Genomic DNA, 90,187 nt, shown 5'->3' on the forward strand with positions numbered 1-90,187 from the left:
TAATATCTGGTTGATTGACTGTCTTTTTTAAGACGGTCTTATTTTTTATGATCATCGGACAGTATCCTCGTCAAACTGTGGACAATAGCCGCCATCATTTTCTGGACATTAATGAATAGCAGTAACAATTAGTGTGCCCGGCATATGAGAAAGAGATTCAAACGCCTTGTCTGAGGGTACTGTCATGTTGTGCGAAAAGTTTCTTTTTACCACAGTTTTACGCATCCAATAACCGCCTTTTGTATATACTATGTATATACTATGGGAAGCGAAGGTGATATAATCATGTTGCACTGGAATCAAAAAAATGAGCAGAATGGAGGCATTCATGTGACAACCAAGGTCCAAAAGTGGGGAAACAGCCTAGCTGTTCGGATACCGAGCAACATCGCAGAAAGCACAGGTATCGAGAGAGGGACTGAACTGGTGTTGGAGGTAAAGGATCAATATATTGTTTTAAAAAAGAAAGAAGCAACACCAACTCTTGATGAACTCCTTTCCAAAATTACTCCGGACAATCGTCATGATGAGGTTTTCATGGGGCAAGAAGGGGATGAATTGCTGTAATGCCTTATTTGCCGGATCGTGGCGATCTCGTTTTTCTGGATTTTACTCCCCAGAAAGGACATGAACAGGCGGGACAGCGCCCAGCTATTGTCTTGTCATCCGAAGCTTTTAATAAGGCAACACATTTTGCCATCGTATGTCCGATAACTTCGCACATCAAAGGTTATCCATTCGAGGTGATTTTGCCGGATGATTTACACATTCATGGAGCGATACTAGCTGATCAGGTCAAGAGCTTAGACTGGCATGCTCGAAATTTTCAGTTTAAAGAGAAAGCACCCGAAAGCGTGTTGAATTCCTGTCTCACGTTAATCCATACAATCTTGTATACATAATGGAACTTTTCAAAAATGATTATTCCGTTAGCTCATAATCATCAATCATTGTCTGTGTCGTTGAAATGCCGGTTGAAATAGTTCCGCACCGCCTTAAGTTCAGAGTGAATCGCCCCTAAGCACGGAAGAATCATTCCGTACGCAAGGATTATCGGTGAAGGGCATAAAATCGGCTGAGTGTCGATATATTTTCGCGAAGGGCGATATAATCGGCTGAGCGTCGATATATTTTCGCGAAGGGCGATATAATCCACTGAGTGTCGATATATTCTTGCGAGGGGCGATATAATCCGCTGAACCTAGTGAAGTGGGAGAATTGCCCTAATCCAGAAATTATCGACCTTAGATACAAAAAAATGATTTTCAAAAATAATATATTCTACAGTTTATCCTATTTGCATGAGTTAAAGGGATAGTCATTTTTTCAAATTAAGCTTGATTACCATTTCCTTTATAAGCATTGTTTAAAAAAGTCCGGGAGTCTTGAATGATCAAGGTTCCGGGCTTTTTTGAATCGAGTACGGCGATCGTTCATGGTCTGCTAGCTATAATTGGAAATGTACAGCCATGAAACCGCCTGAATGATATCCAGTAAGTGTTATAATGGCTTCAGTTACTCTATGGGGAGATTCAGAGATGAAAAATAATCAATTTGCGCGGCTGGCAGTCGATCATGAGACGGTGAACAAAGAGTTACAACGGATTCATTTTATTGATGACCAAGTCCGTAGCGCAAGAACCGCTGCCGATACATACCGTTTGCTGTTACGAAAGGCTTTTTTGAAAGTCAGGACAGACAGTGAATTTGAGATGAAACTTAAAAACTACTTAGCGACGCCCGAAATGGATCTAAGAGATTACTTAGTTACCGGTCAGCCTATTACGCCGAAAGTCTTTTATTTGGTTGCCCTGCAGCTATTCAATTTCCTGGCTGATGTTGACTATGAGATTGATGATCCGCTGGCAGCAACGAAGAGAATGCAGTTACCTGTGACTTCGGGCGTGGGTATCTGGGACAAAGATCAGTTACTGGATGCCTGGTACCTGCTGCTGACAACCCACACGAAGGACGGTCAGACCTTCCTTGATCAGCTGACGAATCAGGGCTATTTTGTCCCGTTCTACGATTTGCCGTTCAGTGAGAAGCCGCTATTTTTTAATGGCAAAGCCCAAGCTGTTTTTGATACAACAAAACTGATTCGCGACGTCGTCTATGTGGAGTCGTCCGTTGATTCCGATCATGACGGCACACGTGATTTACTCAAAGTTGAGATTGTCCGCCCGGTGGATACTGAAAAAGGGTTAAAGGTACCCGTCCTCTATACAGCGAGTCCCTACAATCAGGGGATCAACGATGAAGCTGGGGAGAAGGCGACGCATAACGTTAATGTGCCGCTCGCGGAAAAGCAGCCCAATGATCTGAACTACGAGGACATTGCCTGGCATGACGGTGGAACGGTGCTGCCGGATCCCAGGCCGATTTCCGGGGAAACGAAACAAGCTACCGAAACGTTCAGCCGTGAGCTTTCCTATACCTTAAACGATTATTTCCTGGCGCGCGGATTTGCGGCCATCTACTCTGCCGGCATTGGCACCCTGGATTCTGACGGGATTCAAACCTGCGGCGATCCGCAGCAGACTGAAGCAACGGTCGACGTCATTGAATGGCTGAACGGCAAACGGCGGGCCTTCACTAACAGGACGGACAACATCGCCATCACTGCCTGGTGGTGTAATGGATCGGTTGGCATGACCGGACGCTCCTACCTCGGCACTCTCGCTACGGCCGCTGCCACGACTGGGGTTGAAGGATTAAAGACGATCATTTCTGAAGCGGCCATTTCATCTTGGTATGATTACTACCGTGACGGCGGCCTGACCATTGCTCCCGGCGGTTTTCCCGGCGAAGACGCCGACGTTCTGGCCATTGAAACGCTGAGCCGGATGAAGTCCGCCGCTGATTATCAGCTTCACATCAATGACTTTTTCGCTGGACAAATGAAACAAATGGCGCGTGACATGGATCGTGAATCGGGAAACTACAACACCTTCTGGGATGCCCGTAATTACCGAAAAGCGATTAAAAACATCAAATGCGATGTACTGATGATTCACGGCCTGAACGACTGGAACGTCAAGCCGCGTCAGGTGGAGAAGCTTTGGGAGGGATTACGTGATGTACCGGTCACCAAAAAGATCATCCTGCACCAGGGACAACACATCTACATCAATGCCTTCCGTTCCATCGATTACACGGACATGATCAACCTCTGGATCAGTCATGAACTTTACGGCATTGAAAACGGAGCTGAGGAAATCTTACCGAACGTGATTGTCCAGGACAATGTGATCCCGGAAACGTGGACGGCTTATCAGGACTGGTCCGAGCCGGATTTGCCCAGGACGGCCTATAACCTGACACCGGGAGAACTGGTTATGACTCCGGTCAGTCATGAGATAATGTCGTTCAAAGACAATCTTCCGGAAGATGTCTTTGAACGCTATGCGGCCCATATTGATCAGTGGGAACACGATATCCTGACCAATCAGAAGAGTGAGCTTTCCGAAAACCGGCTGTTGTTCCAATCCCGACCGCTGGACGAAGACAGGATCATCGACGGCCATGCGCGGGTCCATGTTAAGGTGGCCGTGAACCGCCCACTCGGGATGCTGAGTTTCCAACTGGTCGACTATGGTGAAACCAAACGCTTTAATGTCTCTCCATCCGCGATTCATGGAATGGACCTGGCTTACCGCTGGCGCGAAGATCGTCTCCGCGAATTCACTTTGGCCAAGTTTGCGACGCCATTCAAGATGATTACGAAGGGCCATATCAACTTGCAGAACCGGGAAAATCCCTGGAAGGTCAACGAATTGAAGCCTGAACAATTTTATGATGTCATGATTGAACTTCAGCCCACGTTCCACAAGTTAGTGGCTGGTCATCGGCTGGGACTCGTTGTTTACGCCACCGATTTTGGGATGACGGTGCGCGGCAATCAAGATCTGCGCTACTCGCTGGACCTTGGTGGCTGTCATCTGGAGGTACCATTTAAATAAGCCTTTTCCGTAATAATCCCTTTAAGGGGAATAAAAAAATTTACAGTCCACCCGGTTTTTAACGACAAAACTGGAATTCGATTAAAGAAGGTTTTTTACAATGTCAAAAACAAATCAAACAAGCTGTACCGCAGTACTCGTAGGGAAGGATGCTTCCTTTGACGGCTCAACGATGATTGCCCGTAATGAAGACGCGCACGGGGCGATTAATCCAAAGAGGTTCACAGCGGTGAAGGCTGAAGACCATCCGAGCAAGTATGTTTCAAAGGTTAATGAATTCACAATCGATTTGCCGGACAACCCGCTGCGCCATACTTTCACGCCAAGCGCTGATGAATCTGAGGGTGTCTGGGGCGAATCAGGGATCAATACGTCCAATGTGGCGATGAGCGCGACGGAAACCGAGTTCACCAATCCTCATGTGCTGGGTCTTGACCCTCTGGTTAAAGAAGGCATTGGCGAAGAAGCCATGGAATCCGTTGTTCTGCCCTACATCCATTCTGCACGTGAAGGCGTGGAGCGTCTCGGTAAAATTATTGAAAAATACGGGACTTTTGAAAGCAACGGCATCGCTTTCTCCGACGCGGATGAGGTCTGGTATTTTGAGACGGTCGGCGGCCATCACTGGGCGGCCCAAAGGATTCCCGATGATGCGTATGCGATCGCGCCTAACCAGACAGGCATTCAGAACATCGATTTTTCAAAGCCGGATGAATTCATGTGGGCGACCGATCTGCGGGAATTCGCTGAAAAGAATCATTTAAATCCGAGCAAAACAGAGTTTAACTTCAGAAACATTTTTGGGACGCATACCGAGGCGGACCGGCACTATAACACGCCGCGTGCCTGGTATGGGCAGAAATATCTCAATCCCGAAATGGAGCAGGATCCGATGAGCGATGAAATCCCGTTCATTCAGCGAGCCGATCATAAAATAAGCATTGAAGATATCCAATATATTCTGAGCTCGCATTATCAGGGAACGCCCTATGATTTGTTCGGGAATGGGACGGAAGAGGAGAAGCATCGATTTCGTCCGATTGGCATCGACCGAAATCAGGAATTCCATATTCTTCAGATTCGCAATGATGTCCCGGCCGAGTATGCGGCCATTCACTGGCTGACCTTCGGCGTCAACCTCTATAGCGCGCAGGTACCGTTTTATGCGAACGTAAACGACACTCCTGAAAATTATAAAAATACGACGAACACGGTCGATCTGAACAGTGCCTATTGGCTGAACAAAACGATTGCCGCACTAGCGGAGCCGCATTATCACCAGGTGATCAATGAAGTCAATACTTTTAAGGATGATGCGCAAAGCTATGCCTGCGGCCGGGTTGCAGCCATAGACTCATTAGCTGCGGAACTTTCTGGCAGTGACCTCATAGATTTTCTGACCAGACAAAATGAAACAACAGCTGCTGAAGTGACAAAGCGTACTTATGCCTTGTTTGACAGCCTGGTCAAGCATGCGAACAACCATATGCAACTCACTTTTGACAAGGGCCAGAATCTGTAAACAATAAAAAATACGCGCTGTGTGGGCTGTTGGGTCGATTTTAGAAATTGTCCCAACAGTCTTTTTTTACAGGATGAATACAAAAACGGGTAAAATGCAAAAGATTGTCAGTGATGTAGGATTTTCGTTATTTGAGGGAAACAACGCGATACGCTGAGCATTAAAAAAATCGAGGGGCGATTAATTTTGCTTGAATGAAGGTATTTGCAGCGTTTCTTTAAGCTCTTTTCAGGGACCTGATGTCTGCTTCCTGTTCCAGCGATCGCAAGGCCAGTGCTTCTAAAATTTTATCCTGTTTGGCCTGAACCTGAGAAAATAAGGTCAGTTGCTCAGAGTTTCTGACAACCTGTGCTGTGATTGTACTTAATTTGTTATTGGTTTCCTCTCTGAATCCAGTTAACTGCAGTTCCATCCTGTCCATACGATTTTCCAAAGTGTTTGAACGGCTTTCAAAATGACTTTCCAAGGCATTTAAATGGTTTTCAAAATGATCTTCCAAAGCGCTTGAACGGCTTTCAAAATGATTTTCCAGGGCATTTAAATGGTTTTCAAAATGATTTTCCAAGCCATTTAGACGGTTTTCAAATTGTTTCTCCAAAGCGTTTGAACGGCTTTCAAATTGTTCCGCCAAGGTGTTCAAACGGTTATCAAAATGACTCATACGTACGTCCAGTCCATCGAGCTTGTCAACAATTTGTTTTAAAAGGTCGTCGTTCACCCGTTTCAACTCCGATCATTGATTTAATTACATTTTACCCGAATGAAACAGACTTGGGAATAATTAAGTGGGACGACGCAGGTGAAATTTCATAATAGAATACCGCCTTGCTTCTTATTTTCTGAAAAAGTTGAAAAGACACCCAGCATGGATGCCTTTTTTCACGATTATAATAGTGATGCGGGTCAGCCGCAAATCTCTCGGATCAGTAACAGAAAGCCGTACCCACAATAATCAGGAGAATAAACAGAACAACGATCAAAGCGAATCCGCTGCCGTAACCTGCGCCGCCGACAGCTCCTCCATCACAAGGAGTTCCCATACAGAACACCTCCCCACCTTCGAATAATCCATTATATGTTTGGTCAGAGAAAGTGGTATAGGTATGTGCGGTGATGTGAATTAAAAAAGAAGGGCATAGCCCTCCTTCTTCTTACTCAGATCAGTGTGACGATGAAATTCCCGAAAGCGCGGCCTCTGCCTCATTGCTGTACCGGTTTTCTGTCGCCAGATCCCCCAAAGCGACGATTCCGACCACCCGGCCGTTGTCCACAACCGGGAGACGACGAATCTGATGGTCGGACATCAGTTGTGCCGCCTCGTGAACGTCCATCTCAGGTGTTCCTGAGATCATGCTGTTACTAGTCATACATTCATCGACGCGCACCTTGTCGTCATCTTTGCCCTTGGCAGTCGAACGCAAGGTGATATCCCGGTCGGTGATGATTCCTTCCAGACGGCCGTTATCGACAACCGGAATTGAGCCAATATTATGCTTGCTCATGAGCTCTGCAGCTTCTTTGAGTGTCTGATCCGGCGAACAGCATACAACGTCACTTGACATGACTTCCTTAAGTGTTTGAACCATTGAAAGATCTCCCCTTTCGACCTTTAAGTTACCCTGATCAGCGAAAATCATAAAAGCGAAAGGGAGGAATATTATGGAGTGCCTTTTGACACTCAAAGCACGATCCGGGACAGCCTCTCGCCTGATCTGCTAAAATAAAGAAAGAATCAACGGGGAGGGATAAGAAATGGCTGAAAAGAAAGTGCTGATGATCACAAAAACCGTTTGCCCATACTGTGAACGCGCCAAAGTTGTCCTTAACGAAGCGCTCCAGGGAAAATATAATGATCAGATTGAATTTTTTGTGCGTGAAGACGACGAAGCGCGTTTCGCTGAATTGCAGAAGAAATACCAGTTCATGACCGTGCCTACATTTATTGATAAAGAATCAGGCTCAGTCTTAAGCGACTCGCAGGAACCGACGATCACAGCTTTCATGAAACAGGCAATTGGCGCGTGAATTTAATGGTTAGGCTTTGCTAAACTTCACTGTTGTTTGCCGCTTCAGGTGTTCGTTGATCCCGCAGAATCTCGCACACTTTCCGCTCGAATCAACGGAGTGGCAAAATCATTATTGAATTGAAACAGAGCCAAAGGTTAAGTAAGGAATACGGGGACCGCGAAATTTTGTCGGTCCCTGTTTTGCAACGTAGGAAAATTTGTCGTCTCAGCAGATGATGCGTCATTTAACTTCCCGCTGATGCTGATGGCCGTGTCAAAAAATGATCTGTGGCTCTCTGTCTGATAAACGAATGGGCACAAGCGGAAGATCAAGCCGGAGATTTCTAAGTTCCGATAAAATCACCTGAGTTCCGATATATTTTGCTGAGTTCCGATAAAATCGCGTGAGTTCTGATATATTTCTCTGAGTTCCGATAAATCTGTCTGAGTTCTGATTTGTTTTCAGTTTTTTTTCAGAATGGGAAGGTACAATAAAAATTTGGATTAGGATTTACATAAACGGACTTTCATAATCATAAAAAGTTCGGTAGGATTATTATTGTTCTTGTATCTGACAACAGAACTGAAGGAGACAATTGGATGAGTACTCTATCTTGGATCATTGATGTTTTTCTCCATATTGACAAGCTTCTGATTCAAATTGTGAATCAATATGGCGCTTGGACTTATGGTCTTCTGTTCCTCGTGATTTTTATCGAAACAGGTCTGGTCATTTGCCCGTTTCTGCCTGGTGATTCGCTGCTATTTGCGGCAGGGGCCATTGCGGCTCACAATAGCTCGGGCATTAACTTGTTATTGCTGATTATTCTGATCGTTATTGCGGCTGTTCTGGGGGACACGGTGAATTACTGGATTGGTCGCGAAATTGGCCAGAGCTTGGAGAAACATCGGATTTTCAGCAAATTGATCAATAAAGAAAAAATGGGCAGGGCAGAGGCATTCTTTAATAAATACGGCGGATTTGCGGTTTTCCTCGGACGGTTTGTACCCTTTATCCGAACTTTTATACCGTTCATTGCCGGCGGCAGCAGAATGCGTTATCCTTTTTTCTTCCTGTATAACGTATTGGGCGGCACGGCCTGGACACTCGTGGGATTACTGGCAGGCTTTTTCTTCGGACGGATTCCTGTGATCCAAAATCATTTTTCTGTAATTATGTTGCTGATTATCTTTATTTCAGTCATCCCCATTTTGATCGTCTGGTTCAATCACACCTTTTTCAAAAAAAATGCGGATTGAATCCTCAGGTTTTCGCTGAGTAAATACTGGAGATCTTTATTTTATTATGTTATTTATTAAATTTTGCCTGGCATCACAGCGATTATGGTTGTGATGCCTTTTCTATGGCTATGTTTAAATTCAATGTTGCCGTTGATTGGGAGCGGAAGGGGCGAGACTCCTGCCGGATCGCCCGCGGAAAGCGAGCGAGTGGAGCGAAAAACAATAGAAAAAGTTTAACAAAGCCTTTCTCTATAATTAATATTCCTCTGGCATGGTTCAATGAGCAATCAGGCGACGGCTGCCTGATCCTCGAAAGAAAAATGGCTGAATTAAGTATAAAAGCCTGCAGAATTTTACACTCTGCAGGCTTTTGTAATTAATATGATTTTCAGAAAATCCAGAGTTTACGCGCCGAAAAACCACTTGAAGAAAAGTGCGGCACAGGCGGCGCCGATAAAAGGCGCGATGCCTGGTACGATGATTCCGTACTGCCAGTCATTATCCGCTTTACCTCCTGGAATAGGAAGAATCGCGTGCGCGATTCGCGGCCCCATGTCACGGGCGAGGTTCATCGCAAATCCTGTCGGACCGCCCATACCCATACCAATGCACCAGACAAGCAGGCCGACCGCAATCGGAACAATGCCCGGTGTGTGAACTGCAGAAATTGAAAGAATGGCGAGAATAAAAATAAACGTATCAATAAATTCGACGAAGAAGTTGCGCGGCAAATTGCGCACATTCGGATTGGTGGAAAAAATATTTCTGATTTTTACTCTGTCAATATCGACAGACGCTTTAAACTGATCCGCATAGGCAATATACACAACGATGGCTCCGAATACGCCTCCGAGCACTTCCGCGACACTCATAGGAATAACACTTGACCATGGAATATTGCCTAAAATCGCCTGTGCGACGACCATCGCAGGGTTGATGCACACATTACCAAAAATAAAGAGCGATACCGTGATGCCGAACCCCCAGGTCGTTATAGCGAAAATATGACCGGACCCCTGGTATTTGGATGTTTTCAGTACCTCGCAGCAGTGCACGCCGACACCAAAAATGATCATAAGCGCCGTTCCCAGGAATTCCGCGACTAATTGGTGCATTTCTCTAATTTCCCCCTGAATATTATTTTGACAGAAAAAGTATATCGGCAATGCGAGGGGGAGTCTTTTCCATTTTACCGATGAATTTTATCCGTTTTTAAGAGAATACGCTTTCAAAATGCATACTTCTTGACTTATATTATTTGAATGACCCAAATGTTGTAAATTGCTGAATGATAGCGCTTCATATCGCATCCTGTAACAACATCGTCACACAGCCAAATTCATTTTTTTGTTATACTCCATCTTGTGGGTTTTCCAATTTGACGAAGGACCCCGAAAAGAAAGTATGACTAATCGATATCAATAGAGGAGCCAACGCCGTGCGTAACATTTTTTTTACCTTAACATCTCTGGGTCAGGAAGAAAACGGACTGAATGAAACGCACGTTACATTGCTGATTCCCATTCAAGGGAATGTTGGGGTCATTACGGCGGACAGCAGGAAGATGGTGACCTGCTCGCAAATGTGCCTGCTTCCCGTCCATCACGCTTATGCTGTCTGCTCTTCAGGTTCAAACGAGAGCCTTGTTATTGAAATGCCCGAAGGCTTTGCCGATCTTTATATAAAAGACATTATGGATGAAAGAGAAGGCTTCGTCCTTGAAATAGACACCCTTCTCCAGCCTGTCAAGGATCTATTAATTCACGAAGTGATCCAGCATAACCATGAAGAATCCGAACTTCTTTTGAGTTATTTGCTCAGGAAAATGGCGGCGAATCCGGAGAGTCCGTCGCTTCGTTTCATACGGAAGCATTACGCTGAAAAAATTGATATCAAAGCACTTGCTGAAATGGAACATTATACGCCTTCCTATTACTGCGGCTGGTTCAAGAGAAAGACGCGGATGACGCCGCTCGAATATATTCATTTTTTGCGGATCCACCGGGCTAAGGAGCTTCTGCGCGATTCAAAGTTGAGCGTCCTGACTATTTCTTATCAGCTCGGCTATGAATACAATGCTTCATTTACGAAGATGTTTAAAAAATATGAGCGGCTTTCGCCTTCAGAATATCGCGCAGCACTGCAATCCTAACAGCATGTCCCGAGTTTTCAATGGCATCAGGTACACGGCCGGGACGGTGTGTGATAAACTAGTCTCCAGAAGAGAATTTCCGATATTCTGACTGATTAATGGGGGCTTTTTGAAATGATCACGACCAAACTTCCGGTCCGTTTTGTTGACTGCGATGCCATGGGGCATGTCAACAACGCGGTTTATTACACTTATTTTGAAGAGGGAAAACGCGAAATTTTCCGCTGGTTTACACCCAGCATGGATCTCGGCGATTGGAAAGTCATTGTGGCGTCCACTCACTGCGACTATATTCATGAAATCAATTACGATGAGATGATTACTGTCTACACATGGATCAGCACGATCTCACATTCGAGTTTTGACGTGGAACACGCGATTGCCGATGAGCACGGAAATTGGCACGCGCGTGGACGGGTGACACTGATTGGATACAATTATAAAACCAAAGAAGTCGAACCGCTCACTGATGAAATCAAAGCCATTCTGAGACAGCATCAGGACGGCCCTGAAAATGTGCCGGAGCTGCGCCAGATCCGGGGCGTCGGTGAAACGGCAAGGTGAAGAATAAAACAAGGCGGAGCATCTTAAGGGATGCTCCGCCTTGTTTTATCATAAAACCGGGGACAGCAGGCGGGAAATTGATTCCTTGAATTTAATCATCAGCGGCCTTTTTTCATAATCCTCCATGGTCAGTTCTTTTGAAAGCCTGATGTCCTCCTTGAATATGTCGGCGAGTCGTCTGGCTGTCTGCTGATGATAAATGAAAGCATTGACTTCAAAATTCAGGCCGAAGCTGCGAAAATCAAGGTTTGATGTCCCTACGGTAGCCAGACGCTTATCGACAACCACCGTTTTCGCGTGCAGGAAACCGTTCTGATAAAGGTAGACGCGCGCGCCAGCTTCAAGCAGTAACCCTATATTGGAAAATGTAGCCCAGTAAACAAACGGATGATCCGGTTTACTTGGAATCATGATCCGGACATCAACATGTGACAGTGACGCGATGGAAATCGCGTTGAGCAGGCTTTCATCGGGAATCAGATAGGGGGTCTGAATGTATACGTGTTTTTTGGCAGACAGAATCATCTTGATAAACGCGTTTTTAATCTGCTCCCATTTCTTGTCCGGTCCACTCGAGACAATCTGAATGCCGACTTCGCCATAATGGACGGACTGATCGAGCGTATAATAGTCATGAAAGGGCACCTGTTCGCCCGATGCCTGATTCCAGTCCAGCAGGAAACGAGACTGGATACTGTTGACCGCTTCGCCGACGATGCGCAGGTGGGTGTCGCGCCAGTACCCGAATCTTTCATTGAGGCCAAGGTATTCGTCGCCGACATTAAATCCACCGACATAGCCCGTGACACCGTCAATCACCACAAGCTTGCGGTGATTCCGGTAATTGATCCGCAGATTAAGGAGCGGAAGGCGGCCAGGAAAGAACGTCTGAAATTTTCCGCCGGCCTGAACCAGCAGCCGGACGAGTTTTTTTGAGAGCCGGCGGGAACCTTCGTCATCGACAAGCAGCCGGACGACAACCCCTTCTTCCGCTTTCTTTGCAAGTGCGTCAATGATCTCATGTCCGAGAAAATCGCTCCGGAAAATATAGTATTCAATATGAATGTGGTGCTTCGCCGCCCGTATATCCTCAAGCAGCCGGTGAAATTTTTCTTCTCCGTCCGTATATATGTCGAGACTGTTGTTCAGGGTGAGCGGGGCTTCATCATTATTCAGATTCATATAAATAAGTCCATGATACTCTTTGAGTATAGGTTCAGAAAAAGGGGACTCTTGATTAGCGATTTCCAGCATCTGTTTGCCGACCAGTTCTTTCGTGCGCTCGTGGACGTTATGATCCCACTTGAAGATTTTTCTGCGGCTAAGATTTTGACCGAAAATAAGATATAAAATAAAGCCGATGATCGGCAAAAAATTAAGGATCATCAGCCATGCCCAGGTTGAACTGACACTTTTCCGTTCAAGAAATACAACGGTTGCTCCGAGAAAAATATTAGAAATAATAATGAAAGCCAGTAATATCGAAGTAATGCCCATGGTGTACACATCCTTTCAGAGGCACCGGATCATGCTGTTAAAATTATACCTCTAAAACAGATCAGCGTACCAGCCGGCCATTTGCTGCAAAGTTTAAGACATGTATAAGTGTAAAAAATCGGAACCGATGTTTTCTTTGATTCGTCAATCTATGGCACGTTATAATAATAGAAAGCGGACTGAAAAACTTGGAAGTCTGTCGCGGGAAAGGGCGTGGCTGGAGGACATGATGAAAAAGCATTCAAACATCATTTTTTGGACTATTGAATTTCTTGCACTTGCGCTGCTCATTTTTATCCTGACAAAAATATCTTTTATTTTTATTCCCTTTGTCACCTTGATTACAACCCTCTTTTTTCCGGTTATTGTGGCAGGTTTTCTGTTCTTTCTGCTCAGTCCGTTTGTCGATGTGCTGCAAAGGTTCAGAATACCGAAAGTGCTCGGAATTTTACTGATTTATATCCTGCTTGCCGGTCTGATTGTCCTTGTTGTCGTTTCTGTGGGACCGCCGCTTGGCAATCAGGTGAAGGCGCTCTTCGCGCAGCTGCCGGACTATATCAGCAACTGGCGGAGAAGCTTCGATCAGCTGGCGTCCAGCCGCGGCTTTAAATGGCTGCTCCACCAGAATTATTATTCCATCGATCAGATTCAGAAAACACTCCTAAATATGGTGAAAAGTTATACCAGTAACGCAAGCTCGGGCGTATCAACCTTTTTCGGAGTCATTGTCAATGTGACGCTGACCGTTGTCACCGTTCCCTTTATCCTTTTTTACATGCTGAAGGACGGTAGCAAGCTTCCGGAAGCGGTGACACGGTTCTTTCCACATCAGTATCACTCGGAAGTGAACCATATCCTGGTGGATCTGAGCTCAACGCTGTCATCCTATATTCACGGCCTGATTATTGTGGCGACTTTCGTCGGTGTGACATCGAGTATGGGTTTTGCGATCATCGGGCTTCCTTACAGCCTGCTGCTCGGGCTGATCGTCGGCGTCACCAATATTATCCCGTACATGGGGCCGATCATCGGCGCAGTACCTGCGCTCATCGTCGCACTCATGGATTCCCCGACAAAAGCACTGCTTGTACTGGCGGTGATTGTCATCGTACAGCAGCTCGACGGCCATTTGATCTCGCCGCTGGTCATGGGCAAAAGGCTGAACACACATCCGCTGACCATTATTTTTCTATTGCTAGTGGCGGGAAAGTGGATCGGTCCGGTTGGGATGATTCTTGCCGTGCCTTCCTATGCGATGATCAAAACGATCATCATGCACGTTATCCGCCTGATCCGTCTGAGAAAGAAAAGCAAGGATGACAGCCTGATTAAAGATTAGGGATTATTCTGTTGTATCACGAATCCGCTGAGTCAGTGACGTGAATTGTTTGAGTGCCGGATTACCGTTCTTTTTTAAGTGGGCCATGGACAGCACTGCATGGAGCGGATGGCCTTCGATCTCCCGGTAGACGACTTCGAGATTGAACAGCTTTTCGGCGGTTGCGGGGACGACGCCGATACCGATGCCTGCAGAGACAAGCCCGACCACCATCTGGTATTCGGTCGCTTCCTGGACGATTTTTGGTGTAAAGTCAACGTTCTGAAAAAGCGAAAGAAATTCATCATACAAGCCTGGCCATATTTCACGAGAGACGACAATAAACGGCTTGTCCCGCAAATCCTCAATCCGGATTTTATCCTGACGCGCCAGCGGATCGTTTTTCGAAAGTGAAAGTGCTGCGAATCCCCGCTTTGCAGGTACCGTCTCAATGAGTGAACTGCTGACGGGAGGGTGGAGCAGACCGACATCAATCCGGCCGCCGATCAGCGCGCTGACTTGCGCCGGGGTCGACATTTCATGAAGGATGACGGCAACATTGGGAAAAACCCGCCGGTATTCTCTGATGAATTGGGGCAAAATATCATATGTTGCCGAACCGACAAATCCGATGACCAGGCGACCGAATTCACCGCGCTGGGCGCGTTGGGCGGTTTCGACGGCCTGGTCAATTTGAGCAATCACCTGTCTTGCTTCAGTCAGAAAAAATTCTCCCGCTGTCGTCAGCTCGACATGGCGCTTGTTGCGTTTGAAGAGTATCACGCCCATTTCCTCTTCGAGTTGCTGAATCTGTTTGCTTAGAGGCGGCTGGGTCATCTGAAGACGCTCGGCCGCTCGCCCAAAATGCAATTCTTCTGCTACTGTGATGAAATAGATCAAATGACGAAGTTCCATCCAGTCTCTCTCCTCCTGATTTTACCTAAACTAAATTATATTTGTTTCCGTTTTCAAATTCAATTAATATTTATCGTGTATTACATGACGTTCAATAATATATTTCACACTGAAAGATCTCTGCTGTAAAATAAATATAACAACAGAACTGAATGACATGAGCATCTGGATGCGCTGCCCGAAGTCGAAAATGCTTGTCCGGAGCAGGTTTTTCGGCGGTTAGGCCGCTCAAAATCCAGTCCTGCTTTTATTGATAATTCCAAAAGGAGTGAAAAAAATGAGTCGTATTGAGAAGGAATCTGAAGAAAAAGTGCTCTCGACCGGTGCGGAACTCGTTGTTGACTGTCTGATCAAGCAGGGTGTAAAGTACATCTTCGGAATCCCTGGCGCGAAAATCGACGCAATCTATGATGTTCTTAAAGACCGCGGTCCGGAACTGATTGTCTGCCGGCATGAACAGAATGCGGCGTTCATGGCCGCTGCTGTCGGAAGAATTACATGTAAACCGGGTGTTGTTCTGGTGACATCGGGCCCCGGCGCTTCAAATCTTGCAACCGGAATGGTCACCGCTAATGTTGAAAATGATCCGATTGTCGCGCTTGCAGGCGCGGTACCGCGTGCCGACAGGCTCAAACGTACCCATCAGTCAATGGATAACGCGGCGCTTTTTCAGCCGATCACAAAATTCAGCGCTGAAGTCGTTGACCCGAAAAACGTCGCAGAAGTCGTGACGAATGCCTTCCGTGCTGCGGAATCCACCCAGGCCGGTGCGGCGATTGTCAGCTTTCCGCAGGATGTGCTGGTTTCGAAGACTTCAGTCAGCGCACTTGGGCCTCTTGAAAGCCCGAAACTCGGCACTGCGTCGGAAGCGGCTGTCGATGAAGCGGTCGAAGCTTTGCGGAACGCGAAGATGCCGGTCATTCTGGCCGGCATGCGCGCCAATCGCTTCTCAGTCGTTTCCGCAGTCCGCTCACTGCTTAGAAAAATTTCATTCCCGGTCGTGGAAACATTCCAGGCCGCCGGTTTGATTCCGCGCGATATGGAGGAACATTTCTTCGGCCGAATCGGCCTGTTCCGGAATCAGCCGGGCGATCTTCTTCTTGAGAAGGCGGATGTGATCCTAACCATTGGATATGACGCCGTCGAATATGATCCGAAGTTCTGGAATAATGCGGGCAATCGCAAGATCATCCATCTGGACGAAGTGCGCGCGGATATCGACCAATATTATCAGCCGTCGATTGAGCTGGTTGGTGATATTGAGGCGACTGTAGGCAAAATCAAAGAAAAGCTGGCGGGTCTGAATATTACACCGGATAACCTTGATTTTCTTGATAAAATGAGAAAGAGACTCGATTCACGCGATGAGCCGCCGAAGGAAACCAAGGGGAATCTGGTTCATCCGCTCAGTCTGATCCATACTCTGCGTCATTTGCTCAGTGACGATACTACGGTAACCTGCGACGTTGGCTCACACTACATTTGGATGGCACGTCACTTCCGCTCTTATGAGCCGAAGACATTGCTTTTCAGCAACGGCATGCAGACGCTGGGTGTTGCTCTTCCATGGGCAATGGCTGCCAGTCTCGTCCACAACCATGCGAAAACCGTATCCATGTCCGGTGACGGCGGTTTCCTGTTCTCGGCGATGGAGCTTGAAACTGCTGTTCGCCTCAAACTGCCGATTGTTCACATCGTATGGAGAGACGGATCCTATGACATGGTCGCCTTTCAGCAGAAGATGAAATATAACCGCACATCCGGTGTCGATTTTGGCAAAATTGATATCGTAAAATATGCGGAAGCCTTCGGAGCAAAGGGTTTACGCGTCAATCATCCGGATGAACTGGAAGCAGTTTTGCGTGAAGCAATGGCCGTCAAGGACGGCCCGGTGATTGTCGATGTGCCGGTTGATTACAGCGATAACATTGAACTAGGCAAGAGCCTGATCCCGAACCAGTTGAACTGACCGATAATAATAAAAAGAATGGAAATACGGCAACTGAACCGAAATGAAGCAAGTACAGACAGGAACTGGATCGGTTTTGGAAACAGCAAGCTATTAAATAAACCGCTGCTCCGCAGTAAGAGGTTTTTACTTATAGGAAGGAGATCTTTTTAAGATGGCATTTGATGCAAATAAGGGTAAGGATACAGGAGCGGTCTTTCAGCTCTCGACGATGACCTCGCTTCTGGCGGGTGTGTATGACGGCGCGATGAATTTTGATCAGATTAAGGAGCATGGTGATTTTGGTATCGGCACCTTTGATCATCTCGATGGAGAAATGATTGGATTCGATAATCAGTTTTATCAGCTGTGCAGTGATGGAACAGCCACGCCTCTGACAAGCGAGGATCTGACACCATTTTGCTCGCTGACTTACTTCCAGCCTCAGATTACAAAGACGTTTCATGAGCCGCTTGATAAGGCGTCTTTTGAGAAAGAATTGCACAAACTGGTTCCAAGCGACAATCTCTTCTATGCCTACAGGATCGACGGAGTGTTCAAAGAAGTCAGCACAAGGACGGTCGCTTATCAGGAGAAGCCGATTCCGATGACTGAAGCGGTTAAAACTCAGCCTGTTTTCCATTTTGAAAACAAAAAGGGAACGATTGTCGGTTTCTGGACGCCTGCATTCGCGCAGGGCATTGCGGTTGCCGGTTTCCATTTCCATTTTATTGATGAAGACCGTACGGGCGGGGGACATGTGCTCGACTATGTCCTCGATCACGGGACATTGCAGATCGACCAAAAAACACATCAAAGCCTTTATACACCTGAAACAGATGCCTTTCTGAAAGCCGATCTGTCGCGTGGCGATCTCGAAAAGGAAATTAAAGTTACTGAGGGCTGACACTGAAAAAAACGTGGCAAAAAAGGAGCTGCCTTAAAGCCAAAGATCGGCTTACGGGCAGTTCTTTTTGTGTTTTTTACCTAAAGAAAAGGTGTCAAAATACTCCCATATTGCTCCTTAATAAGGGGCGCTAGCCCTATTATGAATGTATAGCAATTCCCTCATCTACGTGTCCGGCATCGCCGGACTATTTTTTTTTGAGACAAAAATACGGAGTCCCACCGAATCGCAGTAAATTTGCACCCAAATTTTAATCACTCACATTGAATCAAGAATAAAATGGACCGGGAGTTTGAAATTTGTGCAGATCAAGATAAATTCCGCCCCAAACGCAGCTAATGACATGGCTTACCGGCCGGATTCGGGGCTTTACCAGCCGTGATCGCAAATTTACCAGCCGGATTCGGGGCTTTACCAGCCGTGATCGCAAATTTACCAGCCAGATTCGATATTTTACCAGCCGACAGCTAAAATGCTGTATCTTTTCGCTAAATCACAAATTTTGCAATTCATCTTTGACGCATCACAGCTTAGTTGACGATTTCATCTAAATCAAAAAAAGCTGGACTTTTTTCGCCCAACTTTTCTTACGAATTAGAGAGAAGACGAGAGTATCGTGTAAATTCCGATGGCGATCAGCAGAAGAGAGGCTGTAAATTCGGAAATATGGCCGAGGGGCGTGCGGAGACTTTTCAGTCCGAGCCACTGACCGGCAGCGATGGACAAATAGGAAAGCAGGCTCACAAATACGGCGACCCAGACCGGTTCCATTCCACTTACTCCTGCCCCGAAAGCGGCCCCCATCGCGTTAAATGACAGAGCAAAGCTCAACCACAGAACTTCACGGAAGGTAATCAGATTATTATGATCCTTATCAACTGTGTCCGCGTCGGGAATCGTTTTTGACGCCTGTTTCCGATTCCTCAGTGTCTCAAATAATGTCCAGATTCCGATCAGGAGAATCAGAGCGCCGCCGCATAAACCTGTAAAAGCCTGCGGTATCGAATAACCGATCAGCCGTCCGGTCATCAGAGCGATATAAGAAACGACGAGCGCGATCAGGGCGATAAAAATATTAGCTGCGCGCGTGATCTGCTTTTCATGAGTTCCGTAGGTCAGGCCGACGGCAAAGTTGTCAATGCTTGAAGCGCATCCGATCAGTAAAATAATGAGCCAATGCATCTTGTTTCATCCTTCCTGTTTGAAGTATATGATGAGTTAATGGCTTTGAAAGACCCGGCTGAAAGGTATTGTATGTTAAAATGGGGAAGTGGTTCATGGACGGCACGGTCTCTGCCGTAGGAACAAACGCCCCGTCCATCGAAACAAGGAATGAACCGAAGCGTGAGAGAGGCCCTGCACTTTGGCTTACTCTGAAGAAAATGGGTGATTAAGTGAAAGATCTTCTTCATTTTCGTGAACGGTTTGACGGCACGGCTTATTATTATTTAAAGTACAGAGGACAGTACAGCAGCGAATTAATTAAAACGATTGCCGAAATTTGCGGGCTTGACGGGAAGGGGAGGCTGCTCGATCTCGGGTGCGGGACAGGCAAACTGACCTTTCCAATGGCCAATTACTTTGAGGAAGCGGTCGGCATCGATATCAGTTCGGATATGCTTCAGTCGGCGCAAAGCCAGACGGAGCTTCTGAATGCGAAAAAAATGAAGTGGGTCAGAATGGCTTCGGAGAATCTTGATCCCTCCCTTGGAACTTTCCGGCTGATCACGTCGGGGGATGCTTTCCACTGGATGGATCGTGAGAAGGTGCTGCAGCTCTGCTACGATCGTCTCGTCGAGGGCGGAGCGATTGCTTTGGTCGGACAGGGACATATGCTGGGTGACCGGTCACTGCCCTGGCAGAAAGCAGTTCAACGTGTGATCGACCGTTACTTCGGGCACTCCGCTGACGGAAATTTCGGGGCACCGCACGAAGTGCTGATCAGACAGTCGTCGTTCCAGAGTATGACAACGGGTAAGATTCATTCGGTCAGAAAGCGGGATATTCAATCAATCATCGGTTATCTCTACTCGACGTCAACCTGCAATAAAGCTCAGCTTGCGGGCCGGTCGCTGCAATTCGAGCGTGAGCTCCATGACACTCTCCAATCGGTTGATGCAGCCGGGATCTTTGAAGAGCCGGTCACAGATTACTACATCATTGCCTTTAAAAAGTGACTTTTCCCCTATATATTCGCCGAACCCCTTTTTCAAGTATAATGAGGGTATAAGTAGTAAACTGCCCCACAGGAGGATATTCCGCATGAATAATCATGACATTGATTACAAAATTGAAGGTCAGGAAATGCAGTTCGTCGAAGTGGAGCTTGATCCCGGAGAGACGATCGTCGCCGAAGCCGGCAGCTTCATGATGATGGATGACGGCATTGGCATGGAAACGATTTTCGGGGACGGAAGCGGCGAGAGTGGTGGCCTGATGGGCAAACTGTTTGGCGCCGGAAAAAGACTGCTGACAGGCGAAAGTTTGTTTATGACTGCTTTTACCAATCAGGCTTCAGGGAAAAAGCATGTTTCATTTGCAGCTCCATATCCTGGCAAGATTATTCCTCTTGATCTGAGTGTGCTTGGCGGTCGGATGATCTGCCAGAAAGACGCTTTTTTGTGTGCGGCGAAAGGGGTCTCGATCGGCATTGAATTCCAGAAAAAGCTCGGCACCGGTTTTTTCGGGGGTGAAGGGTTCATCATGCAGAAGCTCGAGGGCGACGGACTCGCCTTTGTCCATGCTGGCGGTATGATTAAAGAATTGGAACTGACGGCCGGTGAAACCTTAAGGATTGATACCGGCTGTCTTGTCGCCATGACAAGCAGCGTGGATTACGATATTGAATTTGTAAAGGGTATTAAAACGGCTCTGTTCGGCGGCGAAGGGCTCTTCTTCGCCACTCTGCGCGGTCCTGGAAAAGTGCTTGTGCAGTCTCTGCCGTTCAGCCGTCTTGCGAGCCGTGTCTTTAGTGCGATGCCGGGGAATCCAGTCGGCAGACGTCAGGATGAAGGCAGTATCACCGGAGGACTTTTCGATTTGTTTGACGGGAGATAAATATTGGAACAGACTGGCCGGTGCATACCGGCCTTTTTTCAAAAGATAAGAAAGTATAGAATGATCGATGGACTCAATCTGCTGAATATACATTCGGACTCAGACGCGGAGGTGCGAGACTCCTGCGGGACAGCGAGCCAAGTGAGACCCCACAGTGAGGGAACCGAACGAGGAGGCTCACGGATCGCCCGCGGCAAGCGAGCAACCGAAGCGTCGCCGGAAGAAGGCAAAACAATGCGTATCACGGGTTTTTAGGACTGGGCGTTTTTTGCCCAGTTTTTCTTTCATGGACTTTAGTCCGTTGAGTACGCGTAGCGTGCGAAACATAAAACCCCCCGCTATGCGGGGGGAGTACCAAGACCGTTATACAAAAAGCTCTTCCCTTCGCTAGAATATAGGTGTTCAGGCTATATTGCTAAAAGAAGGGAAGAGCAGAATGGCTAATCAAACAAACAGTTTAGCCCATACAAAGTGGTTGTGCAAATACCATATCGTATTCACACCGAAGTATAGACGAAAAATCATCTACAATCAATATCGGGCAAGTATTCAGGAGATCATCCGACACCTTTGCCGATACAAAGGTGTCGAAATCCTTGAGGGACACATGATGCCCGATCATATTCACCTGCTTTTAAGCATACCACCCAAGATGAGTGTGTCCAGTTTCATGGGCTATCTCAAAGGTAAAAGTGCTTTGATGATGTTTGACAAGCATGCAAACTTGAAGTACAAATTCGGGAATCGACATTTTTGGGCCGAAGGATACTACGTCAGTACTGTGCGACTCAATGAAGCAACGATTCGGAAGTATATTCAGGATCAAGAGAAACACGATATCGCACTGGATAAATTAAGCGTTCGGGAATATGAGGACCCCTTTAGAGGTCGCTGAGCAGTACAAACACCCATTTATGGGTCAGCAAAAGAGGCAAAGGCAATAGGGCCTGAACAAAGTGAAGGCCGGCGCCTTGAGACGCTGGCCGGTAATAAAGGCTTATAGCCTTAGAGCAAACCACCCTTTTGAAGGGCGGTTTTGATTATGGTTCATAGGAGTGTTCGAGTAGCTTTGATTTTTAATCTTCTCAAGGAACAGTTAAAATAGAAGCAATGGAGCAGGATCATTCAGAAGCGGAGTTGTATTCAACGATGGAAAATCAGGAAGATAAATTAAAGAAAGAAAACCACGGCAACGGATCGGACAAGAAAAGTTTTCAGCTGGTTTTCTGGCTGCTTGCCGCTAAAATCGGTTTTATACTCATCTTGGCAGGCCTTGCCGTCTGGCTGATTTATTCCGTGCATTCGGCCGGTGACAGGAATCAGGCAGCTGTCCGGTTCGGAAAAGTGCTGGGCAGTGGTTTTACTGAAACGGGTGACAGACTATGGATTGCTTCAGAATCGGGAATCGTCTCCTATCGTGGTGGAAGCTGGAAGAAAGAAATGGCGGCCCAAATACCTGCCGGCACCCAGATTGTACCGGTGAAAAACGGCTATCTCCAATTTGAGGGCAACGGAACGGCTGAGGAAAAGAATGATAATGGGAAGCTGATCCGCTCAATCTCCCTTTCGAAAAAATGGATCGGGGGTATCTGGGGAGCGGATGCTTCAGCGCATGCGTTTTATCATGTGAGCACGGATGGCGGAAATCTCATGCTGAACTACTCGGTTGACGGTGGAAAAAATTGGAGCACGTCAACTCTAAAGGCTGTGAAGGGAAACGTCCTCATGCTTGCGGTATACCCGGAGAAAGCGAATGTCTTTGCGATTGCGACAACAAAGGGACTGTTTGTGACACAGGATGGCGGCGCGCATTTTCAAGGTTATCTTAATGACCAAGCGGTCAGCTCTGTTTCTTTTGGGAGTGGTCCGAATCTGTCACTTTTAGCCGGAACGTATGGGAGTGACACAGCGCTCTACACGATTTTGCCCGCGCATCAAAAAACGATTAATCTTGAGATGGGGACGGTCGAAGGCGATCGCCTGGTCCAGATCTCCCAGAGCCTGAAGCATGCAGGGGAGGCTGCTGTCCTGACAGAAAGCGGGGACGTCTATCTGACCCGTAACAGCGGCGAGAATTGGATCATTCTCGCACAAAACGGGCGCGGCCTGTCCGGGGCAAAATAACAGGGAAAAAGTGCGGTTCTTATGTTAAACTGGTAAAAATGGCGAGGGGATCGGTGAAGTAATGTTAAAGACGATTTTGTTCGATGTGGACGGCGTTTTCCTAAGCGAGGAACGCTATTTTGACGCATCGGCGCTCACGGTATGGGAACTGCTGACAAGTGAAAACTATCTGGGCCTGGGAGGGGAAAAAGACTTCAGGACCGTCTACAGTGATCAGGAAATTGCTAACTTACGAGCAAAAGTTTTTCTTAATGACCAGGTCCTGAATTTCATGAAATCACGCGGAATGAACGCTAACTGGGATATGATCTATGTGACTTTTTCCGTTCAGCTGATCCATCTCGTCTCACAGCTGCCGGACAGCGTGAGGAAAGAGGCGGCGGATCTGCTGCAGGGAACAATTAGCCGGGAGACACTGGATGAGTTCAGAAGTTTGTTTCGGAAATATCCTGTCAAGCCTGATTTTGACCGTTTCCCGGATGATTTTTCTGAAACAGATGCGACGCGTCAGGGGCTGATCCTTTATTTGAATGAGTTGGCTGGAAAGCGTCTGGGCATTCAGACGGACCAATTCCGCCCGAAAAGTACCTTATGGCACATCGGCGAACATGCTTCCCAGGAGTGGTACATAGGGGATGAATATGTGCTTTCTTCAACGGGACTGCCTTCCGTGCAGACCGGTAAGAAGGGCTTTATGAATGAGGAAGTGACGCTTGCCGACCCGAAGCTGATCCGGAACATGTTCAGGGAACTGATTCAGAAGGGTGTAAACATAGGTATCGCGACCGGACGCCCACATCTTGAGACGTATAAACCGTTCGGCTATCTGAACTGGCTGGAGCTTCTTGATGAGAATCATATCGCGACGGCAGATGAAGTGCTGGCTGCCGAGAAAAAATACGATGCCGCACCGCTTGCAAAGCCGCATCCATTTACGTATCTGCTTTCCTATCACGGCAAAGACAGTGATGAGCGCCGCTGGACGTCGCGGGAGCCGGAAAAACTTCCGAATGGAAGCGAAACCCTGATTGTCGGCGATTCTCTAGCTGATCTGCTCTGCGCAAAGCAGCTGGGCTGCCGCTTTGCCGGCGTGCTCACGGGGCTATCGGGAAAAAAAGCGCGGGGAGAGCTGGAGGCTCACGGCGCGGATTTTATTCTTGATTCGATTGCTGACATTAAAGATCTGGCGCTGGAATTGATCGAAAAATAATTGATCGAGTTCTGATAAAAGTTCCGCGAGTTTTAATATTGCTTGATCCACATTAAAAAAGGTCATCCCGAAAGTTGAATCGGGATGGCCTTTTCACTCATTTTTGTACTTTGTCAGTTTTGTTCTTCCGGAACGTCAATCGCGACAAATTCGACATCCTGGAGATCCTCGATGGAAAGAATTTCTTTTCGGGCCGTTTCCGGTACCGGCTTGTCCACGGTCAGAATCATAATTGCTTGGCCGCCGACCGCCTGACGTCCGACGTACATGCTGCCGATGTTGATGCCGCTTTTTCCGAGTAAAGAGCCGACGTTGCCGATGATGCCGGGAACATCGACGTGGCTGATATAAAGCAGATACTTCTCCGGTTCCATGTCGAGCCGATAGCCGTTGATCGAAACAATGCGGCCGCCGAAACCGGGCAAGTAGGTGCAGGCGATCGTCGCTTTCTTATCACCGTGAGCGATTTCGAGCTCGATGAAGTTTGTAAAGCCCTTGTGCGCCGCATTCTTCTGCACGCTGTATGAAAGGCTGTGTGCCTTCAGCACCTGCATGACGTTGACAATGTTAATGGAACCATCCAGATAGAAGGAGAGCAGTGCCTTAATCATCTGGCGTGTGAGAAGGCCTGTGTCTTCGAGAAAAAGTTCGCCGTAATAATTAATCTTGATCTTCTCAGGAGCGTCTTTAAAAATCTGCATCAGCAGTTCCGCCATCTGTTCGCTCAAAGTGAGATAAGGTTTGATTTTCTGTTGCACGGTAGCGGATATATGTGGCAGGTTGATCGCATGCTGCACGCTGCCTGTTTCAAAAATGCCGACAATTTCTTCGCTGACCGACTGGGCGACTTTTTCCTGAGCCTCGGCTGTGGAAGCACCGAGGTGAGGGGTCACGATGATACTCGGATTCTGTGTCAGGCCGGTATTTTCCGGAGGTTCGTGTTCAAAGACATCAATCGCCGCTCCGGCGACGTGGCCGCTGTTCACTGCGTCAACTAGTGCTTGTTCGTCAATAATGCCGCCGCGCGCGCAGTTGATCAGCCGGACACCCTTTTTGGTTTTGGCGAGATAATCGGCGTCGATCAGTCCGCGCGTTTCCGCAGTCAGAGGAGTATGAACGGTGATGAAATCTGCCTGGGCGGCAATTTCGTCAAGACTGGCTTTGATAATCCCCATTTTTTTCGCTCTGTCTTCCGTCAGAAAAGGATCGTAGCCGAGAATATTCATCTCGAACCCTTTTGCGCGCTTGGCGACTTCAGTTCCTATACGTCCCATGCCGACGACACCGAGTGTTTTCTGGTAAAGTTCGACACCTTTATACAGCTTCCGGTCCCATCTGCCTGCGGTGAGTGATCCGTAGGCCTGCGGAATGTTGCGGGCAAGCGAGAGCATCATTGCCATGGTGTGTTCCGTTGCGGCAATTGTATTACCCGCCGGGGCGTTGATCACGATCACGCCTTTTTCCGTTGCGGCATCGATATCAATATTGTCAACGCCGACTCCCGCGCGGGCGATCACTTTCAGATGGTCCGCCGCCTGAATCACCTCACGGGTGACCTGCGTCTGGCTGCGGACAATCAGCGCGTCATAATCTTTTATCTTCTCAATCAGATCGGCCGGTGCAAGCCCCGTGGCCTGATCCACCTCAAAATTTGAATTGCTGAGAAGGGCGTGGAGCCCCGTTTCGCTGATCGCGTCTGTGACAATTACTTTATACATGCTGAACCCAGACCTCCTCGGCTTTTTTCACTGCGGCTCCAAGTTTTGGTTCTTCGCCGAATTTGGCAAGTGTTAATTCAAGAGCGGTGAGCACTTTGAGTATGTCAAAAGGTGTGCAATAACCCATGTGGCCGATACGGAATATTTTTCCTTTCAAGTCCTTCTGTCCGCCAGCGATGGTGATTGCGAAATCTTTTTTCAATGCTTTTTGAATATCCGGGGCGGGAATGTTACCGGATTTTACCGCGGTGACAGTAGGCGACGCATCTTCATCACTTGTCAGAAGGGGAAGACCCAGTTCCCGGATGCCGGCACGCAGCATATCCCTTAATAAATAGTGGCGCTTGATCACATTTTCCCAACCTTCTTCCTCAATCATTGAGCAGACTTCCTTTGCTCCGGCGATCAGGGAAACGGCAGGCGTGAACGGCGTTGACTTCTGTTCTTCATAGGCTTTGACATAACGGTTCAGATCAAGATAAAAGCGTTTGGCTGGGCATTCACGGATCGCTTTCAGGCCACGGTCGCTGAATGCAACGAAAGCGAGACCCGGTGGAAGCATGAGCGCTTTCTGAGAGCTGGTGACGAGGATATCAATATGATCCTTTTCCATGTCGACAGGAACACCGCCAATGCAGCTGACGCCGTCAACGACGAACAGCGCATCGCTTTTCCGGGCGACTACCTCGCCGAGCGCACCAATGGGATTCAGGACGCCGGTCGACGTTTCATTAAAAGTGGCAAATACAGCTTTAACTGAAGTACTTGCCAGTCCGTCGAGAAAAGCTTCGAGCTGTTCAGGCGTGCACGATTTTCCCCACTCAATATTCAGGCGGTGAACATTTACCCCATAGTTTTCCGCAATGGTTGCCAGCCGGTCGCCAAAGGATCCGGCAACAATTACAACCGCATCCTCGCCTTCGGATACGGTGTTGACGACCGCAGCTTCAAGGGCTGAAGTGCCGCTGCTGGTCAGCGCGAGAACAGGATGTTTTGTACCAAAAACAGGCTTAAGGCGATTAGCGACATCTTCAATCAGGACTGAGAAATCCGGGCTGCGGTGGCCAATCATCGGCTGAGCCATGGCCGCATTCACCCGGTTCGGAATGGGCGTGGGTCCGGGTGTAAACAAGTAAGTCTGGTCTAGAAACATGTGAATCATCCCTTCTGTTTTCTATATTTGTGAAAATAAAAACGCCCCTCACAGTATGTATGCCATACTGCGAGGGGCGTGGTAATCGCTGTGCCACCCTCATTCGCTGCCCGAAAATCACGGACAGCCTTCATTCAAGTCTTAACGGCCTGTGCCGGATCCGCCTACTCTTAATATTCAGCGAATCTGTTCCGAAGGGCTAAAGCTGAAGGAAGCGGGACCGGTTCTCAGCGAATACCGGCTCTCTGGGACCTGATTCCAACAGCCTGTTGTCTTCTTCATGACATTTAATATTGTGTCCAAATTGTAACAGCAATCCTGAATTTTGTAAAGAAAAATATTTTAATATTTTCTGACACAATTGGTGAATGGTATTTCATCGCGATCAGAGGCTAGGCTCGGCGGAGGTTTCTGAGATTGCCGATTCAAGGATGCCGAGCAATTCTTTCATATCGTTCATCTTTCCAATTGTAATGCGAACGCCCGTCTGAAATGGATTGATCAGGAATCCTTTCGTCTTACATTTTTCAGCTACAGCCTTTGGATTATCGACCTTTACGTAAATAAAATTAGCCTGTGTCGGGAAATAGGAAATCTTTTTTTCGTCAAGAAATACGGTTGTCATTTCCAGTACATCTTTATTTTTCTTGACGCAGTCCTTCATAAAGTCCTGATCTTGTAAAGCGGCGAATGCAGCAATCTGGCTGAGCCGCGGATTGTTGAAGGGCGGCCTGACTTTGTCAATTTCATCGATCAGACGCTGCTGTCCGACGGCGTAGCCGATCCGGAAAGAAGCAAGGCCGTATGATTTTGAGAAAGTCCGGAGAACAAGCAGGTTCGGATGATCTTTAAGCAGTTCAAGAGAGCGGGGGAAATCAGAGGCTGTTACGAAATCAATGTAGGCTTCGTCGAGTACAATGACAACATCATCGGGTATCTCGTCAACGAAATGGGCGAGCTCCTGATCGTTGACATAGGTTCCCGTAGGATTGTTCGGATTACAGATCCAGATCACTTTTGTTGCGGAATCGACAGCATCCCGCATGGCATCGAGGTCATGCCTTCCGTCTTTGCCGCACGGCACTTTTTTCGTTTCGGCGCCTTCAATCTGGGCATGACAGTAATATTCGTAAAAAGTGGGCCACGCCATAACAATATTAGTTCCCCGTTCGAGGAGGGCACGGCTGATCAAAACGATCATCTCATCAAGACCAAGGCCGAACAAGAACTGTTCTTCGCGGGTCCCAAGCCTTACAGCCAGTTCGCGGCGCAAGTCGCTGTCGCGGCAGTCAGGATATAGCTCGGGCAGAAGGGAGGCTTTGACGATGGCTTCTGATACTTTCGGAGAAGCACCGTACACATTTTCATTTGAATCAAGCTTGACGAGACGTTCAAGACCGTATCTTTTTTTGATCTCTTCAACTGAAGGACCCGGATCATAGGCTCTCAAATGGGCTAAAGTTTCTTTGAACATGCAAAACACTCCTTTGGCTGAATGATCGTGGTGGTTTGCCGGCCTTCCGGGGGACGGATTCCGGATTAAATGTAAAGCAGAATAACGACGCTCACCGGTTCCATAGTATATTCAAAAGTACGAAAAAAGCCCTGCCGAAGCAGAGCTGTCGTTTGTGCGGTACCACCCGGATTGCGAAAAAATATTCGCCGCTTTAACAGGAAAACGTCCGGTTTGTCTTTTCCCTTATGGCACTTGCCAGATAGGAAGAGACATTGATTTCTGCCTTAACCGAAGCAGGAAACCTTCTCGGGATCATACTTAGGCCGAAAGATCCGAGATTCCACTGGTAACGATTTTTTTGATACTGTCCGACGAGACCCTGTTCTTTACCTTTTAGCGTTTCTTTAATAGCTGATATTAAAACTGATTCAATTTAAACATGTAACGTTTGAATTGTAAAGTCCAATCTGTGACCTTAAATGCTCATCTGATTATTAGAGCGCTGTTTGCCTAGATGTAAGGAACGGTGCGGTTAATGTAAAAAGGAAAAATTGGAAGAAATTCCGACGGCCCGTTTAAACGTTCTTTATAAAAAGGAACCGTTTACAGAAAATTATTTTCAAATGTAAGCGTTTGATGTACAATGAAGCTGAGAGGGGGAGTGGTAAGTAATGGCAGAACATCAATGTATGATCCGGATTCAGTCGGCTTATCCACACTTAAGCGAGAAAGAGCGTAAAATAGCTGATTACATCCTGAGTTATCCGGAGGAAACTGTTCGAAGCAGCATTAATCAGGTATCCGCGCGTATCAAAGTGGCTGACGCCACTGTATTCAGGTTCTGCAGACGCCTGGAATTCAAGGGATTTCAGGAAATGAAAATTGTCCTTGCGGCTGACATCGCGAAAAATCGTCATATGGAGCTCGAAGAAAGCAAATATCAGGGCGATGAGACCATGAGTCTGGCGGAACGCGTCTTTCAGGATAACATCCGCACCCTGGAGAACACGTTCCAGATTCTGAGCAGCGAACCTTTTAAAAATGCTGTCGAGTTGATAAGCCGGTCGGAGCGGGTCGCTTTCTTTGGCAGCAGCGGGTCAGTGACCATGGCGCAGGAAGCGCACCGCAAATTTGTCCGCGCGGGGATTATGACCTATGCGCCCAGTGATGGAGAGTTCCAGATGCTGTCTGCCTCTCAGCTGACCGGCCGTGACGCCGCCGTCTTTATTTCGTATTCGGCCAGTGACAAGCATCTCCTGCAGGTGGCCAAAGCGGCAAAGTCGGCGGGATGCCCGACTATCGGACTGACCGGATTTATGAAATCCGGACTGGGCGACCTGATGGATATATCTCTGCATACTGTTTCCGTCCCCACGGATTATCGATCGGAATCCTACGTTGCACGGGCGGCGCAAATAACATTGATTGACGCACTTTACGCGAACGTTATGAAGAGAAAGCAACATAATGCAAAACAACCGGAACATGATCTGGACCGTTTGGCAGCACATGGGTAATCTATTTTGAATCAGGATATGTGAAAGCGATTCCATATTAGGCACTTCGGGTGTTTATTTCACAACGAATGGATCACAAGAGAAAGCACATAGAGCACGCCGAAAAGAACGGCGAAAAAGCAAATAAAGCCCCAGCCTATTTTTATCTTCACACAGAAAACCTCCTCACTGGCCTTATTCTCGGCAAATGAAGAGGGTTTTATGTGTTATGAAATTTTTAACGGCAACCGTTATTGATCGGTGCCCCTGTATGCCGGTGATGAAACTTCCGTCTGAACGCCATGCGCGACCGGACGGAGCACGACACACTCATAATCAGGGAACGCTTCCTGCAAGCGTTCCCTGATTTGTGAACTGTCATCTTTCGAAGCCAGCGACATAACGGTTGGGCCCGCTCCGCTCAGAAAAGAACCGTACGCGCCCGAGTCCCTGGCGATTCGGGCGATTTTAGCCATGTCGGGAATCAATCCGGCACGGAAAGGCTGGTGAAACTGATCGCTCTCCATCATTTTTCCAGCCAACTCGCCGTCGTGGCTGAGCAGCGCGCAGATCAGAACATTGGCAATGCTGCTGCCTTCAACAGCTTTACGGAAAGAAAGAGAGGCGGGAAGGGCGCTGCGGGCGTCACTTGTTTTTAATTCAAAATCAGGGATTACCGTCACAAAATCAAAATCAGGAGCGGGAAGCCGCACACTGCTGACTTCGGACGTTGATTGAGTAGAAACGACGAGACCGCCATAGAGTGAGGCAGTCACATTATCCGGATGGCCTTCGGAACGACAGGCCATCCAGGACTTCTCACTTTCTGAAAGTCCGAGGCCGAGTGAAAAATCAGCCAGTTCAATGCCCGCGATGATCGCGGCGGCGCTGCTACCCAGACCACGCGCAATTGGAATGTCACTCCGCACCTCAACGGAATAAGGTGAGAGTGAGGCGTGACGGCTCTCGGCGGTTTGCTTCGCGGTTATATAGATTAGATTTTCATTCAGCGCCGGCTGAAAATCTGGCTGATCCGTATAGTTAAATTGCCAGTGATCCGAACGGACCGCATTCAGAAAGAGGTAGCGGCTGACCGCCATGCCGATCGAATCAAAGCCGGGTCCGAGATTGGCCGTACTGCCAGGCACTTTGATCTGAAATGCCGCGGGCACGGTCATTTTGCCACCTGCCGGAGGTGATCCACAACGGCTGATTCTTCAGCACCGATGATGGTCGGTTCGATGGACAGCGTGTCCATTGCGGTAGCGGGATCTTTAAGTCCATTTCCGGTCAGAATGCAGACGATTTTTGATCCTTTTTTGATCTTTCCGGCCTTGATATGTTTTAACAAACCGGCAATTGAAGCGCAGGACGCAGGCTCTGCAAAAATACCTTCCGTACGTGCAATCAGCTTGTACGCTTCAAGAATCTGTTCATCCGTGACATAATCAATTTCGCCGTGGGATTCTTTTTCTGCGGCAACTGCCAGTTTCCAGCTCGCTGGATTGCCGATACGAATGGCGGTTGCGATCGTTTCGGGATGCTCGATTACCTTATTTTTGGCAATGGCGGCCGCACCTTCAGCTTCGAAACCGTGAATTTCAGGCGGAGCGACCTTTTGGTTATCCCGCAGTTCCTTAAACCCTTTCCAGTAAGCGGAGATGTTGCCGGCATTTCCAACCGGGATGCAAAGCACATCAGGGGCTGAACCCAGCTGTTCGACAATTTCATAGGCGCCAGTCTTCTGGCCTTCAAGCCGGTAAGGATTGATTGAGTTGACAATCGTGTATTCGGAATTTGCGCCTGTATAGCGGACGATATCCAGAGCCTGGTCAAAATTTCCGTTGACTTCAAAAATTTTGGCACCGTACATCACTGACTGGGCCAGTTTGCCCAGTGCGATTTTGCCTTTTGGGATAACGATGATACAGTCGAGACCGGCGCGTGCGCTGTATGCCGCAGCGGAAGCTGAAGTATTCCCCGTTGAGGCGCAGATTACACCTTTGCTGCCGCTTTCCATTGCTTTGGCAACAGCAAGGAACATGCCGCGGTCTTTAAAGCTGCCGGTAGGATTCAGTCCCTCAAATTTGACACGGATGTCGCATTCCAGTTTCTCAGAAAGCTTATCGAGCGGAATCAGCGGCGTGTTTCCCTCGAGTAATGTCAGGCGAGGTGTCTTCTCCGTTACGGGTAAAACATCCTTGTATTTTTCCATAAGACCTTTCCAGACCATTTTTTTATCCCCTTTCAACTCTGAAATATTTGGCATTTAGAACAACATCAAGCTTTTTCATGATTTCAAAAGATTTTTCAAAAAGAACTTTATTTGTTCTGTGCGTCACAATCGAAACTTCTGCAGCATCCTGGCCCGTGATCGGTTCCTGATACAGCTTCTCCAGACTGATCCCCTGTTCCTTGAATAAGTCGGTCAACCTGGAGAAAGAGCCCGGTTCGTCCTTGATGTGCAGCCTGACAAAAAACTGGCTTTCGACAAGACTCTCCTTGCGTGTATGCATTTCTCTCTTTGGCAGAAAAATGTGGTTGCCTGTCACACCAAGCGCCATATTTCTGATGACGGAGAGGAGATCGGACATTACAGATACCGCGGTCGGACCTTCGCCGGCGCCGGGACCGTAATACATGGTTTCGCCCAGAGCCGTGCCATAAACGTAGATGGCATTATTTTCGTTTTCGACTGAAGCGAGCGGGTGTCCATCCGGGAGAAGGGTCGGTTCGACACGGACATCGATTGCCCCGTTGTTTACTTCTGAAATGCCAACCAGTTTGATCGTGTAGCCGAGCTTTCCGGCATAGATAATATCTTCCCGGGTGACATCGGTAATTCCGGTGATTTTCACATCATCCAGCTTCACCGGAATCGAGTAAGCGAGATGGCTGAGGATAACCATTTTTCTTGCTGCGTCCAATCCCTCAACATCCGATGTAGGGTCGGCTTCGGCAAAGCCGAGCGCCTGCGCCGAGGAGAGGGCTTTTTCATAGGAAAGGCCTTCATGGCTCATTTTGCTGAGAATGTAATTGGTAGTGCCATTGACAATACCGATCATTTTCTGAATCCGGTCTGCTGCCAGACTGTCGGTCAGTGTCCGAAGAATCGGGATGCCCCCGGCGACACTTGCTTCATAATAGAGGTCGCAATGATTTTTTTTTGCCTCCATAAGCAGCTCATCGCCATACGAAGCCATCAGGTCTTTGTTGGCCGTGATTACATGTTTCTTATGATTCAGCGCCCGAAGGATATACCGATATGCCTCATCAATGCCGCCCATCAATTCGATAATAATGTCAATTTCAGGATCGTCAAGAACTTCAGCGGCATTAGTCGTCAGATTACGGTTGTCAATCAGGACTTTTCTCGGCCTGTTTTTGTTGCGGACCAGCACTTTCTTCAGCTGGATCGTGCATCCGGTCCTGGCCTCCAGTCTTTCTCTTTCTTTGGTCAGCAGGCGAACCACTCCGGTGCCTACTGTCCCGAAACCCAGTAAGCCAATGGACACCTTCTCCAATTCCATCACTCCCCGTTCATCAATAATCAGACAGGCACATGTTCCAAAAAATTGACTTATTTATCAGCATTTTTCAATTTTTCGGTCAGCACGGAAAATACGAATCTCTATATGTATTTGCCATTATAACCCGAACAAAGAGCGACAACAAGGTTGTATTTGTCCATAAAAGAGCCATAATACGCGCCGGCAGGACTGGTAGCTCTGGTACGGGTAGGAAAGCGATGATGAAAAAACGTGGCATCGCACGAGGTGACCCCCTGATTTTGGTTACAAAATCGGGGGTCACCGCAAAAGTGGCTGGTAACCCCGCAAAAGTGGCTGGTAACCCCGCAAAAGTGGCTGGTAACCCCGCAAAAGTGGCTGGTAACCCCGCAAAAGTGGCTGGTAACCCCGCAAAAGTGGCTGGTAACCCCGCAAAAGTGGCTGGATTAAGAGCCAAACGTTCACCGTGGTTCGTCGTGCCCGTAATTTTTCATGACCTGGCCCGTGATCAGGTGCATCATGTCATCAAAGTAGGGCCGCACCTGCAGCTTATCGGGGTGAAAATTTTCAACAGCCGGAGATTTCTTCTGAACGCTGCTTCTGAATTCGGAAAACATCCGCCGATAGGCAGTATCGTCAAAGTCAGGCAGCACAGGAGATCCGGACGACCGCCGCGTCTGGTGCTTTTTATCAAGATCAATGATCCTGTAAATCAGAAGTGCCGCAACATGTGCGCAGGGTTCCGGCCCGAACCCGCATGTGCAGCTGTAATGCATCAGATCTCTCTGAGGGTGCTTGATTGGGAGCGCCGCCTTATTGCTGCCCGGTGCGCTGCCTTTCCAGATAATCTCTGCTTCATAAAATACGGACTGGCCGTCCTCCACCGTGGCATGGATGCGTGTTTCTGATGCATGATAGTCCCAGACCCGCCTGTTCCTGCAAAGAAACAGGCCTCTCTCAAAGCGTGTGGTTTCCATCATCCCGGCGAACGCTGTCAACCATCCGGCAAGCGCTGCGTCATGGATAAAAAAAGGGGTCATTTCAGATCACTCCTTCACGCAATTTAATCAGATCGAAAATTTCCTGATCGCTCATCTCTGTCAGCCAGCCGTCCCCTTGGCCGAGTATCTGCCTCTGGAGCTTTTTCTTACGCTCAATCAGAAGATCAATGCGCTCCTCCAGAGTGCCTTCACAAATGAGTTTATACACATGGACATTACGTTCCTGACCAATCCGGTAAGCTCTGTCCGTCGCCTGCTCCTCAACCGCCGGGTTCCACCAGCGGTCATAATGGAATACATAGCCTGCCGCCGTCAGATTTATGCCCACACCGCCTGCTTTCAGAGACAGGATAAACAGTGTCTTTTTTCTAACGCCTGACTGAAATCTTTGGATCAGTTTTTCCCGCTGTTCAGCGCTCAGGCTGCCGTGCAGAAAAAAGACATCGGCGTCCGGATGGCGCTTCCGGGTCTCCTGAAGAAGCTGCTGGCCCATTTGTACATATTGGGTGAAGACAAGAACTTTTTCATTACGGTCAAAGAGCGGTTCAAGAAGGTCGTAAAAAAGGTCCATTTTCCCTGATTTTTTCTGTTCGCCTTCCTTACCCAGTACAAGGGCAGGGTGGTCGCACACCTGTTTCAGCTTTGTGAGTGCGGAAAGGATCATGCCTTTGCGTTTTATGCCCGATGAAGTGCCGACGCTTTGCGTTAGGCGGTTGACAACTGTCTGATACAGGGAGGCCTGATCTTTACTGAGAAAACATGTTTTCTTTGTTTCAAATTTATCCGGAAGATCTTGGATAATCCGCCTGTCCGTTTTTTCACGGCGAAGGATGAAGGGCCGGATGATTTTTGTCAGTTCTCCTGTTTTTGACCGACTGCTTTTTTTCTCAACAGGGCCAATGAATTGCTTGCGGAATCTTTCGAGAGAGCCGAGATAGCCGGGGTTAAGAAAGTCCATGATGGACCAGAGCTCTTCCAGACGGTTTTCGATCGGTGTCCCGGTTAGGACGAGACGATGGGCGCTGCTGATCGTCCGTATCGCGCGCGTTTTTTGGGCATGAGGATTTTTGATGGCCTGAGCCTCATCAAGAATCACACTTTTCCAGTAAATTTGTTTTAAAGCTTCTGATTCTTTGGTGAAAATGGCATAGCTTGTGACCATCACATCTGAGCTTCTGAGCCGTTCTTCGAGGAGCTGTCCATGCAGGCGGGAAGCCCCGTGATGGGTGTAGATATCTAGTTCCGGTGAAAAGGTCCGGAATTCGTGATTCCAGTTGGCGACCAGTGAAGTCGGGCAGATGACCAGAGCAGGTCCCTGAAACATCCGTTCCGGGACTGGTTCGGCGGGCAGGGTTTTGCAATGATCCAGGTAGGCGATCGCCTGAACCGTTTTGCCGAGTCCCATGTCGTCAGCGAGGCATCCTCCGACCCGCTGGTGCCTTAGATTGGCGAGCCAGGTAAATCCCTTTTTCTGATAGGGCCGGAGCTGGCCTGAAAATCCCTCTGGTACCGGTATGATTTTCGACGGCTTATTAATAATATGGTTCAGATAGTCATCGAGACCGCGTTCCAGATGCACTTTAATCAATTTATTTCTTTTTTTATGAGTCAGCGCGTCCAGCCGAAGAGCGCCGGCAACACTTGGTTTTTTGTCAAAAATCTCCATGACGCCGCCCATTTCAGTAAAAGCTTTCACCATCCGTTTCATCGGAAGGTGGATCCACTCACCCTCGTGCCGGATAAACGACTGGTTTTCACTGACAAGTTGTCTGAATTCAGAGACGCTGAGCTGGATATCTCCGACAGCGATACGCCAGTCATAATTGATCAATGAGGAAAGGCTGAACAGTGATCGCTGATTTTCATCTTCCGACCTGATGTTAAGGTCAATGGCAACGAGGTCATCACTTTCTTTCACATCAAGATTATCAGGCAAACTTAAGGAGACAGAGACTGCTCCGAGCTCGTTCCTGTATTGAAAAAGATCGGAAAGTTCCTCGGAGGTTATGAGTCTGCCTGCTTTTCCAGCAAGAAAATTCAGAATATGATCTGGTACTTCTCCTGTCAACCGATTGATACGTTCCTCCAGCCAGCTGTTCCTGCCCAGTGGGGAACGGCTCTGCAGTTTTTCAAGAGACCATTCGGTCCGTCTGGCATTCTTCCAGCCTTCGACAACCGTTTCATACTCCCAGACCGCGTCCTTGGAGAACGGATCATCCGGATCTGCCGGGTCAAGAATTATTTTCATCTGTTCGGGTGAAAACTGCTGCTCCATCCGCGCTTTTCTGAAAGCCAGCAACGCGCTGGTTAACGCCTGCGGATTGTGTGAGGAGACGGGGTGGGTCCAGTCCCCTATTTCCCGCTCAAGCTGATTCATTTCTTGTACTTTCAGCGGATTGGCCGTAGTGACCCACGGCTCTCCAGATGAATGAAAAGGAATGTTTTTTTCAGGGACACTCCCGGATGGGTTATTCGCTTCGATCAGCCCGGCGGCGGGTTTGTTTTCAAGCTGGGGAATCACAGATAAAGCGGTATCATGTACAAGCGTATTGGTCCAGAAAATGATCAGTAAATAGAGCCACTGCCTGACTTTTTCATCCTGAAGATCGGAGATTGAAAAGGAGAGATGGGGCAGCGAGCCCAGCCAATCGGCGAAAAGACCGCTCTTGTCAAGCGTTTGTATGTCAGGCATCCACTCGCAGAAATAACAGTGTTCATGTTTTCCACGTTCAAGGTGGTAAAAGAACGGATAAAACTGTCCGTTTTCCAGCAGAACTTTCAGTGCATCGGCGATCCTGCCGAACCATTGAAAGGTCCGGCCCGCTCTGATGTCTCCGTCATCCAGGACCCGGTCACGCATCAGTTTAAAGGCACTGTTCATGGGCATAAGAGCACCGGAAACCGGAAAATCGCCGGCGTCTCCCGCAAACTGGGCGGAAGATCTGAAGTAGCGATAAGGAGAGAGGTCTCCAAGCCACTCCGGAATGGGACCTTTTCCCGAAACGTCACCCGGAAAAGGGAGATTATTTCCTTCTTCATCAGTCAGCCAGATATAGAAATTCCATCCTTTTTCTATATGAGGCACGAATGTGATCTGCAGATAGCGGTTCATCAGGAAAATCTCCTTTTCGGGCAAGGCTCTTAATTTGGGCATGCGGTCCTATTCGTCAAAAATAATCTATCCTATTAGTGTACCATATCGTCAGTGACAATGAAACGAACCTTGCTTTCTGAGCCGCGGGCTGCCGCGCTTTTTCCGCTTCAGAAAGAGTCGTTGATATTTCTCGCCTGGGCTTACTTTTGTGACGGTTTCTTGGTATGATAAAGACAACGCTTCAGAAAAGAAAACGGATCGGCCGGCGTGGGAGAGATCTGTCAAAGCCCGGTTGGCACTTTTGCGTCATCAAAAAATAATGGCAGCGCTGTCACAAAAAGGGTATTCGGAGGCAAGACAGAATGAACATTCAGTCATGGCTTTTTCTTGATTCAGGAGTACATACTCCGTCTTATAATATGGCTTTGGATGAATATCTGCTTCAGCAGGGAGCTGCTGGAAGAAAGGAACCGGTCCTCCGATTTTATCAGTGGGATCCGCCCGGGCTGTCCATCGGCTATTTCCAAAAGACAAGTGGAAGAATTGATCGGTACGGGGCGGGGCGGCGCGGCGTCCGGCCGGTAAGGAGACTAACAGGGGGGCAGGCTGTTCTGCATGATCACGAACTTACGTACAGCGTCATCCTTCCTGAAAATTATCCGGACATGCCGCGTTCAGTCGTCGGTGCCTACCGGGTGCTTTCGAAGGGGCTTCTTGAAGGATTCAGGGAACTGGGACTGCAGGCTGAGCTGGCGATTCCAGAAAAGAAAAAGGAAAGCTCCCATTCACCGGTCTGTTTTGAAGAGGCTTCCTGGTATGAACTGGTTGTGGAAGGGCGGAAAGCGGCCGGAAGTTCCCAGACCCGGCGTGAAGGGATGATTCTCCAGCATGGATCGATCCCTTTATCCGTTGATGAAAACAAGCTATTTGATTGTTTTGATTACCCGAACGAACGTGTTAAGGATCGGGCCAGGAAAGCGTTTGACGGGAAGGCAGTTTCACTAGACACGCTCACGGGCAGAAAGCTGACGATTGATGAGGTGAAGAGGGCTTTCTATACAGGTTTTGAAAAGGGTCTGGGAATCAAGCTTATTCCTGCGGATCTTACTCCTCAGGATGAGAAGGCTGTTTGGGAACTTGCGCATTCAAAATATGACACAGAAGCATGGAACTTTTCACGATAAGACACAAATCAATATTAAGGGGGAGAAGACGTTGGAGAATCACCGGGAATATCTGAGAAAACCGGAATGGCTGAAGATCAGGCTGGACACAAATCAGGATTATCGCGGTATTAAGACATTGATGCGCGAAGAGCGGCTCCATACGGTCTGCGAAGAGGCAAAATGCCCCAATATTCATGAGTGCTGGGCTACCAGAAGAACCGCAACTTTTATGATACTTGGAGACATCTGTACCCGTGGATGTCGCTTCTGCGCGGTAAAAACGGGACGTCCTACCGAACTCGATCTGCGCGAGCCGGAACGGGTGGCTGATTCAGTGAAAAAGATGAAGCTGCGCCATGTCGTCGTGACAGCTGTTGCCCGTGATGACTTAAACGATGGGGGCGCGGGTGTTTTTGCGGAGACAGTGCGAGCGATCCGAAGAAAAGTGCCGTACTGCACCATTGAAGTCCTTCCTTCTGACATGAAGGGAGACGATGAAAGCATTCTGACTCTGATGGATGCGAAGCCGGATATTTTTGACCATAATATTGAAACGGTCCGCAGATTGACAAAAAGCGTCCGCGCAATCGCAACCTATGACCGCTCTCTGGCTGTTCTGCGGAGGGTTAAAGAACTGAGTCCTAATACGCCGACGAAATCGAGTATCATGGTCGGACTTGGCGAAACCAAGGAAGAGATCCTTCAGGCAATGGATGATCTGCTTGAGAATCACGTGGATATTATGGTGATCGGCCAATACCTCCAGCCAACCCGAAAACACCTGGATGTTGTCCGCTATTACCAGCCTGCCGAGTTCGAGGAGCTGAAAAAGATTGCCATGGAAAAAGGTTTCAGGCATTGCGAGGCCGGACCGCTTGCCCGTTCTTCTTACCACGCCGATGAGCAGGTTGATCCGGAATCACGGCTCAGACATGATCGACTGATTGAAGAGGAAGATCATGAGGATCAAAGAATCTGACAGATTAAAAACGCCGCTTCCAGAGACTGAATCATCAGTCCGGTGGCGGCATTCTATTTAAGATATTAAAAAAAGTCTTTACTGGCCGAACTGGTAGAGCCTCTCATAAAAGTCTTCCGTGTACTTGGAAAAAAGTTGTTCCGAAGGGGCGAGTTCCCGGCTTCGCGGATAGATCATTCCGACGGATCGCGAGACCTCAGGCGAATGAAGCGGTGCGGTGACGATGCCCGCAGGAAGGTTGTAAGTAACGGCATTCTCCGGCATCAGCGCGATGCCGAAGTCCGCGGCCACCAGCCCTTTGATGGTATCCATATCCTCCCCTTCAAAAACAATGTCCGGTTCGAATCCCGCCTGTCCGCAGGCATCACGGAACAACTCCTGAAGTGAGAGCCTGCTGCGGAATGTAATGAACCTTTCGTTTTTCAGCTTTCCGAGAGGGATGGCTGTTTTTCCGGCAAACCGGTGATGTTTGGGCAGGAGTAGGACCATTTTTTCTGTATAAAGAATTTTGCTGTGCACGGCCTCATGATTTTTGGGTACGGGGGAAGCAAATGCCAGATCAATGTTCCCCTGTTCAATTAAATGGATGAGATAGGGGACTGTCCCCTGATGAAGCTGAAAACTGATTCCCGGATGAGTCTTATGGAAATTCTGCAGCATGATCGGGAGTGTGTGGACGGACAGGCTGGTTGAAATCCCCAGCCTGATCCGCCCGATCTCGGGATTCAGGTGCTCTTTGATTTTCTGCTCGGCTTTTTCAAATTCAAGAAGACCCCGTTCCGCGTGTTCCAGAAAAATTTTCCCGGCAGGCGTCAACTGGATATTGCGGCCTTTTCTCATAAAAAGTGAGACCCCCAGCTCGTCCTCAAGCAGGGCAATCTGCCTGCTGATCGCGGACTGCGCTACGTGGAGAGCCGTTGCGGCCTGTGTGATATGCTCCCTTTTTGCCGCTTCAATAAAGTATTCGATTTGCCGTAATTCCATGGTCCGCACTCCATTCATATCGAATCGAGATTAATCTGTTCTTAATTATATATTGAAAAGATTGATGATTAAAGTGTAAAATAAAATTACCAAACTTTTCGGAAAAAAGTAGATAGAGATACAAATATATTTTCTGAAAAGTTGGACAGATAAATGATGCGAGATTGCGAAGAGACAGAAGGAAGGATGACGTTTATGATTACAAAGGGAGAGACGAGAGCCAATGTCTCGGAAGGCTTGTATCGTCCGGAATTTGAACACGATTCCTGCGGCATTGGATTGTACGCGGATATCAAGGGGCGTGCATCCAATGATGTAGTTAAAACCGCACTTGAAATGCTTGCGAGGTTGGATCACCGCGCGGGCAAGGCGGCTGATGGAAAAACCGGTGATGGCGCGGGCATACTCGTTCAGATTCCCAACCAGTTTTTTCAGTCTGTATGCAATTTTTCGCTTCCGTCTGCCGGACATTATGGTGTCGGCATGTTTTTCATGCCTCAGGACCGCTCTGCCAGAATGGTTGCGATTGGAAAAATAAAAGCGTGTATCGCTGCGCGTAATCTACGGCTTTATGGTGAGCGCGATGTTCCTGTTGAAGAAAATGAGATCAGCCGGCTCGCCCGGAGCAAAGCGCCGTTTATGTACCAGATGTTTATCGGGACGGCGGGCCAAGACTCTGGACACGCGCTTGATATTGAGCTGTATCTCTTGAGAAAAGCGATTGAAGTAAAACTTAAAAATGAAGTTTATGTTGCGAGTCTGTCCAGTCAGACTCTGGTTTATAAAGGCATGCTGCGGGCGAAAGAAGTGTCCGCTTTTTATACCGATCTTCAGGATGAACATTTTGTTTCGGCACTCGCTTTAGTGCATTCCCGCTACAGCACGAATACGTTCCCAAGCTGGCAGCGGGCGCATCCTAACCGGATGATTGTTCATAACGGTGAAATTAATACGATCCGTGGAAACATGAGCTGGTTTAATGCCAAGGCGAAACGGCTGGAGGGAGGAAGGCTGCCGCAGATTATAGATCCAGACGGCAGTGATTCGGCCATTTTTGATAACGTGCTGGAGTTTCTGACCTATCATGGTTTTTCGCTGTCTCATGCCATAATGCTGATGGTTCCCGAACCATGGGAGAATCAGTCGGAACTGCCGGAATATCTCCGCGATTTCTACGAATTTCACAGCCGGATGATGGAACCGTGGGACGGACCGATGGCACTTGGTTTTTGCAACGGGAAACAAATCGGCGCGATTTTGGACCGGAACGGACTTCGTCCCGCCCGGTATTATATAACGAATGACGATAAGGTTGTCTTTTCTTCGGAGGTGGGTGTCGCAGATCTCGACGCGTCTAATATCCGTGAACGCTGCCATCTGAAACCCGGCCAGCTTCTGCTGATTGACACTGAAAAGGGCAGAATTGTTCCGAGCGATGAACTGAAGAAAGAAATCTGCCAGGCTGAAGACTATCATAAGCTACTTAAGGAATCAGTGATCAGGATAAAAGATGAGTCACCTGAACCTGAGAAAATATCAGACACGGTTCGGCTCTTTCAGCAGAAAGTGCAGGGATATACCTACGAGGATCTGACCAAAGCTATTGAGCCAATGGCAGAAACAGGCAAGGAACCGACCGGATCGATGGCGAATGACACGCCTCTCGCCGTACTTTCCAATAAGTCTCAGGTGCTCTTCGACTATTTCAAACAGTGGTTTTCCCAGGTAACAAATCCGCCGATTGATGCGATCCGTGAAGCCTGGGTTATGTCGAAAATTACCTGGCTCGGACCGCAAGTCGGCCTGCTGGATCCGGTTCGGCATGTTTCAACGCAGATCCGTCTGAACCATCCGGTCCTGGACAGAAAAACGTTCTGCTCCATTCAGCGTCAGGGTTTGAAAACTGCTGTAATTCAGACGCTGTTCTCGGCGGATAAGGGAAATGGAGGACTCTCCGAAGCTCTGGGCCAGCTGATCCTTAAAACGGATCAGCAGATTCATGACGGTGCTTCACTAATCATTCTTTCGGATCGCGCTTTGGATGAGAAAAAAGTGCCGATTCCGTCGCTTCTTGCTGTAAGTGCTGTTCACCATCATCTGATTGATCAGGGCACAAGGACACAGGTCAGCCTGATCGTTGACTCCGGGGAGCCGCATGACAGCCACCAGATTTCCCTGCTTCTCGGCTACGGCGCCGACGCGATTCATCCTTATCTGGCACTTGAATCTGTGAGTGAACTGAAACAGACCGGGCATCTTAGCGTCTCCGAAGAAGAAGCGGAACAGAATTATATCAAAGCTCTGGTTGGCGGGATTGTTAAAATCATGTCCAAAGTGGGTATTTCATCGATTCAGAGTTACCGCGGTGCACAGACCTTTGAAGCACTCGGCCTTTCCGATGAGCTGATTGAAAAATACTTTAAAGGAACGGTTTCCCAGATCGGTGGCATCGGCTTGAATGAAATTTCGGAAGAATCACTGCGCCGCCACCACAAAGCGACTGAGGAACTACTCCTTGGCGATCTGAAAACATTGGATGATGGAAGCACGCTGCAGTGGCGCCAGGGCGGTGAACAGCATAAGATTGAACCTTTGATCGTGCATATGCTTCAGCAGGCGACACGCAGAAATGAATATAAATTGTATAAGGACTATGCGGAGATGGTCGACGATGCGCCATTCTCTACAATCCGCAGCCTGCTGACTTTTGAGAAGGATCGCCAACCGATTCCTCTGGATGAAGTCGAGCCTGTGGAAGATATTCTGAAACGGTTCAAAACCGGCGCTATGTCTTACGGTTCGATCAGCAAGGAAGCGCATGAGGCACTGGCTATTGCCATGAACCGTATTGGCGGAAAAAGCAACAGCGGCGAGGGCGGCGAAGACGCGGACCGTTTCGTCCGGGACGAGAACGGCGATTGGCGCCGCAGTGCGATCAAACAGGTCGCATCGGCGAGATTCGGAGTCACGAGCTATTATCTGTCGGAAGCGGCCGAACTTCAGATTAAGATGGCGCAGGGAGCGAAACCTGGAGAAGGCGGAATGCTTCCTGCGGGAAAGGTTTATCCGTGGATCGCTCATACGCGTCGCGCAACAACCGGCGTCGCCTTGATCTCACCGCCGCCTCATCATGATATTTATTCTATCGAGGATCTTGCTCAACTCATTTATGACTTGAAGTCGAGCAATCCAAAGGCGCGGATCAGCGTCAAGCTGGTTGCCAAAGGCGGCGTCGGTACGATTGCCGCAGGCGTTGCTAAGGGTAAGGCGGATGTCATCCTGATCAGCGGTCATGATGGAGGGACCGGAGCGGCTTCCAAAACGAGCATCAAGCATGCCGGCCTGCCATGGGAACTGGGTCTGGCTGAAGCCCATCAGACTCTGATGAAAAATGGCCTGCGTGACCGTGTCAGGCTTGAAACCGACGGCAAGCTGATGACCGGCCGCGATGTTCTGATCGCAGCCTGCCTCGGTGCCGAAGAATATGGTTTTGCGACAGCACCTCTGGTCGTTCTTGGCTGTCTGATGATGCGGGCCTGCCACCTTGACTCATGCCCTGTAGGCATCGCGACTCAGAATCCGGAGCTGCGCAAACACTTCAACGGCAGCCCGGATTACATTGTTAATTTTATGACGTTTATCGCCCGGGATATTCGCGAACAGCTGGCGGGTCTTGGTTACCGATCGCTCGATGAAGTGATCGGCCAGGCTCATCTGCTTCGCATTAAGAAGGAAGTGCACAACCACTGGAAGGCGAAATATCTCGATTTGTCCGATTTACTGTATCAGGCGGAAAGCGATGTCTCCAAGCGCCATTTCGCCCGTGCTCAGGATCATCACATAGAAAGACGTTTCGATGAGCGAAATCTGATTTCTACCTGTCTGCCAACGATTGAAAATAAGCGGCCGGTACATTTATCCTACAAATTGAGAAACTCCGATCGGACTGTCGGAACGACACTCGGATACGTTATTTCGAAATCTACGGGTGGACGCGGCCTGCCGGAAGACACAATCAATCTTTCGTTTACAGGGAGCGCGGGACAAAGCTTCGCTTCATTCATTCCGAGAGGTGTCACCATGACCTTGACCGGAGATGCCAACGACTATGTGGGCAAAGGCCTGTCCGGTGGCAAGGTGATCATAAAATCTGAAGAAGTAGTCGGTGTTCCGATGGATTCACAGGCGATGATGGGCAATGTAGCCTTCTTCGGCGCGGCTGAGGGCGAGGCTTATATCCGCGGGACGGCAGGCGGCCGTTTCTGTGTACGCAACAGCGGCGCTTATGCCGTTGTTGAGGGTGTCGGTGAGAACGGCTGTGAGTATATGACCGGCGGCAAAGTAATCGTTCTGGGATCAATCGGCCGTAATTTTGCGGCAGGCATGTCTGGCGGAACGGCATATGTCCTTCCTGAAGGCCAGCCTTCCGAGGTTCTTGCTCATATCAACCATGAACTGGTGAACATTGAAAAACTCACGGATAAGAAAGAGCTTGAAGCTGTCTACGGACTGATCAGAAATCACCTGAATTATACAGGCAGTCCTAAGGCAGGGAATATTCTTGAAAACTGGGAAGAGTATGCCGAGCGCTTCATCAAAATTATTCCGCGTGATTATGAAGCGATACTTGCACAGATCGGGCACTATAAAGCTCAGGGTCTTAGTGAGGAACAGGCCAAGGAAGAAGCTTTCTATCTGAAAAAGCAGGGTAAACTTGCTGTTCCAAAATCGGATTATCAGCCGGTGTAATGCTGAGCGCTTCCGGATAAATTTTGAAAGGATGAAGCTGAAACAATGGGACAATTAATGGGTTTCCTGAATATAGAGAAGAAAAATCAGAAGGAGCGCGATCCCCGGAAGAGGATCGGGGATTGGAATGAATACCGGGAAGCAATGCCGGAAAAAGAGGTCAGGGAACAGGCGGCGCGCTGTATGGACTGCGGCACGCCTTACTGCCAGATCGGAACGGTTCTGAATAAAGGGACGAGCGGCTGCCCGATTCACAATCTGATTCCCGAATGGAATGATCTCGTATACCGCGGTTTGTGGAGAGAGGCATATGACCGTCTCGCAAAAACCAATAATTTTCCTGAATTCACTTCTAAAGCCTGCCCCGCTCCTTGCGAAGGGTCATGTACGGCCGGCTTTGTCAGTGATCCGGTATCGATCAAGTCTATTGAACGCTCGATTATTGATCGGGCGTTTGCGGAGGGATGGGTGGTTCCTAAACCGCCGCTCCGGCGTACAGATAAGAAAATTGCCGTGATTGGATCCGGTCCTGCGGGTATGGCCTGTGCTGACCAGCTTAATAAAATCGGCCACAATGTGACTGTATTCGAACGTTCGGACCGCGCTGGCGGATTGCTGATGTATGGCATTCCAAGTATGAAAATTGAAAAAGATGTGGTTGACCGTCGTGTTCATTTGCTGGAGGCGGAAGGTGTTGTGTTCAAAACTGGTGTAGACATCGGAAAAGACATCACTGAAGAAGAGATAAGGAAAGATTTCGATGCCGTTGTTCTCTGCACAGGCGCTGGCAAGCACCGTGACGTTTCGATTGAGGGACGCGATCTCGAGGGTATATCGCCTGCGATGGAGTATCTGACCGCAAGCAACCGGCATCTGCTCTACGGCGAACCGCTGAAACCCGACTTCGATGCCAAGGGTAAGCGTGTGATTGTTATCGGCGGTGGAGATACAGGCGAGGACTGTGTGGCAACGGCGATCCGTCAGGGCTGCAAAAGTGTCGTTCAGTTCGGCAAACACGGTCGGCTGCCCGAAAATCGTTCCGAGAGCAATCCATGGCCGGAAAATCCGCATGTTTTTTCAGTGGATTATGCCTATGAAGAAGCGGAAGAGCTGTTCGGTACAGATCCGCGGGAATATTATGTTGAAACGAAGAAGTTTACAGGTGATGCTTCCGGACATGTTAGATCTCTGCTGACTGGTTCATTTAAGTCGGAAGCAGAAGAGGAAAAAAAGTGGGATGCTGACTTGGTATTGATCGCGATTGGATTCCAGGGCGCGGAGGACCGCTTGTTTGAGGATTTCGGGATCGAAAAGGATCCGAGTGGACGCGTGATTCAGGCGGACGACCGAAGTTATCAGACAAGCAGTGAAGGCGTTTTTGCGGCGGGCGATGCGCGCCGCGGAGCGACACTCATTGTATGGGCCATTGAAGAGGGGCGGAAGGCCGCTGCCGCTGTTGACCTGTATCTGGATCGGAAACTCTCACTTCTGCAGAACTGATCAATTAAGTGATTTGATTGTAAATAGCAGGTAACGGGAAGCCTTTATGGCTTCCTTTTTCAAATGTATAAAATGATCGATGGACTCAATCTGCCGAATATACATTCGGACTCAGACGCGGGGGTGCGAGACGCCCGCGGCAAGCGAGCAGCCAAAGCGTCGCCGGAAGAAGGCAAAACAATGCGTATCACGGGTTTTTAGGACTGGGCGATTTTTGCCCGGTTTTTCTTATACCCGGTCGGAAAATTAAAAAATTAGGCACTGTTTAAATTCAATGTTGATTTTGCTCTTCTGTTGATTAGATAGCCCATGGAAAGCGAGCACCTGAAGCGAAATGGAGCGGACAAGTTTAACAAAGCCTATTAAAAATAGCGCTCGACGATGTAATTTTTTTGTAAATAATTTCTGAAAGGTTTTTAAGTACTGACAGTAATGCATTATAATAATTACTATTGAGTAATTTTCTGAAAAAAAGAGATAAAACTATTATTGTTCCGGAAAATGGGGTGAGGACGACGGGGAATCACAGACTCTTTGCGTCCATAACGATTGGGTTGCAGGTCATTGTATTGAAAATTGCTGATATGACAAATATTTCTGTTGTTGAGGATGTCAGCGCCGATGTGACGATTGGTGCCGATATTTACAATCACAGGATGATCGCTTTTCGGACGGTGGATCAGGCATGTCAGGCATTGGCGGGATTTGTGCAAATAATGAAGGATTATGGAGTGAAGGAATATCGTGCAGTGGCGGCGAGTTCTGTCCAGGAGGCGATGAACGCCGAATATGTCAAGGAACAGATCCGCATTAAGACAGGCCTTAATCTGGAGTGGCTCGCCAATGCCGAAGAACGATATCTTCATAATCAGGCGGTATCTTATAAAACCAAGGGTTTTGGCAAATTAATAGAAGAGGGTACGATGCTGATCGATATTGGATCGGGCAGTATGCAGCTGACCGTGTATGACGGCGGACATTTTGTTTTTTCAAGAAATATAAAACTGGGGCCGCTCCGAATCCGTGAAATGCTGGGTGATCTGGAGAACCATAAGGGAAATTACGTCGATATTATGGAAGATTATATTATGAGTAAAATCGACGGCTATCATCAGTTTGCGCCGAAAAACATCAGATACGAACATTGCGTTCTTGTCGGAACCGATTTGCTGGCGTTTAAACACGCTTTCATGAAATCAAGCAGTGATACCATTAACCGGGACCGCTTTGATGAACTCTACGGACATATTTTGGATATCCCGGTTCAGGTTCTGGCCAGACAGTACGGCGTACCCTATGACTCGGCAAGCCAGCTGCTCCCTTCAGCGATGATTCTGAAGATTATGCTCGAAATGACAGGTGCCAAAAGAATTCTACTTTCAGAGGCAGACCTTGCTGACGGGTTGCTGATTCATGACGAGCTCGATCACCACAAAAGAAGGATCGATCATTCATTCATTGAAGATATCATCATATCCGCGCGCAATATTGCGGAGCGCTATAACTGTGACCCGCGTCATATCAGCATTGTCGAGAACTATTCGCTTCATCTTTTCGACAGGCTTCGGCCACTGCACGGGCTGGACAAGCGGAGCCGGCTCCTTCTTCAGCTGGCCGCGATTCTGCAGGACTCCGGGAGCTATATTGATATGAATGCCCATTATATCCATTCATACTACATTATTCAATCATCGGAGATTATGGGCATCTCGGACAGCGAGCGGGATATTATCGCGAATATTGCTCGTTATCACAGTGCGGAGACACCGACGAGCGATTCAGCGGCATTCGAATCACTGCCTCAGGCCAGTCGCCTGATTGTTGCAAAATTATCAGCTATTCTTCGGATTGCCGACGCGCTGGATGACAGCCGCCAGCACAAGATAAAAAAAATTACCGTTTCACTGAGGCACGATCAGGTTGTTATCACCGCTAAGGCGGATGACGACCTGTCTCTTGAACGGCTGACTTTTGAGGAAAAAGCGGCTTATTTTGAAGAGGTATTTGGTTTAAAGCCGATATTACGAGGATAAGGTGAGTCAATTATGGAGGATTTTGGGAAAAAAGAATACTTCTATAATCGTGAATTAAGCTGGCTAAAGTTTAATGAGCGTGTTCTTGAAGAAGCGCGCGACAAGGACAATCCGCTTCTTGAGCGTGTCAAATTTCTGTCGATTACTGCCAGCAATCTGGATGAGTTTTTTATGGTGCGAGTGGCCTCCCTCAGCGATATGGTCAAGGTCGGCTACGAAAAGGCTGATCCTGCCGGGCTGAGACCGAGTCAGCAGCTGGCTCAGATCAGCGGTGCGGCCCATCAGATGATCAGCCAGCAGTATACCACATACAATCGTATTTTGAAAAAGCTGCTGAAAGAGCATAAAATCCGCATTTTTGAGCTCACTGAGCTGACACAGAAACAACTTGATTTTGTCGACCATTACTTCAGCCGCGAAGTTTATCCGGTGCTGACACCAATGGCCGTGGATTCCTCAAGGCCCTTTCCGCTGATTCTGAATAAAAGTATTAATATTGCCGCCCTCATCCACAAAAACGGCAGTGATCCGAAACAGCCGGAATTTGTGACTGTCCAGGTTCCCAATGTATTGCCACGTGTCGTTAAGGTTCCTTCACATGAGGGACAGACGGGCTTTGTTCTTCTGGAAAATATCATCCGTCGGCATCTGAAAACACTGTTTGTCGGCTATAAAATTGACGAAACCTCCTGCTACCGGGTCATGCGCGATATGGATCTTGAAGTGGATGAAGAGGATACGGAAGATCTGCTGAAAGAAATTGAGAAACAGCTCCGGCTGCGCGAGCGTGGCAATGTCATTCATCTCGATGTTGAAGCAGGAATCAGTGCGCGGCTGATCGAAAAACTGACGAAAAGGCTGGCAGTCAGCCCGGATAATGTCTATAACGTCAACGGTCCTATTGATCTGACGTTCCTTTCAAAACTGGTCGGAATGCTCGACGAATCGGAGGCTCTCCTTTTTCCCCCGCATCATCCCTTTGTTCATTATGAACTTATGGAGCATTCGATTTTTGATACGATTCGTGAAAAGGATGTTTTTCTCCACCATCCTTTTGACTCGTTTGACTCGGTTATTGAGCTTGTCAGGCAGGCCTCCGTCGATAAGAACGTCCTGGCGATCAAGATGACACTATACCGGGTTTCAGGAAATTCACCGATTATACGCTACCTGGAACGTGCTGCGGAAAATGGCAAGCAGGTCACTGTTCTTGTTGAGCTCAAGGCGAGGTTCGACGAAGAGAATAATATCAACTGGGCCCAAAAGCTGGAAAAAACAGGCTGCCACGTTATTTTCGGTCTAGTCGGTCTGAAAACGCACTGCAAAATGATGCTTGTCGTCCGGAGGGAATCAACCGGCATTAAGCGCTACATGCATTTTGGTACCGGAAATTATAATGATATAACGGCTAAATTTTACACAGACATGGGACTTCTGACAAGTAACGAACAGATGGGCATTGACGCTTCCAACGTCTTCAATATGCTCTCCGGCTATTCGGAACCCCCTTATTTTCATAAGCTAGTCATGGCGCCTCTCTGGCTGCGGGGCACGATGCTCAACTTGATCCGAGACGAAATCGCTCAGGCAAAAGCGGGGCGTCCGGCATTTATTTATGCGAAAATGAACGCTCTGTCGGATGAGGAAATGATTCGCGCATTGTATGAAGCATCCGCAGCGGGTGTGCGTATTAAACTGCTTGTGCGGGGCATTTGCTGCCTGCGTACCGGAATCCCAGGAGTCAGCGACAATATTGAGGTACATTCCATTGTGGGACGTTACCTGGAGCACAGCAGAATTTATATGTTTGGAAATGGTGGAGAAACGAAAATTTTCCTCGCCAGTGCGGATATGATGACACGGAATCTGAACAGGCGCGTTGAGCTGATGTTTCCCGTTGAGGATGAGCAGATTCAGTCAACGATAACGGACGTCTTCAACCTTCTGATGAATGATAATGTGAAAACTCGGGTGATGGGAACGGATGGGCATTATTTCAAACGTGACCGCCGGGGAAAAGTCCCAGTGAATGCGCAGGAGTATTTTGCCAGACTGGCCGAACAGCGGGCCATCAGCCGGCAAAAATTAATTCAGGAAAAAAGGACGTTTACTCCTGTTCTCGGGCATGAAGATCAGCCGGAAGGCGCTGAAAAGTAACACAGTATTTGTCCAGTCGTCTGGGACAGACGGACAAGAGGGCATTTCTCTCATTCCGAACTTTGCGGCGGAAACCGGGGAATGCCTTTTTCCTGTTTGCGGATCTGCTCCGGATCGAGACCTCAGGAGGGAATAACGAAAGTAAACCGCGATCGAACGATAGAATGAGTCTGAAAATTCGGGGATTTTTTTGAAAAAATTTTTTCCATAAAAAAGATTTCATCATATCACTGTATGCCATACAGAGTGATATACCTCACAATGCTTGAATTACCTCTCTTTTTCTGTCCGATCCGTGCGTTGATGCGGCAGATGATGTGTCCTATGATGAGAAAGTCAACACCAAAAGTATGAATAAAACTGCTTGTGATTCACAATATATTGTGGTAAATTATTAACCATAAACTATATATAGTGTTGAAAAGGCCGACGATCTGATGGAGCATCGAATCGTCGGACAGCAGTTTATATAGAATTAAACTTGGACAGGAGGGCCGCCGATGCTGATTTTATATGAAAGCATGACTGGGAATGTCAAACGTTTTTTGAGTAAAACCGGGCTGACTTATCAGCCGATCAGCAGTCTGGATCAGGCGGATCGCCCCTTTATATTAGTGACGAATACGATCGGTTTCGGCGACGCTCCGGACAGCGTCAAACAATTTTTAGCCAGAAGCGGACGTTTTCTCAGAGCCGTGGCGGCGAGCGGGAATCGTAACTGGGGAAGAAATTTCGCCCATGCGGCCGATGTTATTGCTGCAACATACCATGTTCCAATCTTGTACAAATTCGAACTTGGGGGAACAGTTTCTGATGTAATAAATTTCCGGGAAAGGGTGAGTGCATTTGCTGAACGAAGCGATCAAGCCAAAGTCCTACGTTGAACTGAACAACGAAGTACTGACACGTGGAGAGGACGGGTTTTACCAGCTGGAGAAGGACCAGGAGGCCATTCAAGCCTATATGGAGGAAGTCCGGGAGAAAACGGTCCATTTTGACAGTATACTGGACAGGCTCCATTATCTTGTAGATAATAATTTTTACTATGATGTATTCGCTGAATATGATGAAGCGGCGGTTGAATCCCTGCATCGGTCGGCGGCCGATTATCAATTTGAATTCAAGTCTTACATGGCCGTAAGTAAGTTTTATCGTGACTATGCGATGCGGACCAACGACAAATCACAGTATCTGGAGAGTTACGATGAGCGTGTTTCAATCGTCTCTCTGTTTCTCGCGAGAGGCGATTTCGACCGGGCTGTCCGGTTTATGCGCGCGATGATGGAGCAGCGTTATCAGCCGGCAACTCCGACATTTCTGAATGCCGGGAAGGCAAGACGCGGCGAAATGGTTTCCTGTTTCCTGATCGAAGCGGATGATTCGCTAAATTCAATCAACTATATCGAAAGCACGTCTCAGCAGCTGTCTAAAATCGGCGGCGGTGTCGCACTCAACCTTTCGAAAATCCGCGCGCGTGGTGAAGCGATCAAGGGAGTAGAAGGGGTGGCCAAGGGCGTGGTTCCGGTTGCCCGGAAACTCCAGCTCGGCTTTTCCTACGCGGATCAGCTCGGCCAGCGCCCAGGTGCCGGTGCGGCATATCTGAACATTTTCCACTGGGACGCGCCTGAATTTCTGGACACGAAGAAGGAAAATGCGGATGAAGATATCCGTCTGTCGACACTTTCGATCGGCCTGATTGTTCCAGGTAAATTTTTCGAACTTGCTGAGGCCGGGAAGTCTTTCTGCATGTTTGCCCCTTATACGGTGTACAAAGCGTATGGCACACATCTGGACGATATGGATATGGATAAAATGTATGATGAACTGGTTGCCAATCCCGCAGTTAAAAAGAAAAGTGCGGATGCCCGCGAGTTTCTCAATCTGATCGCGCAGATGCAGATGCAGTCCGGTTATCCTTACATTTTTTATAAGGACAATGCGAACAAAAATCATCCGCTGCACAAGCTTGGAGACATTAAGATGTCTAATCTCTGCACGGAAATCTTCCAGATGCAAGAAACCTCAACCATCAACGATTACGATGTGCCGGATGAAATACGCCGTGATGTTTCCTGTATTCTTGGATCCCTGAACATTGTCAACGTGATGGAAAGCGGCAAAGTCCGTGATTCCGTCCATAATGGCATCGAAGCACTGACCGAAGTCAGTGATATGACACATATTGCGAATGCACCGGGAGTTCGTCTCGCCAATTCTGAACTTCATTCTGTCGGGCTGGGCGCGATGAACCTGAACGGGTACCTTGCGAAAAATCAGATCGCTTACGAATCTACGGAAGCAAGAGATTTCGCACGTACCTTCTTCTCAATGGTTAATTTCTATTCGATTGAAAAATCGATGCTGATTGCCAAGGAAAGAGGAACAACATTCAAGGGATTTGATCAGACCGATTACGCTGACGGCTCTTATTTTGCGAAGTATGAAAAAGAATATTTCGGACCGAAAACTGAACGAGGCACGGAACTGTTTGAAGGTATCTATATTCCAACGATTCAGGACTGGACGGAGCTGAAAGAGAAAGTTCAGAAATACGGCCTGTTCAATGCTTATCGGCTGGCCGTTGCGCCGACACAGTCAATTAGCTATGTTCAGAACGCGACCAGCTCGGTGATGCCGGTAGTTAATGTGATTGAGCGCCGCAAATATGGAAACAGCGAAACGATTTATCCGATGCCTTTCCTGTCGCCTCAGTCGATGTGGTATTATAAATCTGCTTATCAGACAAACCAGTTCCGTGTGATCGATATGATCTCGGAAATCCAGCAACATGTGGATCAGGGTATTTCAACGATTCTTTACGTCGACAGCATGACAAGCACACGCCAGCTGGCGAGGCTCTATGTCTACGCCCACAAAATGGGATTAAAATCGCTGTACTACACAAGAACTCAGCTGCTTTCCCCAGAAGAATGCACAGCCTGCGCAGTCTGAACCGAAATAAAAAGATAGGTCCGGTGCAAATCATCAGCTAGTTGAAGGACGGTTGTAAAATGAAAGCTATTAACTGGAATAACAGCGACAATCAGATCGCTAAAATATATTGGAAACAGAATATCAATCAGTTCTGGACAGAAGAGGCATTTAAGGTGTCACGCGACCTCTCCGACTGGGGGGCGATGACGGATGACGAGCAGACGACTTATGTCGAGGTCCTGTCCGGACTGACGGGGCTTGACCGTGAGCAGGGCGACAATGGGATGCCGCTGATTTCAATTCATCACGACAACATGCATGAACAGGCTGTTTTCGCCTGGATGGGCATGATGGAACATGTCCACGCAAAATCCTATTCCCATATTTTTTCAACGCTGATTCCATCATCAAAGACGAACTATTATCTTGGGGAATGGGTCGATGATCAGCCGGAACTGCAGGAAAAATACCGGTTGATTTCCAACTGGTACAATCAGCTGTACGACAAACGGGAAAATGTCACGCCGTTCAAGCGATATATGGCTATGACGGCATCGGTATTTCTCGAAAGTTTTTCATTCTACAGCGGCTTTTTCTATCCGGTTTTTCTTTCAGGACAGGGTCATATGATTGCCAGCGGCGAAATTATCCGCAAGATCATTCAGGACGAATCGATTCACGGCAGTTTCACGGGTATGGTCGCACAGAGACTATACCGTGAAGACCTTACGGAGCAGGAGAGAAAGACGGCCGATCAGGAACTCTACGCGCTGCTTGATCGCCTGCTGGAAGTTGAGAAACGATATACTTCCAAAATCTATACCAAGATCGGCCTTGTCAAAGAGGTTAATGATTATGTGCTTTACAATGCCAACAGGGCGCTTCAGAATCTCGGGCGCGAAGACAAGTATGAGCATGATCCCGTCAGCCAGGTCGTGCTGAACGGTATTGATACGGGAACCATTAATCACGATTTCTTTTCAACTAAGGGCGACTATGTTGTTCCACTGAATATTGAGCCGCTGACTGATGAAGACTTTAAGTTTGATAATGTCTGATTGGCTGTGCTGAAAGAGCGGGTCAGTCTGATGAACGAGATCCGCTAAAGATTCAAACAAGTACATTCACATTCGAATATGAAATCATGACAAAACTGATCTGATTATTTTAAAACACCGTTGAACGTGATCCATCAACGGTGTTTTTGCGTGCATAGTGAATAATGAGGGCGGGAAACAGGCCAGGATCAACGGATCGATTATGATTCGTTATCACTTATCGGCGGCAAAAGGCTTCTGAATCCGCAGTTGGGGCATGTCACTTCACGCTTACCCTGCATATGAAAGGAACCCATAAACGTCGAAACAGATACTTTAAACGCACATCCACAGACCGGGCACTCAAAATGCGATATTTTTGCGCGCCGAGCGACAAGCAGCAGGACAACGGACGCAAGGATAAGTGTGATGATTGGCACGACTTGAGCGATCATTTTTATTCCCCCATTCCTACAGAATTCGGGATCAAGGACCGGGACGTTAGCGAACTGCTGGATTCCTTTCGAGGACTCTCTATTTCTCAATAAACGTATCCGAAACGATTAATCCACTTCTTTAAGTATGGTTTCAATACGCGTTAATCGGTCGTTTACATCCTGTATTTGTTTTTGCTGCAGAGCCGCGTTCTCTTTATCCAGTTTCAGGCGTTCTTCCGCACGACGTTCCATTCGATGAACGGTACGTACGACAAAGAGAATCAAGAGAATAAAAATCAACACCGGGACAAGAGGGAGAAATAATGATAGAAACATCATACTGACAGCACCTTTCTTCCTTTTTTAATACATTACAATGAATCGATCGTTACTCCTTTCTTCGCTTAATCATCAGATTGATTGCCGTTTGAGCGATGAATTGATCATTCAGTGGAATGCTGAAAGAATTAAGTTCGTAGTATTTCATCGCTTTGCCGCTTTCTGAAAGTTCCAGATGACCCTGAACGAGTCCCGCACCCTCCAGCTTGCGTAAATGCATGTAAAGCAGCGGCCGGCTGATGCCAAGCTCTCTGGCAAGCTCACTCACGTATTGCTTTTTTCCGTAAAGGATGGCGATGATTTTAAGCCGATACGGATTTGATAACGCCTCCAGGACCGTTAACAGTTCGTCACTAGTAATTGTCTCTTTCATATGTAATAATTATATTACACATGAAATAAAATAACAATAGACATACCCGTTCTGTATTGATGATGCGGAGTAGACGGACATGGTGCAATAAGCCTTGTTTTTTACTGATTCGGAAATATTCTTTCTATGTGTATCTTTCAAACTGACTGAAAATGAGTTGCGGTTCGAATCATTTATTGGTATAAATGACTTATACGGCTACATGATTGTGTATTCGATGAGAAAGGGGGTTCTGCCGTGGTTCCCAATTTCATAAAAAAGGGTCTGGTTGCTCTTGTCGCCATACTGACCTTCGGCACAGTGATTCCGGTTTTTCCGGCTCACTATGTCGATAAACAAAGCGATAAGGAGAGCATCCAGAAGGAAAAGAGCCATGAAGCGGCCCTGGGTCCTTATGGAGGCCTTACAGCGGTTGAGGATCGATCGGATACAGCGGTCCTCTGGGGAAAACAGATCGATGCGGATGCCCCGAAAGCGAAACTAATCGATGCTTTTTCATCCTATGCGCTGCTTGAAGCGGAGCAGCAAGGATTTTATAAATTCGGATCTCGTGTCTCAAAGAAAATCGGTGATCAGTACGCCCATGAAATTGCCCCCTCATTTGCTTTGGCCATTGAAAAAGTCAGTAATGGCCGTGACGAGAACTGGATTCGCAATCTGGCGGTGACACACTCGCCTTCATCCGGATTTGGTGAGCGGATTATGCACGTCTATCTGACGGATACGGGAAAAGAAGTCCTCAAATTGCATGTCCGTCGGGATCATCCGCCTAAGGACGGGTATTGGTTTGACTTCCACTACCACACCGCGCTGGACGGATTTCAGAAACATCATGAATTGAAAAAAATATACTGGGGCAAAAATATGCCGCCCAAATGGCAGGCATAAATTAAAGAAAAAAAAGCGGGGAATCATCTCCGCTTTTTTTTACATCCGGTCCCACTGGGTTACTTCAGGTTGGATCAACCGGATCAAATCCAAGTCCGGCTACAGTCTGAGCGATCACACGGTAGCCGATCGGATTGGGATGGGTGTGATCCAGACTTAGTAAAAAAGGTTCATGTCCCTTAAAAGCGTGATAAACATCCGCAACCCGAACAGACGGAAAACGCTCCAGGCTGATAAGGGATTGATTATAATATTCGAGCCACTTAACGGACTCAGGTATCTCAAACATGGGATTATACAAATTGAGGACACGGATCAGCATGGGTTCTTGGACATCTTTGTGCAGGCCGACCATCGTCTCAATAATCCGTTCCATGTTTTGGAGGCACATCTGGATTGCTCCAGTAACCATTTCGCTGTTTCCGGTTCTCAGCCAGCTTTTGCCCGCATGAAGCAGGTCATTCCCTCCGCCGGTCAGTGTGATAAAACTTGCGTCGTGGACGGCTTGTGCTACATCTGGGTGCCGGAGGCTCTCCAGAATGGCATCCGTCGTTGCCCCGTTTTTGGCAAAAACAAGCTTACTGATCGGCCGTTTAAAATGGTACTCAAGAATGTTATGATAATATTTGACAAAATTAGGCTGGAAAAAAGTTGATCCGATCCCGACAGTCAGTGAGTCACCGATTGCTACATAAAGAGGATTTCCATTCAAATGAATCATCTCCAGACTCTGAGATGTCTCATAACAGTTTATTCAAAGACCGGCTGACGTGTCCCCATATATTTCCTTATTTAGGCGGATAAAAAACTAGGCAAGCCTGGTCCCTTGTTCATTAGAGTAAATCCTAAACTTAGCTGTGACTCAGGCAAAGAAACATGGATTTCGAAATGGTGATGTAGCGAAAAGATACAGCTTTTTAGCTTTGGCTGGTAAAGTCTCAAATTCGGCTGGTAAATTCACGGTTGCGGCTGGTAAAGTACCGAATCCGGCTGGTAAATTTGCATTACGGCAGGTAAAGTACAGGATTCCTTTTAGGCCCCCTTATTCCTTTGTACACGAAATCAGTTGGCAAGGTAAACTGAGACTAAGAGATTTGTCCCAAGGGAGGCGGAGGGATCCGTAAGCCTCTTCGTTCGTTTCCCTCACTGCGATGCCAGAAAGCTCGCTCTTTCCCATCTGAATCAGAACGCATTGTTCCACAGGTTTTGACCCTATGTCCATGCGCAAAAAACGCGCCCTCAGGAATTAAGTATCCTAAGGGCGCTGTTTTTATATAGACTAAATGAATCGTTCACGTAATTTTTAATTGCCGATGAATTCCTGAGTCCAGTAGCTTCCATAAGAGCCACCGGAAACGTAACCGACACCGATTGTTGTGAAGCTGGCGTTCAGAATGTTGGCGCGGTGTCCCGGGCTGTTCATCCATCCCTGAACGACTTCTTCAGGTGTTTTCTGGCCAGCGGCGATATTCTCGCCGGCTGATCTGAAGCTGATACCATACTTCTTCATCATGTCGAACGGAGAACCATATGTCGGTGACTGGTGATCAAAGTAATTTTTATCACGCATATCCGCCGATTTGTCGCGCGCCATTTTTGATAGTGTCGCATTATCTGATTTCAGCGGCTTAAGACCCGCTTTTGTGCGCTCCTGATTGGTGAGATCGACAACTTTCTTCTCAAAAGCACTCATCTGGCTGCTTGAAGATGGTTTCGCAGACGAACCTGAGTTATTGTTTGCAGCAGGCTTTTTAGGTTGCGCCTGCTGCGCAGGTTTCTGAGACTGACCTGGTTTGCACGGCGACGGCTGAGCAGACACCTGCTTACCATTGGACTGTCCGGGAACGGACTGAGTAATAGAGTTTGGAAGCTGAGAAAGATCCAACTTGACACCAAGACGGTCAAGGGCAGCCTTTACATCTGGGCTCTGACTATCTTTCAATTTCCAAGGATCAAGTAAACCGTTGAAAGCGACAGTGACAGGTTTGGCCTCCGGTTTGGCAGCTGCGTCAGCATGCCCTCCGGAGATGAGTGGGAGCGCAAGCGCTCCGGCAAGTGTTAAAGCAAGAATTTTTTTAATCATATGTGTAACTCCCTCCTTGGTCATAGGTTTCGAGATTATGAGACTTTCGGAGGGGTTCAAATGGAATTGCATGATGTTACCAGATTTCTGGAAAGGTTAACCTGCGAGTGTTGGATGTTGTCTTTATTTCCCGGGTAATCGTTGTTTTTACCGGCCAGAGATGATGAAATTCTAAGAAAAACCAGGCAAGTCCGGTCTCTAGTCATTGACCCTGTATTATTAAGGTGATGATCAACGCTTTGGCTCTTCGCTTGCCGCGAGTGATCCGTGAGCCTCCTCGCTCGCTGTCCCGCAGGCGTCTCGCACCTCCGCTTTGAATTTCATCCAGGGCCCTGTTTTATTGGCCAGATTTATACTTCCTGATCTTTAAATTTAAAAAAAGCACCGCCCTGATTTCAGGAACGATACCTTTTTGATGTTGTTACGATAAAGAATTGACTGAACAGATAGTGAATCTTCGATAAAAAGGATCCTGTGCACAACGTCGAGGTCATAGCACTCTGTGGGAGCCCGTCCTGTGGAATGTCAGTAATTATCCATCCTGGCCATCGCAATTATGCTTCTGGCTGTATTTGAAGGACTGCCATTCGACAAGTTTTCTTTTTTGAGGCGTTTACTGAGGAAATTGCTGTTGTGCATACTGGCTGAACTGCTGGTGTGTCTGCTGGATTTTTTGAGGGTCCTGGGATTCCAGTTTGTACCATCCCTTGTTGAACATCAGGTTGAATAAATCGCGCTGATGATCACAGGATGCATCAAAAACGGTTTTAATGTCCTGATACAGGGTATGGTGACTTGCTTCTTGAAGGGCATGAACATAGGATATGCCCAGATACTTTTCTGTCAGAAGAAGGTCGTTCAGATAGTCACGGTCGTTCATCTGAGGTGTTTTCGGAACCTGTGTTTCTGTGTTCTGGATCGTCGTTGCCTGAGCAGGCTGCTTTGTCATCATTGCGCCATCCCTCCTGCCGTTGCTGTCGTCTGAACATGCTTTCCGAGATGATTGAGGATACTCTGATAGTTACGGATGTGGATCTGACACGTCCGGTTCATCGCCTGAATGACATCCTGATCCTGACACAGCGATGCGTAAGCATGTGCTTTTTTGATGACTTCCAGATTCCATGACAGCATGTCTTCAATGTAGAGAAAATCTTTTGTAGATAGAATTTCCGGCGGCTGAGCAAAATTCATCGGAGACTGCCCGCCCTGCTGTTGCATATTCATGTGTGATTCACACTCCTGTATTTTTGTGGTGACGGTGCTCCTTTGTATTATGTCCGTGTCCAGGAAAATCATTTGATAAGGAGGGAAATTGAACAATGTTTCATAAAAAATGCATATGTTTTTGTCGTAATGAAACATTGAGTATAATGATGAAGGAAGATCTAAAAAATAAGGTGGGGGTGCTATTGCTGACGGTGTATTGTTATCCGACTTGCGGTACGTGTAGAAAAGCGAAAAAATGGCTGAATGACAGGAAAATTCCATATCAGGAAATCCAAATTGCCGATAATCCGCCGTCAAAAGAAGAGATCAAAAATTTCCAGCAGAAAAGCGGACTTCCGCTAAAGAAATTTTTCAATACAAGTGGCAGCCATTATCGTGATCAGAATATTAAATCTAAAATGAAAGATGAGCCTGAAGAAAAATGGTTGGACTGGCTTTCGAATGACGGTATGTTGCTTAAACGTCCGATTATTACCGATCAGGAGAAAGTGACAGTAGGATTCAAAGAAGACACATTTGAAGAAATTTGGGGAATTTCCGCCGGAACGAAAAAATAATCTTTATTCCAGTCTATTTACGATATAATGAAAAGAGCATGGTGACAGAAGCGGTGGAAGTACCGCACAGTTGAAACGGAGGCCAAACAAACAATGAGCGTACCGAAAGATTTGCTGTATTCGAAAGATCATGAATGGGTCAAGAAGGAAGCTGACGGAAAGATCAAAGTAGGCATTACGGAATTTGCCCAGAAAGAATTGGGAGATATCGTTTTTGTTGAACTTCCGGAAACAGGCAGTGAAATTAATGTTGGGGATTCATTCGGCAGCGTGGAATCTGTCAAAACGGTTTCCGAACTTTACGCACCGGTTTCCGGCACAGTCGCCGAAATCAATGACGCCCTTGAAGATTCCCCGGAATTTGTCAACGAATCCCCTTATGAAAAGGCCTGGATGATTGAACTGGAAAATGTCGACAGCAATGGCTTGGAATCTTTGCTCGATGCGGATGCCTATGAAAAACTGATTGGCGCGGATGCCTGAACGAACTCGCGGCTTAAACCTCTGCAAATTTGTCAATGGTAAATTAATCATGTAAATTAACAGCCCTTGTCATCTTTTTGTTACCATAATGTTTCTTCCTTTCGGGAGGGGAAGCGTGGTATAAAGGATACAAGGGCATTCGTTTTTATTCGACAAAAAAAGATGTACCGACTTTAATAAAATTTTTGACAATATTTATGTAGCCCGATTGGACATGTTATGGTAATGACATGCTAAATTTACCAGACTAAAGCGAGAGGTGGAACCGTGATGAGCGCCAGCCAGCTTGCATTGAGCGGTACATACAGTATGCCGCTGGAAACCAACATTTTTAAAGTTCAGCAGGGCGATGAATCCCTGAGGAACAGAATCATCGAATCCTACCAACCTTTTATCAAGAAGGTTGTTTCTAAAGTATGCAATCGATTTATTGACCAGACGATGGACGAGTTCAGTGTCGGTCTGGTGGCTTTCAATGAAGCAATCAACCAGTACCAGAAGGGACAGGGCAGTAAATTCCTGACCTTCGCGGATATGGTGATTCGCCGCAGAATCATTGATTTCATCCGTAAGGAATCCAGACAGGTGCGCAATATCTATTTGAATCAGGTCAAACCGGATGATGAAAACGGAATGGAAGAGAGTTACGTGGAGCAGCAGGCGGCAATTGATTACTATGAGGAAAAGTGCCGAATCGATGAACGGAAGGAACAGATCGACGGCTACAGGAGTCTGCTGCTTGAATACGGGATTACTTTTGACGTATTGAGCAAACATTGCCCGAAACACGCCGATGCTCGTGAGAATGCGAAAATTTCTGCGAAAAAATTAGTGGAGCATAAAGAACTTGTCTCATTTCTTAAGAAAAAAAGACAGTTGCCGATAAAAGATTTGCTTCAATTTGTCTCATGCAGCCGCAAAACCATTGAAAGGAATCGAAAGTATATAATAGCGCTGGCATTGATTTATATCGGTGGATTCAGTGCACTGAAGTCGTATATTGAACCAGAGACCGAGCTGGTTCACTGACGCAGGGAAGGTGGGGAAGAAAACTGAACAATCGGGGAGTTCTAGTGTCCAGGCATGGACGCCGTGCGATCATCCTGACCAATGAAGGTGACTTTCAATCGGTCAGACTCAGACGTTCGGCAAAACTGTCGATCGGGCAAACCGTTCACTCAGAGCACCTTTCCCAGTTTCGGACTGTCAGGAGATTTTTACTTGCGCCGGTTATGGCAATCGGATTATCTGCTCTCTGCCTTGCGCCTCTGTCACAGAGTGCGATTGCGCCCGGAAGATCTGTTGCGGCGTATGTTAATTTTGATCTTGGACCGAGCATTGAAGCGGGCGTGGGGAAAGATTTCCGCATTATTTCTGTTCGCCCCATGGGCAAAGAGGCAAGCGAGATCGTCCCTGATCCATCCTCTTTCAATGGTATGACATTCAAGGAATTCAGCAGCGCACTGATTCACCGGATGAATCAGTGCGGGAAGCTTAGCCGCGGCTCTCATTTCCTGATATCCACAGCATTCACAAACCTGGTACCCGGGTACCAAAGGTTATCTTTTAGTGACGCTCTGTTTCACGCATTCACGAGCAGTTCATCAAGACTGCTCAATGAAGGCGGCATTGCGTCTCAGTGGATCCGCTCAACGATGTATGATCGTGCCATGGCCCAAAAGAAAGGTATTTCCACGGGTAAATACTTCCTTTATCTGCAGGCGAATGCTCGGGGCAGCGGGCTGACACTCAGCAAGGTGAAAAAACTTTCGGTTTCCGCAATTGAAGAGGCGACCCCGGCTTTAACCGTGCCATGGCGTACGATTATGAATGAGATTTCTCCAAATCGGAATCATCAATCGTTAATTGAAGGAGCTTCCTTTAACATTCGGAACAGCTCTCCTCTATTTCAGGATCCGTTTCAAAATTTGAAACAAAGCCGTTCGGATAATCGGAGCAGTTATCTTTTTCCAAAGGGAGCTTCGTTTCAAATGACAGCTGCTGAGCGGCGTGAAGCCTGACTCGGCATAGGTGAATAAAAGCGGCCTGAGCGAAGTTTATTGTTCAGGTCGCTTTTGCAATGAGTCGGCCGATCTTTTAGAGAGAATGGAAGGTTTGACGTTGCATTGATAGGAGAATGTCTGTCCTGAGAGAGTGCCCGTACGCCATTATTGATTCTCGTGCTTGGGATGATTTCGTCGCCCGGTGTGTCCGTTAAATCGGAATTTTACCTTTATTTTGTCTGTTTCCTGCTTCCGAAAAATGGATTGACAAGCCTAATACACAATGATAGATTAAGTGTACGCGAATTGAATAGTGAATGACTCTTATCCAGAGAGGCGGAGGGACTGGCCCGATGATGCCCGGCAACCCCCGGTTTTCTTTATGAAAACACGGGAAGGTGCTAATTCCTGCGGACGCTTTGGCGCCCGACAGATGAGAGAGGTGAGTCCGCCCCTTTCTCATTCAAAGGGGTTTTTTGCTGTTCCAAGAAATGCGGGAAGGGGGCGGAAAACGAGGGATCTGCGCAATTTGGGCAGATCAGTTCAAAATCCGGAAATAAACGTTTCAATGACCCACTAAAAACAGAGGAATACATATTTTTAGCCGGTCAGGTTTTTTTGAAAGTGAGGCATGAGGTTTTGATTCAGTTAACGCATGCGAGAAAAATTTATCAAACAAGTACCGGACCTGTTGAAGCGTTAAGCGATGTCAGTCTGAAGGTCGAGCGGGGAGAAATTTTCGGAGTGATCGGTTATAGCGGGGCGGGAAAAAGCACCTTGATCCGGCTGATTAATTTACTGGAAAAACCGACATCCGGGAACATTGAAGTGGATGGACGTGTCTTGTCCGACCTGTCTGAAAAAGAATTACGCGGCGCGCGCAAGCAGATTGGGATGATTTTTCAGCATTTTAATCTGCTCTGGTCACGGACTGTGGCCGAGAATATTGCTTTTCCTCTCGAGTTGTCAGGATTGTCGCGGGAGAAAAAGAGACAGCGTGTGGATGAATTGATTCGAATGGTCGGGTTGGAAGGACGGGCGTCTTCTTATCCGGCGCAGCTCAGTGGGGGTCAGAAACAGCGTGTCGGAATTGCACGCGCTTTGGCTACCAATCCCAAAGTGCTGCTTTGTGACGAAGCCACTTCTGCGCTTGATCCGAAAACAACTGATTCAATCCTTCAGTTATTGAAGGAAATCAATCAATCTCTGGGGATTACGATTGTGCTAATTACACACGAAATGCATGTGATTCGGAAAATATGCAGCAGGGTGGCTGTCCTGGATCATGGCACAATTGTTGAAGAGGGCCGTTCAGAAGATGTGTTTGCGAATCCGCAACAGCCGATCACTCGTGAATTTGTTGGACGGACGGTTGCTTCAGCAAAAGATTCCGAGCGTGTACAACGTTTTCGTAAAGCTTTCCCGGACGGGAAAATTGTCCGGATCCGTTTCGATGGTTCAACCAGCCAGGAATCTGCACTTGATACTCTATTCCACGATCAGGCGATCCACGCCAGTATCATTGAAAGTGAATTTTCACCGACTGAAATAGGTAGCAAGGGAACCTTGATTTTACTTATCGACGGGTCAGAGGATGATATTCATGCAGCGCTTCAGAGCCTTGAAACGAAAAAAGTAAAGGCGGAGGTGCTGCCATCGTGACCGGTATTTTTCCAAATGTCGATTGGTCCGACATGCTTCTTGCAACCGGGCAGACACTGTATATGACGCTGATTTCCGGTATTTTCACCTTTATTTTAGGGCTTGTCCTTGGGTTGCTGCTTTTTCTTACAGCGGAAGGCGGGCTTTATGAAAAAAAATGGGTTTACAGGCTGACGTCATCATTCGTCAATGTATTTCGCTCGATACCTTTCATTATCTTGATTGTTTTATTGATTCCTCTGACACTCTTAATTATGAGGACAATGATCGGCGCTTCGGCTGCTCTTCCATCCATTATTATTGGGGCTGCTCCGTTTTATGGACGTCTGGTGGAGATCGGCCTGCGGGAAGTGGACAAGGGCGTAATCGAAGCATCCGAGGCGATGGGTGCCAGCAGGTGGCAGATTATTTATAAAGTCCTGCTGCCGGAATCCTGGCCATCAATGATCTCGGGTATGACGGTCACCTTAATCGCGTTGATCGGAAATACTGCCATGGCGGGCGTCATAGGCGCGGGAGGCCTCGGCTCAGTTGCTTATAATGAGGGCTTTGAGGCAAATAACAATGATGTTACGTTTGTTGCAACAATTATCATTCTTGTGATCGTTTTTATTATTCAGTTTGTCGGCGACCGGATTACCCGGTTGGTGGATAAAAGATAGAAAATGTCCTACAGATGGAATCCTAAAGTCAAACATTAACAATTGGGGGAAAATGCACATGAAGAAAATCCTTATCTTTTCATTAGTTCTGTCTCTGATCCTGGTTCTAGCAGCATGCGGCAAGGGGAGCGCGAATTCGGCCAATGGCCAGACTACACTGGTTGTCGGCGCTTCGGCAGTTCCGCACGCTGAAATCCTGAAAGAAGCAGCACCACTGTTAAAGAAAAAAGGTATTAATTTGAAGGTTAAAGTATTCAACGATTATGTCCTGCCTAATCAGGCGCTGGCTTCCAAACAGCTTGACGCGAACTATTTTCAGCACATTCCGTTTCTTGATCTTTATAACAAGCAGCACCACACAGATCTTGTCAGCGCAGGAAAAATCCATATTGAGCCATTCGGGATCTACTCGAAAAAGTATAAAAACGTCAGTGATATAAAAGATGGGGCAACCGTTCAGATCAGCAATAACAAGTCGGAACAGGGAAGAATTCTGCTCCTTTTGCAGTCAAAAGGGCTGGTTAAAATCAAACCGGGCGTTGACGGAGTTTCCGCTACTTTAAATGATATTGATAACTTCAAACATCTGAAATTCCTGCAGCCGATCGACCCGGCTTTGCTTCCTAAGGCTTATCTGAATAATTCGGCGGATCTCTTTGCGATTAATACCAATTTTGCCCTTCAGGCTAATCTGGACCCTGGGAAGGATGCGCTGATTCTCGAAGGCGCATCGTCACCGTATGCCAACATCATTGCTGTCCGTAAGGGTGATGAGAACAAAAAGGCGATCAAGGAGCTTGTCGATGTGCTCCACTCCAAGACAATCCAGGATTTTATCAATAAGAAATATAAAGGGGCTGTACTGCCGGTTTCCGAATAAATCCGGCATATGCATTCCCATTACCTATAAAAAATCCGTTTCCTAAAGTAATGCAGGAAACGGATTTTTGCTTTTATATAGAGAGATAATAAGAAGAAACGCCTTCAGAATGGCTGTTCAAAATACCAAAAGATGCTTCTTTTCCTTTTCCACTTTGCCTGAATCAGCGTTATAATGAGAAACAATAGCGATACATGATTTTTTTCTTTTCTGTATTGTTTATGTGGGTTTCTTCAGTTGATATCCTTTTACATCTGATATAAGATTGTAATGAGAATAGATTGAGAATGCATTTCAATGCGAAAAAAATCGTGAAGGATATGTCTGGAGAGTAGATAAGCTCTTTGAATGTCCTGTCAGATAGATTATTGGAGGTAATGAGATGACAGTACCAGAACTGAAAATACAAGATCTTCACGTCTCCGTAGAAGGCAAATCAATCGTGAAGGGCTTTGATCTGGATATCAAAGGCGGCGAAATTCACGCCCTAATGGGCCCCAATGGCACCGGAAAATCGACGGTTGCATCGGCAATCATGGGCCATCCGAAGTATGAAGTCACCGCGGGAAGTGTGTCGCTGGATGGAGAAAATCTTCTGGATATGGCGGTTGACGAGCGGGCGCGTGCCGGCATGTTCCTGGCGATGCAGTACCCGAGCGAAGTCAGCGGTGTCACTAATGCCGATTTTTTGAGAACGGCGATCAATGGCAGGCGGGGAGAGGGCAATGAGATACCATTGATGAAATTCATTAAAACCCTCGATAAAAAGATGGATCTGCTTGAAATGGATCAGGCTTTCGCCGAACGCTATGTTAATGAAGGCTTTTCAGGCGGTGAAAAAAAACGCAATGAGATCCTTCAGTTGATGATGCTTGAGCCGAAGTTCGCGATCCTTGATGAGATCGACTCAGGACTTGATATTGATGCCCTTAAATGGGTAGCTAAGGGTGTTAATTCCATGCGCTCGGAAAATTTCGGATGTCTGATTATCACTCATTATCAGCGCCTTCTCAATTACATTAAACCGGATAAAGTCCATGTCATGATGAACGGACACATTGTCAAGACCGGCGGACCTGAACTGGCTCTCCGCCTTGAAGAGGAAGGGTACGACGGGATGAAGGCTGAACTGGGCATCAAAGATGACGAACCGGTTGAAGCCTGATTAATCGTTTTCTCAGGAACAGGAGGGAGAATATGGCGACGCAAGTGCAAAGCCTTCCGTTTGATACGGAAGAACTGGTTCATTTTTCTGAAAAAAGAAATGAACCTGAATGGTTTACTGATATGCGTCTGAAAGCGCTCGGGCTGGCGGAAGAACTGCCGCTGCCAAAGCCGGAGAAGACGAGAATTGACGATTGGAATTTTACTGATTTTAATTATGATACGACAGGGGAGCCGGTTACAGATCCTGCTAAGTTTCCCGAAGCCATCGGGAAACTAGTCGGAGAGAAGGCTGAAAATGTCCTGATTCATCACAACAGTGACAGGATATACCGCAACCTCTCACCGGATCTCAGCCGGAAGGGTGTCATTTTCACAGATCTTGCCACCGCTCTTCGAGAAAATGGTGAACTGGTAAAAAAGTATTACTTTAAGACAGCTTCTCTTGATAAACATAAATTATCGGCGCTTCATGCGGCACTGATCAACGGCGGTTCATTTCTTTATGTACCAAAGAACGTGGTGATCGATACACCGATTCAGGCGATTTATTTTCAGGATGCGCCTTCTTCCGGACTCGTTGCCCATACCATTATCGCAGCCGAACCAAACAGCTCAGTGACTTACGTTGAAAGCTATTTGTCCGGAGATTCAGTGGGCGATGGCGCAGCAAATCTGATCAGTGAAGTGACGGTCGGGGAAAATGCCAGTGTCAAATATGGAGCCGTTGACAATTTTACAGATGGAATTGTGACCTATGTCAACAGGCAGGGCAATGTTGACCGGGATGGCAGCCTGCAATGGGCGCTTGGCCAGATGAATGACGGGAACACATTGTCTGAAAATGCGACGAATCTAGAAGGTGACGGATCTTCTGCGGATACAAAGGCTGTCAGTGTTGGGAGCGGATCACAGAAGCAGAACTTTGACAACTATATCCGTCATGTCGGGAAAGCGTCGGTTAGCCGCCTCCTCGTCCGTGGCGCTCAAAAGGATGCGTCGAACTCAATTTTTAATGCACGTACAAAAATTGAGCATGGCGCTTCCGGAGCCGACGGGGAACAGGCACAGCGTGTGCTGATGTTGAGCGATGATGCGCGAGGCGATGCCAATCCAATCCTGCTGATTGACGAGTATGACGTCATCGCGGGACATGCGGCGTCGGTCGGTCGTGTCGACCCGGACCAGCTCTATTATCTGATGAGCCGTGGCATTAAAAAAGAAACTGCTGAAAAGCTGATTGTTGAAGGATTCCTTGAACCGGTCGTAGACTTGCTCCCGATTGAAGGCGTCCGGAAACAACTGGCTGAGCTGATTGAAAGGAAGGTCGGCTAATGCTGGACATTCAATCGATTCGACAAGATTTTCCAATATTGAACCAGGAAGTGAACGGACACCCTCTGGTTTATCTGGACAACGCCGCGACATCTCAAAAACCTCAATCGGTGATTGATACGCTTGTCGAATATTACCAGAAATATAATTCAAATGTCCACCGCGGCGTGCATACACTCGGCACGATTGCGACGGATCGATATGAAGAAGCGCGCGATAAAATCAGGCGATTTATCAATGCAAAAAGTACGAAGGAAATTATCTATACTCGGGGCACAACCGATTCCCTGAATACGATCGCCTATGGATACGGAAGAGCTAATCTGTCAGAGGGCGACGAAATTGTGATTACTCCGATGGAACACCATGCCAATTTGATCCCCTGGCAGCAAGTGGCCCAAGCGACCGGCGCAGTGCTGAATTATTTTCCAATGCAGCCTGACGGTACCCTTACTCTTGAAGATGTCCGCAAAACAATTACTGACCGGACAAAAATTGTGTCTTGCACGGAAGTTTCCAATGTGCTTGGGACAGTCAATCCGATCAGACAGATTGCGGATATTGCCCATGAAAAAGGAGCCATTATGGTTGTCGACGGGGCGCAGAGCACGCCGCATATGCCCGTTGATGTACAGGCGCTTGATGCCGACTTCTTCGCTTTTTCAGGCCATAAAATGCTTGGGCCGACGGGAATCGGTGTCCTCTATGGCAAACAGAAATTTCTGGAAGCTATGGAACCTGTCCAAACGGGCGGAGAAATGATTGACGAGGTTGGTTTCCAGAGCGCGACTTGGGCAGAGCTTCCATGGAAGCTAGAAGCGGGCACACCGCATATCGCCGGAGCGATCGGACTGGGCGCGGCAGTGGATTATCTGGAAAATGTCGGTATGGAAGAAATCCGGCAACGGGAAATCGAGCTGACTGATCTGGCATATGATATTATTTCTGGCATCGAGGGTGTTACTGTATACGGTCCGCAAAAACGCGCCGGCATGGTCGCCTTTAACATTGATGGCATCCATCCCCATGATGTGTCCACTTCGCTTGACGCGGAAGGCATCGCCGTCCGCGCGGGCCACCACTGCGCGCAGCCGCTGATGCGCTGGCTGAAGTGCGAATCAACGGTGCGTGCAAGTTTTTACTTCTATAATTCGCCGGAAGAAATTGAGACACTGGCGAAGGGAATCAAAGAGACAAAGGAGTTCTTCGGACATGTCTTTTAATCACCTGGATCAGCTGTATCGCTCGGTGATCATGGATCATTATAAACGCCCGCGTAATCATGGCGATTTGGACGATCCGGACAGCATCACGGTCAGCATGAATAATCCTTCTTGCGGAGACAAGATCCATATCTCGCTGAAGCTTGACGGAGATAAAATTGTTGATGTCAAATACAGTGGCAGCGGCTGCGCCATCAGCCAGTCCTCCGCTTCGATGATGACTGAGGCCATCAAAGGGTTAAGCATAAAGGACGCTCATGAATTATCTTTCGATTTTTCGGAAATGGTCCAGGGCCGGGAGCATAACGATGACCTCGACCTTGGGGATGCCGAGGCGCTTCAAGGCGTTTCACAGTATCCGGCGCGGATCAAATGCGCGACGCTTCCTTGGAAAGCGATGGAAAAAGGGCTGCGTGAAGCAGTGAAAGAGCACTCTGAGCAGCAATAATTCGACAATTCTGTGAATCATGTTAAAATGAACATAATCATAAATGATGAAATTGACTGACTGCCGATATATTTTTCAATGACTAAACTTTGAAGGAGGTTTCCTAAATGGCCACACAGCAGCAGGTGCCGGAAATTGATGAATACAAGTACGGATTCAGGGAAAAAGATGTTTCCGTATTCCGAACAAAGCGTGGGCTGACTGAGGATATCGTCCGTGAGATCTCGAAGAAAAAAGATGAGCCTGAATGGATGCTGGAATACCGTCTGAAGGGTCTTCGCCATTTTTACAAAAGACCGATGCCTCAATGGGGTGCGGACCTGAGCGCGCTCAAGTTTGATGATCTGACTTATTATGTCAAACCGGTACAGAATCAGGGCCGCACGTGGGATGAAGTTCCGGGCGAAATCAAGGACACATTTGACAAACTGGGTATCCCTGAAGCGGAGCGTAAGTATCTGGCCGGGGTTTCGGCACAATATGAATCTGAAGTGGTTTACCACAGCATGAAGAAGGACCTTGAAAAAGAGGGCATTATCTTCCTGGACACAGATACCGCGCTTAAAAAGCATGAAAAATTGTTCCGTGAATACTTCGGTAAAGTTATTTCTTATGCCGACAATAAGTTTTCCGCACTTAACGCGGCTTGCTGGTCTGGCGGATCGTTTGTTTACGTGCCGAAGGGTGTTGTTTGCAAAACACCGCTTCAGGCCTATTTCCGGATCAACTCCGAGAGCATGGGCCAGTTCGAGCGGACATTGATCGTTGTTGATGAAGGTGCCTCCGTCCACTATGTGGAAGGCTGTACGGCGCCTGTCTACTCCAGCAGCTCGCTGCACAGCGGCATCGTGGAAATTTATGTCCGCAAGGATGCATACTGCCGCTACACAACCATTCAGAACTGGGCAAACAATGTTTATAACCTGGTTACCCAGCGTGCGATCTGTGAAGATCATGCGACGATGGAATGGGTGGACGGCAACATTGGATCCTGCATCACGATGAAATATCCTTCCGTCATTCTCAAAGGCGAAGGTGCGCGGGGCAACACCCTGACAATTGCCATTGGCGGAAAAGGTCAGAATCAGGACACCGGTTCAAAAATGGTGCATTTGGCTCCGAATACTTCATCAACGATCATTTCAAAGTCGATTGCCAAGAACGGCGGCAATGTCACCTATCGCGGGAAAGTTCATTTCAGCCCGAAGGCGGTCAATTCACGATCACATATTGAATGCGACACGCTGATTATGGATGACAAATCGACTTCTGACACGATTCCTTATAACGAGGTATTGAATAAGGACATTTCACTGGAACATGAGGCTAAGGTATCAAAGGTTTCTGAAGAGCAGCTGTTCTACCTGATGAGCCGGGGACTTACTGAACAGGAAGCAACGGAAATGATCGTCATGGGCTTCATTGAACCCTTTACCAAGGAACTTCCGATGGAATATGCGGTGGAGATGAACCGACTGATCAAGTACAACATGGAAGGGTCCATCGGCTGATCCAACCTGAAAAAAATGATAAAAAGCTTTCGATCCGTTTCAGCGGATTGAGAGCTTTTTTACGTGCTCAAAGAGTTCACTTGCAAAGAAGACGGATCCTTGAGTTGCTCCGAAATGCATGGAGGTCGCTCCCAATTCATTAAAAGTTGCTCCTAACTTATAAAAAGTCACTCCTAATCGGTTAAAAGCCGCTCCTAACTTACAAAAAGTTGCTCCTAATTCAGAAAAAGCTTTTTACTGGGCTGCTTAGATCGTTGATTGAGCAAGTTATTAATTGAGAGCACCTTTTCGTCTTTTTTCACATTCTTGACAGAACAGTCCTGGTAAGCGGTACAATATTAAATAAATGCGAAAGCGTTTTGCTTTTTGAACGAAATAGGAGGGTTAAGTTTGATTTCACTCCATTTTTTACATACGAATGACGTGCACAGCCACTTTGATCACTGGGGAAGCCTTGTCAGTTATCTGAATCATGAAAGAAAGCGTCTCGGAAATGAGGGGGATCCATATCTGACACTCGATCTGGGCGACCATATGGATCGCGTGAATCCGATGACTGAAGGCTTGCTTGGCGAAGGTAATATACGGCTGTTGAATGATGCCAGCTATGATTACGTAACGATCGGAAATAACGAGGGAATAACCTTTACAAAAGATAGATTGAACAGCGTTTATGAAAAAGGAAAATTTGGAGTAATTCTCGCCAACCTGTACGATGAGAATGGCGAACGTCCCTCCTGGTGCAAACCATATACGATTTGCGATATGAAGGGTGTTAAGGTCGCTCTGATCGGACTGACAGCAGCTTTTCCAAAATTCTATAGCCTGCTAGGATGGGACATCCACGACCCTCTTGAAGAACTGAAGCCCTTGGTGGAACAGCTTAAAAATAAGGCCGATCTGATTGTGTTGATGTCGCACGTCGGCCTTCCATTCGACAAGCATGTTGCTGAAGAAGTGGACGGGATCGACGTGATTATCGGAGCGCATACCCATCATGTCCTGGAGCAGGGGCTGACAATCGGCGAGACATTGATTGCCCAAGCTGGAAAATATGGCCGATATATCGGCCATATTGTCGTGGAATATGATGAAGCGGCCCGTAGAGTGGTCCACAAGGGCGCGGATCTTGTGACGCTGAGAGATCAGCCCGATCAGGAGGCAGCGGGTGAAGTTCGGGAGCTGACGGCGGAAGCTGTTGTAAAAATGCAGGATAGAGTGGCTTATCTGGATTATCCGATTGAAGTCAGCTGGTACAAAGAGACGGCCCTGCCGCTGATCACAGCGGATGCTCTAAGAAAATGGTGCCGCGCGGACATTGGACTTGTCAACGCAGGTGTCATACTCGAAGGACTCCCGGCGGGCATTGTCACGCGATATGATGTACATCATATCTGTCCCCATCCGATTAATCCGTGCAAGGTTACGGTGACCGGCGAAGAAATTGTCCAAATCATTAATATCGGCCTGAAAAAAGAATTCCAGACCTATGAGCTCAAAGGGTTTGGCTTTCGCGGGAAAGTGCTCGGCAAACTGGTTTTCAGCCGTTTGACCTATGCCACGCATCAGGAAGGGGGCAGAACTGAAGCAAATGATGTCCGCGTTGAAGGCGTTCCGATACGAATGGATGGCCACTACAGTCTGGGCACCATTGATGTTTTCACGCTGGGAACCTTTCTACCGCCTGTTGTGAAGGCGAAGCAGCAGTTCTTTCTTCCCGAAACGCTTAGGGATCTGCTGGTCTGGCGACTTAAGAAACTGGATGTAAAGCTCTAAGGAGGCATTTGTCACCTTATGCCATTCTCTTCATAGGATAAGGGATAAAGGAGGCGGCAGCATTGATTCATATGGAACCGATAGAGATCGGAGGTCACTTTTTTAAAGGAATCTCGGTGAAACTGCCAAAGACGACACTGTTGACCATTTCAAATGAAAAAGGATATATCATGTGCGGAGCACTGGATGTAGGCCTACTGAACAGCAAACTGTCCGAAAGGAAGATCGTCGCCGGAAAAGCGGTGGGTGTGCGGACACTTGAGGAATTGCTGAATGCACCGCTCTCGGAAGTGACACTTGAAGCGGGAAACCTTGGCATTCTGGCAGGAATGTCCGGCCGCGAGGCGCTTCTTAAGATGTAACCTGCCCTCCTCTTTCAAAATCCGGCGAAAAAGACTTGTATCCCCCCTTACATCAGCATATAGATGATGTGAAGGGGGTTTGTCATGTTTAAGCCCAGCAGACGATACAGACGAAGAACTATGCCGCTGAGACGTGTGTTTCTCCTGTCGCTTATCTTTTTTATCCTTTTTACATCTTTAGGCATGTGGACGGTCAATGAACAAATGAAGCCTGCGGTGATGGGAATTGCGGTGACGCAGGCTGAACAGCTTGGTAATTATGCGATTAATTACGGGATCGGAGAGAACGTCCTGTCCAACATATCCACAGCGAATGATCCGAATCAGCAGCCGGGAATCGATACAGGCAAACTAATTGTTACCCATCGCAATGCTCAGAATGAAGTCAGCGATTATGACCTGAATCCCGCGGAAGCCAGCCGGATTAAAGGTATTATCTCAAACCGGATCCTTTGGTTTCTGAGGTCGGCTGAGAAGGGAACTATTTCGATGACGAACGGACCCGGACCGGATCTTGAATATCAGGGAAGAGGGAAAAGTGAGGGAATTGTTGCTGATATTCCGCTGGGTCAGATCCTCAATAATGCGCTGCTCAGCAATTACGGGCCGAGAGTGCCCGTCAGAATGGATGTTGTCAGCAATGTTCAGTCCGACATTCGATGGGATTATAAAAATATAGGCATCAATAATATCATTTTTATGATTTATCTGGATGTTAATGTTAAAGTTGACATTATTGTTCCATTTGCCATCCAGACCAAGACTATAACGCAGCACATTCCGATCGGTTCAAAAGTGCTGCCTCAGGGCGTGCCGTACTATTACAGCTCAAATGGTGGTGGTGTTACACCTGCTTTGCCCATTCAGCCTCCGGGCGGAGGAGCGAAAAGCTCAGGTAACTGAAGCCTTTCTGAAAAGACAAGAAAGTAAAAATGATCGATGAACTCAATCTGCCGAATATACATTCGGACTCAGACGCGGAGGTGCGGATCGCCCACGGCAAGCGAGCAACCAAAGCGTCGCCGGAAGAAGGCAAAACAATGCGAATCACGGGTTTTTAGGACTGGGTGATTTTGCCCGGTTTTTCTTACTGAAAAAAATTTTCATCGCTTTCTTTGCTTTTCCTGTCTTTCCCACGAACGTAGGGAAGGATAGGGGTCAATTGAATATTCGGTTATTCCATTGTCGTGATAGAGCCCGTAATGAAGATGTGGAGGAAATTTTCCCATGGTTCCCTGCGGCCCATATCCTGTGCTGCCCACATAACCGATCGTCTGTCCGGGCTGTGTTACAGTTCCCTTGCGGATTCCTTTTGCGTAGCCATTCAGGTGTGCAAAGTAATGATAATTGCCCTGAAGGTCGCGTAGACCGATGCGCCATCCGCCGAATTTGTTCCAGCCCGTCATTTCAATCACACCATAGGCTGTCGCATGGACGGGTGTTCCATAATCCGCAAAGAGGTCGGTTCCTTCATGAATCCGCAGTCCGCCCCAACCGCGGCGTGCACCCCATGTCGGTTCATAGTCGTAGTTCGCTCCCAGAGGCAGCGGGAAATCATGCCCTGTAAGGCTGACTCTGTTGTATTTTTCAAAAACACGGGCAAAGTCTTCAATCAGCTCAACAGCTTTGCCCCTGTGAAAATAATTCCATATGGCGATTCTGTAATTCTGCTCCCCTGGTCCGTACGCCGCTATTTGATCGGCGAACGAGAGAATCCGGTCTTCCGGATCCCCAGGATCTGCCCTGCCGTCTCCATTCCCGTCTTTTCCCGATCCACCGAAAAAAGCGATGGTGACCGGGTCCCTGTCTTTAAGGTTCCGATTAAAAATGCCGACCCAGTCTCTGTCTGTATCCTTCAGGCTGATCAGAGTTTTTTCATCCGAAGCCCCTGCGATATTGCGCGCGTACTGGTCGCACCCGGCGATGACAGCCCATGGGACACCGGTCAGTGCGGCGGTTTTCAAATACAGAGCCTTGCGGTATTTTGACGGATCATCCGGATCCCTTACATTTGCACAGACAAGGTTTGCTGAAATGATAAAAGTAAGAAAAAAACTTCCGACGAATACGTAACATAATTTTTTCATGGATGATTTCCCTTCTGCACAGTGGTCGAAAACTGCTTGTTCTCTGGACTACGAATGTTGCGTGCCAAACAGGCTGTTTTTCGAATTTCTGCCGGATCTGTTATAATATTGATAAATATAGAATCCCGCAGGTGTCTGACACATGATCAGGACAAAAGGACAATCCCGATCCGCTGTTTTCGGGCGCGGGTAGTCCGGAAAATCAGAAAGAGGGGGAAGTACCATTGGTTGAAACTACGGTTTCCATCGATCATCACCGATACGAACTTATTGAGGAAGTGCGAAACGGCTGGAATGAAGAAGCCTTTATAAAAAGATACAGCGACATCCTGGATAAGTTTGACTATATCGTCGGAGACTGGGGCTACGATCAGCTCCGCCTCCGGGGCTTTTATGAAGATAACAATCAAAAGTCGACTTATGACACAAAAATCAGCACACTGGTCGATTACCTGGTTGAATATTGCGGCTTCGGGTGCGCCTATTTTGTGCTGAAAAAGGGGTCGGCGAAATAGGAAGTATCAAGAAAACTCCAGATCCATTCCTGTTTTTCTGAAATAGTTTGTCATCTGACGCTGCCTGTTAGTCGATAGTGTGTACCAAAAAAACAGATTGATGAATTTCATGAACAGGAATTGATAAAAAGAGGGGACAGGCATGTATTTTGTGGACCGCGGAAACATTCAGAGAATACTCGAGTATTTCAACAGGCTTCTCGGTATTTTTACAGATGAAAGTTGGGAAGAACCGGTCAAAGAACTTGCGCTGGAACGTATCGCGCAGAACCTGATCGAATCCATCATTGATGTGGGCAATCAGATGATCGACGGATTTATTATGCGCGATCCGGGCGGTTATGAGGATGTTATCGATATTCTCCAGGATGAATCGGTACTCCCCACTGAGGAAGCCGCCTCGGTCAGGGAGGTGGTCGGCCTGCGTAAAATGCTTGTTCAAGATTACACCGCGGTTGACCACCGTCAACTGATTCGTATTGTTGAAAAAAATGCTGGCGCTCTTAAACGTTTTCCGGAACGCATCACGGGCTATCTGGAGCAGGAACTGGGTCCCGTGTCGGCATTCACGCCGGATCATAGGAAAGAATAAACACCTTAGAAAATGAGTTGGAGGTTTATGAATGGTTAAGTCTTACGATGCTTTTTTGCTCGATTTGGATGGAACAGTTTATCGCGGAAAGGAGAGCATTCCCGAAGCCGTAGAATTTGTTAAGACACTGAAAGAAAAAGGGCTGCGTTATTTGTTTGTTACGAATAACTCGACACGTACCAAGGAAACGGTAGCAAAGCAGCTCAGCGGTTTCGGCATTCCATGCACAGCGAACGATGTACTGACGACAAGCATGGCGACCGCGAGTTACATAAAGGCTGAGAAACAGGATGCCTCCGTCTATTATATTGGTGAAGAGGGCCTGCGGCAGGCCATGGAATTTGAAAATCTGACATATGAAGAGGATCATCCGGATTATGTCGCCTTTGGCATGGATCGGCAGATTACGTATGATAAATATGCGAAGGCGTGCCTCGCTGTACGAAACGGTGCAAAATTTGTTTCGACCAATCCGGATGTCGCGCTTCCGAATGAGCACGGCCTGGTACCGGGAAATGGTTCACTGACTTCAGTGATCAGTGTATCTACGGGAGTGGCACCGATCTTTATCGGAAAGCCGGAGCCAATTATTATCGAACAGGCACTGGCGAAACTGGGCACGACAAAGGAACGGACGCTGATGATCGGGGATAATTACGATACGGATATTCTGGCTGGAATCCGTTCTGGTCTGGATTCACTGATCGTTCTGACAGGGGTAACTTCAGAACAGGCGCTGAAGACCAAACCGGTGCAGCCGACTTATGCCCTGCACTCACTGAGCGAGTGGCAGTTTTAAAATCAGGCTAAGTTTAAATTTAATGTTGATTTTGCCCCTCCGTTGATTGGAGTGAAAAACAATAGACAGGTTTAACATAGCCTAAAATTAAAAGTACTTCCATCTCTGTACCGTTCCTTTAAAAAAGGGACGGTATTTGTTTTGTGTCGCATAGATTTAAAATAAAGGCTATGTTTAAATTCAATGTTGATTTTGCCCCTCCGTCGATTGGAGCGAAAAACAACAGACAATTTTAACAAAGCCAAAATAAGCGGCACGGGGGCGGTTCATTATGCCAAATGAAACGAATTTTCAGGCGCTGGTCGATCATAATTATATTCTGGATGTGACGGAAACAGGGTCGCTCAAGCTGTTCTTCCAGCCCGTTGATCATTTTTACCATCGGAATTTTGAGGTGCTCGCGCAGGTTGCAGACTTTCTAAGCCAAAATACAAACCTGCCTTTTTACCGGATGATTCAAACGAAAACAGGCCAATACACTCTTGAAGTGAACGGCATACCCTCCATATTAATGGCTTTTCCGGAAGAAAGAAATGCGCCGGCTGTCCCGATCGGAACCATGCTTGCGGGATTTCATCGCAGATCGCAGGGGGCGGATATCCGCTATTTCCCCGAATCCCCTTTTTACAGCCGTGCGAACGTTCTGTCCGGCCGTATTGACGCGCTTGAGGCGAAGTATAAAGAGTTACAGAATAAAAAAGAACGGACCGCTTTTGAAAAAGGCTTTATCAGTAATTTCCTTTACTTTTCCGGCTGTGCGGAGAATGCCATTCAATACCTTGTGGACGTCTCAATAGACTATCCGAATCCAGAACCGATCGTGCTCAACCACTACCGTTTTTCCGGCGCGGATTCTCTGATTCCTGAGAATCCCGCATTATGGGTTGCTGATGACCGGTCCCGCGATCTGTCCGAGTGGCTGCGGCTTCTGGCATGGAATGGAGAGGCTCATGGAATAGATGCCGCAGCGGATGCGTTTCTGGACGATTATGAAAATCAGTTTCCGTTAAGCAGTCAGGCTGCAGCCAACCTTTTCGGCAAACTGCTATTCCCGCTTTCCTATGTTGAATGCTGCGAACGCTATTTTTTTAGCACAGGACGGGAAGACCGGCACTTATTGAATGAATTGATGCGTCTGAATGAGGAACGGGCAGCGAATCATGAACACATACTATATTATTTATCGCGCCGTTTTCAGGAGATCAAAGTGCCAGAGTGGATTGTTTCCCCGCAAGCCTGACGAGGCACACAAAAAACCGCCTGATTCATCCTCAGGCGGTATCGGCTGCTTTTTAGTTCCTGCTGCTCCATTATATTGAATCGGGATTAAAAGACCTGTTCCAGTTCTTTTATTCCGGGAACATTTTCGAGTAACGCGCGTTCAATACCCGCTTTTAATGTAAGTGTTGAACTCGGGCAATTTTCACATGCGCCAAGAAGGCGGACACGGACAATGCCATCTTCTACATCCAGAAGTTCAACATCACCGCCGTCGCGCAACAAAAAAGGACGAAGCTTTTCAAGCACTTCTTCAACCTGATTGTACATCGGACACACTCCTTTCTCATCGCTTACAAGTGCCATTATATCCTGTTTCAGAATTAAAATCTATTCTTATGATGCCTCAGTCCGGACCAGTGACGCGTTCCAAGCGGCATGTTATATTAATGGATAGAGATAACAACTTCTGAGGTGAATGCATTGGAGTTAACCATTTACGGGGCTGAGGCTGTATGCGCCAGCTGCGCTCAGGCGCCCCCTTCAAAAGCGACGGCTGAATGGCTGGAGGCGGCTTTGTTCCGCAAATTCGGAAACCAGGTCTCCGTCCGTTATATTGATATTGATCAGCCTGAAACAGAAGCTGACCGATATTTCTGCGATAAGATCAAATCCGATGCGTATTTTTTCCCACTTCTTGTTTCAGAGGAAGAAGTATTGGGAGAAGGTTTTATTTCTCTAAAGCCAGTACTGCTCCATCTTAAAAAAAGCGGGTTGGCAATAAAAGAAGCGGGGGCTGGGGAACCGTAACCCTTGCAGAAATCAGGATTCCGTTCATGACTAAAGAGCGTGGGCATGCTACAATAAGAAATCAAAAGCGGTTCTGCTGAAAGAAGGGAAAACCATGCTTGATTTCCACCACAGCTGGCCTTATGAACGCGTTGCGAATGATATTTATTTTGAGGAATGTCCGTTCTGCCATGAGTCACCGGTTCTGATCCCGATCAGAAAAAAAGCGGTTGACGCGGCGTTCGAGGGTATCAAAACACATATTGTAATGCCATGCTGTCACGAAAGTATTATCATTGAAAACATGGACAGCGATTATATTTGGGCAACGGATGCCCTGAGATAACATGACCGGGAAGTGAGAAATGATGAAGCAAGCTTATCCTTTTACGAAAATGCACGGGCTTGGCAACTGTTATATCTATCTGGACGGAATAACCAATGATCTTGAAATTCCTTCCTATGCCGAACTTTCGCGCCAGGTTTCAGATCCATACAAGGGGATCGGATCCGATGGATTGATTTTAATTTTACCGTCGGATCAGGCTGATGTGCGGATGAGAATTTTTAATAAAGATGGTTCCGAGGCCAAAAATTGTGGGAACGGACTGCGCTGTGTTGCCAAATATGTTTATGAGCACCAGCTGGTGGACTCCCGCTCGTTCACGATAGAAACCCTGTCGGGAAATAAAAATGCTGAAGTGAGGCTGAATGACGGTCTCGTGGATCGTGTCACGGTTGATATGGGCGAACCGATTCTCGAGCGGGGACGGATTCCGGTTGCCGGCGGGAATCCGGATCAAACGGTGATCCGCGAGCCTCTGGAAATCGATGGAGTGACCTATACGTTCACCGCGGTCTCGATGGGAAATCCGCATGCACTTTTCTTTGTCGACGATGTGGCTACGGCGCCGATCCATAAGCTTGGATCTCTACTTGCAGATACCTACCCGCTTTTTCCGAATGGTGTCAACGTTGGCTTTATTCACCCGCTTTCGGATCACGAAGCAGACTATCGCGTTTGGGAACGTGGTTCCGGCATCACTCAGGCCTGTGGCACCGGTGCTTGTGCCTCAGTCGTTGCAGCGATTCTTGAATCGAGGATCAAAAAGGATTGCCCTGTGACCGTTCATCTTGCAGGCGGTGACCTGTCAATCGAGTGGCAGGTAACAACCAATCATGTGTTGATGACCGGCGGTGCAGAGACGATTTGCGAAGGAATCGTTTATGCAGAAGGAGCAGGCGGCAAGTAATTAATTGTGATTAAAGTCACATCACGATATAATAAACTTAAAATGTAAAGGAGATGAACAGGATGAATATTATCTTGACTGAAGCGGCTAATTTTCGTGTCAAAGAAATGATAAATGAAGAACCCGGAGAAAACTTGTTCCTGCGTGTTGGTGTTGGCGGGGGAGGATGTTCCGGACTGACGTATGGCATGGGTTTTGATGATAAAATCATTGAAGGCGATCAGACGTTTGAAGATCACGGCCTTAAGGTTGTCGTTGACAAGAACAGTGCGCCTCTCTTGGACGGCGTCACGATTGATTTCAAGCAGAATCTGCAGGGCGGCGGGTTCACCATTGACAACCCGAATGCCATTTCCACCTGCGGCTGCGGCCACTCGTTCAAAACAGCGGAAAACGAAGGACAGCCTGCGAAACAGTGCGACTGCTAAAAAGATAATCATTAGTTTGTAAATGATCGTTGTTACGGGGATTTAGTCTTTAGCGGGTATCACAAGTTTTACGATGACTCTTGTACCGTCTAAAGATCCAAATAAGCTCAGAGAGCATATTAGTCGTTAAAAAAATTAAGAAGGGCATCATTCCATAATTGGCATGATGCCTTTCTTAATTGATTCTAAAAAAGCATTTACAATGCTCCAGTTAAGAATTGTGCTTCTCCTAAACCGAAACTCCAGTCTTCATAAGAACAGGTTACAACATTAACCATTATGTCTTGTGGATCAATGCCACATTCTTTCTCAAGTAGCTCGGACAGTATTCGATAGAAGTTCACTTTCTTCTCCTGATCGCGAGGTGTACTGCGAATGGTGATCAGCACAAAGTTTTTCGTCCTTTTATAGCCGAGACCCGTGTCATAAATCACCAATTCATTGGCTGCGTGTTGTGTCACAACCTGATAACGGTCGAGTTCAGGAACACCAAATGCCTTGACCATTGCACGATGGGCGGTATCCAATAATTTCTTTAATTCTTCATCGTTTCGTCCTTCAATTACATCAAATCGGATCAGTGGCATATAATTTCTCCTCTCTCATATCTTACATTCCATATTACAATAATTGAATCATTTTCTCATCGCGAATGAATCAATTTACATGAAAGTCATAGATTCGTGCCCCGGTCAACCATTTATAATTAGGATACGTGTTTAAATAAGTATTTTACACGTACAAAATACGTGTTATAATAAATTTGAGGTGATCACAATGAGCAAAGACCAATATGTTTATCCTGCTGTATTCACGAAACAAGAAGAGGGCGTGTCGGTTATATTTCCGGATCTGCCGGGCTGCGTGACATCGGCGCCAACTGTTGAAGAAGGCTTTATCACGGCAAAGGAAGCAATGGCTCAGCATCTTTACACATTGGAAGAGGACGGAGTGGAAATTCCCGAACCGTCTGATGTCACTGCGATTCATAAAGAAGAAAATCAATTTGTGACAGTTATTGAAGCCTGGATGCCCCCATTTCGCAAGAAGATGGAGAATCAGGCGGTCAAGAAAACCCTGACCATCCCCAAGTGGCTGGATGACGCGGCAAAGTCGGCAGGATTAAATTATTCCAGAATCCTGCAAGACGCGTTAAAAGATGAGTTGAATATCGATGAGAAAGATGGCTCGTTTTCAGTGCAGGAAACACTTAATAAACAGCTGAATAAGGTCAAAAAGAGCATCAAGGATTTGTCGAGGATCCGTGTTCACGTGAATATGGTGGACGACGAGGATCCGTCCAATCCGATCATAGCGGAAATAAATGCGGCAAAAAAGGACATTCAGGAAATGGCTGAAAAAATCAAAGATGTCTATCCATCTGAAAAAATGTCGCAGCTTTCGGAGAAACTCGATAAGCTGGCTGATCGAATTTCACGCAAACTCCATTAAAGTTCTGAGAGCCATTTGTTTTACCGCGGGTATGGATTAAGGGATGATTGCATCCCTTAATCCATACCCGTTTCTGCGTTTAAAAGTAATAATTCCTGTCAAGACGATATTAACGTAAAAAAAGGCGAATAATGAAGTTATATATATAATTAACGTTTATTTAGTCATTTTTTCTCACTTTAATTCGAATTTAATCCGTTTATTCACCAGATCACTGTTATCCACCTTCGTTCTCCTTGAATTGTTAACAAAAAAGACATATTATTAATAATGGAAGCGAACGCTTCTGTCTGCACTTTTTATTTTAAATAATGAGTGACCACAATAACAATAAGGTAAAGGTGGCTGTGAACATGGGCAAGCCCAAAATTCTAATCATTGGCGCGGGATATGGCGGAATGATCACAACAGTTAGACTGACAAAGGAACTGGAAGCGGAAGACGCGGATATTACGCTTGTAAATAAGCACAATTACCATTATCAGACAACATGGCTGCATGAAGCCGCCGCCGGAACAATTCATCATGACCGGACACGGATGCTGATCAAAAATGTGATTAATACAAAACGGGTCAATTTTGTTCAGGATTCCGTAAAGTCGATCGATAAAGAAAATAAAAAAGTAATCCTGAAAAACGGCGAGCTCGATTATGATTATCTCGTCATTGGTCTTGGCTTTGAATCAAATACCTTTGGTATTAAAGGGCTTGAAGAAAATGCGTTTGCCATTCGGAGCGTCAATACGGCGCGCCGGATTCGTGAACATATCGAATATAAATTTGCCAGTTTCAACAACGATCCCGATGCTAAAGACAGTGATCTGACGATTGTTGTCGGCGGTGCAGGGTTAAGCGGTGTCGAATTCCTTGGGGAACTCGTTGATCGTATTCCGGTTTTGTGCAAAGAATATGATATTAATCCTGATAAGGTAAAAATTGTCGATGTTGAAGGGCTTCCGCTGGTATTGCCTCCTTTTGAACGTGATCTGGCTGAATATGCCCAAAAATATCTTGAAGGCAAGGGCGTTGAATTTAAACTCGGCACATTTATCAAAGAGGCTACTCCAGAGGGTGTGCTGGTTCAGAAGAAAGACGCTGAGGAAATGGAAGAAATCAAGGCAGGCACCGTCGTATGGACCGGCGGCGTTAAAGCCAGCCACATCCCGGCGGATTCTGGATTTGAAACAAACCGGGGTAAGATTCAGGTCAACAAAGATCTGCGCGCGCCGGACGACGATCACGTCTTCGCTGTTGGCGATGTTGCTGTGTTCTTCCCGAAGGAAGGGGAACGTCCATATCCTCCGACAGCCCAGATCGCTGTTCAGGAAGGCGAGCTGGCTGCCAAAAACATTAAACATTTGATCAAAGGCGAAGAAACAGAGCCATTTGTATATAAGCAAAGAGGTACGGTTGCTTCTCTGGGAGAGAAGCAGGCTATTGGCGTCGTCTTTGATAAAAAACTCAAGGGCAAATCCGCTGCAGCAATGAAGAAAGTCATTGATGACCGTTATTTGCTTGAACTCGGCGGTGTAGGGCTGCTACTTAAGAAGGGAAAGCTAAACCTTCTGTAATCTGATGCAGGTCTGAGAAGAAGACAATGTGAACTACTCGGCTATGAATAGCCGAGCTTCTGGGAACACAGCTCACTTGCTTCGAAAATGCTGAAGTAGAGGCCACTGCTTTTTGACCAAGGCTCGTCCCGAACCCGCAGGCTCACTGCTTAACGACCAAAAGCGAGCTGCTTGATATTGATCGCTGCGTTGACGTCCCGGTCGTGGTGTGTGCCGCATTGCGGGCACGTCCATTCCCGGATCGCCAGAGCTTTCTTTCCATCGTCATGCCCGCACGTGGAACAGATCTGCGACGTTTTGTACGGATTCACAAGCACGAGCTCTTTGCCGTACCACGCACTCTTATAGATGAGCTGCCGCCGGAGCTCACCCCACGCCTGGTTGGCGATCGCCCGGGCGAGAGTATGATTCCGAAGCAGATTTTTGGTTTTCAAGTTCTCCAGGGCGATCCGGTCATACGTCTTCACGAGTTGGGTCGTCAATTTATGGAGCTTGTCCATCCGCTGGTTCGCTATTTTTTCATGAATTAGAGCGACTTGAAGGCGGGCTTTGGCTACGTTTTTAAAATCCACCAGGGTGCGGGGTACGGGCACCTTTTGGTGGTGGTCCCAGGCAATAGCTTTTTTTGCTAGCCGTTGCCGCCGGGCTAATGTTCGCTGCCACAGGCGGAGTTTATGCACCAAGAGCTTGTCATGACGGCAGGTGCCCTGTCTTTGAACATCCGAACCCACGAGCAGGTCTTTTAAGCCTAAATCATAGCCGACGGTTTTGCCGGTTTTTGGAAAGGCTTGGTTTTCGCCTTCCACGGTTAAGACGGCAAAGTATTTCCCTGTCGGCGTGCGGCTCAGGGTGACTTGTTTGATTGTTTCAGTGAGCCGTTGGCCGGCTTTAAAGCGAAGGATCCCCAGTTTCGGCAGGCGAATCCCATGATGGCCGACGGGCTGGATGTTGCCATTCACGCACTTGGAGGTATAGCTCTGCTTGAAGGCGTGTTTGGCTTTGAACTTGGGATATCCTTTTTCTTTTCTAAAGAACGCGTGAAAGGCTTCCATTAAGTGTTGATTGGTAACCTGCAGGCTGGTGCTCTCCGCTTCTTTAAGAAAGGGGTGTTCCTTTTTCAGCAAGGGAAGCAAGTGATTCAGAGCGTAAGCATTCAAAAAAGAAGCCCTGGGATTATTTTCTTGCCGCTCATTGAGCATCGCCAGCATCTGATTCCAGACAAAGCGGGTGCAGCCAAAGTTTTGAACCAATTGCTGGCGTTGCTGTTCGTTGGGATAGACTCTCAATTTTAAGCCCTTCGTGACCATGGGATCACCTCCTTCTGAGATAATTATAGCACACTTGTTCTCATTTCAACACGGATTGAGAGGTTGTCTCTTGTATGTACGGGGTTGTCCAAGACGCGGATTCATCTCGTCATTAAAATTGATGAGTTTTCTCCGCTGGCAACCTTTAATAAAAGAGGATCCGAAAAGCAGATAAAATCCTGCTTCGGATCCTTTTTTTAGTATTTAATTTTTGTTAAAATGGAAAAAATGTGGCGAAGTGAGGTTTGTAAATGGGCACCTTATCCTGATTAAGAATAAGGCGGATGAAAAAACCTTCATGAATTGGATCAAAAATGGGAAGATAAGAAGAGAGAAAAATTAATCATTCCGGATAATCGTCCAAATTTTCATCAGTTTTCCGGCCTTTTCCGGATGGGTGGCCAGATCCTGTATAAAGGGGTACATATCCGGCAGATGCCTGATCCTGTCCATAAGCTGCGCCTCGTCTTTACTAAAGTAAGAAGAGGGTGATTCCTGAACAGCAGGAACCCGGCCAAGAAGAAAATCGACCGAGACATTCAGATAATCTGCAATCTGGACAAGCATCTCAGGATCAGGTTTACGCGCGCCAGATTCGTACCGGTTAAGCTGGACATTTGAAATATTGAGTTGATCAGCCATTTCCACCTGCGACAAATTTTTTTCATCGCGGAGAAAACGAATTCTGAGACCGAGAATATTTCCCACGAAGGATGATCCTCCCGTCTGGTCCTTTGGTAACTCAGGAGCAATGATTGATTCCTGAATAAGAAAAAGTTTATCACGATCCTTTTTCATAGCCTCTAGATTTGCCAAATGGGAAATAAAAAGATGAAAACAATAGCTATTTATGGTATGATTTAAAAAAAATTACCGAAAAGGTAACTAAAGGGAGCCATTTATTTATGCTGACAGTCGACCTGAATAAGCTGAAAGAAATAAGAAAAAAACAGATGTCTTTGGAAAAAATGTCTTCGATGCTGGGGTACAGAAGCCCGAACGGGTACTATTATATGGAAAACGGCCGCAGTAAAATTACCGCGGAAACTCTTGCCAAAGCGGCTTCGATTCTAAATGTACCAATCCAGGAATTTTTTGTCGATGATGAAGGCAAGGAGCAAAATTAAAGGGCTGTTCCAAGTAAACCTAATAAATTTTTCATTAAGATTGTCCGAATACGTTTTCAGTACTTTGAATTTATTCCGGTGAATGATAAACTTAGTTATTGACATGGCCTACATGGATTAATGAGTGCCATCATTTGCTGGGAATGCAGGCAGGTACTGAAAGGGGACGTTTATAATGTGCGGATTTTGCGGTTATATTTCAAATAATATTGAGCTCGAACCTGGAAATAACGAACAGAATGAGATGACCGCACGCGCGGGTATTATTAATCATCGCGGTCCCGATGATGCCGGTTACTATACCGATGATCAGGTACAGCTCGCCTTCCGCAGACTGAGTATTATCGATCTGGCGGGCGGACATCAGCCGCTTCCATATGAGAACGAGCGTTATTATATCATCTTTAACGGTGAAGTTTATAATTATGTGGAACTCAGGAATGAGCTGATTAAAAAGGGGTACACGTTCAATACAACCTCAGACACCGAGGTCATCGTTGCCCTGTACGCGGACCGCGGGGAGGATTGCGTGAATTATTTCCGCGGTATGTATGCCTTCATTATCTGGGACAAACAGGAAAGAACTCTGTTTGCCGCCCGTGACCATTTCGGGATTAAGCCTTTTTACTATATGGAGCAGGAAGACGGCATATTCTTTGCGTCTGAAGAGAAAAGCCTTCTGATCGGTGAGGACAGGCACCCGGTGGCGGAGAAGGCTCTTCAATATTATCTTACTTTCCAGTTTGTTCCTGAGCCCCTGACTCTGGCGGATACAATCAAAAGTCTGGAGCCGGGGCACTATTTGCTTAAGAAAAACGGAGAGCCTCTGCAAAATAAAGCATATTGGGAACCTGCTTTTGCGCCAGTGAACCAGACTCTGGACGAAGCGAAGAAAAAGATTCAGAATGTGCTGATCGATTCTGTAAAAATGCATATGAGAAGCGATGTTCCGGTAGGCGCGTTCCTTTCGAGCGGCATCGATTCGACCAGCATTGTTGCACTCGCCAAACGCTTCAATGAGAATATCAAGACATTTACTGTCGGCTTTGCGAGCAAAGGCTACAACGAGATCGACATTGCCAGAGATTCGGCTGAAAAACTCGGGGTTGAAAATCACGCGCTTGAAATCTCGCCTGAGATGTGTATGGAGGAGTTGCCGAAAATCGTCTGGCATATGGACAACCCGGTTGCCGATCCTGCGGCCATTCCCAATTATTTTGTTGCCCGCGAGGCACGAAAACATGTGAAAGTCGTGCTTTCCGGAGAAGGCTCTGATGAACTGTTCGGCGGCTATAATATCTACCGCGAACCGATCTCACTGAAATGGTTTGATTCAGTTCCAAAACCGGGGAAAAACCTGCTCCATGCGCTGGCAACCAGAATGCCGGCTGGCATGAAAGGGCGGAGCTTCTTGCTGCGCGGAACAACGCCGTTGTCCGAGCGTTATGTCGGCAATGCGTTTATATTCAATGAGAAAGAGAAGAAATATGTACTGAAAACTTTCTCCGAGCAGACACCGTTTACAGATATCACGAATCCGATCTACAGACAGGCGTCAGAGAATAATAAGCTGGATCAGATGCAGCTTGTGGATATTGAAACCTGGCTGCGCGGGGATATACTCGTGGTAGCGGATCGTATGACAATGGCTCATTCTCTGGAACTGCGAGTCCCGTTCCTGGATAAGGAAGTTTTTGAAGTGGCCAGGACGCTTCCTGCCTCACTGAAGACAGGGGAAGGCACAACGAAATATGCGTTCCGTGAAGCCATGCGTGGCATCGTACCTGACTCGATTCTTTTCCGGAAAAAACTGGGTTTCCCGGTGCCAATCCGTATCTGGCTCAAGGATGAAATGTATGACTGGGCAAGGAAAATAATCAATGACAGCGAAACGGATCCGTTCATTAACAAATCCTATGCGCTTAAATTACTTGATGACCACCGTGAGGGGCTGATGGATAACAGCCGGAAAATATGGGCGGTTCTGATGTTCATGCTGTGGCACCAGATTTATATTGAAAAATCAGTCGTTATTGATCCGCAGCCGGCCTATCAGGCTTGATGGTAAAACAAACGGTTGAAACAAAAAGATCCCCACCCGGGGATCTTTTTTTCATGGTGCGCCCGGCATGGACGACAGCTTGGCGGTGAAAGTCCGCTACAGGCTTGGCAGTAGGAACTGTTAGCCAAGGGCAAGGGTGTCCATCGTGAGGTGGAATCTGAAGGAAGCCGGAGGCAAACTT

General features: G+C 47.4%; 84 protein-coding genes and 1 riboswitch. Of the genes, 56 read left to right on the top strand and 28 right to left on the bottom strand.

Annotation, left to right across the window (positions count from 1 at the left end):
* Positions 1-285 precede the first annotated feature (285 nt).
* From E4665_RS12365 to E4665_RS12380, 4 genes are all read left to right on the top strand, one after another.
* Positions 286-567, top strand: coding sequence for an AbrB/MazE/SpoVT family DNA-binding domain-containing protein (locus E4665_RS12365; protein ID WP_174845489.1), 282 nt, complete (start codon positions 286-288; stop codon positions 565-567).
* Entirely contained in the window at positions 567-902 is a 336-nt protein-coding gene (locus E4665_RS12370; RefSeq protein WP_135349108.1) for a type II toxin-antitoxin system PemK/MazF family toxin, read from the top strand. Before E4665_RS12365 ends, E4665_RS12370 begins: the two co-directional genes overlap by 1 nt.
* 636 nt (positions 903-1,538) lie before the next feature.
* Entirely contained in the window at positions 1,539-3,962 is a 2,424-nt protein-coding gene (locus E4665_RS12375; protein WP_135349109.1) for a Xaa-Pro dipeptidyl-peptidase, read from the top strand.
* A 100-nt stretch (positions 3,963-4,062) separates the two neighbouring features.
* Entirely contained in the window at positions 4,063-5,484 is a 1,422-nt protein-coding gene (locus tag E4665_RS12380; protein ID WP_135349110.1) for a C69 family dipeptidase, read from the top strand.
* A 217-nt stretch (positions 5,485-5,701) separates the two neighbouring features.
* Here the strand turns inward: E4665_RS12380 and E4665_RS12385 are convergent, their stop codons facing one another.
* The 3 genes from E4665_RS12385 to E4665_RS12395 form a co-directional block, all read right to left on the bottom strand.
* Positions 5,702-6,202 (bottom strand): hypothetical protein, encoded by a 501-nt coding sequence (locus E4665_RS12385; protein ID WP_135349111.1) that lies wholly within the window; start codon positions 6,200-6,202, stop codon positions 5,702-5,704.
* Between the two features lie 205 nt (positions 6,203-6,407).
* The gene (locus E4665_RS12390) at positions 6,408-6,524 is read right to left on the bottom strand and encodes a YjcZ family sporulation protein (protein WP_135349112.1); all 117 of its coding nucleotides are present in this window, start codon (positions 6,522-6,524) and stop codon (positions 6,408-6,410) included.
* Positions 6,525-6,644: 120 nt separating this feature from the next.
* Positions 6,645-7,070, bottom strand: coding sequence for a CBS domain-containing protein (locus tag E4665_RS12395; protein ID WP_135349113.1), 426 nt, complete (start codon positions 7,068-7,070; stop codon positions 6,645-6,647).
* A gap of 166 nt (positions 7,071-7,236) precedes the next feature.
* Between E4665_RS12395 and E4665_RS12400 the strand changes: the two genes are divergently transcribed.
* The 3 genes from E4665_RS12400 (at position 7,237) to E4665_RS12410 (ending at position 9,112) form a co-directional block, all read left to right on the top strand.
* Positions 7,237-7,509, top strand: coding sequence for a glutaredoxin family protein (locus E4665_RS12400; protein WP_135349114.1), 273 nt, complete (start codon positions 7,237-7,239; stop codon positions 7,507-7,509).
* 581 nt (positions 7,510-8,090) lie between these two features.
* Positions 8,091-8,750 (top strand): VTT domain-containing protein, encoded by a 660-nt coding sequence (locus E4665_RS12405; protein WP_135349115.1) that lies wholly within the window; start codon positions 8,091-8,093, stop codon positions 8,748-8,750.
* A gap of 104 nt (positions 8,751-8,854) precedes the next feature.
* Entirely contained in the window at positions 8,855-9,112 is a 258-nt protein-coding gene (locus E4665_RS12410; protein WP_135349116.1) for a hypothetical protein, read from the top strand.
* 24 nt (positions 9,113-9,136) lie between these two features.
* Here the strand turns inward: E4665_RS12410 and larD are convergent, their stop codons facing one another.
* Positions 9,137-9,847, bottom strand: coding sequence for a D/L-lactic acid transporter LarD (gene larD / locus E4665_RS12415; RefSeq protein ID WP_135349117.1), 711 nt, complete (start codon positions 9,845-9,847; stop codon positions 9,137-9,139).
* Between the two features lie 323 nt (positions 9,848-10,170).
* Here larD and E4665_RS12420 point away from each other — a divergent pair, with 323 nt between their 5' ends.
* Both E4665_RS12420 and E4665_RS12425 read left to right on the top strand, forming a co-directional pair.
* Positions 10,171-10,884, top strand: a complete 714-nt coding sequence (locus E4665_RS12420) for a helix-turn-helix transcriptional regulator (protein ID WP_241654845.1) — start codon at positions 10,171-10,173, stop codon at positions 10,882-10,884.
* 114 nt (positions 10,885-10,998) lie between these two features.
* On the top strand, positions 10,999-11,448 hold the full coding sequence (locus tag E4665_RS12425) for an acyl-CoA thioesterase (protein WP_135349118.1): 450 nt from the start codon (positions 10,999-11,001) through the stop codon (positions 11,446-11,448).
* A gap of 48 nt (positions 11,449-11,496) precedes the next feature.
* Here E4665_RS12425 and cls read toward each other — a convergent pair whose 3' ends face one another.
* A complete protein-coding gene (cls, locus tag E4665_RS12430; RefSeq protein WP_135349119.1) occupies positions 11,497-12,945 on the bottom strand; it encodes a cardiolipin synthase in 1,449 nt (482 codons plus the stop codon).
* A 226-nt stretch (positions 12,946-13,171) separates the two neighbouring features.
* Here cls and E4665_RS12435 point away from each other — a divergent pair, with 226 nt between their 5' ends.
* The gene (locus E4665_RS12435; RefSeq protein ID WP_135349188.1) at positions 13,172-14,284 is read left to right on the top strand and encodes an AI-2E family transporter; all 1,113 of its coding nucleotides are present in this window, start codon (positions 13,172-13,174) and stop codon (positions 14,282-14,284) included.
* 3 nt (positions 14,285-14,287) lie between these two features.
* Here E4665_RS12435 and alsR read toward each other — a convergent pair whose 3' ends face one another.
* Positions 14,288-15,178, bottom strand: coding sequence for an acetoin biosynthesis transcriptional regulator AlsR (gene alsR, locus E4665_RS12440; RefSeq protein ID WP_135349120.1), 891 nt, complete (start codon positions 15,176-15,178; stop codon positions 14,288-14,290).
* A 277-nt stretch (positions 15,179-15,455) separates the two neighbouring features.
* Here alsR and alsS point away from each other — a divergent pair, with 277 nt between their 5' ends.
* Together alsS and budA are read left to right on the top strand one after the other, a co-directional pair.
* Entirely contained in the window at positions 15,456-17,147 is a 1,692-nt protein-coding gene (alsS, locus tag E4665_RS12445) for an acetolactate synthase AlsS (RefSeq protein WP_135349121.1), read from the top strand.
* A gap of 154 nt (positions 17,148-17,301) precedes the next feature.
* Positions 17,302-18,033: an acetolactate decarboxylase gene (budA, locus tag E4665_RS12450; RefSeq protein WP_135349122.1), complete on the top strand. Its 732-nt coding sequence runs from the start codon at positions 17,302-17,304 to the stop codon at positions 18,031-18,033.
* A 594-nt stretch (positions 18,034-18,627) separates the two neighbouring features.
* Here budA and E4665_RS12455 read toward each other — a convergent pair.
* Positions 18,628-19,215, bottom strand: coding sequence for a manganese efflux pump MntP (locus E4665_RS12455; protein WP_135349123.1), 588 nt, complete (start codon positions 19,213-19,215; stop codon positions 18,628-18,630).
* A gap of 212 nt (positions 19,216-19,427) precedes the next feature.
* Between E4665_RS12455 and E4665_RS12460 the strand changes: the two genes are divergently transcribed.
* The 6 genes from E4665_RS12460 to E4665_RS12485 all read left to right on the top strand — a co-directional run bounded on the left by E4665_RS12460 (position 19,428) and on the right by E4665_RS12485 (position 24,424).
* Positions 19,428-20,210, top strand: coding sequence for a class I SAM-dependent methyltransferase (locus E4665_RS12460; protein WP_135349124.1), 783 nt, complete (start codon positions 19,428-19,430; stop codon positions 20,208-20,210).
* A gap of 85 nt (positions 20,211-20,295) precedes the next feature.
* Positions 20,296-21,090 carry a TIGR00266 family protein gene (locus tag E4665_RS12465; RefSeq protein WP_135349125.1) on the top strand — a complete coding sequence of 265 codons (795 nt, stop codon included), beginning with the start codon at positions 20,296-20,298 and terminating at the stop codon, positions 21,088-21,090.
* A gap of 3 nt (positions 21,091-21,093) precedes the next feature.
* Positions 21,094-21,345 (top strand): hypothetical protein, encoded by a 252-nt coding sequence (locus tag E4665_RS12470; RefSeq protein ID WP_135349126.1) that lies wholly within the window; start codon positions 21,094-21,096, stop codon positions 21,343-21,345.
* A 181-nt stretch (positions 21,346-21,526) separates the two neighbouring features.
* A complete protein-coding gene (gene tnpA / locus E4665_RS12475) occupies positions 21,527-21,985 on the top strand; it encodes an IS200/IS605 family transposase (protein ID WP_135349127.1) in 459 nt (152 codons plus the stop codon).
* A gap of 254 nt (positions 21,986-22,239) precedes the next feature.
* The gene (locus E4665_RS12480; RefSeq protein WP_135349128.1) at positions 22,240-23,214 is read left to right on the top strand and encodes a beta propeller repeat protein; all 975 of its coding nucleotides are present in this window, start codon (positions 22,240-22,242) and stop codon (positions 23,212-23,214) included.
* A gap of 61 nt (positions 23,215-23,275) precedes the next feature.
* Positions 23,276-24,424, top strand: coding sequence for an HAD family hydrolase (locus E4665_RS12485; RefSeq protein ID WP_135349129.1), 1,149 nt, complete (start codon positions 23,276-23,278; stop codon positions 24,422-24,424).
* 113 nt (positions 24,425-24,537) lie between these two features.
* Here the strand turns inward: E4665_RS12485 and serA are convergent, their stop codons facing one another.
* The 3 genes from serA to hisC form a co-directional block, all read right to left on the bottom strand.
* On the bottom strand, positions 24,538-26,142 hold the full coding sequence (gene serA, locus E4665_RS12490; RefSeq protein ID WP_135349130.1) for a phosphoglycerate dehydrogenase: 1,605 nt from the start codon (positions 26,140-26,142) through the stop codon (positions 24,538-24,540).
* The gene (locus tag E4665_RS12495; protein WP_135349131.1) at positions 26,135-27,295 is read right to left on the bottom strand and encodes a pyridoxal-phosphate-dependent aminotransferase family protein; all 1,161 of its coding nucleotides are present in this window, start codon (positions 27,293-27,295) and stop codon (positions 26,135-26,137) included. The genes serA and E4665_RS12495 overlap by 8 nt, the downstream gene beginning before the upstream one ends.
* 385 nt (positions 27,296-27,680) lie before the next feature.
* Positions 27,681-28,769 carry a histidinol-phosphate transaminase gene (gene hisC, locus E4665_RS12500; RefSeq protein WP_135349132.1) on the bottom strand — a complete coding sequence of 363 codons (1,089 nt, stop codon included), beginning with the start codon at positions 28,767-28,769 and terminating at the stop codon, positions 27,681-27,683.
* 653 nt (positions 28,770-29,422) lie between these two features.
* On the opposite strand from hisC, the gene E4665_RS12505 reads away from it, so the two are divergent.
* Entirely contained in the window at positions 29,423-30,268 is an 846-nt protein-coding gene (locus tag E4665_RS12505) for a MurR/RpiR family transcriptional regulator (RefSeq protein WP_135349133.1), read from the top strand.
* Positions 30,269-30,498: 230 nt separating this feature from the next.
* Here the strand turns inward: E4665_RS12505 and thrB are convergent, their stop codons facing one another.
* The 5 genes from thrB to E4665_RS12530 form a co-directional block, all read right to left on the bottom strand.
* A complete protein-coding gene (gene thrB, locus E4665_RS12510) occupies positions 30,499-31,425 on the bottom strand; it encodes a homoserine kinase (RefSeq protein WP_135349134.1) in 927 nt (308 codons plus the stop codon).
* Positions 31,422-32,480 carry a threonine synthase gene (gene thrC, locus E4665_RS12515; RefSeq protein WP_135349135.1) on the bottom strand — a complete coding sequence of 353 codons (1,059 nt, stop codon included), beginning with the start codon at positions 32,478-32,480 and terminating at the stop codon, positions 31,422-31,424. Before thrC ends, thrB begins: the two co-directional genes overlap by 4 nt.
* 4 nt (positions 32,481-32,484) lie before the next feature.
* Positions 32,485-33,771: a homoserine dehydrogenase gene (locus tag E4665_RS12520; RefSeq protein WP_135349136.1), complete on the bottom strand. Its 1,287-nt coding sequence runs from the start codon at positions 33,769-33,771 to the stop codon at positions 32,485-32,487.
* A 446-nt stretch (positions 33,772-34,217) separates the two neighbouring features.
* Positions 34,218-34,796 carry an SWIM zinc finger family protein gene (locus E4665_RS12525; RefSeq protein ID WP_135349137.1) on the bottom strand — a complete coding sequence of 193 codons (579 nt, stop codon included), beginning with the start codon at positions 34,794-34,796 and terminating at the stop codon, positions 34,218-34,220.
* A gap of 1 nt (position 34,797) precedes the next feature.
* On the bottom strand, positions 34,798-37,869 hold the full coding sequence (locus tag E4665_RS12530) for a DEAD/DEAH box helicase (protein ID WP_135349138.1): 3,072 nt from the start codon (positions 37,867-37,869) through the stop codon (positions 34,798-34,800).
* A gap of 344 nt (positions 37,870-38,213) precedes the next feature.
* Between E4665_RS12530 and E4665_RS12535 the strand changes: the two genes are divergently transcribed.
* Positions 38,214-39,035 carry a lipoate--protein ligase family protein gene (locus E4665_RS12535; RefSeq protein ID WP_135349139.1) on the top strand — a complete coding sequence of 274 codons (822 nt, stop codon included), beginning with the start codon at positions 38,214-38,216 and terminating at the stop codon, positions 39,033-39,035.
* A 31-nt stretch (positions 39,036-39,066) separates the two neighbouring features.
* Complete coding sequence (gene lipA / locus E4665_RS12540) at positions 39,067-39,996, top strand: lipoyl synthase (protein WP_241654847.1); 930 nt, start codon at positions 39,067-39,069, stop codon at positions 39,994-39,996.
* Between the two features lie 78 nt (positions 39,997-40,074).
* On the opposite strand, the gene gltC is transcribed toward lipA, so the two are convergent.
* The gene (gene gltC, locus E4665_RS12545) at positions 40,075-40,980 is read right to left on the bottom strand and encodes a glutamate biosynthesis transcriptional regulator GltC (protein ID WP_135349140.1); all 906 of its coding nucleotides are present in this window, start codon (positions 40,978-40,980) and stop codon (positions 40,075-40,077) included.
* Positions 40,981-41,175: 195 nt separating this feature from the next.
* Here gltC and gltB point away from each other — a divergent pair, with 195 nt between their 5' ends.
* The 7 genes from gltB to nrdF all read left to right on the top strand — a co-directional run bounded on the left by gltB (position 41,176) and on the right by nrdF (position 55,411).
* Positions 41,176-45,729, top strand: a complete 4,554-nt coding sequence (gene gltB / locus E4665_RS12550; protein ID WP_135349141.1) for a glutamate synthase large subunit — start codon at positions 41,176-41,178, stop codon at positions 45,727-45,729.
* A 45-nt stretch (positions 45,730-45,774) separates the two neighbouring features.
* The gene (locus E4665_RS12555) at positions 45,775-47,229 is read left to right on the top strand and encodes a glutamate synthase subunit beta (RefSeq protein ID WP_135349142.1); all 1,455 of its coding nucleotides are present in this window, start codon (positions 45,775-45,777) and stop codon (positions 47,227-47,229) included.
* Between the two features lie 569 nt (positions 47,230-47,798).
* Positions 47,799-49,262 carry a Ppx/GppA phosphatase family protein gene (locus tag E4665_RS12560; protein WP_241654848.1) on the top strand — a complete coding sequence of 488 codons (1,464 nt, stop codon included), beginning with the start codon at positions 47,799-47,801 and terminating at the stop codon, positions 49,260-49,262.
* A 12-nt stretch (positions 49,263-49,274) separates the two neighbouring features.
* Positions 49,275-51,419, top strand: a complete 2,145-nt coding sequence (locus E4665_RS12565; RefSeq protein ID WP_135349143.1) for an RNA degradosome polyphosphate kinase — start codon at positions 49,275-49,277, stop codon at positions 51,417-51,419.
* 500 nt (positions 51,420-51,919) lie between these two features.
* The gene (gene nrdI, locus E4665_RS12570; protein ID WP_135349144.1) at positions 51,920-52,303 is read left to right on the top strand and encodes a class Ib ribonucleoside-diphosphate reductase assembly flavoprotein NrdI; all 384 of its coding nucleotides are present in this window, start codon (positions 51,920-51,922) and stop codon (positions 52,301-52,303) included.
* A complete protein-coding gene (gene nrdE, locus E4665_RS12575) occupies positions 52,260-54,371 on the top strand; it encodes a class 1b ribonucleoside-diphosphate reductase subunit alpha (protein ID WP_135349145.1) in 2,112 nt (703 codons plus the stop codon). The genes nrdI and nrdE overlap by 44 nt, the downstream gene beginning before the upstream one ends.
* A gap of 59 nt (positions 54,372-54,430) precedes the next feature.
* Positions 54,431-55,411, top strand: a complete 981-nt coding sequence (nrdF, locus tag E4665_RS12580; protein WP_135349146.1) for a class 1b ribonucleoside-diphosphate reductase subunit beta — start codon at positions 54,431-54,433, stop codon at positions 55,409-55,411.
* A gap of 200 nt (positions 55,412-55,611) precedes the next feature.
* Here the strand turns inward: nrdF and E4665_RS12585 are convergent, their stop codons facing one another.
* From E4665_RS12585 to E4665_RS12595, 3 genes are all read right to left on the bottom strand, one after another.
* The gene (locus E4665_RS12585) at positions 55,612-55,845 is read right to left on the bottom strand and encodes a hypothetical protein (RefSeq protein ID WP_135349147.1); all 234 of its coding nucleotides are present in this window, start codon (positions 55,843-55,845) and stop codon (positions 55,612-55,614) included.
* 108 nt (positions 55,846-55,953) lie between these two features.
* A complete protein-coding gene (locus E4665_RS12590) occupies positions 55,954-56,166 on the bottom strand; it encodes a hypothetical protein (RefSeq protein WP_135349148.1) in 213 nt (70 codons plus the stop codon).
* 49 nt (positions 56,167-56,215) lie between these two features.
* Positions 56,216-56,539 (bottom strand): ArsR/SmtB family transcription factor, encoded by a 324-nt coding sequence (locus E4665_RS12595; protein WP_135349149.1) that lies wholly within the window; start codon positions 56,537-56,539, stop codon positions 56,216-56,218.
* Positions 56,540-56,776: 237 nt separating this feature from the next.
* Between E4665_RS12595 and E4665_RS12600 the strand changes: the two genes are divergently transcribed.
* A complete protein-coding gene (locus tag E4665_RS12600) occupies positions 56,777-57,427 on the top strand; it encodes a YpjP family protein (RefSeq protein WP_135349150.1) in 651 nt (216 codons plus the stop codon).
* A gap of 64 nt (positions 57,428-57,491) precedes the next feature.
* Here the strand turns inward: E4665_RS12600 and E4665_RS12605 are convergent, their stop codons facing one another.
* The 4 genes from E4665_RS12605 to E4665_RS12620 form a co-directional block, all read right to left on the bottom strand.
* Positions 57,492-58,139, bottom strand: a complete 648-nt coding sequence (locus E4665_RS12605; protein WP_241654849.1) for a GDSL-type esterase/lipase family protein — start codon at positions 58,137-58,139, stop codon at positions 57,492-57,494.
* A gap of 591 nt (positions 58,140-58,730) precedes the next feature.
* Positions 58,731-59,507, bottom strand: a complete 777-nt coding sequence (locus E4665_RS12610) for a CAP domain-containing protein (RefSeq protein WP_241654851.1) — start codon at positions 59,505-59,507, stop codon at positions 58,731-58,733.
* Between the two features lie 616 nt (positions 59,508-60,123).
* Positions 60,124-60,462 (bottom strand): spore coat protein, encoded by a 339-nt coding sequence (locus E4665_RS12615; protein ID WP_422067260.1) that lies wholly within the window; start codon positions 60,460-60,462, stop codon positions 60,124-60,126.
* Positions 60,459-60,737, bottom strand: coding sequence for a hypothetical protein (locus E4665_RS12620; RefSeq protein WP_135349153.1), 279 nt, complete (start codon positions 60,735-60,737; stop codon positions 60,459-60,461). The genes E4665_RS12615 and E4665_RS12620 overlap by 4 nt, the downstream gene beginning before the upstream one ends.
* A gap of 149 nt (positions 60,738-60,886) precedes the next feature.
* On the opposite strand from E4665_RS12620, the gene E4665_RS12625 reads away from it, so the two are divergent.
* From E4665_RS12625 to yunB, 15 genes are all read left to right on the top strand, one after another.
* Positions 60,887-61,297, top strand: a complete 411-nt coding sequence (locus E4665_RS12625; protein ID WP_135349154.1) for an arsenate reductase family protein — start codon at positions 60,887-60,889, stop codon at positions 61,295-61,297.
* A gap of 93 nt (positions 61,298-61,390) precedes the next feature.
* A complete protein-coding gene (gene gcvH / locus E4665_RS12630; protein WP_135349155.1) occupies positions 61,391-61,780 on the top strand; it encodes a glycine cleavage system protein GcvH in 390 nt (129 codons plus the stop codon).
* Positions 61,781-62,050: 270 nt separating this feature from the next.
* Positions 62,051-62,809: an RNA polymerase sigma-I factor gene (gene sigI / locus E4665_RS12635; protein ID WP_135349156.1), complete on the top strand. Its 759-nt coding sequence runs from the start codon at positions 62,051-62,053 to the stop codon at positions 62,807-62,809.
* A gap of 23 nt (positions 62,810-62,832) precedes the next feature.
* The gene (locus tag E4665_RS12640) at positions 62,833-63,801 is read left to right on the top strand and encodes an anti-sigma factor domain-containing protein (RefSeq protein WP_422067261.1); all 969 of its coding nucleotides are present in this window, start codon (positions 62,833-62,835) and stop codon (positions 63,799-63,801) included.
* 303 nt (positions 63,802-64,104) lie between these two features.
* Positions 64,105-64,223: riboswitch (SAM riboswitch) on the top strand.
* Between the two features lie 199 nt (positions 64,224-64,422).
* Entirely contained in the window at positions 64,423-65,445 is a 1,023-nt protein-coding gene (locus E4665_RS12645) for a methionine ABC transporter ATP-binding protein (protein ID WP_135349158.1), read from the top strand.
* Positions 65,439-66,107 (top strand): methionine ABC transporter permease, encoded by a 669-nt coding sequence (locus tag E4665_RS12650; protein ID WP_277752225.1) that lies wholly within the window; start codon positions 65,439-65,441, stop codon positions 66,105-66,107. Before E4665_RS12645 ends, E4665_RS12650 begins: the two co-directional genes overlap by 7 nt.
* A 58-nt stretch (positions 66,108-66,165) precedes the next feature.
* Positions 66,166-66,987 carry a MetQ/NlpA family ABC transporter substrate-binding protein gene (locus E4665_RS12655; protein ID WP_135349160.1) on the top strand — a complete coding sequence of 274 codons (822 nt, stop codon included), beginning with the start codon at positions 66,166-66,168 and terminating at the stop codon, positions 66,985-66,987.
* Between the two features lie 382 nt (positions 66,988-67,369).
* Positions 67,370-68,152, top strand: a complete 783-nt coding sequence (gene sufC, locus E4665_RS12660; RefSeq protein WP_135349161.1) for a Fe-S cluster assembly ATPase SufC — start codon at positions 67,370-67,372, stop codon at positions 68,150-68,152.
* Positions 68,153-68,184: 32 nt separating this feature from the next.
* Positions 68,185-69,486 (top strand): Fe-S cluster assembly protein SufD, encoded by a 1,302-nt coding sequence (sufD, locus tag E4665_RS12665; protein ID WP_135349162.1) that lies wholly within the window; start codon positions 68,185-68,187, stop codon positions 69,484-69,486.
* The gene (locus E4665_RS12670; protein ID WP_135349163.1) at positions 69,486-70,709 is read left to right on the top strand and encodes a cysteine desulfurase; all 1,224 of its coding nucleotides are present in this window, start codon (positions 69,486-69,488) and stop codon (positions 70,707-70,709) included. The genes sufD and E4665_RS12670 overlap by 1 nt, the downstream gene beginning before the upstream one ends.
* Complete coding sequence (gene sufU, locus E4665_RS12675; protein ID WP_135349164.1) at positions 70,699-71,157, top strand: Fe-S cluster assembly sulfur transfer protein SufU; 459 nt, start codon at positions 70,699-70,701, stop codon at positions 71,155-71,157. Before E4665_RS12670 ends, sufU begins: the two co-directional genes overlap by 11 nt.
* Positions 71,158-71,264: 107 nt before the next feature.
* Entirely contained in the window at positions 71,265-72,668 is a 1,404-nt protein-coding gene (gene sufB, locus E4665_RS12680) for a Fe-S cluster assembly protein SufB (RefSeq protein WP_135349165.1), read from the top strand.
* A 390-nt stretch (positions 72,669-73,058) separates the two neighbouring features.
* Positions 73,059-74,444: a bifunctional metallophosphatase/5'-nucleotidase gene (locus tag E4665_RS12685; protein WP_135349166.1), complete on the top strand. Its 1,386-nt coding sequence runs from the start codon at positions 73,059-73,061 to the stop codon at positions 74,442-74,444.
* A 62-nt stretch (positions 74,445-74,506) separates the two neighbouring features.
* The gene (locus E4665_RS12690) at positions 74,507-74,806 is read left to right on the top strand and encodes a YunC family protein (RefSeq protein ID WP_135349167.1); all 300 of its coding nucleotides are present in this window, start codon (positions 74,507-74,509) and stop codon (positions 74,804-74,806) included.
* An 84-nt stretch (positions 74,807-74,890) separates the two neighbouring features.
* Positions 74,891-75,709 carry a sporulation protein YunB gene (yunB, locus tag E4665_RS12695; protein WP_135349168.1) on the top strand — a complete coding sequence of 273 codons (819 nt, stop codon included), beginning with the start codon at positions 74,891-74,893 and terminating at the stop codon, positions 75,707-75,709.
* 200 nt (positions 75,710-75,909) lie between these two features.
* Here the strand turns inward: yunB and E4665_RS12700 are convergent, their stop codons facing one another.
* Complete coding sequence (locus E4665_RS12700; RefSeq protein ID WP_135349169.1) at positions 75,910-76,893, bottom strand: M23 family metallopeptidase; 984 nt, start codon at positions 76,891-76,893, stop codon at positions 75,910-75,912.
* A 224-nt stretch (positions 76,894-77,117) separates the two neighbouring features.
* On the opposite strand from E4665_RS12700, the gene E4665_RS12705 reads away from it, so the two are divergent.
* The 4 genes from E4665_RS12705 to E4665_RS12720 all read left to right on the top strand — a co-directional run bounded on the left by E4665_RS12705 (position 77,118) and on the right by E4665_RS12720 (position 80,039).
* Positions 77,118-77,408, top strand: coding sequence for a YutD family protein (locus E4665_RS12705; protein WP_135349170.1), 291 nt, complete (start codon positions 77,118-77,120; stop codon positions 77,406-77,408).
* Positions 77,409-77,550: 142 nt separating this feature from the next.
* On the top strand, positions 77,551-78,000 hold the full coding sequence (gene hepT, locus E4665_RS12710; protein ID WP_135349171.1) for a type VII toxin-antitoxin system HepT family RNase toxin: 450 nt from the start codon (positions 77,551-77,553) through the stop codon (positions 77,998-78,000).
* Between the two features lie 31 nt (positions 78,001-78,031).
* The gene (locus E4665_RS12715) at positions 78,032-78,799 is read left to right on the top strand and encodes a TIGR01457 family HAD-type hydrolase (protein ID WP_135349172.1); all 768 of its coding nucleotides are present in this window, start codon (positions 78,032-78,034) and stop codon (positions 78,797-78,799) included.
* Positions 78,800-79,070: 271 nt separating this feature from the next.
* Positions 79,071-80,039, top strand: coding sequence for a protein kinase family protein (locus tag E4665_RS12720; protein WP_135349173.1), 969 nt, complete (start codon positions 79,071-79,073; stop codon positions 80,037-80,039).
* 86 nt (positions 80,040-80,125) lie between these two features.
* On the opposite strand, the gene E4665_RS12725 is transcribed toward E4665_RS12720, so the two are convergent.
* Entirely contained in the window at positions 80,126-80,347 is a 222-nt protein-coding gene (locus tag E4665_RS12725) for a NifU family protein (RefSeq protein ID WP_135349174.1), read from the bottom strand.
* Between the two features lie 153 nt (positions 80,348-80,500).
* Here E4665_RS12725 and E4665_RS12730 point away from each other — a divergent pair, with 153 nt between their 5' ends.
* From E4665_RS12730 to E4665_RS12745, 4 genes are all read left to right on the top strand, one after another.
* On the top strand, positions 80,501-80,827 hold the full coding sequence (locus tag E4665_RS12730) for a DUF1462 family protein (protein ID WP_135349175.1): 327 nt from the start codon (positions 80,501-80,503) through the stop codon (positions 80,825-80,827).
* A 94-nt stretch (positions 80,828-80,921) separates the two neighbouring features.
* Positions 80,922-81,152, top strand: coding sequence for a hypothetical protein (locus E4665_RS12735; RefSeq protein ID WP_135349176.1), 231 nt, complete (start codon positions 80,922-80,924; stop codon positions 81,150-81,152).
* A 22-nt stretch (positions 81,153-81,174) separates the two neighbouring features.
* Positions 81,175-82,059, top strand: a complete 885-nt coding sequence (gene dapF / locus E4665_RS12740) for a diaminopimelate epimerase (protein WP_135349177.1) — start codon at positions 81,175-81,177, stop codon at positions 82,057-82,059.
* 62 nt (positions 82,060-82,121) lie between these two features.
* Positions 82,122-82,487, top strand: a complete 366-nt coding sequence (locus E4665_RS12745) for a HesB/IscA family protein (RefSeq protein ID WP_135349178.1) — start codon at positions 82,122-82,124, stop codon at positions 82,485-82,487.
* A 197-nt stretch (positions 82,488-82,684) separates the two neighbouring features.
* Here E4665_RS12745 and E4665_RS12750 read toward each other — a convergent pair whose 3' ends face one another.
* Positions 82,685-83,074 carry a tautomerase family protein gene (locus tag E4665_RS12750; protein WP_135349179.1) on the bottom strand — a complete coding sequence of 130 codons (390 nt, stop codon included), beginning with the start codon at positions 83,072-83,074 and terminating at the stop codon, positions 82,685-82,687.
* 190 nt (positions 83,075-83,264) lie between these two features.
* Between E4665_RS12750 and E4665_RS12755 the strand changes: the two genes are divergently transcribed.
* The gene (locus E4665_RS12755; RefSeq protein WP_135349180.1) at positions 83,265-83,939 is read left to right on the top strand and encodes a type II toxin-antitoxin system HicB family antitoxin; all 675 of its coding nucleotides are present in this window, start codon (positions 83,265-83,267) and stop codon (positions 83,937-83,939) included.
* A gap of 353 nt (positions 83,940-84,292) precedes the next feature.
* Positions 84,293-85,510, top strand: a complete 1,218-nt coding sequence (locus E4665_RS12760; protein ID WP_135349181.1) for an NAD(P)/FAD-dependent oxidoreductase — start codon at positions 84,293-84,295, stop codon at positions 85,508-85,510.
* 149 nt (positions 85,511-85,659) lie between these two features.
* On the opposite strand, the gene E4665_RS12765 is transcribed toward E4665_RS12760, so the two are convergent.
* A complete protein-coding gene (locus E4665_RS12765) occupies positions 85,660-86,817 on the bottom strand; it encodes an RNA-guided endonuclease TnpB family protein (protein WP_135349182.1) in 1,158 nt (385 codons plus the stop codon).
* A gap of 339 nt (positions 86,818-87,156) precedes the next feature.
* Positions 87,157-87,525: a helix-turn-helix domain-containing protein gene (locus E4665_RS12770; protein ID WP_241654850.1), complete on the bottom strand. Its 369-nt coding sequence runs from the start codon at positions 87,523-87,525 to the stop codon at positions 87,157-87,159.
* A gap of 197 nt (positions 87,526-87,722) precedes the next feature.
* Between E4665_RS12770 and E4665_RS12775 the strand changes: the two genes are divergently transcribed.
* Both E4665_RS12775 and asnB read left to right on the top strand, forming a co-directional pair.
* Positions 87,723-87,944: a helix-turn-helix domain-containing protein gene (locus E4665_RS12775; protein ID WP_135349184.1), complete on the top strand. Its 222-nt coding sequence runs from the start codon at positions 87,723-87,725 to the stop codon at positions 87,942-87,944.
* A 175-nt stretch (positions 87,945-88,119) separates the two neighbouring features.
* A complete protein-coding gene (gene asnB / locus E4665_RS12780) occupies positions 88,120-90,006 on the top strand; it encodes an asparagine synthase (glutamine-hydrolyzing) (protein ID WP_135349185.1) in 1,887 nt (628 codons plus the stop codon).
* Positions 90,007-90,187 lie beyond the last annotated feature (181 nt).

Origin of the sequence: Sporolactobacillus shoreae, from assembly GCF_004684935.1 — a bacterium.
Lineage (GTDB): Bacteria > Bacillota > Bacilli > Bacillales > Sporolactobacillaceae > Sporolactobacillus > Sporolactobacillus shoreae.

Excerpts from the sequence above, each read along its gene's own strand:
- E4665_RS12555 (WP_135349142.1), top strand. The coding sequence starts at position 45,775 with ATGGGACAATTAATGGGTTTCCTGAATATAGAGAAGAAAAATCAGAAG.
- sigI (WP_135349156.1), top strand. The coding sequence starts at position 62,051 with ATGAGCGCCAGCCAGCTTGCATTGAGCGGTACATACAGTATGCCGCTG.
- E4665_RS12615 (WP_422067260.1), bottom strand. The coding sequence starts at position 60,462 with ATGATGACAAAGCAGCCTGCTCAGGCAACGACGATCCAGAACACAGAA.
- E4665_RS12370 (WP_135349108.1), top strand. The coding sequence starts at position 567 with ATGCCTTATTTGCCGGATCGTGGCGATCTCGTTTTTCTGGATTTTACT.
- E4665_RS12765 (WP_135349182.1), bottom strand. The coding sequence starts at position 86,817 with ATGGTCACGAAGGGCTTAAAATTGAGAGTCTATCCCAACGAACAGCAA.
- nrdF (WP_135349146.1), top strand. The coding sequence starts at position 54,431 with ATGAAAGCTATTAACTGGAATAACAGCGACAATCAGATCGCTAAAATA.
- E4665_RS12375 (WP_135349109.1), top strand. The coding sequence starts at position 1,539 with ATGAAAAATAATCAATTTGCGCGGCTGGCAGTCGATCATGAGACGGTG.
- E4665_RS12750 (WP_135349179.1), bottom strand. The coding sequence starts at position 83,074 with ATGCCACTGATCCGATTTGATGTAATTGAAGGACGAAACGATGAAGAA.
- E4665_RS12495 (WP_135349131.1), bottom strand. The coding sequence starts at position 27,295 with ATGTTTCTAGACCAGACTTACTTGTTTACACCCGGACCCACGCCCATT.
- E4665_RS12480 (WP_135349128.1), top strand. The coding sequence starts at position 22,240 with ATGGAAAATCAGGAAGATAAATTAAAGAAAGAAAACCACGGCAACGGA.
- E4665_RS12380 (WP_135349110.1), top strand. The coding sequence starts at position 4,063 with ATGTCAAAAACAAATCAAACAAGCTGTACCGCAGTACTCGTAGGGAAG.
- nrdI (WP_135349144.1), top strand. The coding sequence starts at position 51,920 with ATGCTGATTTTATATGAAAGCATGACTGGGAATGTCAAACGTTTTTTG.
- thrB (WP_135349134.1), bottom strand. The coding sequence starts at position 31,425 with ATGACCGTGCCCGCGGCATTTCAGATCAAAGTGCCTGGCAGTACGGCC.
- serA (WP_135349130.1), bottom strand. The coding sequence starts at position 26,142 with ATGTATAAAGTAATTGTCACAGACGCGATCAGCGAAACGGGGCTCCAC.
- E4665_RS12745 (WP_135349178.1), top strand. The coding sequence starts at position 82,122 with ATGAATATTATCTTGACTGAAGCGGCTAATTTTCGTGTCAAAGAAATG.
- gltC (WP_135349140.1), bottom strand. The coding sequence starts at position 40,980 with ATGGAATTACGGCAAATCGAATACTTTATTGAAGCGGCAAAAAGGGAG.
- sufC (WP_135349161.1), top strand. The coding sequence starts at position 67,370 with ATGACAGTACCAGAACTGAAAATACAAGATCTTCACGTCTCCGTAGAA.
- larD (WP_135349117.1), bottom strand. The coding sequence starts at position 9,847 with ATGCACCAATTAGTCGCGGAATTCCTGGGAACGGCGCTTATGATCATT.
- E4665_RS12455 (WP_135349123.1), bottom strand. The coding sequence starts at position 19,215 with ATGCATTGGCTCATTATTTTACTGATCGGATGCGCTTCAAGCATTGAC.
- E4665_RS12755 (WP_135349180.1), top strand. The coding sequence starts at position 83,265 with ATGAGCAAAGACCAATATGTTTATCCTGCTGTATTCACGAAACAAGAA.
- hepT (WP_135349171.1), top strand. The coding sequence starts at position 77,551 with ATGTATTTTGTGGACCGCGGAAACATTCAGAGAATACTCGAGTATTTC.
- dapF (WP_135349177.1), top strand. The coding sequence starts at position 81,175 with ATGAAGCAAGCTTATCCTTTTACGAAAATGCACGGGCTTGGCAACTGT.
- sufD (WP_135349162.1), top strand. The coding sequence starts at position 68,185 with ATGGCGACGCAAGTGCAAAGCCTTCCGTTTGATACGGAAGAACTGGTT.
- E4665_RS12505 (WP_135349133.1), top strand. The coding sequence starts at position 29,423 with ATGGCAGAACATCAATGTATGATCCGGATTCAGTCGGCTTATCCACAC.
- yunB (WP_135349168.1), top strand. The coding sequence starts at position 74,891 with ATGTTTAAGCCCAGCAGACGATACAGACGAAGAACTATGCCGCTGAGA.
- budA (WP_135349122.1), top strand. The coding sequence starts at position 17,302 with ATGGCATTTGATGCAAATAAGGGTAAGGATACAGGAGCGGTCTTTCAG.
- E4665_RS12760 (WP_135349181.1), top strand. The coding sequence starts at position 84,293 with ATGGGCAAGCCCAAAATTCTAATCATTGGCGCGGGATATGGCGGAATG.
- E4665_RS12590 (WP_135349148.1), bottom strand. The coding sequence starts at position 56,166 with ATGATGTTTCTATCATTATTTCTCCCTCTTGTCCCGGTGTTGATTTTT.
- E4665_RS12465 (WP_135349125.1), top strand. The coding sequence starts at position 20,296 with ATGAATAATCATGACATTGATTACAAAATTGAAGGTCAGGAAATGCAG.
- E4665_RS12395 (WP_135349113.1), bottom strand. The coding sequence starts at position 7,070 with ATGGTTCAAACACTTAAGGAAGTCATGTCAAGTGACGTTGTATGCTGT.
- E4665_RS12620 (WP_135349153.1), bottom strand. The coding sequence starts at position 60,737 with ATGAATATGCAACAGCAGGGCGGGCAGTCTCCGATGAATTTTGCTCAG.
- E4665_RS12535 (WP_135349139.1), top strand. The coding sequence starts at position 38,214 with ATGAACATTCAGTCATGGCTTTTTCTTGATTCAGGAGTACATACTCCG.
- E4665_RS12435 (WP_135349188.1), top strand. The coding sequence starts at position 13,172 with ATGATGAAAAAGCATTCAAACATCATTTTTTGGACTATTGAATTTCTT.
- asnB (WP_135349185.1), top strand. The coding sequence starts at position 88,120 with ATGTGCGGATTTTGCGGTTATATTTCAAATAATATTGAGCTCGAACCT.
- E4665_RS12775 (WP_135349184.1), top strand. The coding sequence starts at position 87,723 with ATGCTGACAGTCGACCTGAATAAGCTGAAAGAAATAAGAAAAAAACAG.
- cls (WP_135349119.1), bottom strand. The coding sequence starts at position 12,945 with ATGGGCATTACTTCGATATTACTGGCTTTCATTATTATTTCTAATATT.
- sufB (WP_135349165.1), top strand. The coding sequence starts at position 71,265 with ATGGCCACACAGCAGCAGGTGCCGGAAATTGATGAATACAAGTACGGA.
- E4665_RS12390 (WP_135349112.1), bottom strand. The coding sequence starts at position 6,524 with ATGGGAACTCCTTGTGATGGAGGAGCTGTCGGCGGCGCAGGTTACGGC.
- E4665_RS12365 (WP_174845489.1), top strand. The coding sequence starts at position 286 with ATGTTGCACTGGAATCAAAAAAATGAGCAGAATGGAGGCATTCATGTG.
- E4665_RS12670 (WP_135349163.1), top strand. The coding sequence starts at position 69,486 with ATGCTGGACATTCAATCGATTCGACAAGATTTTCCAATATTGAACCAG.
- alsR (WP_135349120.1), bottom strand. The coding sequence starts at position 15,178 with ATGGAACTTCGTCATTTGATCTATTTCATCACAGTAGCAGAAGAATTG.
- sufU (WP_135349164.1), top strand. The coding sequence starts at position 70,699 with ATGTCTTTTAATCACCTGGATCAGCTGTATCGCTCGGTGATCATGGAT.
- hisC (WP_135349132.1), bottom strand. The coding sequence starts at position 28,769 with ATGTTCAAAGAAACTTTAGCCCATTTGAGAGCCTATGATCCGGGTCCT.
- thrC (WP_135349135.1), bottom strand. The coding sequence starts at position 32,480 with ATGGTCTGGAAAGGTCTTATGGAAAAATACAAGGATGTTTTACCCGTA.
- E4665_RS12400 (WP_135349114.1), top strand. The coding sequence starts at position 7,237 with ATGGCTGAAAAGAAAGTGCTGATGATCACAAAAACCGTTTGCCCATAC.
- E4665_RS12735 (WP_135349176.1), top strand. The coding sequence starts at position 80,922 with ATGCTTGATTTCCACCACAGCTGGCCTTATGAACGCGTTGCGAATGAT.
- E4665_RS12595 (WP_135349149.1), bottom strand. The coding sequence starts at position 56,539 with ATGAAAGAGACAATTACTAGTGACGAACTGTTAACGGTCCTGGAGGCG.
- E4665_RS12565 (WP_135349143.1), top strand. The coding sequence starts at position 49,275 with ATGGAGGATTTTGGGAAAAAAGAATACTTCTATAATCGTGAATTAAGC.
- E4665_RS12410 (WP_135349116.1), top strand. The coding sequence starts at position 8,855 with ATGGCTATGTTTAAATTCAATGTTGCCGTTGATTGGGAGCGGAAGGGG.
- E4665_RS12715 (WP_135349172.1), top strand. The coding sequence starts at position 78,032 with ATGGTTAAGTCTTACGATGCTTTTTTGCTCGATTTGGATGGAACAGTT.
- tnpA (WP_135349127.1), top strand. The coding sequence starts at position 21,527 with ATGGCTAATCAAACAAACAGTTTAGCCCATACAAAGTGGTTGTGCAAA.
- E4665_RS12585 (WP_135349147.1), bottom strand. The coding sequence starts at position 55,845 with ATGATCGCTCAAGTCGTGCCAATCATCACACTTATCCTTGCGTCCGTT.
- E4665_RS12405 (WP_135349115.1), top strand. The coding sequence starts at position 8,091 with ATGAGTACTCTATCTTGGATCATTGATGTTTTTCTCCATATTGACAAG.
- E4665_RS12530 (WP_135349138.1), bottom strand. The coding sequence starts at position 37,869 with ATGAACCGCTATCTGCAGATCACATTCGTGCCTCATATAGAAAAAGGA.
- E4665_RS12625 (WP_135349154.1), top strand. The coding sequence starts at position 60,887 with ATGAAGGAAGATCTAAAAAATAAGGTGGGGGTGCTATTGCTGACGGTG.
- E4665_RS12485 (WP_135349129.1), top strand. The coding sequence starts at position 23,276 with ATGTTAAAGACGATTTTGTTCGATGTGGACGGCGTTTTCCTAAGCGAG.
- gltB (WP_135349141.1), top strand. The coding sequence starts at position 41,176 with ATGATTACAAAGGGAGAGACGAGAGCCAATGTCTCGGAAGGCTTGTAT.
- E4665_RS12655 (WP_135349160.1), top strand. The coding sequence starts at position 66,166 with ATGAAGAAAATCCTTATCTTTTCATTAGTTCTGTCTCTGATCCTGGTT.
- E4665_RS12525 (WP_135349137.1), bottom strand. The coding sequence starts at position 34,796 with ATGACCCCTTTTTTTATCCATGACGCAGCGCTTGCCGGATGGTTGACA.
- E4665_RS12720 (WP_135349173.1), top strand. The coding sequence starts at position 79,071 with ATGCCAAATGAAACGAATTTTCAGGCGCTGGTCGATCATAATTATATT.
- alsS (WP_135349121.1), top strand. The coding sequence starts at position 15,456 with ATGAGTCGTATTGAGAAGGAATCTGAAGAAAAAGTGCTCTCGACCGGT.
- E4665_RS12425 (WP_135349118.1), top strand. The coding sequence starts at position 10,999 with ATGATCACGACCAAACTTCCGGTCCGTTTTGTTGACTGCGATGCCATG.
- E4665_RS12700 (WP_135349169.1), bottom strand. The coding sequence starts at position 76,893 with ATGAAAAAATTATGTTACGTATTCGTCGGAAGTTTTTTTCTTACTTTT.
- E4665_RS12725 (WP_135349174.1), bottom strand. The coding sequence starts at position 80,347 with ATGTACAATCAGGTTGAAGAAGTGCTTGAAAAGCTTCGTCCTTTTTTG.
- gcvH (WP_135349155.1), top strand. The coding sequence starts at position 61,391 with ATGAGCGTACCGAAAGATTTGCTGTATTCGAAAGATCATGAATGGGTC.